The 112,977-nt window shown below is 60.7% G+C and carries 111 protein-coding genes, 4 tRNA genes and 2 pseudogenes (1 of these 117 only partly in view); 82 read left to right on the top strand and 35 right to left on the bottom strand.

Annotated elements, in window-relative coordinates; genetic code table 11:
• The 15 genes from nuoG to RCCGE510_RS00495 form a co-directional block, all read left to right on the top strand.
• Positions 1-270: the 3' portion of an NADH-quinone oxidoreductase subunit NuoG gene (nuoG, locus tag RCCGE510_RS00565; RefSeq protein WP_007626186.1), read on the top strand. Its footprint begins 1,812 nt before the window's first position; the window shows 270 of its 2,082 coding nt (coding positions 1,813-2,082); the start codon falls outside the window, past its left edge; its stop codon occupies positions 268-270.
• 12 nt (positions 271-282) lie between these two features.
• On the top strand, positions 283-1,326 hold the full coding sequence (gene nuoH, locus RCCGE510_RS00560; RefSeq protein WP_007626184.1) for an NADH-quinone oxidoreductase subunit NuoH: 1,044 nt from the start codon (positions 283-285) through the stop codon (positions 1,324-1,326).
• A 40-nt stretch (positions 1,327-1,366) separates the two neighbouring features.
• Positions 1,367-1,858, top strand: coding sequence for an NADH-quinone oxidoreductase subunit NuoI (nuoI, locus tag RCCGE510_RS00555; protein WP_007626183.1), 492 nt, complete (start codon positions 1,367-1,369; stop codon positions 1,856-1,858).
• Positions 1,859-2,000: 142 nt separating this feature from the next.
• Complete coding sequence (locus RCCGE510_RS00550) at positions 2,001-2,615, top strand: NADH-quinone oxidoreductase subunit J (RefSeq protein ID WP_007626182.1); 615 nt, start codon at positions 2,001-2,003, stop codon at positions 2,613-2,615.
• A gap of 22 nt (positions 2,616-2,637) precedes the next feature.
• A complete protein-coding gene (gene nuoK, locus RCCGE510_RS00545) occupies positions 2,638-2,946 on the top strand; it encodes an NADH-quinone oxidoreductase subunit NuoK (protein WP_003547388.1) in 309 nt (102 codons plus the stop codon).
• Between the two features lie 7 nt (positions 2,947-2,953).
• Positions 2,954-4,954, top strand: a complete 2,001-nt coding sequence (gene nuoL / locus RCCGE510_RS00540; RefSeq protein WP_007626181.1) for an NADH-quinone oxidoreductase subunit L — start codon at positions 2,954-2,956, stop codon at positions 4,952-4,954.
• On the top strand, positions 4,954-6,465 hold the full coding sequence (locus tag RCCGE510_RS00535) for an NADH-quinone oxidoreductase subunit M (RefSeq protein ID WP_007626180.1): 1,512 nt from the start codon (positions 4,954-4,956) through the stop codon (positions 6,463-6,465). The genes nuoL and RCCGE510_RS00535 overlap by 1 nt, the downstream gene beginning before the upstream one ends.
• Before the next feature lie 18 nt (positions 6,466-6,483).
• Positions 6,484-7,929 (top strand): NADH-quinone oxidoreductase subunit NuoN, encoded by a 1,446-nt coding sequence (nuoN, locus tag RCCGE510_RS00530; RefSeq protein WP_007626178.1) that lies wholly within the window; start codon positions 6,484-6,486, stop codon positions 7,927-7,929.
• Positions 7,929-8,693: a biotin--[acetyl-CoA-carboxylase] ligase gene (locus tag RCCGE510_RS00525; protein WP_007626177.1), complete on the top strand. Its 765-nt coding sequence runs from the start codon at positions 7,929-7,931 to the stop codon at positions 8,691-8,693. Before nuoN ends, RCCGE510_RS00525 begins: the two co-directional genes overlap by 1 nt.
• 17 nt (positions 8,694-8,710) lie before the next feature.
• Positions 8,711-10,381, top strand: coding sequence for a ribonuclease J (locus tag RCCGE510_RS00520; RefSeq protein ID WP_007626176.1), 1,671 nt, complete (start codon positions 8,711-8,713; stop codon positions 10,379-10,381).
• A gap of 2 nt (positions 10,382-10,383) precedes the next feature.
• Entirely contained in the window at positions 10,384-10,788 is a 405-nt protein-coding gene (gene mce / locus RCCGE510_RS00515) for a methylmalonyl-CoA epimerase (RefSeq protein WP_007626175.1), read from the top strand.
• 244 nt (positions 10,789-11,032) lie between these two features.
• A complete protein-coding gene (locus RCCGE510_RS00510) occupies positions 11,033-11,308 on the top strand; it encodes a DUF1467 family protein (RefSeq protein ID WP_007626174.1) in 276 nt (91 codons plus the stop codon).
• Positions 11,309-11,899: 591 nt separating this feature from the next.
• Positions 11,900-13,222 carry a proline--tRNA ligase gene (gene proS / locus RCCGE510_RS00505; protein ID WP_007626173.1) on the top strand — a complete coding sequence of 441 codons (1,323 nt, stop codon included), beginning with the start codon at positions 11,900-11,902 and terminating at the stop codon, positions 13,220-13,222.
• Positions 13,223-13,237: 15 nt separating this feature from the next.
• Complete coding sequence (locus RCCGE510_RS00500) at positions 13,238-14,542, top strand: lipoprotein-releasing ABC transporter permease subunit (protein WP_007626172.1); 1,305 nt, start codon at positions 13,238-13,240, stop codon at positions 14,540-14,542.
• Between the two features lie 14 nt (positions 14,543-14,556).
• Complete coding sequence (locus RCCGE510_RS00495; protein ID WP_007626171.1) at positions 14,557-15,240, top strand: ABC transporter ATP-binding protein; 684 nt, start codon at positions 14,557-14,559, stop codon at positions 15,238-15,240.
• 68 nt (positions 15,241-15,308) lie between these two features.
• Here RCCGE510_RS00495 and RCCGE510_RS00490 read toward each other — a convergent pair whose 3' ends face one another.
• The gene (locus RCCGE510_RS00490; protein ID WP_007626170.1) at positions 15,309-15,773 is read right to left on the bottom strand and encodes a DUF5680 domain-containing protein; all 465 of its coding nucleotides are present in this window, start codon (positions 15,771-15,773) and stop codon (positions 15,309-15,311) included.
• A 435-nt stretch (positions 15,774-16,208) separates the two neighbouring features.
• Between RCCGE510_RS00490 and dnaE the strand changes: the two genes are divergently transcribed.
• Positions 16,209-19,706: a DNA polymerase III subunit alpha gene (gene dnaE, locus RCCGE510_RS00485; RefSeq protein WP_007626169.1), complete on the top strand. Its 3,498-nt coding sequence runs from the start codon at positions 16,209-16,211 to the stop codon at positions 19,704-19,706.
• Between the two features lie 43 nt (positions 19,707-19,749).
• On the opposite strand, the gene RCCGE510_RS00480 is transcribed toward dnaE, so the two are convergent.
• A complete protein-coding gene (locus RCCGE510_RS00480; RefSeq protein WP_007626168.1) occupies positions 19,750-21,006 on the bottom strand; it encodes a L,D-transpeptidase family protein in 1,257 nt (418 codons plus the stop codon).
• Between the two features lie 90 nt (positions 21,007-21,096).
• Positions 21,097-22,389: a DNA polymerase IV gene (locus RCCGE510_RS00475; protein ID WP_037077468.1), complete on the bottom strand. Its 1,293-nt coding sequence runs from the start codon at positions 22,387-22,389 to the stop codon at positions 21,097-21,099.
• Positions 22,390-22,464: 75 nt separating this feature from the next.
• Between RCCGE510_RS00475 and RCCGE510_RS00470 the strand changes: the two genes are divergently transcribed.
• Positions 22,465-23,052, top strand: a complete 588-nt coding sequence (locus RCCGE510_RS00470) for a GNAT family N-acetyltransferase (protein ID WP_007626165.1) — start codon at positions 22,465-22,467, stop codon at positions 23,050-23,052.
• Here the strand turns inward: RCCGE510_RS00470 and RCCGE510_RS00465 are convergent.
• Positions 23,027-23,704, bottom strand: a complete 678-nt coding sequence (locus RCCGE510_RS00465) for a hypothetical protein (RefSeq protein ID WP_007626164.1) — start codon at positions 23,702-23,704, stop codon at positions 23,027-23,029. The genes RCCGE510_RS00470 and RCCGE510_RS00465 overlap by 26 nt on opposite strands.
• Positions 23,705-23,706: 2 nt before the next feature.
• On the bottom strand, positions 23,707-24,015 hold the full coding sequence (locus tag RCCGE510_RS00460) for a DUF3572 domain-containing protein (protein ID WP_007626163.1): 309 nt from the start codon (positions 24,013-24,015) through the stop codon (positions 23,707-23,709).
• 132 nt (positions 24,016-24,147) lie between these two features.
• On the opposite strand from RCCGE510_RS00460, the gene RCCGE510_RS00455 reads away from it, so the two are divergent.
• Positions 24,148-24,519, top strand: a complete 372-nt coding sequence (locus RCCGE510_RS00455; RefSeq protein WP_003547430.1) for a response regulator — start codon at positions 24,148-24,150, stop codon at positions 24,517-24,519.
• Between the two features lie 18 nt (positions 24,520-24,537).
• A complete protein-coding gene (locus RCCGE510_RS00450) occupies positions 24,538-25,911 on the top strand; it encodes a PleD family two-component system response regulator (RefSeq protein WP_007626162.1) in 1,374 nt (457 codons plus the stop codon).
• A gap of 744 nt (positions 25,912-26,655) precedes the next feature.
• Here RCCGE510_RS00450 and rpmG read toward each other — a convergent pair.
• The 9 genes from rpmG to RCCGE510_RS00405 form a co-directional block, all read right to left on the bottom strand.
• Entirely contained in the window at positions 26,656-26,823 is a 168-nt protein-coding gene (rpmG, locus tag RCCGE510_RS00445) for a 50S ribosomal protein L33 (protein WP_007626161.1), read from the bottom strand.
• A 93-nt stretch (positions 26,824-26,916) separates the two neighbouring features.
• Positions 26,917-28,101 (bottom strand): MFS transporter, encoded by a 1,185-nt coding sequence (locus RCCGE510_RS00440; RefSeq protein WP_007626160.1) that lies wholly within the window; start codon positions 28,099-28,101, stop codon positions 26,917-26,919.
• Between the two features lie 255 nt (positions 28,102-28,356).
• Entirely contained in the window at positions 28,357-28,809 is a 453-nt protein-coding gene (locus tag RCCGE510_RS00435) for a DUF983 domain-containing protein (protein ID WP_007626159.1), read from the bottom strand.
• Between the two features lie 41 nt (positions 28,810-28,850).
• Positions 28,851-31,223 (bottom strand): ribonuclease R, encoded by a 2,373-nt coding sequence (rnr, locus tag RCCGE510_RS00430; RefSeq protein ID WP_007626158.1) that lies wholly within the window; start codon positions 31,221-31,223, stop codon positions 28,851-28,853.
• A 1-nt stretch (position 31,224) separates the two neighbouring features.
• Positions 31,225-33,879 carry a type I DNA topoisomerase gene (gene topA, locus RCCGE510_RS00425; RefSeq protein WP_007626156.1) on the bottom strand — a complete coding sequence of 885 codons (2,655 nt, stop codon included), beginning with the start codon at positions 33,877-33,879 and terminating at the stop codon, positions 31,225-31,227.
• 247 nt (positions 33,880-34,126) lie between these two features.
• A complete protein-coding gene (gene dprA / locus RCCGE510_RS00420; RefSeq protein ID WP_007626154.1) occupies positions 34,127-35,269 on the bottom strand; it encodes a DNA-processing protein DprA in 1,143 nt (380 codons plus the stop codon).
• Entirely contained in the window at positions 35,269-35,889 is a 621-nt protein-coding gene (gene plsY / locus RCCGE510_RS00415; RefSeq protein WP_007626152.1) for a glycerol-3-phosphate 1-O-acyltransferase PlsY, read from the bottom strand. Before plsY ends, dprA begins: the two co-directional genes overlap by 1 nt.
• 43 nt (positions 35,890-35,932) lie before the next feature.
• Complete coding sequence (locus tag RCCGE510_RS00410) at positions 35,933-37,222, bottom strand: dihydroorotase (RefSeq protein ID WP_007626150.1); 1,290 nt, start codon at positions 37,220-37,222, stop codon at positions 35,933-35,935.
• Complete coding sequence (locus RCCGE510_RS00405; protein ID WP_007626148.1) at positions 37,219-38,175, bottom strand: aspartate carbamoyltransferase catalytic subunit; 957 nt, start codon at positions 38,173-38,175, stop codon at positions 37,219-37,221. Before RCCGE510_RS00405 ends, RCCGE510_RS00410 begins: the two co-directional genes overlap by 4 nt.
• Positions 38,176-38,354: 179 nt before the next feature.
• Here RCCGE510_RS00405 and RCCGE510_RS00400 point away from each other — a divergent pair, with 179 nt between their 5' ends.
• The gene (locus RCCGE510_RS00400) at positions 38,355-40,013 is read left to right on the top strand and encodes an acyl-CoA dehydrogenase family protein (protein WP_007626146.1); all 1,659 of its coding nucleotides are present in this window, start codon (positions 38,355-38,357) and stop codon (positions 40,011-40,013) included.
• A 289-nt stretch (positions 40,014-40,302) separates the two neighbouring features.
• On the opposite strand, the gene RCCGE510_RS00395 is transcribed toward RCCGE510_RS00400, so the two are convergent.
• Positions 40,303-40,512: a type II toxin-antitoxin system VapB family antitoxin gene (locus tag RCCGE510_RS00395; RefSeq protein ID WP_007626145.1), complete on the bottom strand. Its 210-nt coding sequence runs from the start codon at positions 40,510-40,512 to the stop codon at positions 40,303-40,305.
• Between the two features lie 138 nt (positions 40,513-40,650).
• Complete coding sequence (locus tag RCCGE510_RS00390) at positions 40,651-43,560, bottom strand: ribonuclease E/G (RefSeq protein WP_007626127.1); 2,910 nt, start codon at positions 43,558-43,560, stop codon at positions 40,651-40,653.
• A 624-nt stretch (positions 43,561-44,184) separates the two neighbouring features.
• Here RCCGE510_RS00390 and RCCGE510_RS00385 point away from each other — a divergent pair.
• The 3 genes from RCCGE510_RS00385 to prfB all read left to right on the top strand — a co-directional run bounded on the left by RCCGE510_RS00385 (position 44,185) and on the right by prfB (position 49,509).
• Complete coding sequence (locus RCCGE510_RS00385) at positions 44,185-45,456, top strand: N-acetylmuramoyl-L-alanine amidase (RefSeq protein WP_037077412.1); 1,272 nt, start codon at positions 44,185-44,187, stop codon at positions 45,454-45,456.
• A 362-nt stretch (positions 45,457-45,818) separates the two neighbouring features.
• Positions 45,819-48,278 carry a penicillin-binding protein 1A gene (locus tag RCCGE510_RS00380; protein ID WP_007626123.1) on the top strand — a complete coding sequence of 820 codons (2,460 nt, stop codon included), beginning with the start codon at positions 45,819-45,821 and terminating at the stop codon, positions 48,276-48,278.
• A 99-nt stretch (positions 48,279-48,377) separates the two neighbouring features.
• A protein-coding gene (prfB, locus tag RCCGE510_RS00375) for a peptide chain release factor 2 (protein ID WP_157179857.1) occupies positions 48,378-49,509 on the top strand; the annotation gives its coding sequence in 2 pieces (ribosomal slippage) (positions 48,378-48,446 and positions 48,448-49,509; 1,131 coding nt in all).
• Between the two features lie 53 nt (positions 49,510-49,562).
• Here the strand turns inward: prfB and RCCGE510_RS00370 are convergent.
• Genes RCCGE510_RS00370 through RCCGE510_RS00360 form a run of 3 tightly spaced genes read right to left on the bottom strand, consistent with a single transcriptional unit; the run spans position 49,563 to position 51,904 of the window.
• On the bottom strand, positions 49,563-50,582 hold the full coding sequence (locus RCCGE510_RS00370; RefSeq protein WP_007626119.1) for a hypothetical protein: 1,020 nt from the start codon (positions 50,580-50,582) through the stop codon (positions 49,563-49,565).
• Between the two features lie 34 nt (positions 50,583-50,616).
• Positions 50,617-51,126: a hypothetical protein gene (locus RCCGE510_RS00365; RefSeq protein WP_007626118.1), complete on the bottom strand. Its 510-nt coding sequence runs from the start codon at positions 51,124-51,126 to the stop codon at positions 50,617-50,619.
• Between the two features lie 4 nt (positions 51,127-51,130).
• Positions 51,131-51,904 (bottom strand): NAD kinase, encoded by a 774-nt coding sequence (locus tag RCCGE510_RS00360; protein WP_007626117.1) that lies wholly within the window; start codon positions 51,902-51,904, stop codon positions 51,131-51,133.
• A 156-nt stretch (positions 51,905-52,060) separates the two neighbouring features.
• Here RCCGE510_RS00360 and RCCGE510_RS00355 point away from each other — a divergent pair.
• Positions 52,061-52,136, top strand: a tRNA-Thr gene (locus RCCGE510_RS00355).
• Between the two features lie 84 nt (positions 52,137-52,220).
• Positions 52,221-52,646 (top strand): hypothetical protein, encoded by a 426-nt coding sequence (locus tag RCCGE510_RS00350; protein ID WP_192815265.1) that lies wholly within the window; start codon positions 52,221-52,223, stop codon positions 52,644-52,646.
• Between the two features lie 31 nt (positions 52,647-52,677).
• Here the strand turns inward: RCCGE510_RS00350 and RCCGE510_RS35050 are convergent, their stop codons facing one another.
• Positions 52,678-52,815, bottom strand: coding sequence for a hypothetical protein (locus tag RCCGE510_RS35050; protein WP_007626111.1), 138 nt, complete (start codon positions 52,813-52,815; stop codon positions 52,678-52,680).
• Between the two features lie 172 nt (positions 52,816-52,987).
• Positions 52,988-53,137 (bottom strand): hypothetical protein, encoded by a 150-nt coding sequence (locus tag RCCGE510_RS35045; RefSeq protein ID WP_007626110.1) that lies wholly within the window; start codon positions 53,135-53,137, stop codon positions 52,988-52,990.
• A gap of 207 nt (positions 53,138-53,344) precedes the next feature.
• On the opposite strand from RCCGE510_RS35045, the gene RCCGE510_RS00340 reads away from it, so the two are divergent.
• Positions 53,345-54,085, top strand: a complete 741-nt coding sequence (locus RCCGE510_RS00340) for a hypothetical protein (protein ID WP_007626109.1) — start codon at positions 53,345-53,347, stop codon at positions 54,083-54,085.
• A gap of 73 nt (positions 54,086-54,158) precedes the next feature.
• Here the strand turns inward: RCCGE510_RS00340 and RCCGE510_RS35425 are convergent.
• From RCCGE510_RS35425 to RCCGE510_RS34610, 3 genes and pseudogenes are all read right to left on the bottom strand, one after another.
• A pseudogene (locus RCCGE510_RS35425) lies at positions 54,159-54,321 on the bottom strand (metalloprotease); the annotation flags it as partial.
• 38 nt (positions 54,322-54,359) lie between these two features.
• Positions 54,360-55,250: a 23S rRNA (guanosine(2251)-2'-O)-methyltransferase RlmB gene (gene rlmB, locus RCCGE510_RS00335; protein WP_007626108.1), complete on the bottom strand. Its 891-nt coding sequence runs from the start codon at positions 55,248-55,250 to the stop codon at positions 54,360-54,362.
• Positions 55,247-55,423, bottom strand: coding sequence for a hypothetical protein (locus RCCGE510_RS34610; RefSeq protein ID WP_157179856.1), 177 nt, complete (start codon positions 55,421-55,423; stop codon positions 55,247-55,249). Before RCCGE510_RS34610 ends, rlmB begins: the two co-directional genes overlap by 4 nt.
• A gap of 30 nt (positions 55,424-55,453) precedes the next feature.
• Here RCCGE510_RS34610 and RCCGE510_RS00330 point away from each other — a divergent pair.
• The 14 genes from RCCGE510_RS00330 (at position 55,454) to rpoC (ending at position 71,175) form a co-directional block, all read left to right on the top strand.
• Positions 55,454-55,538: transfer RNA gene (locus RCCGE510_RS00330), tRNA-Tyr, on the top strand.
• Between the two features lie 24 nt (positions 55,539-55,562).
• Positions 55,563-55,636: transfer RNA gene (locus RCCGE510_RS00325), tRNA-Gly, on the top strand.
• Between the two features lie 347 nt (positions 55,637-55,983).
• Complete coding sequence (gene tuf, locus RCCGE510_RS00320) at positions 55,984-57,159, top strand: elongation factor Tu (RefSeq protein ID WP_007626086.1); 1,176 nt, start codon at positions 55,984-55,986, stop codon at positions 57,157-57,159.
• 201 nt (positions 57,160-57,360) lie between these two features.
• Complete coding sequence (locus RCCGE510_RS35925; protein WP_007626107.1) at positions 57,361-57,495, top strand: hypothetical protein; 135 nt, start codon at positions 57,361-57,363, stop codon at positions 57,493-57,495.
• A 202-nt stretch (positions 57,496-57,697) separates the two neighbouring features.
• Positions 57,698-58,591 carry an NAD(P)-dependent oxidoreductase gene (locus tag RCCGE510_RS00315; RefSeq protein ID WP_007626105.1) on the top strand — a complete coding sequence of 298 codons (894 nt, stop codon included), beginning with the start codon at positions 57,698-57,700 and terminating at the stop codon, positions 58,589-58,591.
• 168 nt (positions 58,592-58,759) lie between these two features.
• Positions 58,760-58,835 (top strand) — tRNA-Trp (locus RCCGE510_RS00310).
• Between the two features lie 194 nt (positions 58,836-59,029).
• Complete coding sequence (secE, locus tag RCCGE510_RS00305) at positions 59,030-59,230, top strand: preprotein translocase subunit SecE (protein WP_003573826.1); 201 nt, start codon at positions 59,030-59,032, stop codon at positions 59,228-59,230.
• Positions 59,231-59,247: 17 nt separating this feature from the next.
• The gene (gene nusG / locus RCCGE510_RS00300; RefSeq protein ID WP_003547516.1) at positions 59,248-59,778 is read left to right on the top strand and encodes a transcription termination/antitermination protein NusG; all 531 of its coding nucleotides are present in this window, start codon (positions 59,248-59,250) and stop codon (positions 59,776-59,778) included.
• A gap of 177 nt (positions 59,779-59,955) precedes the next feature.
• Complete coding sequence (rplK, locus tag RCCGE510_RS00295) at positions 59,956-60,387, top strand: 50S ribosomal protein L11 (protein ID WP_003547518.1); 432 nt, start codon at positions 59,956-59,958, stop codon at positions 60,385-60,387.
• A 4-nt stretch (positions 60,388-60,391) separates the two neighbouring features.
• Positions 60,392-61,093 (top strand): 50S ribosomal protein L1, encoded by a 702-nt coding sequence (rplA, locus tag RCCGE510_RS00290; protein ID WP_007626103.1) that lies wholly within the window; start codon positions 60,392-60,394, stop codon positions 61,091-61,093.
• Positions 61,094-61,421: 328 nt separating this feature from the next.
• A complete protein-coding gene (rplJ, locus tag RCCGE510_RS00285; RefSeq protein WP_007626101.1) occupies positions 61,422-61,940 on the top strand; it encodes a 50S ribosomal protein L10 in 519 nt (172 codons plus the stop codon).
• Between the two features lie 58 nt (positions 61,941-61,998).
• Positions 61,999-62,376, top strand: a complete 378-nt coding sequence (rplL, locus tag RCCGE510_RS00280) for a 50S ribosomal protein L7/L12 (RefSeq protein ID WP_007626100.1) — start codon at positions 61,999-62,001, stop codon at positions 62,374-62,376.
• A 261-nt stretch (positions 62,377-62,637) separates the two neighbouring features.
• Entirely contained in the window at positions 62,638-66,777 is a 4,140-nt protein-coding gene (gene rpoB, locus RCCGE510_RS00275; RefSeq protein WP_007626099.1) for a DNA-directed RNA polymerase subunit beta, read from the top strand.
• A 189-nt stretch (positions 66,778-66,966) separates the two neighbouring features.
• Positions 66,967-71,175: a DNA-directed RNA polymerase subunit beta' gene (rpoC, locus tag RCCGE510_RS00270; protein WP_007626098.1), complete on the top strand. Its 4,209-nt coding sequence runs from the start codon at positions 66,967-66,969 to the stop codon at positions 71,173-71,175.
• A 163-nt stretch (positions 71,176-71,338) separates the two neighbouring features.
• On the opposite strand, the gene RCCGE510_RS00265 is transcribed toward rpoC, so the two are convergent.
• Positions 71,339-71,632, bottom strand: a complete 294-nt coding sequence (locus RCCGE510_RS00265; protein WP_007626097.1) for a hypothetical protein — start codon at positions 71,630-71,632, stop codon at positions 71,339-71,341.
• A gap of 498 nt (positions 71,633-72,130) precedes the next feature.
• Between RCCGE510_RS00265 and rpsL the strand changes: the two genes are divergently transcribed.
• The 31 genes from rpsL to rplQ all read left to right on the top strand — a co-directional run bounded on the left by rpsL (position 72,131) and on the right by rplQ (position 91,326).
• Positions 72,131-72,502: a 30S ribosomal protein S12 gene (gene rpsL / locus RCCGE510_RS00260; protein WP_003547537.1), complete on the top strand. Its 372-nt coding sequence runs from the start codon at positions 72,131-72,133 to the stop codon at positions 72,500-72,502.
• 76 nt (positions 72,503-72,578) lie between these two features.
• Positions 72,579-73,049, top strand: a complete 471-nt coding sequence (gene rpsG / locus RCCGE510_RS00255; protein WP_003578662.1) for a 30S ribosomal protein S7 — start codon at positions 72,579-72,581, stop codon at positions 73,047-73,049.
• 29 nt (positions 73,050-73,078) lie between these two features.
• Entirely contained in the window at positions 73,079-75,178 is a 2,100-nt protein-coding gene (gene fusA / locus RCCGE510_RS00250) for an elongation factor G (protein ID WP_007626088.1), read from the top strand.
• 68 nt (positions 75,179-75,246) lie between these two features.
• Positions 75,247-76,422: an elongation factor Tu gene (gene tuf, locus RCCGE510_RS00245; RefSeq protein ID WP_007626086.1), complete on the top strand. Its 1,176-nt coding sequence runs from the start codon at positions 75,247-75,249 to the stop codon at positions 76,420-76,422.
• A gap of 154 nt (positions 76,423-76,576) precedes the next feature.
• Positions 76,577-76,885, top strand: coding sequence for a 30S ribosomal protein S10 (gene rpsJ, locus RCCGE510_RS00240; RefSeq protein ID WP_003547547.1), 309 nt, complete (start codon positions 76,577-76,579; stop codon positions 76,883-76,885).
• Between the two features lie 39 nt (positions 76,886-76,924).
• Entirely contained in the window at positions 76,925-77,566 is a 642-nt protein-coding gene (gene rplC / locus RCCGE510_RS00235) for a 50S ribosomal protein L3 (protein WP_007626085.1), read from the top strand.
• Between the two features lie 12 nt (positions 77,567-77,578).
• Positions 77,579-78,199, top strand: coding sequence for a 50S ribosomal protein L4 (gene rplD / locus RCCGE510_RS00230; RefSeq protein ID WP_007626084.1), 621 nt, complete (start codon positions 77,579-77,581; stop codon positions 78,197-78,199).
• On the top strand, positions 78,196-78,489 hold the full coding sequence (locus tag RCCGE510_RS00225) for a 50S ribosomal protein L23 (protein WP_003547550.1): 294 nt from the start codon (positions 78,196-78,198) through the stop codon (positions 78,487-78,489). Before rplD ends, RCCGE510_RS00225 begins: the two co-directional genes overlap by 4 nt.
• 11 nt (positions 78,490-78,500) lie before the next feature.
• Positions 78,501-79,337 carry a 50S ribosomal protein L2 gene (rplB, locus tag RCCGE510_RS00220; protein ID WP_007626082.1) on the top strand — a complete coding sequence of 279 codons (837 nt, stop codon included), beginning with the start codon at positions 78,501-78,503 and terminating at the stop codon, positions 79,335-79,337.
• Between the two features lie 15 nt (positions 79,338-79,352).
• Entirely contained in the window at positions 79,353-79,631 is a 279-nt protein-coding gene (gene rpsS, locus RCCGE510_RS00215) for a 30S ribosomal protein S19 (RefSeq protein ID WP_003573797.1), read from the top strand.
• A 2-nt stretch (positions 79,632-79,633) separates the two neighbouring features.
• Complete coding sequence (gene rplV / locus RCCGE510_RS00210; RefSeq protein ID WP_007626081.1) at positions 79,634-80,023, top strand: 50S ribosomal protein L22; 390 nt, start codon at positions 79,634-79,636, stop codon at positions 80,021-80,023.
• On the top strand, positions 80,023-80,754 hold the full coding sequence (gene rpsC / locus RCCGE510_RS00205; RefSeq protein ID WP_003547554.1) for a 30S ribosomal protein S3: 732 nt from the start codon (positions 80,023-80,025) through the stop codon (positions 80,752-80,754). Before rplV ends, rpsC begins: the two co-directional genes overlap by 1 nt.
• 36 nt (positions 80,755-80,790) lie before the next feature.
• Positions 80,791-81,204: a 50S ribosomal protein L16 gene (rplP, locus tag RCCGE510_RS00200; protein ID WP_003547555.1), complete on the top strand. Its 414-nt coding sequence runs from the start codon at positions 80,791-80,793 to the stop codon at positions 81,202-81,204.
• Between the two features lie 12 nt (positions 81,205-81,216).
• Positions 81,217-81,417 (top strand): 50S ribosomal protein L29, encoded by a 201-nt coding sequence (gene rpmC / locus RCCGE510_RS00195; RefSeq protein ID WP_003547556.1) that lies wholly within the window; start codon positions 81,217-81,219, stop codon positions 81,415-81,417.
• Positions 81,418-81,429: 12 nt separating this feature from the next.
• Complete coding sequence (gene rpsQ, locus RCCGE510_RS00190; RefSeq protein WP_003573791.1) at positions 81,430-81,669, top strand: 30S ribosomal protein S17; 240 nt, start codon at positions 81,430-81,432, stop codon at positions 81,667-81,669.
• A gap of 257 nt (positions 81,670-81,926) precedes the next feature.
• Positions 81,927-82,295: a 50S ribosomal protein L14 gene (gene rplN, locus RCCGE510_RS00185; RefSeq protein ID WP_003573790.1), complete on the top strand. Its 369-nt coding sequence runs from the start codon at positions 81,927-81,929 to the stop codon at positions 82,293-82,295.
• An 11-nt stretch (positions 82,296-82,306) separates the two neighbouring features.
• Positions 82,307-82,615: a 50S ribosomal protein L24 gene (gene rplX, locus RCCGE510_RS00180; protein ID WP_007626079.1), complete on the top strand. Its 309-nt coding sequence runs from the start codon at positions 82,307-82,309 to the stop codon at positions 82,613-82,615.
• A complete protein-coding gene (rplE, locus tag RCCGE510_RS00175) occupies positions 82,608-83,165 on the top strand; it encodes a 50S ribosomal protein L5 (RefSeq protein WP_003547560.1) in 558 nt (185 codons plus the stop codon). Before rplX ends, rplE begins: the two co-directional genes overlap by 8 nt.
• A gap of 32 nt (positions 83,166-83,197) precedes the next feature.
• Positions 83,198-83,503 (top strand): 30S ribosomal protein S14, encoded by a 306-nt coding sequence (rpsN, locus tag RCCGE510_RS00170; RefSeq protein WP_007626078.1) that lies wholly within the window; start codon positions 83,198-83,200, stop codon positions 83,501-83,503.
• A gap of 12 nt (positions 83,504-83,515) precedes the next feature.
• On the top strand, positions 83,516-83,914 hold the full coding sequence (gene rpsH / locus RCCGE510_RS00165; protein WP_007626077.1) for a 30S ribosomal protein S8: 399 nt from the start codon (positions 83,516-83,518) through the stop codon (positions 83,912-83,914).
• A gap of 42 nt (positions 83,915-83,956) precedes the next feature.
• Positions 83,957-84,490, top strand: a complete 534-nt coding sequence (gene rplF, locus RCCGE510_RS00160; protein ID WP_007626076.1) for a 50S ribosomal protein L6 — start codon at positions 83,957-83,959, stop codon at positions 84,488-84,490.
• A 12-nt stretch (positions 84,491-84,502) separates the two neighbouring features.
• A complete protein-coding gene (gene rplR, locus RCCGE510_RS00155) occupies positions 84,503-84,865 on the top strand; it encodes a 50S ribosomal protein L18 (RefSeq protein WP_007626075.1) in 363 nt (120 codons plus the stop codon).
• A gap of 131 nt (positions 84,866-84,996) precedes the next feature.
• The gene (gene rpsE, locus RCCGE510_RS00150) at positions 84,997-85,566 is read left to right on the top strand and encodes a 30S ribosomal protein S5 (protein ID WP_007626073.1); all 570 of its coding nucleotides are present in this window, start codon (positions 84,997-84,999) and stop codon (positions 85,564-85,566) included.
• A 14-nt stretch (positions 85,567-85,580) separates the two neighbouring features.
• Positions 85,581-85,790, top strand: coding sequence for a 50S ribosomal protein L30 (gene rpmD, locus RCCGE510_RS00145; RefSeq protein WP_003547566.1), 210 nt, complete (start codon positions 85,581-85,583; stop codon positions 85,788-85,790).
• A gap of 16 nt (positions 85,791-85,806) precedes the next feature.
• On the top strand, positions 85,807-86,283 hold the full coding sequence (gene rplO / locus RCCGE510_RS00140; RefSeq protein ID WP_007626070.1) for a 50S ribosomal protein L15: 477 nt from the start codon (positions 85,807-85,809) through the stop codon (positions 86,281-86,283).
• Positions 86,284-86,516: 233 nt separating this feature from the next.
• Positions 86,517-87,857, top strand: a complete 1,341-nt coding sequence (gene secY, locus RCCGE510_RS00135) for a preprotein translocase subunit SecY (RefSeq protein WP_007626068.1) — start codon at positions 86,517-86,519, stop codon at positions 87,855-87,857.
• Positions 87,854-88,504, top strand: coding sequence for an adenylate kinase (locus tag RCCGE510_RS00130; protein WP_007626067.1), 651 nt, complete (start codon positions 87,854-87,856; stop codon positions 88,502-88,504). Before secY ends, RCCGE510_RS00130 begins: the two co-directional genes overlap by 4 nt.
• 221 nt (positions 88,505-88,725) lie before the next feature.
• Entirely contained in the window at positions 88,726-89,094 is a 369-nt protein-coding gene (gene rpsM / locus RCCGE510_RS00125; protein WP_007626066.1) for a 30S ribosomal protein S13, read from the top strand.
• Between the two features lie 133 nt (positions 89,095-89,227).
• On the top strand, positions 89,228-89,617 hold the full coding sequence (gene rpsK, locus RCCGE510_RS00120) for a 30S ribosomal protein S11 (protein ID WP_007626065.1): 390 nt from the start codon (positions 89,228-89,230) through the stop codon (positions 89,615-89,617).
• A 97-nt stretch (positions 89,618-89,714) separates the two neighbouring features.
• The gene (locus RCCGE510_RS00115; protein WP_003547579.1) at positions 89,715-90,725 is read left to right on the top strand and encodes a DNA-directed RNA polymerase subunit alpha; all 1,011 of its coding nucleotides are present in this window, start codon (positions 89,715-89,717) and stop codon (positions 90,723-90,725) included.
• Between the two features lie 178 nt (positions 90,726-90,903).
• Positions 90,904-91,326: a 50S ribosomal protein L17 gene (gene rplQ, locus RCCGE510_RS00110; protein WP_007626063.1), complete on the top strand. Its 423-nt coding sequence runs from the start codon at positions 90,904-90,906 to the stop codon at positions 91,324-91,326.
• 134 nt (positions 91,327-91,460) lie between these two features.
• On the opposite strand, the gene RCCGE510_RS00105 is transcribed toward rplQ, so the two are convergent.
• Positions 91,461-92,330: a DUF817 domain-containing protein gene (locus RCCGE510_RS00105; RefSeq protein WP_007626062.1), complete on the bottom strand. Its 870-nt coding sequence runs from the start codon at positions 92,328-92,330 to the stop codon at positions 91,461-91,463.
• 141 nt (positions 92,331-92,471) lie between these two features.
• On the opposite strand from RCCGE510_RS00105, the gene RCCGE510_RS00100 reads away from it, so the two are divergent.
• Positions 92,472-92,894, top strand: a complete 423-nt coding sequence (locus tag RCCGE510_RS00100) for a DUF2809 domain-containing protein (RefSeq protein WP_007626061.1) — start codon at positions 92,472-92,474, stop codon at positions 92,892-92,894.
• Positions 92,895-92,904: 10 nt separating this feature from the next.
• Here RCCGE510_RS00100 and msrQ read toward each other — a convergent pair whose 3' ends face one another.
• Complete coding sequence (gene msrQ / locus RCCGE510_RS00095) at positions 92,905-93,561, bottom strand: protein-methionine-sulfoxide reductase heme-binding subunit MsrQ (protein ID WP_007626060.1); 657 nt, start codon at positions 93,559-93,561, stop codon at positions 92,905-92,907.
• On the bottom strand, positions 93,561-94,508 hold the full coding sequence (gene msrP, locus RCCGE510_RS00090) for a protein-methionine-sulfoxide reductase catalytic subunit MsrP (RefSeq protein WP_007626059.1): 948 nt from the start codon (positions 94,506-94,508) through the stop codon (positions 93,561-93,563). Before msrP ends, msrQ begins: the two co-directional genes overlap by 1 nt.
• A gap of 336 nt (positions 94,509-94,844) precedes the next feature.
• Here msrP and ilvD point away from each other — a divergent pair, with 336 nt between their 5' ends.
• Complete coding sequence (ilvD, locus tag RCCGE510_RS00085; RefSeq protein ID WP_007626058.1) at positions 94,845-96,683, top strand: dihydroxy-acid dehydratase; 1,839 nt, start codon at positions 94,845-94,847, stop codon at positions 96,681-96,683.
• Between the two features lie 54 nt (positions 96,684-96,737).
• Here the strand turns inward: ilvD and RCCGE510_RS00080 are convergent, their stop codons facing one another.
• On the bottom strand, positions 96,738-97,091 hold the full coding sequence (locus RCCGE510_RS00080; RefSeq protein ID WP_007626057.1) for a hypothetical protein: 354 nt from the start codon (positions 97,089-97,091) through the stop codon (positions 96,738-96,740).
• Positions 97,092-97,113: 22 nt separating this feature from the next.
• Positions 97,114-97,494: a YkvA family protein gene (locus tag RCCGE510_RS00075; RefSeq protein WP_007626056.1), complete on the bottom strand. Its 381-nt coding sequence runs from the start codon at positions 97,492-97,494 to the stop codon at positions 97,114-97,116.
• Between the two features lie 145 nt (positions 97,495-97,639).
• On the opposite strand from RCCGE510_RS00075, the gene RCCGE510_RS00070 reads away from it, so the two are divergent.
• Positions 97,640-99,043, top strand: a complete 1,404-nt coding sequence (locus tag RCCGE510_RS00070) for a DegQ family serine endoprotease (protein ID WP_007626055.1) — start codon at positions 97,640-97,642, stop codon at positions 99,041-99,043.
• A complete protein-coding gene (locus RCCGE510_RS00065; RefSeq protein ID WP_007626053.1) occupies positions 99,040-100,356 on the top strand; it encodes a replication-associated recombination protein A in 1,317 nt (438 codons plus the stop codon). Before RCCGE510_RS00070 ends, RCCGE510_RS00065 begins: the two co-directional genes overlap by 4 nt.
• Positions 100,357-100,358: 2 nt before the next feature.
• On the opposite strand, the gene RCCGE510_RS00060 is transcribed toward RCCGE510_RS00065, so the two are convergent.
• Entirely contained in the window at positions 100,359-100,670 is a 312-nt protein-coding gene (locus tag RCCGE510_RS00060) for a DUF1883 domain-containing protein (RefSeq protein WP_007626052.1), read from the bottom strand.
• 192 nt (positions 100,671-100,862) lie between these two features.
• Here RCCGE510_RS00060 and RCCGE510_RS34605 point away from each other — a divergent pair.
• A pseudogene (locus tag RCCGE510_RS34605) lies at positions 100,863-101,006 on the top strand (alpha/beta hydrolase); the annotation flags it as partial.
• 43 nt (positions 101,007-101,049) lie between these two features.
• Here the strand turns inward: RCCGE510_RS34605 and RCCGE510_RS00050 are convergent.
• Complete coding sequence (locus tag RCCGE510_RS00050) at positions 101,050-102,054, bottom strand: 2-dehydropantoate 2-reductase (RefSeq protein WP_007626050.1); 1,005 nt, start codon at positions 102,052-102,054, stop codon at positions 101,050-101,052.
• A 155-nt stretch (positions 102,055-102,209) separates the two neighbouring features.
• Positions 102,210-103,061: an oxidoreductase gene (locus RCCGE510_RS00045; protein WP_007626049.1), complete on the bottom strand. Its 852-nt coding sequence runs from the start codon at positions 103,059-103,061 to the stop codon at positions 102,210-102,212.
• A gap of 131 nt (positions 103,062-103,192) precedes the next feature.
• On the opposite strand from RCCGE510_RS00045, the gene RCCGE510_RS00040 reads away from it, so the two are divergent.
• Entirely contained in the window at positions 103,193-104,080 is an 888-nt protein-coding gene (locus tag RCCGE510_RS00040) for a LysR family transcriptional regulator (RefSeq protein ID WP_007626048.1), read from the top strand.
• Positions 104,081-104,250: 170 nt separating this feature from the next.
• Complete coding sequence (locus RCCGE510_RS00035; RefSeq protein WP_007626047.1) at positions 104,251-105,225, top strand: alpha/beta hydrolase; 975 nt, start codon at positions 104,251-104,253, stop codon at positions 105,223-105,225.
• 12 nt (positions 105,226-105,237) lie between these two features.
• Here the strand turns inward: RCCGE510_RS00035 and RCCGE510_RS00030 are convergent, their stop codons facing one another.
• Positions 105,238-105,861, bottom strand: coding sequence for a carboxymuconolactone decarboxylase family protein (locus RCCGE510_RS00030; protein WP_007626046.1), 624 nt, complete (start codon positions 105,859-105,861; stop codon positions 105,238-105,240).
• A gap of 61 nt (positions 105,862-105,922) precedes the next feature.
• Positions 105,923-107,458 carry a PAS-domain containing protein gene (locus tag RCCGE510_RS00025; RefSeq protein ID WP_007626045.1) on the bottom strand — a complete coding sequence of 512 codons (1,536 nt, stop codon included), beginning with the start codon at positions 107,456-107,458 and terminating at the stop codon, positions 105,923-105,925.
• A gap of 376 nt (positions 107,459-107,834) precedes the next feature.
• Between RCCGE510_RS00025 and RCCGE510_RS00020 the strand changes: the two genes are divergently transcribed.
• From RCCGE510_RS00020 to RCCGE510_RS00005, 4 genes are read left to right on the top strand one after another with little or no spacing between them, the layout of a single operon-like run.
• The gene (locus RCCGE510_RS00020; protein WP_007626044.1) at positions 107,835-108,905 is read left to right on the top strand and encodes a LacI family DNA-binding transcriptional regulator; all 1,071 of its coding nucleotides are present in this window, start codon (positions 107,835-107,837) and stop codon (positions 108,903-108,905) included.
• Between the two features lie 9 nt (positions 108,906-108,914).
• The gene (locus RCCGE510_RS00015; protein ID WP_007626043.1) at positions 108,915-110,528 is read left to right on the top strand and encodes an acyl CoA:acetate/3-ketoacid CoA transferase; all 1,614 of its coding nucleotides are present in this window, start codon (positions 108,915-108,917) and stop codon (positions 110,526-110,528) included.
• Positions 110,521-111,300 (top strand): enoyl-CoA hydratase/isomerase family protein, encoded by a 780-nt coding sequence (locus RCCGE510_RS00010; RefSeq protein WP_007626042.1) that lies wholly within the window; start codon positions 110,521-110,523, stop codon positions 111,298-111,300. The genes RCCGE510_RS00015 and RCCGE510_RS00010 overlap by 8 nt, the downstream gene beginning before the upstream one ends.
• Positions 111,300-112,820, top strand: coding sequence for an aldehyde dehydrogenase family protein (locus RCCGE510_RS00005; protein WP_037077397.1), 1,521 nt, complete (start codon positions 111,300-111,302; stop codon positions 112,818-112,820). Before RCCGE510_RS00010 ends, RCCGE510_RS00005 begins: the two co-directional genes overlap by 1 nt.
• Positions 112,821-112,977 lie beyond the last annotated feature (157 nt).

The following is a 112,977-nucleotide window of genomic DNA, read 5'->3' as shown; positions in this document are numbered from 1 at the left end:
CTCGGCAAGAAGCTTCCCTTCGATTCGCTCAGCGAATTGCGCGTCCGGCTCTATGCCGCTTTCCCGCATTTCGCCGCCATCGACGAGATCGCCGAAACCGATAGCGCCCAAATTGCCGCAGTTGCGAAAAAAGCCGGCAAGATGAACAAATCCGGGTTTGCGTCGCCGGTGAAAGACTTCTATTTGACGAACCCGATAGCGCGTGCCTCGGCTGTCATGGCGGAGTGCTCGGCATTGGCCCGCAACAACTTCAAAGTCGCGGCAGAGTAAGGGCAGGGGACTATGGATTCTTTCTTTTCGACCTATGTCTGGCCGGCGATCATCATGATCGGTCAGTCGCTGCTGCTTCTCGTCTGCCTGCTCGTCTTCATCGCCTATGTGCTGCTCGCCGACCGTAAGATCTGGGCGGCCGTGCAGCTGCGCCGCGGCCCGAACGTCGTCGGCCCCTTCGGTCTGTTCCAGTCCTTCGCTGACCTTCTGAAATTCGTCTTCAAGGAGCCGGTCATTCCGGCCGGCGCCAACAAGGTAGTGTTCCTGCTTGCCCCGTTGGTAACGGTGCTGCTGGCGCTTGCCACCTGGGCCGTGGTGCCGCTCGCCGATGGCTGGGTGATTGCCAATATCAATGTCGGCATCCTCTATATCTTCGCGATCTCCTCGCTCGAGGTCTACGGCATCATCATGGGTGGCTGGGCTTCGAACTCGAAGTATCCATTCCTCGGCGCCCTGCGCTCGGCAGCACAGATGGTCTCCTACGAAGTCTCGATCGGCTTCGTGATCGTCACCGTGCTGCTCTGCGTCGGCTCGCTGAACCTGACCGATATCGTCAATGCGCAGCATACCGGCCTCGGCACCATGCTCGGCCTGCCATCGTCGTTCCTCGACTGGCACTGGCTGTCGCTCTTCCCGATGTTCATCATCTTTTTCATTTCGGCACTTGCCGAGACGAACCGCCCGCCCTTCGATCTTCCGGAAGCCGAATCGGAACTCGTTGCCGGCTTCATGGTCGAATACGGCTCGTCGCCATACATGATGTTCATGCTCGGCGAATATGCGGCCGTCTGCCTGATGTGCTCGCTGACGACGATCCTCTTCCTCGGTGGCTGGCTGCCTCCGGTCGACATCTGGATCCTCAATTGGGTTCCGGGCATCATCTGGTTCATGCTGAAGGCCTGCTTCGTGTTCTTCATGTTCGCGATGGTCAAGGCGTTCGTCCCGCGCTACCGCTACGACCAGCTCATGCGCCTCGGCTGGAAGGTCTTCCTGCCGCTGTCACTCGCCATGGTCGTCATCGTTGCATTCGTGCTGAAACTGATGGGTTGGGCATGATGATGTCAGCTCTCGTTTCCGGCAAAATTGGAGGTTGAAGATGGCAAGCTTGTCCGGTTCCATCAGCTCGCTGTTTCTCAAGGAATTCGTCGGCGCGTTCTTTCTGTCGATGCGCTATTTCTTCCGCCAAAAGGCGACGATCAACTATCCCTTCGAGAAGGGTCCGGTCTCCCCGCGTTTCCGCGGCGAGCATGCGCTGCGCCGTTATCCGAACGGCGAAGAGCGCTGCATCGCGTGCAAGCTCTGCGAGGCGATCTGTCCTGCCCAGGCGATCACCATCGAGGCCGGTCCCCGTCGCAATGACGGCACCCGCCGCACGGTGCGTTACGACATCGACATGGTGAAGTGCATCTATTGCGGCTTCTGCCAGGAAGCCTGCCCGGTCGACGCCATCGTCGAAGGCCCGAACTTCGAATTCGCGACGGAAACCCGCGAAGAGCTCTATTTCGACAAGGGACGGCTTCTGGATAACGGCGACCGGTGGGAGCGCGAAATCGCCCGCAACATCGCGATCGACTCGCCGTACCGCTGATCGAGTTTTTGAAATGCCGTAAGGGAGCTTAGCTGCTTCGGTCGCGGTCAATATGCACAGGAGCTTTGCCGGTCAGCCGCGCAAAGCTCTATCGGGCAGAAAAACTCCCGGCTGCCCGGGGGAAGATGAAAAAGGCACCAACATGGGTCTGCAGGCTCTATTTTTCTACCTTTTCGCCTTTGTCGCGGTGGCGTCGGCGTTCATGGTCATCTGGGCGAAGAACCCGGTTCACTCGGTTCTGTTCCTGATCCTGGTGTTCTTCAATGCGGCCGGCCTCTTTCTGCTGCTCGGTGCCGAATTCCTGGCGATGATCCTGCTCGTCGTCTATGTCGGTGCCGTCGCCGTGCTCTTCCTCTTCGTGGTGATGATGCTCGATATCGACTTCACCGAACTGAGGGCCGGCGTTCTGGACTATGCGCCGATCGGCGGGCTGATCGGGGTGATCCTCGCGGCCGAACTGATCGTCGTCATCGGCGGCAGCGTCATCTCGCCCGAGATCGCCAAGACGGTCGCCATGCCGATCCCGGCGCTGACGGAACGCACCAATACCGCCGCCCTCGGCGACGTGCTCTACACCAACTACGTCTATTTCTTCGAGATCGCCGGTCTGGTGCTGCTCGTCGCCATGATCGGCGCGATCGTGCTGACGCTGAGGCACCGCACCAACATCAAGCGGCAGAATATTCCCAGGCAGGTTGCCCGCACGCCCGCCACCGCCGTCGAGGTGGTGTCGGTCAAGCCCGGGCAGGGCGTCTAAGGCAGGTCAAGGAACAAAGAACATGGTCATCGGACTTTCCCACTACCTGACGGTCAGCGCCATCCTCTTCACGCTCGGCGTCTTCGGCATCTTCCTGAATCGGAAGAACGTCATCGTCATCCTGATGTCGATCGAGCTGATCCTGCTTGCCGTCAACATCAACATGGTCGCCTTCTCCTCCTTCCTGAACGACATCGTCGGTCAGGTCTTCGCGCTGTTCATCCTGACGGTCGCGGCTGCCGAAGCGGCGATCGGTCTTGCAATTCTCGTTGTCTTCTACCGCAACCGCGGCTCGATCGCGGTCGAAGACGTCAATATGATGAAGGGCTGAGTGGCTCATGTTCCTCTATAAGGCTATCGTCTTTCTTCCCTTGATCGGCGCGATCGTCGCCGGCCTTTTCGGCCGCGCCATCGGCGCCAAGGCTTCGGAATATGTCACCAGCGGCCTGATGATCATCGCCGCCATCCTATCCTGGGTGGTGTTCTTCACCGTCGGCATGGGGCATGCCGAAGGCGGCCCGATCAAGGTCGAGGTGTTGCGCTGGATCCAGTCCGGCGGCATCGACGTCTCCTGGTCGCTGCGCGTGGATACGCTGACCTCCGTCATGCTGATCGTCGTCAACACGGTCTCGACGCTGGTGCACGTCTATTCGATCGGTTACATGCACACCGATCCGCATCGTCCGCGCTTCTTTGCCTATCTCTCGCTCTTCACCTTCGCCATGCTGATGCTGGTGACCGCCGATAACCTTGCCCAGATGTTCTTCGGCTGGGAAGGCGTCGGTCTTGCCTCCTATCTGCTGATCGGCTTCTGGTTCAAGAAGCCGTCGGCAACGGCTGCGGCGATGAAGGCCTTCATCGTCAACCGCGTCGGCGACTTCGGTTTCGTGCTTGGCATCGCCGGCGTCTTCGTGCTGTTCGGCTCGATCAACCTCGACACGATCTTCGCCAATGCCTCGAACTTCGCCCCGCATGAAGGCGGCGGCGAGGCGAGCGAAGTGATCCTCAACCTCTTCGGCATGCAGCTCGACAAGGCGCATGCGCTGACCGGCATCTGCCTGCTGCTGTTCATGGGCGCCATGGGCAAGTCGGCGCAGTTCCTGCTGCACACCTGGCTGCCCGATGCCATGGAAGGCCCGACCCCGGTGTCGGCCCTCATCCATGCGGCCACCATGGTCACCGCCGGCGTCTTTCTCGTCGCCCGTATGTCGCCGCTCTTCGAACTGTCGCCGGATGCGTTGGTCGTCGTCACCGTCATCGGCGCGATCACCGCCTTCTTCGCGGCGACCGTCGGCCTGGTGCAGAACGACATCAAGCGCGTCATCGCCTATTCCACCTGTTCGCAGCTCGGCTACATGTTCGTGGCGCTCGGGGTAGGGGCTTACGGCGCGGCAATCTTCCATCTGTTCACGCACGCCTTCTTCAAGGCGCTGCTCTTCCTTTGCGCCGGCTCGGTCATCCACGCCGTCGATGGCGAGCAGGACATGCGCTACATGGGTGGCCTGCGGCCGCACATCAAGTGGACGTTCCGGATGATGATCATCGGTACGCTCGCGATCACCGGCGTCGGCATTCCCTTCACGCCGTTCGGCCTTGCCGGCTTCTTCTCCAAGGACGTGATCATCGAGGCAACCTATGCATCGCATTCGCCGGTCGCAGGCTTTGCCTTCTCGCTGCTGGTCATCGCTGCTCTGTTCACCAGCTTCTATTCCTGGCGCCTGATCTTCATGACCTTCTACGGCAAGCCGCGCGCTTCGCACGAGGTCATGCATCACGTGCACGAGTCGCCGCAGGTCATGCTGGTGCCGCTTTATCTCCTTGCAGTGGGAGCCATTTTCGCAGGCTACTTCTTCGAAGGCCGGTTCTACGGTGAGGAATATACCGAGTTCTGGAAGGGCGCGCTGTTTACCGGCGCCGAGAACGAGCTCGTCGAAGAGTTCCACCATGTGCCGGCGCTGGTGGGCTTGAGCCCCTTCATCGCCATGCTGCTCGGCTTCGTCACTGCGTGGTACATGTATATCCGCTCGCCGCAGACTCCGCGCACCCTCGCCAGGCAGCACCGCATTCTTTACCAGTTCCTGTTGAACAAGTGGTACTTCGACGAACTCTACGACTTCCTCTTCGTCCGCACGGCCAAGGCGCTCGGCCGCTTCCTGTGGAAGAAGGGTGACGTCGGCGTCATCGACACGTACGGCCCGAACGGCGTTGCCGCCCGCGTCGTCGCCGTTACCGACCGCGTCGTCCGCCTGCAGACCGGTTACCTCTATCACTATGCCTTCGCCATGCTGATCGGCATTGCGGGGCTTGTTACCTGGATGATGCTCGGGAGTTCCTTCTGATGACCGATTGGCCTATTCTTTCAACGGTCACCTTCCTGCCGCTCGTCGGCGTGGTGCTCCTGCTATTGATGAACGGCGAGAGCGAAACCGGCCGGAAGAACGTGCTGTGGATCTCGCTGATCACCACCGTCTTCACCTTCGTCGTCTCGCTCTTCATCTGGACCGGCTTCGACAATGCCAATCCGGGCTTCCAAATGCTCGAAAAGCATGACTGGCTCGGCACCGGCATCGGCTACCACCTGGGCGTCGACGGCATCTCGATGCTGTTCGTCATCCTGTCGACCTTCCTCATGCCCTTCTGCGTGCTGGCGAGCTGGCTCTCGATCGAGAAGCGCCTGAAGGAATATATGATTGCCTTCCTCATCCTCGAAACGATGATGGTCGGTGTCTTCGTCTCGCTCGATATCGTGCTCTTCTACGTCTTCTTCGAGGCGGGCCTCATCCCGATGTTCCTGATCATCGGCGTCTGGGGCGGCAAGGACCGCGTCTACGCGAGTTACAAGTTCTTCCTCTATACGCTGCTCGGCTCGGTGCTGATGCTGCTCGCCATCATGGCGATGTACTGGCAGGCCGGCACGACCGACATCACCGCGCTGCTGGCTTATAAATTCCCGCCGGCGCTGCAGACCTGGTTATGGCTTGCCTTCTTCGCCTCCTTCGCGGTGAAAATGCCGATGTGGCCGGTTCATACCTGGCTTCCTGATGCTCACGTTCAGGCGCCGACGGCGGGCTCGGTGATCCTGGCCGGCGTGCTGTTGAAGCTCGGCGGCTACGGTCTGATTCGCTTCTCGCTCGGCATGTTCCCGGTCGCATCAGACTATTTCGCGCCGTTCGTCTTCGCCCTGTCGGTCATTGCGATCATCTACACCTCCTTGGTGGCGATGATGCAGGACGATATCAAGAAGCTGATCGCCTATTCCTCGGTGGCGCACATGGGCTACGTCACCATGGGCATCTTTGCCGCTAACATGCAGGGTGTTCAGGGTTCGATCTTCCAGATGCTGTCGCACGGCATCGTCTCCGGCGCGCTCTTCCTCTGCGTCGGCGTCATTTACGACCGCACCCACACCCGCGAGATCAACGCCTATGGCGGTCTCGTCAACAACATGCCGAAATATGCCGTCGCGATGATGGTGTTCACCATGGCCAATGTCGGGCTTCCCGGCACGTCGGGCTTTATCGGCGAATTCCTGACGCTGATCGGTGTCTTCCGGGTCAATACCTGGGTCGCGCTGTTTGCCGCCACCGGCGTCATCCTCTCGGCCGCCTATGCACTCTGGCTTTATCGCCGGGTGATCTTCGGCGCGCTGGAGAAGGAAAAGCTGAAGGCGCTGCTTGATCTTTCCAGGCGCGAGCAGCTGATTCTCTACCCGCTGGTCGCACTGACCATCTTCTTCGGCGTTTACCCGGCTCCGGTCTTCGATGCGACGGCCGCCTCGGTGGATCTGCTGGTCAACAACTACACGGCCGCCGTGCACGCAGCGCAGAATGTTGCGCTGTCTATGAATTGATGACGGGACTTATCGGACATGACCGCTGAAACAATTCTCCTCAGTCTGCATCTTTCCGCGCCGGAGCTCATCCTCGCGGTCGGCGCCCTTGTCCTGTTGATGGTCGGCGTCTTCTCAGGCGAGCGGTCGGGCCTCGTCGTCACCGGCCTCGCCATCGTGCTGCTGCTGGCCGCCGGCCTGTGGCTGCTCTTCGTGCCCGCTGAAGGCCTCGCCTATGGCGGCGTCTACATGGCCGACGGCTTCTCGCGCTTCATGAAGCTGGTGGCGCTCATCGGTTCGCTGGTCGCCCTGTTCATGACGACCGGCCACGCACGCGAAAACCAACTCGACAAGTTCGAGTTCCCGGTTCTGCTGGTGCTTGCGACCCTCGGCATCCTCTTGATGATCTCGGCCAACGACCTGATTTCGCTCTATCTCGCGCTGGAACTTCAGTCGCTGGCGCTCTATGTCGTCGCCGCGATCAACCGCGACAGCCTGAAGTCGACCGAAGCCGGCCTGAAATATTTCGTTCTCGGCGCGCTTTCCTCCGGCATGCTGCTCTATGGCATGTCGCTGGTCTATGGCTTCACCGGCCACACCCACTTCTCCGAGATCGCTCAGGCGCTTTCCGTCGAGGGTGCGCGTTCGCTCGGTCTGATCTTCGGCCTGGTCTTCATCCTTGCCGGCATCGCCTTCAAGATCTCCGCCGTTCCCTTCCATATGTGGACGCCCGACGTCTATGAAGGCGCGCCGACGCCGGTCACCGCCTTCCTGGCTGCAGCCCCCAAGGTTGCCGCCATGGCGATGATGACGCGCATCGTCATCACCGCCTTCCAGCCGGTTCTGGCGGATTGGCAGCAGGTCGTCGTCTTCATTTCGATCGCTTCGATGCTGCTCGGCGCGTTTGCCGCGATCGGCCAGAAAAACATCAAGCGGCTGATGGCCTATTCGTCGATCGGCCACATGGGCTACGCGCTGGTCGGCCTTGCCGCCGGCAACCAGACCGGCGTTTCCGGCGTCATGCTGTATATGGTCATCTACATGGTCATGACCCTCGGCACCTTTGCGATCATCATGTCGATGCGCCGCAAGGACGGCACCGTCGTCGAAAATGTCGACGATCTCGCCGGCCTTTCCACCACCAACCCGTTCATGGCCGTTGTGCTGACGGCGCTGATGTTCTCGCTCGCCGGCATCCCGCCGCTTGCCGGCTTCTTCGCCAAGTACTTCGTCTTCGTCGCCGCCATCGAAGCCAAGCTTTATGCGCTCGCCATCATCGGCGTTCTCGCCTCGGTGGTCGGCGCCTATTATTATCTGCGTGTCATCAAGCTGATGTGGTTCGATGAGGCGACCGGCGAATTCGCCCGCGTCTCCGGTTCGTTGCGTCTGGTTTTCGGTCTCTCCGGTCTGTTCGTCACCGCCTATGTCTTGATCGGCGGCCCGATCGGCGGTGCGGCCGAGCTTGCCGCCGCGACGCTCTTTTGATGGCTTCCGACGGGCGGCGCCGGATATCGCTCGGCGATTTCAGGCACGAGGCTCTGTCGGAAACATCGTCCACCAACAGCGAATGCCTCGCCCGGGCTCGGGCGGGCGATGGCGGCAATCTCTGGGTGACGGCCGAACGGCAGACCGGCGGCCGCGGCCGTCGGGGCAGGCTCTGGGTTTCCGAACGCGGCAATCTCTACGCCTCTCTTCTGCTGATCGACCCGGCGCCGATGGAGCGCTTGAGCTCTTTGCCGCTTGCCGTTGCCGTTGCCGTGCACCAGGCGATCCGCCAGGTGCTGCCGCCAGGCGCCGAGCCGCTCGAGATCAAATGGCCGAACGATATCCTCATAGGACGAAAGAAGACCTGCGGCATTCTCGTCGAAGGCGAAGGCCTGCCGGATGGCCGCTACGCACTGATCGTCGGCATAGGCATCAATGTTTCGGTGATGCCCGACAATCCGCTCTACCCCGTCACCTGCCTGCGTCAGCATGCAAGTGCGGCCTCTCCGGAGGAACTTTTCGCCCACCTCTTCGCCGCGATGGCTGGCGTGCTCGATCTCTGGGACCAGGGCCGCGGCATTGGCGAAATCACCGCGCGCTGGCGCGAGATAGCCTGTGGTATTGGCGAAAGGATTACGGTGAATTTGCCGGACCGATCGATTTCCGGACAATTCGCCGGAATTGATGATAATGGCTTGTTGATGCTCGATACCGGCACTGGCAGGATGATGCCCATTGCTGCCGGCGATGTGTTTTTTAGATAGCGGAAAAAACGAAAATTATGGCGAAACAGGACGAGTTGGTATTCCTGCCTCTGGGCGGCGTTGGCGAGATCGGCATGAATCTCGCTCTCTATGGCTACGGCCCGCCGGAGCATCGCCAATGGATCATGGTCGATTGCGGCGTCACCTTTCCCGGCCCCGACCTGCCGGGCGTCGACCTGGTGCTGCCCGATATCCGGTTCCTTGCCAGTGAGCGCAAGAACCTCAAGGCGATCATTATTACTCATGCGCATGAAGATCATTATGGCGCGCTCGCCGATCTCTGGCCCGGGCTCAACGTGCCGGTCTATGCCTCGGGCTTTACCGCTGGTCTGCTCGAAGCCAAGCGCAATTTCGAAAAGGCCAGGATCGGTGAAGTGCCGGTGACGCCGTTCAAGGCAGGCGACACCATCAATGTCGGCCCCTTCAGCATCGAGGGTGTGGCCGTCAACCATTCGATCCCCGAGCCGATGTCGCTGATGATCCGCACGCCGGTCGGCAACGTCATCCACACCGGCGACTGGAAGATCGACCACGAGCCTTCGCTCGGACCCCTGACCGATGAGACGCGTTTCCGCCAGCTCGGCGACGAAGGCGTTCTGGCGCTGATGTGCGATTCCACCAACGCGCTGCGCGACGGCGTTTCGCCCTCCGAAAAGGATGTGTCGGAAAGCCTGCGCAAGATCATCGAAAATGCCGAAGGCCGGGTGGCGATCACCACCTTCTCGTCGAATGTCGGGCGCATACGTACCGTTGCCGAGGCTGCCGAGGCGGCTGGCCGCGAAGTGCTGCTGCTCGGCAGTTCGCTGAAGCGCGTCGTTAACGTTGCCCAGGATATCGGCCTGATGGAAGGCGTGAAGCCCTTCATCTCCGAGGACGAATACGGCTATATCCCGCGCGACAAGGTCGTCGTCATCCTGACCGGCAGCCAGGGTGAGGCACGGGCAGCGCTTGCCAAGCTTTCTCGCGACGAGATGCGCAACGTGGCGTTTGCGGCAGGCGATATCGTCGTCTTTTCCTCGCGCTCCATTCCCGGCAACGAGAAGGCGATCCAGGACATCAAGAACGGTCTTGTCGAGCAAGGTGTGCACATCATCACCGATACCGAAGCGCTGGTCCACGTCTCCGGCCATCCGCGTCGCAACGAGTTGCAGCGGATGTATGAATGGACGCGGCCGAAGATCGTCGTGCCGGTGCATGGCGAGGCGACGCATCTGACCGCGCACAAGGAACTTGCCGAACAATCCGGCATCGCCCTGGTGCCGCGCGTGCGCAACGGCGACATCCTGCGGCTGGCGCCCGGTCCCGCTGAGGTGATCGGCCAGGCGCCGCATGGCCGCATCTACAAGGACGGTTCGCTGATCGGCGATTTCGACGAGATGGGGATCGGCGAACGCAAGAAGCTTTCCTATGTCGGCCACGTCGCGGTCAGCGTCGTGCTCGACGCCCGCTATGATATCGTCGGCGATCCCGATCTCGTTGCGATCGGCTTGCCGGTCTATGACGTCGAGGGCGAGGAGATGGAAGATACGCTCTTCGAAGCGGCGATCAGCGCCATCGAGAGCATTCCGCGCGCCCGTCGCAAGGATGTCGACATGGTGCAGGAGGCCGTGCGCCGGGCCATCCGCTCGGCCGCGAACCAGGCCTGGGGCAAGAAGCCGCTCGTCACCGCCTTCGTTACCAAGGTCTAAACATGCTTGGCCGGGTGAACCATGTCGCCATTGCCGTTGCCGATCTGGCCGCGGCAACGGCCGCCTATCGGGACACGCTGGGCGCAGCCGTATCGCAGCCGCAGGCTCTGCCGGAACACGGCGTCACTGTCGTCTTCGTCGAATTGCCGAACACCAAGGTCGAATTGTTGCAACCTCTCGGCGATACCTCGCCGATCGCAGCCTTTCTCGAAAAGAACCCGTCCGGCGGCATGCACCACATCTGCTACGAGGTGGACGATATCATTCTCGCCCGTGACCGGCTGGTCGCATCCGGGGCGAGGGTGCTCGGCGACGGCCAGCCGAAAACCGGCGCGCATGGCAAGCCGGTGCTGTTTCTGCATCCGAAGGATTTCTTCGGCACGCTGATCGAACTCGAACAGGCGTGACCCCTGCGGCAGAATGCCTCCAAGCCGGCTATGGGCTTCATCCGCTTTGAATTGATCGCCATTCCGCCGTATAAGGGCGCCTAACGCAAAGTGACAGAATGTCTGTCGCCGTCCTCTAAAGCATGTCGCGCAAAAGTGTGCAGCGGTTTTGCGGCAACGACATGCGTAAAACAATGAGTTAAAGCGCAAGGAGCGAATCTGAAAGATCGCGACGCGCTTTAGCGCGACACTACCGGGAACCACAATGCTCCAGACATTTCTTCAGGGATTTGCCGTCTACTTCATCGTCTGGTGGATGACGCTGTTTGCCGTTCTGCCGATCGGGCTGCGCACCCAGGCGGAGGACAATGATGTGGTGTTCGGCACCGTTCCGAGCGCGCCCAGCCGGTTTCGCGCCGCCTTCGTCTTTTCGTTGACGACGCTGATTTCCGCTCTGATCTACGGCCTCTGGTATCTCTGCGACACCTATTTCGGCTGGGGCTTCGATGCCCTTCCGCAACTCGGGCCGAGCTTCTATTGACGTCCAGCTTTTGCCCAAACTTTGGGCAGATGTATATCATTGAAAAGCGAACTTCGTCATACCGGCGTCATGCGATTGCGGCAAAGAGCTGCCGTAACGGAATGAGGATCATTCCCTTACGCAAGTCGCCCGGATCTTTAGGGTCGGATGAAGTCGAAAAGCCAAAAAAAACAAGGCTAAAAGCCTTGTTTTAAGTATCGCGTGATCCGTAACCGTTGCCGGGGCAGCGACGAGCGCGCCTAAGATCTGATCCTCCCAAGACTTGACCGCGAATTTGGCAAGAATTTATCTCTCTTGCCTGTTTTGTGAGCTAAAGCTAGCTCAAACATTGGGCTTTGTCATTAGCTTTTTTTGCATTTTTGCTACACTCTAGTAAAATTTTTCTGTTGACAAGATTTTCGTTCAAGTCCTTATAAACACGCGCTTTTTGACGCCCTTCCATTTTGCGGGTGCGAACATGCGCTTCGGGGAGGTTGCCAACGTCCGTTGCGGGTTTCCTTCCTGCCGCGAAGCGGCTATGAACGCTCCCGACATTCACCATTGTCTTTCGATTCCGCCTGCTGCGGGATCTCAACTGCTTCGGAATCCGCCATGCGTCTGTCCCGCTATTTCATGCCCATCCTCAAGGAAAACCCCAAGGAGGCGGAAATCGTTTCCCACCGGCTGATGCTGCGCGCCGGCATGATCCGCCAGCAGTCGCAGGGCATCTATTCCTGGCTGCCGCTCGGCAAACGCGTGCTCGACAAGGTCAACGCCATTATCCGTGACGAGCAGAACCGGGCCGGCGCTATCGAGCTTTCGATGCCGACCTTGCAATCGGCCGAACTCTGGCAGGAGAGCGGCCGTTATGACGCCTACGGCAAGGAGATGCTGCGCATCAAGGACCGCCAGGATCGGCCGATGCTCTATGGCCCTACCAACGAAGAGATGGTGACGGATATTTTCCGCTCCTCCGTCAAGTCCTACAAGGACCTGCCGCTCAATCTCTATCACATCCAGCTGAAGTTCCGCGACGAGATCCGGCCGCGCTTCGGCACCATGCGCTCACGCGAATTCATGATGAAGGATGCCTATTCCTTCGATCTGACGCGCGAAGGGGCGGAGCATTCCTACAACAAGATGTTCGCCGCCTACCTCAGGACCTTCGATCGGCTCGGCCTGCGCGCCATCCCGATGCGCGCCGATACCGGCCCGATCGGCGGCAATCTCAGCCATGAATTCATCATCCTCGCCGACACCGGCGAATCCGAGGTGTTCTGCCACAAGGATTTCGTCGACTTCGATATTCCCGACGACCGCACCGATTTCGACAGCGTCGAGGGTTTGCAGACGATCTTCGACAAATGGACCTCGCTCTATGCGGCGACCTCGGAAATGCATGACGAGGCGGCTTTCAGCGCCGTTCCCGAAGGCGACCGCCTTTCGGCGCGCGGCATCGAGGTCGGCCATATTTTCTATTTCGGCACGAAATATTCCGAGGCGATGGGCGCGAAAGTGCAGGGACCCGACGGCAAGGACCACTTCGTTCATATGGGTTCCTACGGTATCGGCCCGACACGCCTTGTTCCCGCCATCATCGAAGCATCGCATGACGACAACGGAATCATCTGGCCGGCATCCGTCGCGCCCTTCGATGTCGTGGTGATCAACATGAAGGCAGGCGATCAGGCCTGCGACGATACCTGCGAGCTGATCTATGCCGCGCTGACCAAGGCCGGCAAGGATGTGCTCTATGACGATACCGACGACCGGGCCGGCACGAAATTCGCGACCGCCGACCTGATCGGTGTGCCCGTCCAGATCATCGCCGGCCCGCGCGCGGTCGCCAACGGCGAAGTTGAGGTGAAGGACCGCAAGACCGGCGCCCGCGAAACGATGACCATCGAAGCGGCGATCAACAGGTTCGTGGCTTAAGGAGACGGAGGCGAAATGGCAGAGGCAGCAGTGGACCGGAGTTCAAAATCCGGCTTGGGTCCGGCTGGCAAGCCATTTTCCACCTTCGAACGCCTCGTGGCGTGGCGCTACCTGCGCGCCCGCCGCAAGGAAGCCTTCATCTCGGTCATTGCGGGCTTCTCCTTCGTCGGCATCACGCTTGGCGTTGCGACGCTGATCATCGTCATGGCGGTGATGAACGGCTTCCGCACCGAGCTCGTCTCGCGCATCCTCGGCATCAACGGCCACATGATCGTCCAGCCGTCCGATGGTCCCTTCACCGATTATCCCGACCTCTCCAGCAGGCTGGCCGCCGTGCCGGGCGTCAAGATGGCGCTGCCGCTGGTGGAAGGTCAAGTGCTTGCCTCCGCCCAGGCGGGCGGCAGCACCGGTGCGCTGGTGCGCGGCGCCCGCGCTGAGGACCTGACCAAGCTCAAGACGATCTCAGACAATATCAAATCAGGCGACATGGTCGGTTATGCCTCCGGCCAAGGCGTGCTGATCGGCACCGGCATGGCCAACCAGCTCGGCCTGAACGTCGGCGACCTCATCACGCTGACGTCGCCGGATGGTGACATCACGCCGATGGGCGTCAGCCCGCGCGTCAAGTCCTACAAGATCTCCGGCCTCTTCGAGATCGGCATGTCGGAATATGATTCCTCGATTATCTTTATGCCGCTCGAGGAATCGCAGCTCTTTTTCAATGCCGAGGGACTGGTGCAGTCGATCGAACTCTTCGTCGATCACCCCGACGATATCGACACTCTGAGACCCAAGGTGGAGGAAGCGGCAGGCCGCCAGATCAACCTCACCGACTGGCGCCAGCGCAACCAGACCTTCTTCTCGGCGCTGCAGGTCGAGCGCAACGTCATGTTCATGATCCTGACGCTGATCGTGCTTGTCGCGGCGTTGAACATCATCTCCGGCCTGATCATGCTGGTGAAGGACAAAGGCAGCGATATCGCCATTCTGCGCACCATGGGCGCCAGCGCCGGCGCAATCATGCGTATCTTCTTCATGACCGGGGCGGCGATCGGCATCGTCGGCACCATGGCCGGCGTGCTGCTCGGCGTCCTCGTCTGCGTCAACATCGAATCCATCCGCCAGTTCTTCTCCTGGGTTTCGGGCACCGTGATCTTCAATCCGCAGGTCTATTTCCTCAGCCAGCTGCCGGCCGAGATGGATCTCAGCGAAACCATCTCGATCGTCGTCATGGCGTTGACGCTCTCCTTCATCGCGACGATCTTCCCGGCCTGGCGTGCCTCCAGGCTCGATCCGGTGCAGGCCCTGCGCTACGAATAAGGAATGCCGCCTTCATGAAACGCAACGTCGTTCTCAAGCTTACGGGGGTCGAGCGCCATTACGGGCAACGCGATACGCTGCTCCCGATCCTGAAGGGTGCGGATTTCTCGCTGTCGAAAGGCGAGATCGTCGCTCTCGTCGCTCCCTCCGGCACCGGCAAGTCGACGCTGCTGCATCTGGCTGGCCTCTTGGAACATCCCGATGGCGGTGAAGTCATCATCAACGGCCATGCTTGCGACGGCCTTTCAGACGAAAAACGCACCGCGATCCGCCGCAGCGAGATCGGCTTCGTCTACCAATTCCACCACTTGCTGCCGGAATTTTCCGCACTCGAGAACATCATGATGCCGCAGCTGATCGCCGGGCTGTCCTGGAAGGAAGCCGGCGAGCGGGCCGGCCAGCTTCTCGACTATATGCGCATCGGCCATCGTGGCGCCCATCGCCCTGGCGAGCTTTCCGGCGGCGAGCAGCAGCGCGTCGCGATCGCCCGCGCCGTCGCCAATGCGCCGAGCTTGCTTCTTGCCGACGAGCCGACCGGCAATCTCGACCCGGAAACGGCAAGTTACGTCTTCGACGCGCTGGAGGCGCTGGTGCGCCAGTCCGGCCTTGCCGCCCTCATCGCCACCCACAATCACGAACTCGCTCGCCGCATGGATCGGCGCGTGACCATTTCCGATGGCAAAATCGTCGATTTCTAGAGCATGTCGCCCCGACGTGTGCAGCGGTTCCGGGATAATGCCGTAGAAACAAAAATCTAAGGCAGCGATTACGGGATGATTAGCCCGCCACGATAATCGAGCATATAGGCCTCCCGGCTGTCGACCATGATGCGTTCATGGCCGCTGAACCGCTCGCAACCGCCTTCGCTGCGGTCGAGATAGCGGCCGAGTGGATGATCGAATTCCATCCCGCCGAGAAAACGCCCCTGCCGATACATGGCTGACAGTGCCGCCTTGATCACCGCTCCGGCGGCAGCGCCGTCGATGAGATCTGGTGCGACGATCCAACCGAAATAGTTCATCACCCAGACGGGCTCGCCGGCAAACCAGACCACCTCCTGTCCGGCGAAATCGGTGCCGCCGAAATAGCTGTCGAGATAGCGCCAGTCGCCGCGCTCATAGCCGATATCGTGGGCACCCGGCCGGCAGGGCGGGCGCGGCACGCCGCCGCCGACATAGGTCGCAGCCTTCGCCTCTACGACGAATTCGTTCAGCATTGCAATGTCGAACATGTCGTTCTCCTCTCGGCCGGATGCTGGCAAATATGCCGCGGCATGTAAAGAACAAAAAGGGAACACAAGTCGGAAATATGCGGCTCGCCTTGAGAGAGGTCGCCCGTCTGCCTCTACCGAATCGCAATGCGCGTTCGGCATTTTCTAACGCAAGAAAGAAGGAAAAGATTCCTGTTGACAACAGAACAAACATCGAACAAATTAAAAACATAACGAGTAACGGAGAGCCAAATGACTGACATGATCCGTGATATCGCAGCATTCACCTCCATCGCAATGTTCGTTGCCAGCTTCTCGCTCATCGTCATGGCGATCTAAAGTTTTCAGGGGACCGCATGGCAATCATGCGGTCCGGACGCGGGACTTCTTCTGGACATCGTCGCTCTCTATGCCGACAATGCGTCCGATTCATTCGGGTGATTGGGAAGGCATGACATGGCGGATACGGCAAAGGGTTCAACGGCTGAGGTGACCGGCGGCACGCCGGGCTTCATCCACCTGAGGGTCCACTCCGCCTATTCGCTTCTCGAAGGCGCCTTGCCGCTGAAGAAGATCCTTTACAAGGCGACCGGCGACAGCCAGCCGGCGATCGCCGTTACCGACACCAACAATCTGTTCATCGCGCTGGAATTCTCGCAGAAGGCGATGGAGGAGGGCCTGCAGCCGATCATCGGCTGCCAGGTCTCGATCGACATGGAAGACGGGCTGGAAACGGAAAAGCGCGGCGGCCAGCAGGCTCTGGTCAAGCTGCCGTCGATCGTTCTTCTCGCCGCTACCGATGCCGGTTACGAACGGCTCGTCGATCTCGTCAGCCGCGCCTATCTCGGCGGCGAAAGCAACCAGGCCGTTCATGTCAAAGCCTCCTGGCTGGAGGAGGCCGGTACGGAAGGGCTGATCGCCTTGACCGGCGCCCTGACCGGGCCCGTCGACGTGGCGATCAAGGATGGCCATCCCGCCCAGGCGGAAGTCCGGCTGCTCGCGCTGAAGCGTCTCTTCGGCGATCGGCTCTATGTCGAGCTGCAGCGGCACGGAACCTACAACAAGCGGCACGAGCAGAAGATCGTCGAGCTCGCCTATATCAACGACCTGCCGCTGGTTGCGACCAACGAGGCCTTCTTTCCGACACGCGACGATTACGATGCCCATGATGCGCTGATGGCGGTCGCCCACAATGCGATCGTCTCCGACGACAGCCGCTTTCGCCTGACCCCGGACCATTATCTGAAGAGCCGGGCCGAGATGACCAAGCTCTTCGCCGATCTGCCCGAAGCGCTGGAAAACACCATCGAGATCGCCAAGCGTTGCTCCTTCGTGCTGAAGACGCGAAAGCCGATCCTGCCGCGCTTCACCGGGGCGACCGACGATGCCGAGGAGGCCGAACGCGCCGAGGCGAGCGAACTGCGCCGCCAGGCAGTCGAAGGGCTGGACATGCGGCTTTCGACGCTCGGCATGTCGCCGGGTTACGAGGAAAAAGAATATCGCGAGCGACTGGACTTCGAACTCGGCGTCATCGAACGCATGGGTTTTCCCGGTTACTTCCTGATCGTTGCCGACTTCATCAAATGGGCCAAGCAGCAAGACATTCCGGTCGGTCCCGGCCGCGGTTCGGGCGCCGGTTCGCTGGTCGCCTACGCCTTGACGATCACCGACGTCGATCCGCTGCGGTTTTCGCTGCTCTTCGAACGCTTCCTCAATCCGGAACGCGTTTCGATGCCGGACTTCGACATCGACTTCTGCCAGGACCGCCGCGAAGAGGTGATCCGCTACGTCCAGGCCAAGTATGGCCGCGAACAGGTGGCGCAGATCATCACCTTCGGTTCGCTGCAGGCGCGCGCCGCCCTGCGCGACGTCGGCCGCGTGCTGGAAATGCCCTACGGTCAGGTCGACAGGATCTGCAAACTCGTGCCGAACAATCCGGCCAATCCGACGCCGCTGTCCAAAGCGATCGAGGAGGAGCCGAAGCTGCAGGAAGAGGCGGCCAAGGAGCCGGTCGTCGCCCGCCTGCTCGACATTGCCCAGAAGATCGAGGGGCTTTACCGCCATGCCTCGACGCATGCCGCCGGCATCGTCATCGGCGACCGCCCGCTTTCCAAACTGGTGCCGATGTATCGCGATCCGCGCTCGGACATGCCGGTCACCCAGTTCAACATGAAGTGGGTGGAGCAGGCCGGCCTGGTCAAATTCGACTTTCTCGGCCTGAAGACGCTGACGGTGCTGAAGGTCGCGGTCGATTTCGTCGCCAAGCTCGGCGTTAAGGTCGATCTCGCGGCCATTCCTCTCGACGACAAGAAGACCTACGAGATGCTGTCGCGCGGCGAGACGGTCGGCGTGTTCCAGGTGGAAAGTGCCGGCATGCGCAAGGCGCTGATCGGCATGAAGCCGGACTGCATCGAGGACATTATCGCCCTGGTGGCGCTCTACCGTCCGGGCCCGATGGAAAACATCCCGACCTACAATGCCCGCAAGCACGGCGAAGAAGAGCTGGAATCGATCCATCCGATGATCGACCACCTGCTCAAGGAAACCCAAGGGGTCATCGTCTACCAGGAACAGGTGATGCAGATCGCTCAGGTCCTGTCCGGCTACTCGCTCGGAGAAGCCGACCTTCTGCGCCGCGCCATGGGCAAGAAGATCAAGGCCGAGATGGACCAGCAGCGCGAACGCTTCGTCGTCGGCGCGGTCAAGAACGGCGTATCGAAGCCGCAGGCCGACAATATCTTCGAACTGCTGGCGAAGTTCGCCAATTACGGCTTCAACAAATCGCATGCCGCCGCCTACGCCATCGTCTCCTACCAGACGGCCTATATGAAAGCGCATCATCCGGTCGAATTCCTCGCCGCCTCGATGACGCTCGATATGTCCAACACCGAAAAGGTCAACGATTTCCGCCAGGATGCCAAGCGCCTCGGTATCGAGGTGATCGCACCCTCGGTGCAGACCTCCTTCCGCCATTTCCAGACCGGCGACAACCGCATCTATTATGCGCTCGCCGCTCTCAAGGGTGTTGGCGAATCCGCCGTCGACCATATCGTCGAGGTGCGTGGCGACAGGCCTTTTGCCGGCATCGAAGATTTCTGCCTGCGCATCGACCCGCGCCAGGTCAATCGCCGTGTGCTCGAAAGCCTGATCTTTGCCGGCGCCTTCGATTGTTTCGGCGCCGACCGCGCTCAGCTTTCGGCCGGCCTCGACCGTATCCTCGGTTATGCCCAGCGTGCCCAGGAAAACAAGCTGAGCGGCCAGTCGGATATTTTCGGTAGCACCCTGACCTCGGGGCCTGAAAAGATCTCCCTGCCGCCGTTTTCGCCCTGGCTTGCCTCCGAGCGGCTGCTCAAGGAATTCCAGGTGCTGGGATTCTACCTCACAGCCCACCCGCTCGATTCCTACAACAACCTCCTGCAGAAGATGCGGGTGCAGACCTTTACCGAGTTTTCCCAAGCGATCAAACAGGGCGCCTTCAATGCGCGGCTCGCCGGCACCGTCATTTCGAAGCAGGAGCGCAAGACCCGCACCGGCAACAAGATGGGCATCATCGTCTTTTCCGATTCTTCCGGCCAGTTCGAGGCGGTGCTGTTTTCGGAAATGCTCAACCAGTATCGCGACGTGCTGGAGTCGGGGAAATCCTTCGTGTTGACCGCGACCGGTGAGGAGCGGCCGGAGGGCATCGGCCTGCGCATCCAGACGATCCAGTCGCTGGAGGAAAAGTCGCTGCAGATGCAGAAGGCACTGCGCGTCTATATCAGAGATTCCGGGCCACTGAAGATGGTCGCCGGCCATCTGAACGCCAAGGGCGACGGTCTGGTTTCCTTCATCGTCATCAAGGAGGAGGGCAAACGCGAGGTGGAAGTGGCGCTGGCGGAGAAATACCGCATCACTCCGGAGATCGCCGCCGCTCTTCGCGCCGCTCCCGGTGTCGTCGATGTCGAGCTTGTTTGATCAACCCGGGTGATCGTGATCACCCACCGCGGGGTGATCGGGATCAACCACGGGTGATGGTGATGAAATCCGTGCCTTCGCCGGTCTCCCGGCCAAGACCGGTATCGGAGATCGTCAGGGTCGAGCCGGGCGCGATCAGCGCGTCGATCCTGCGGCGGGTCTCCTCCGGGATCGTGATGCGGGTGAGCGACCGGGCAATCGGCCTGCCGGTGACGATCGAGCTTTCCTGATTGGTGATGCCGAGCCGCTTCATCGTCTCGCGGGCGAGATTGTTCTCAAGCGTGATGCCGAGCCAGTCCGCCGTGCCGGCCGTTTCATCGACCGCATGCAGCGTGAAGAAATGCGTGCCGAGCGCCAAGCCCGGATCGGCGATGGTCACCGGCGCTTCGAAGATCGGCTTGAACGCCCGGCGCACCATGATGACGCTGTTCGGCGGTTCACCCTTGCCCGCCGCGGCATAGACTTCCCTCAGCAGCGCGTCGGAGACGAGGCTCCTGTCACCGGCAAATTCGGCCGGCCGCAGCGTCTTGAAAGTCTTGATCGCCTGCACGGTCGACGGCCCGAGCAAGCCGTCCGGATCGCCGGCGGAAAAGCCGAGCCGGTTGAGCAGGGTCTGGATGTCGATGATCGTCTCGCGCAGCGTGCGGCGGGTGATCAGCATGCTGATCGGCTCGGACGGCGGCTGGGGTTCCCGCGCGGCAAGCGGCGGCGCTGCCGGCATCGGCATTGCCGCCGTGTCGTTCATCGCCACCTGCACCGGTGTCCCCGGACTGTCGGGCATCGAAGGCCGCAGTTCGACATCCGAAAGCAGCAGCATCGGCGCCGGCGCTTCCGGATGGAAAAGCGTCGGATGGTCGATCGGTTGCGGCGCCACTTCGCCATCGCTGATGATGACGGGAATGCCGGGCTCGGTCATCCCGTAGAGCATCTTTGCAAAGGCGCCCGGCATGCGCACGCAGCCATGCGAGGCCGGATAACGCGGCACGGAATTGGATTCGTGCAGCGCAATGCCGGACCAGGTCAGCCTTTGCATAAACGGCATCGGCGCCGCCGAATAGAGATTGGATTCGTGGTATTTCTGCTTTTCGAGCACCGAGAATATGCCGCTCGGCGTCGTGTGCCCGTCCTTGCCGGTCGAGACCTTCGAGGTCGCGACGACCTCGGTGCCGTCATAGACCGCAAGCGACTGCCTGTCCTTCGAGACGATGATCTGCAGCGTGCGCGCATCTGCGGCAAGGGCAGGGTGCACGAGTGCGGTGGCCGACAGCAAGCCGAGGCCGAAGACGAGACGCGAGAACATGATACCCAACCATACGCAATACTTGCACGGCACATTATGAGACGAAGTTTAAGGAAGATTTTATAGGCGGGACCGCGGAGCCTTCACACCTCAGTAATCACGCTTGCTGCTGCCGAAGGTGTAGCCGGTCTCGACCGTATTCTTGCCGAACTTGTCGCGCAGCTTGTCCATCGCCGCTTCGGCGGCCGCTCGCCGGCCGGAGTGCCGGTCGATGAGATCGGGCGGATCGGCACGCGCAGCATCGCCGAGATCGCTGACGCCGATGCCGATCAGTCGGAACTTCGTGCCGTCAGTTTCTTTTTCGAGAAGATCGAGCCCGGTGCGGAAGATCTTGTCGGCAAGCTGGGTCGGGTCTTCGAGCTTGCGGTTGCGGGTGCGCGATTTGAAATCGGCGCTCTTCATCTTCAAGACCACGGTCTGGCCGGCAATGCCGTTTTTCTTCAGCCGCCAGGCGACCTTTTCCGAAAGATTGCGCAGGATCGGCACCAGATCGTCATAACGCCAGATGTCGTCGAAGAAGGTCGTCTCGGACGAAACGCTTTTGGCCGCATCGTTGAGATGCACTTCACGGTCGTCGATGCCGCGCGACAGCCGGGCGAGCCGCTGGCCGATGCTGCCGTAGCGGCGCATCAGGTCGTTTTCCTCCATCTGCTGCAACTGGCTGATGGTGCGGATGCCGTCTGCCTCAAGCGTCGCCGCAAAGGCCTTGCCGACGCCCCAGATCGTGGTGACGGCGCGCGGCGCCAGAAACTCGACCGCTTCCTCACGGCCGATGACGGAAAATCCGCGCGGCTTGTGCAGGTCGGAGGCAACCTTGGCAAGGAATTTGCAATAGGAAAGCCCGACCGAAACGCTGATGCCGATTTCCTTTTCGACCCGGCGGGCGAATTTGGCGAGGGTTCGCGCCGGCGGATCGTGATGCAGCCTCTCGGTGCCGTCAAGCTCGAGGAAGGCCTCGTCGATCGACAGCGGCTGCACCAGCGGCGTCAGATCCTGCATCATGGCGCGCACCTGGCGCCCGACCCGGACATATTTCTCCATGTCGGGCCGAATGACGATCGCCTCGGGACATGCTTCCAGCGCCTTGAACATCGGCATCGCCGAACGCACGCCGTGGATGCGGGCGATATAGCAGGCGGTGGAGACGACGCCGCGTTTGCCGCCGCCGATGATCACCGGCTTATCGGCAAGCTCCGGATTGTCGCGTTTTTCGACGGCCGCGTAGAAGGCGTCGCAATCGATATGCGCAAGCGTCAATGCGTAGAGCTCGCGATGGCGCACCAGACGGGGGCTGCCGCAGGACACGCAACGGCGCGCCTCGCCCTTCTGCTCGGCAAGGCAGTCGCGACAGAAGCCGGGTGTCTTGTCGGGCGCGGGCATCATCATGAGAACAAAGGTTGAACGCCGTGACATTACGCCCTAAGCTTCCGAGTCTCAAGAGAGGCGGGAGCTTTGCCTTTGGATAACGATCTTCGTTTCGAACCGGTAACGCCAGACCGCTGGGGCGACTTCGAAATCCTGTTCGGGCCGCAGGGTGCCTTCTATAATTGCTGGTGCGTCGCGCTGCGCCTGCCGCATGCGATCAGAACGAAGATGGCGACCGAGGCGCGCAAGGCGCATATGCAGGACCGGATCAAGGCGGGGCCGCCGCCGGGCATCCTCTGTTATGCTGACGGCGCGCCGGTTGCCTGGGTGCAGGTCGGGCCGCGCCACGATGTGCCGCAGTTCAATTCGCCGCGCACCGTCTCGCGGCCGCTGGAGGAGGGCGATGCGCATGATCCGTCCATCTGGGCCGTCAGTTGCTTCTTCCTCCTGCCCGGTTTGCGCGGAAAGGGAATGAGCCATCGCCTGCTTTCCGGCGCCATCGACCATGCGCGGCGCCAGGGGGCGCGGCTGCTCGAAGCCTGTCCGATCGATCACGTGAAGCAGTCGAAATCAGTCTCTCTCTGCATCGGCTCGTCGGCGATCTTCGATGCGGCCGGTTTCGAGACGGTGGCACGGCGCAAGGACGGACGTCCGCTCATGCGGCTGGAACTGCGCGCATGAGCGCGCCGGAAAGAAAATACGCCTCGATCAATTCGGCCGCATGCATCCAGTCGGTAGCGCGGGTGATGTCGGCGGCCGCCGCCGGTGCGAAACGATGGACGGGCGAATTCGGCATCAGATGAATCAGCAGGCAATCGGCGACGTGATCCCTGACGGAATGCAGATTGCGCGCCATATCATCGATGAAGACGACGGGAAGGGAGCGGCTGGCATGCAAGGCGTGAACGATCGGCCCCTTCGGCTGCTCGGTGGCAAGCAGCGGAAAAAGCAGACCCAGCCTATCGAGCAGACGGCGGCGCTGCTCCTGGAACCGCGGCTGCATAGCCGTCAGGAACAGCACGTCGGCCTCTTGCGAAAGCCGGTCGAGCGTTTCGACGACGCGGTCGAGCGGCGTCTGCCACAGCTCCTGTGCCTCGAAGAATTCCTCGATCAGTCGGCTAACCTGCGGATCCTCGATCTCCGCGCCATCCGCCTGCGATACGATGTTGCCGTGAAGCTTAAACGATCGCGGCAGAAACGCGTGCCCCCGGCTTTGAAGGAAAAGCTGGAAAGGGCCGATGAACTGCAGCACGACGTCGTCGACGTCGCAGACAATCAACGGCCGTTCGCCGAGGCGGATATGCGAGACATCGAGGTCCGGAGTGCAGGCCATGGTCAGCATTCTCCGGAACCGAGACTCGGCGAAGAGAAATGCCGCCAGGCGGCGGTGACGGTTTCCGGGCTGATGCCGCTCGCCGTGCAGAAAGCCATCGCCGTCGGTTCGTGGTTCATCAGGAAATCCATCATGCCGGCAAGGAAACCCGGGTCGTCGACGGCGCTGCGCACCTGGCCGGGCGCAACACCCGTCAGGGCGAGGAATCGGCCGAACATGTCGGGATCGTCGGCAAGCCAGCCGAGCACGGCGATCGCGGTTGCGTGCGGGTCGGCGGCCTGTTGTTTCGAAGTCTTGAAGTTGCTTTGCATTTCGAGAGTTACGTTACCTTTTCTTCAACCAAATACCGCTAGCGTGCGCTATCGGTTTCACGGAGCTATTGTCCGCATGTGCCTTTCTCATGGGACAAACCGCTGCGCGAACGGACGTAGGGACAGCTTGTCATGCCCAAACAGGTGATGATTGTAGAAGATAACGAGCTCAACATGAAGCTCTTTCGCGACCTCATCGAGGCGTCCGGATACACCACGATCCAGACCAGAAATGGCATGGAGGCGCTCGATCTGGCGCGCAAGCATCGCCCCGACCTCATCCTGATGGATATTCAGCTTCCCGAGGTCTCCGGCCTCGAAGTCACGAAATGGCTGAAGGAAGATGACGAGCTGCACGTCATTCCCGTCATTGCCGTCACGGCTTTTGCGATGAAGGGCGACGAGGAGCGGATTCGCCAGGGCGGCTGTGAGGCCTATGTTTCCAAGCCGATCTCGGTTCCGAAATTCATCGAGACGATCAAGACCTATCTGGGCGATGCCTGACGCATCGGAAAGACACCTATGACTGCGCGAATACTGGTGGTGGACGATATTCCGGCCAACGTGAAGCTGCTCGAAGCGCGGCTGCTGGCGGAGTATTTCGACGTCATGACCGCGGCCGACGGCTACACGGCGCTGGCGATCTGCGAGCGCAACCAGGTCGATCTCATCCTGCTCGATATCATGATGCCCGGCATCGATGGTTTCGAAGTCTGCGAGCGGCTGAAAGCCAGCCAGAAAACCGCGCATATTCCCGTCGTCATGGTCACCGCGCTTGACCAGCCGGCCGATCGCGTTCGCGGCCTGAAAGCTGGTGCCGACGATTTCCTCACCAAGCCGGTCAACGATCTGCAGCTGATCTCGCGGGTGAAGAGCCTGCTGCGGTTGAAGACGTTGAGCGATGAGCTGCGCATTCGCGCTGACACCGCCCATACGATAGGCATCGACGACCTCACCCGCGCGGTCGAGAGCCGCGCCGACGAGACCGCTCAGGTCCTGCTCGTCGACGGCCGCGCCAATTCGCAGGAGCGCCTTATCAGGGCGCTGAAGCCCGTTGCCGACGTGCTTGCCCTCTCCGATCCGCAGGCCGCTCTCTTCGAGGCGGCCGAAAGCGCGTTCGATCTTGTCATCGTCAACGCCAACTTCGACGATTACGATCCGCTACGCCTCTGCTCGCAGCTGCGCTCGCTGGAGCGCACGCGATTCCTGCCGATCCTGATCATCACCGAGCAGGGTGCCGACGAGATGGTCGTGCGCGCGCTCGATCTCGGCGTCAACGACTACATCATCCGCCCGGTCGATCCCAATGAGTTGGTTGCCCGCAGCCTGACGCAGATCCGCCGCAAGCGCTACAACGACCGTCTGCGCGCCAGCGTCAAGCAGACGATCGAGCTTGCGGTAACCGATCCGCTGACCGGCCTTTATAACCGGCGCTATCTCGACAATCATTTGAACGTGCTCTTCAACCGGTCAATGGCGCGCGGCCGACCGCTTTCGGTACTGATCACCGATATCGATCGCTTCAAGCAGGTAAACGACACCTACGGCCATGACGGTGGCGACGAAGTGCTGCGGGAATTTGCAAACCGTGTCCGTTCGACCATTCGCGGCGCCGATCTCGCCTGCCGCTACGGCGGGGAGGAATTTGTCGTTGTCATGCCCGACACCTCGCCTGAGATAGCCGCCGCTGTCGCCGAGCGCCTGCGCACGGCGATCGAAAGCGCCCCCTTCATGCTGAAACACGCCGGCGAGGCGCTGAACGTCACCGCGTCCTTCGGCATCGCCTCGCGTATTGCAGCGGTGCTGACCCCGGACCAGCTGATGAAGCAGGCCGATCTGGCTCTTTACGAGGCCAAGAATACCGGCCGCAACCGCGTGGTCGCCGCAGCCGCCTGACGAATCATCTGTCGCCTTATATGTCGTCTAAAGGTTTTCCACAGTGGTAAGCGAATTGTTACCGATTTTTAATACCCGCCGGCAGGGCGCGGGGTGAAAATTTGCAGCCAAATAGCCGAAAAATGGATTTCCTGCTTTGCTGGGGATGCGCCGCTGCCCGATAGTCTTGAAAGTATCTGGCCATAGCTGAAAATGAAATAGCGACTATAAAAAACGTCTCATGCCAATGAGGCGAAATAGTGTGCTGCGGCGGCGCCTCACGTAGGGAGAGGGGGTGTTCAAGTTATTGCGTTATAGTGTCGAATTTCTTCCAGGTGGCAACGAGTAGGCTTCGGCACCAAGCAGATCCGGTAAATCATTGTATGCACCAAAACTGGACTTTTAACCATAGAATCAAGTCCGCAAAAATCATCATTAAGAATTTGTTGATTTTCTTTCAGTTTTGCGCAAATTATCGGCACATAAGAGAAGCGCTCCCGTTGAGGAGTTGTCGATACCCCATGATGCTCAGGTCCGCCGCATCTCCTGGGTCGTGGGGTCGGTCGGCTAGTAGGCAAGTTATAGCGGTTCCTCGTGCCGTTTTGCATGCTGGCCGACCCCCTTTCAAGAAAACGCCGCCACTTCCCGAAGATGGAAGGGCGGCGTTTTTCTGTTTGCGCTATCATCTCTAGAGGCGATCATCCGGACAACAAAAAACGCGCAACCCGAGGGCGCGCGCTTTTTTGAAATCCTGAGATCAAGTGATTACTTGATCTTGGTTTCCTTGAACTCGACGTGCTTCCGTGCAACCGGGTCGTACTTCGTCTTCGTCATCTTGTCCGTCATCGTACGGCTGTTCTTCGTCGTGACGTAGAAGAAACCGGTGTCGGCTGTCGACAGCAGCTTGATCTTGATTGTTGTAGCCTTGGCCATGGTCGTCCTGCCTTTAAGGAAAATGAAAGCCGTGGAAACCGGATGGGCTCCACGGCAAATTCTGGCGCGAAACTACGAATCTCGCCCGAAAAGTCAAGTCCGTTTTCGAATGAACATCAGTCTGATGCCGGAAAGTAGGGCGTAAAGCCCGAAGAACGCGGCAATCGCCCAGGCAAAACCGTTATTTCCAGCGACGTCGATCGCTGCGCCGATCGCCTGCGGTCCGGCCACGGTTCCTATCGCATAACAGAAGATGAAGGCGGCATTGGCCGCCGCAAGGTCGGAGCCCGTCAGCCGCGAGCCGAGATGGCTGAGCCCGACCGTATAGAGGCCGGAGACGCAGCCGCCCCAGAAAAGCAGCAGCCCGGCCATCAACAGCCAGTTGTCGAGCAGCAGCGGCAACATCATCGCGCCGATGAACCCCATCAGTGCCATGCCGGCTAGAAGCGGCCGCTTGTCGGCGATGCGGTCGGAGAGCAGGCCGAGCGGGATCTGAAAGATGACGTTGCCGACGCCCATCATGGTGAGCAGAAGTGCTGCCTGCGATTCGGTAAAATGGGCGCGCACGGCAAAAATCGGGAAAAGCGATAGGCCGCCCGCTTCGACCGCGCCGAAGATGAAGACCGCCGCCGTCGCCGTCGGCACCAGGAAAACGTAGCGCATGAAATGCAACTCCGGCTTTTCCTCGAGCACCGGGCTTTCGTCGCGGGCGATGAAGATCGGAATGGCGGCCAGCAGGATGGCGCAGGCGCCGATCAGGAAGGGGAAGATGCCGTCGCTGCCTAGGATCGAAAACAGCAGCGGCCCGGCCGCAAAGCCGAGGGAAAGCACGGTCGCATAGATGCCGAGCACGAAGCCGCGTTTGGAAGGCGGCGAAGCGGCATTGATCCAGAATTCGGAGAGGATGAACAGCGTCGTCGTCGCGCCATGGAAAGCGAAACGCAGTGGAAACCACATCCAGAAATCCTGGGCATAATAAAAACCGAGCGCGCTCAGCGCCGAAATCAGCACGGCCCAGAGCATTGTCGGCGCGACGCCGTATTTATGGGCGAGCCTGGTGGTGATCGGCGCGGCAGCCATCGCCGCGACCCCGGCCATTGCCGTGTTGAGCCCGATCAGGGTGGACGAGATGCCACGTTTTTCGAGGATGATACTGAGGAGGGGCAGTCCGAGGCCGATTGCTATGCCGACGGCTGATATGGACGAGATGGCTGCCACCAGAGAAGGCCAATGGATTTCCTCGACATCGCCCGGTGTGCCGTTTCTCGGCTGAGACATTTATCCATCCTTAGAAAGCTACGCGAGCGAATCGGCCGGTCACCTCACACAGAAAGACACGGGCGTGCCAAATCCGGGTGACGGGGAGCGTTTCGCAATATGTCCGATGTGAGTGACCACCTGCGGAATGTAAAGCCTGTTCAGACAAGAAAAGCTTACCATGTCAAGTCGTTGAGGATCGTCCGCCACCGCCTTCGGGTGGTGATCGGTGGAGCGCTGGCACTACACGCCAAATATGTCTGGAAGGTGAAGGCGCTAATCCGGCCGGCCGGGGATGTCATAATCGTCGGAACCGTTACTCTCTCCACCGAAACCATGCATGCGCAACGCCCATTGCAGGCCGATGACACCGCCCTTGATCGGCTGGATCGAGGCAAGCGCGGTGATAACGGTGATCGGCGCCCAGATGGCAAGATGCGCCCAGACCGGCAGCACGAAGGTCATGTCGGTCAGCATATAGCCACCGACCACGACGTGGCCGACAACGAAGATGACGATATAGGGCGGAAGGTCGTCCGCGCGTTGGTGATGCATCGCCTCGCCGCAGGCAGCGCAATGATCGACCGGCTTCAGAAAGGCGCGAAAGAGCTTGCCGTTGCCACAGGCCGGGCAACAGTTCGACAGCCCCCGCATGATCGAGCGTCCAACCGGACGCTCGGCCTCGGGCGTATCCCCGTAGCGCACGGCCGGATCGGTCGGTGTGCTCATCGCAAGTTCCTCTTTCAGGCCGAAACATCGGCGCATGGGCTCTAGTGACGTCCCCGCGGCGGTCTCGTTCCGGGCTTCTTGCGGACCTGGCCCCTGTCGCGGCGGCCCGCTTTGTGGAAGGAGCGCACTGCCGTCGGCATTTCGCGCCCTTCGCTGACCATTTCGAAACGCAGCGCGCCGGCGAGCGGAATCGCTTCGGCAAGCTTCACCGTGACGCTGTCGCCAAGGCGATAGCCAAGCCCTGTCCGTTCACCCGAGAGCGCCTGATGCGCCTCGTCATAGATGAAATAATCGGTGCCAAGCGTCGATATGGGGACGAAACCGTCGGCGCCATAGTCCGGCAGGGAAACAAAAAGCCCCGATTTCGTCACACCCGAGACCCGTCCGGCAAATTCTTCACCGACGCGGCCGCTGAGATGATGGGCTATCAGCCGGTCGACCGTCTCACGCTCGGCCGCCATGGCCCGGCGTTCGAAGGTTGAGATTTCGGCGGCGATATCGTCGAGAACAGCCTCTTCCTCGGGCGTGATGCCGCCTTCACCAAAGCCGAGCGAGCCGACGAGGGCGCGGTGCACGATAAGATCGGCGTAACGGCGGATCGGTGAGGTGAAATGCGCGTATTTCATCAGGTTGAGGCCGAAGTGGCCGATATTCTCCGGACCGTAGATCGCCTGGCTCTGCGAACGCAACACCATCTCGCTGACCATGGTCTGGTGCGGCGTGCCGTCCGCCTTCGCCAGGATGCCGTTGAAGTTGTTGGCGCGCATGTTGCCGCCCTTGGCAAGCGAAATGCCGAGCGTCGCCAGGAACTCGCGCAGGATCTCCTGCTTGGCAAGCGTCGGGCCGTCATGGATGCGGTAGATCAGCGGCTGGCGTGCCTTTTCCAGCGTCTCGGCGGCGCAGACGTTCGCCTGGATCATCATCTCCTCGATCAGCTTGTGCGCATCGAGCCGCGGCGGCACGACGACCCCGTCGACGGTGCCGTCGGGCTTCAGCTGGATCTTGCGCTCCGGCATGTCGAGTTCCAGCGGCTGGCGCCGGTCGCGTCCGCGCTTCATCACCTCATAGGCGTGCCACAGCGGCTTCAGGATCGGCTCGAGCATTGGTCCGGTCTGATCGTCCGGCTTGCCGTCGATCGCTGCCTGCGCCTGCTGATAGGACAGCTTGGCCGCGCTCTTCATCATGATGCGATGGAAGGTATGGCCGATCTTGCGGCCTTCTCCGGAAAAGCTCATGCGCACGGCAAGCGCCGGGCGGTCGACGCCTTCCTTCAGCGAACAAAGATCGTTGGAAATCCGCTCCGGCAGCATCGGCACGACACGATCCGGGAAATAAACAGAGTTGCCGCGTTTCAGCGCCTCGCGGTCGAGCGCCGACTTGGAGCGGACATACCAGGAGACATCGGCAATAGCCACGCTGACGACGACGCCGCCGGGATTGTCGGGCGAGGGGTCCAGTTCGGCATAAACGGCGTCGTCATGATCCTTGGCGTCGGCCGGGTCGATGGTGATCAGCGGCACGTCGCGCCAATCCTCGCGATGCGACATCGTGGCGGGTTTTGCGGCGTCCGCCTCGTCAACGACGGCCGGCGGGAACACATGCGGGATACCATGCGCATGAATGGCGATCATCGAGATCGCTTTTTCCGAGCCGACGGAGCCGACCACGGAAAGCACCTTGGCGCGCGGCAGGCCGAGACGGCCGAGGCGGGCGATTTCGACTTCGACCAGGTCGCCGTCCGTGGCGCCGCCGGTGAAGTCGGGATCGATCACCATCTCCTCGCCACGCCGCTCGATCGGCAGCAGCCGGCCGCCACCGCCAGGCGCCGTGCGGAAAACGCCCATCGAGGCGCCGCGGCGCTTGTCGATCACTTTGATGATCCGCGCCGTATAGGCCGGCCCGCCGCGATCGACGGCCGGGAAGATCTTCGCCAGGATGCGGTCGCCGAGGCCGGCGACGGGCGCCTTGCCCTTGCCCTGGCGGCCCGCGGGCGATTGTTGGCGGATGGCGACGGCAGGCGCGACGCCCTGATCCTCAGGCCATTCCGCCGGCCGGCCGATCAGATCGCCATCCTTGTCACGCGTGGTAATATCGAGAACGGTGACCGGCGGCAGCGCGCCGGGGCGGATCAGCGACTTACGGTTCTTCTGCAGCATGCCTTCCTGCTCGAGTTCCTGCAGCAGATGCTTGAGCTCGACGCGGTTGTCGCCCTTCAGGCCGAAAGCCTTGGCGAGTTCGCGTTTGGAGGCTTTTTGCGGATGATCCGCGATGAAGCGCAGGATCACCTCGCGCGAGGGCAGCGCGCCGTGGACGATGTTCAGCGGCTCGACGGCGGGAGCATCCTTGCCGGCACGGCCGATCTTGCCCGGGCGCTTGCCCGCAGGGTTCGTTCTGTCGCGCGGTATCCTGCTCACGTCAGCTCTTTTTCGATTTCGCGGGCGCTTTCGCCTTCGTTGTCTTCGGCTTGGCCGCCGTCTTGGTGGTCTTGGCTTCGGCTGCCGCCGCCTTCGGCTTGGCTTTCGCCTTGGTGGTTTTGCCGGCAGGCGCCTTGCCGGCCTTCTCGGCGATCAGCGCGAGCGCCTCCTCGACGGTGATCGCCTGCGGATCCTTGCCCTTCGGCAGGGTGGCATTGACCTTGCCCCAGTTGACGTAGGGACCGTATTTGCCGTCGCGAACGGTGATCGCGCCGCCGTCGGGATGATCGCCGAGTGTCTTCAACGCCGCCGGCGTACCGCGCGAACCCCGGCCCGGCGGCTGGTTCGCCTTTTCGGCAATGACAGTCACGGCGCGATTGAGGCCGACCGAGAATACGTCTTCGATGGTTTCCAGATTGGCATAGGAACCGTCATGCAGCAGGAACGGCCCATAGCGGCCGATGCCTGACGAGATCATCTTGCCGGATTCCGGATGTTTGCCGATGTCGCGCGGCAGCGAAATCAAAGCCATCGCCTTTTCATAGTCGATCTCTTCGGGCTTCCAACCCTTCGGCAGCGAAGCGCGCTTGGCTTCCTTGCCGTCGCCGCGCTGAATATAGGGGCCGAAGCGGCCGGAACGCAGCGTCAGCTCCTCGCCGGTCGTCGGATCGGTGCCGAGGTTCTTCGGCTCGTTCAATCCGGCGCCATCCGCTTCCCCGCCGTTTTCGGAGGAGAGCTGGCGGGTGTAATTGCATTCCGGATAGTTCGAGCAGCCGACGAAGGCGCCGTATTTGCCGAGCTTCAGCGACAGGTTGCCGGTGCCGCAGACCTGACAGATCCTCGGATCGCTGCCGTCCTCCCGCTTCGGGAAGACCAGGGGTGCGAGCGCCTCGTTCAGCGAATCGAGCACATTGGTGACGCGCAGTTCCTTGGTGTCTTCGATCTGCGCGAAGAAATCTTTCCAGAAATCGCGCAGCACCTGCTTCCAGTTCAGCTCGCCGGCGGAAATCCGGTCGAGCTTTTCCTCGAGATCGGCGGTGAAGTCGTATTCGACATATTTGGTGAAGAAGCTTTCGAGGAAAGCCGTCACCAGCCGGCCCTTGGCCTGGGGGATCAGCTTGCGCTTGTCGATCGTCACATAGTCGCGGTCGCGCAGCGTTGCCAGCGTCGCCGCATAAGTGGAGGGGCGGCCGATGCCGAGCTCTTCCATCTTCTTGATCAGCGAGGCTTCCGAATAGCGAGGCGGCGGCTCGGTGAAATGCTGGGTCGAATTGATCTTCTGCTTGGCGAGCGTCTCGCGCGCGTTGATCTCCGGCAGACGGCCATCCTCGTCGCCATCGTCGCTCTGCTCGCCGTCTTCCTTCTGGTCGGTATAGGCGGCGATGAAGCCATCGAAGCGGATGACCGAACCGACGGCGCGCAGGCCGGCCTTCTCGCCCTTATTATCGGCGGTAATTTCAGCCGTCGTGCGCTCGATCTCGGCCGAGGCCATCTGGCTGGCGATGCCGCGCTTCCAGATCAGGTCGTAGAGCCGAATCTGGTCGGCATCGAGGAATTTGCGCACGCGGTCGGGCGAGCGGTAGAAATCGGTCGGACGGATCGCCTCGTGCGCCTCTTGTGCGTTCTTGGCCTTGGCGGAATAGAAGCGCGGCTTCTCGGGCATGTAGCGCTCGCCGAATTGGTCGACGATGGCGCTGCGCGCCGCATCGATCGCCTCCGGCGCCATCTGCACGCCGTCGGTTCGCATATAGGTGATCAGACCAACGGTCTCGCCGCCGATATCGACGCCCTCATAAAGCTTCTGAGCGATCTGCATGGTGCGCGAGGCAGAGAAACCGAGATTGGAGGAAGCTGCCTGCTGCAGCGTCGAGGTCGTAAACGGCGGTCCTGGGTTGCGCTTGACCGGTTTGGCCTCGATCGTGTCGACGACATAGCTCGCACCGTCGAGCAACGCCTTCAGCCGGCCGGCATCCTCGCCGTTGCCGATCGCGCGCGGCTGCAGCCGTTTGCCGTTCGCCGAAACCAGCCTTGCTTCGAAATCGTCGCCACGCGGCGTCTTCAGAAGCGCCGAGATGTTCCAGTATTCTTCCGATATGAAGCGCTCGATCTCGGATTCGCGGTCGCAAACCAGGCGAAGCGACACAGACTGGACACGGCCGGCCGAACGCGCGCCGGGCAGCTTGCGCCACAGGACCGGCGAAAGATTGAAGCCGACGAGATAGTCGAGTGCGCGGCGCGCGAGATAGGCGTCGACGAGCGGCACGTCGATGTCGCGCGGATCGGCCATCGCGTCGAGGACCGCCTTCTTGGTGATCGCGTTGAAGACGACGCGCTTGACCGGCTTGCCGTTCAGCACGCGCTTCTTGTTCAGCATGTCGAGAACGTGCCAGGAAATCGCTTCGCCTTCGCGATCCGGGTCGGTCGCGAGAAATAGGCCGTCGGAGGATTTCACCGCGTCGGCGATGTCCTTCATCCGCTTGGCCGAGGCGCTATCGACCTCCCAAAGCATTTCGAAATCCTGATCGGGGAGGACCGAGCCATCCTTGGCAGGCAGATCGCGCACATGGCCGAAGGAGGCGAGCACTTTGTATCCCGGACCCAGATACTTGTTGATCGTCTTGGCCTTGGCAGGCGATTCCACCACTACAACATTCATGATGATTCTCTAAAAAGGAAACGACGCCAGCATTTAAGCCAGCGCAACACACACCGCAACATGGATGCCCGGCCCTCCGACATGGACAGGGAAATCGCCGCGGTCAAGGGGTTTGGTACAATTTTACCTCTTGCGTCTGCTGCAGCCGAAAGAGGATTGTCGGAAAAATACATCTTGAGATAGGTTGCCAATCACTTTCGGCATGGTTTCGCCATTCTTAACGCCGCGCCCGAATATCGTGCGAAATTCAATCGGTAAGCGAGACGAGGCCGCCCTGATGCCGATGCAGTCTGCCTGAGATGTCGAGTTCCAGAAGGATGAGATAGACGGCGGATGCCGACAGGCCGGTATGGCGGATGACGTCGTCGATCTCGACCGGGGTTGGCCCGAGCGCATCGATGATGCGGGCCCGGTCTGAATCGCCGGGCGGAATTGTCATCGCCTTGCCGTCGGCTGCCGGTTGCTCGGCCATCGATAACGGGAACAGCTCGAATTGCGTAAGCGGCGCCAAAGCCTCGATGACATCGGCGGGTGTGGTGACGATCGAAGCGCCGTCCTTCAGCAGGCCGTTGGTGCCGTGGCAGCGCGGATCGAGCGGTGAGCCGGGCACGGCAAACACCAGGCGGCCGAACTCGCCGGCAAGCCGTGCGGTGATCAGCGAGCCTGAGCGCGTTGCCGCTTCGACGACCACCAGACCGAGACCGATACCGGCGATCAGCCGGTTTCGGCGCGGGAAATCGCGGGCGCGCGGTTCCCAGCCGAACGGCATTTCGCTCACCGCCAGGCCGTTGCCACCGGTTATCTCCTCGAGCAGCCCGATATTCTCCGGCGGGTAGGGTTGGTCGAGACCGCCGGCAAGCGCTGCGATCGTGCTCGTGTCGAGGCTTGCCCGATGCGCTGCCGTGTCGATGCCACGGGCCAGGCCGGACACCACGGTATAACCAGCCCGGCCGCAATCGCGCGCCACCATGGCCGCGAATTTCGCGCCGGCGATCGAAGCGTTGCGGGAGCCGACGATGCCGACCGCCGGTCGTTTGGCGGCGGCAAGAGCGCCTTTGACGGCAAGCAGCGGAGGCGCGCCGTCGATCTTCTTCAGGGCCTGCGGATAGTCCGGCTCACCGATGCCGACGAAGCGGGCGCCGAAGCGATGCGCCGCTTCCAGTTCCCGGTGCGCCTCGGCCTCGCTGGCGATGCGGATTGCCCGCGTGGCGCCGCCGCGCGCCGAAAGCTCCGGCAGCGCCGCGAGTGCTGCCTCGGCCGAACCGAAATGATTGATCAGGTCGCGAAAGGTCGCCGGGCCGATATTGTCGGAACGGATGAGGCGCAGCCAGGCGATGCGTTGCCGTTCGCTCAGCGCGACGCCTTTTGATCCCGCGCCCGGCGCATCCATTATCCCTTTGCCCCGATCTTGCTTTCCGTGCCGTCCATTAGGCGGGAAATATTGGCCTTGTGCTTCCAGTAGGAGATCAGCGTCATGATCGCCATGACGGCCGCAACCTTTTCGTTACCCAGTATCCACAGCGCAACCGGAATGACAAGCATGGCGACCAGCGCCGACAGCGACGAGTAGCGGCTGGTGAAGGCGACCGCCAGCCAGACGGCGGCGAAGAGCACCACCATGATCGGCGCGACGCCGAGCAGGGTGCCGATATAGGTGGCGACACCCTTGCCGCCTTTGAAGCCGATCCACACCGGGAAGAGATGGCCGATGAAGGCGAAGAAGCCGGCGATGATCGCCGCCTCCTGACCGAGGAAATAACCGACGACCCAGGCTGCTGCCGATGCTTTCAGCGCGTCGAGCAGCAGCGTCGCAGCAGCGAGCTTGCGGTTTCCCGTTCTCAGCACATTGGTCGCGCCGATATTGCCGGAGCCGATGCTGCGCACGTCGCCGAGGCCGGCGGCGCGCGTGAGGATCAGGCCGAAAGGAATGGAGCCGAAGAGATAACCGATGACGGCGGCGGCAAGCGCGATCGGCAGCGTGATCTGCCATGACATGAGATTGGATAACATATGCCGCCTCAGCCCCTCCGTGGCGTATCAGTCCAGGCTTTTTCTAAAGTGCGTGGACAAGCTTTCCCGAGACATAAGTCGCGACGGCCCGCCCGCTGAACCGCGCATCTTCGAACGGCGTATTCTTCGAGCGGGAGAGAAGCATGTCTTTGGCGACAAGCCAAGGCTCATCAAGATCGATCAACGCGATATCGGCCGCAGCACCCGGCTTCAGCGTGCCGGCGGCGAGGCCGAAGATTTGCGCGGGGCGGGTGGACATGGCATCGATCAGGCGCATCAGGCTCACCTGGCCGCCATGGTGAAGCCTGAGCGCCGCCGCCAGCATGGTTTCAAGACCGACCGCGCCATCGGCCGCTTCGCCGAAGGGCAGGCGCTTCGTATCGACGTCCTGCGGATCGTGCGAGGAGACGATGATGTCGATCGCGCCGCTCGCAAGCGCCTCGACCATGGCGATCCGATCGTCTTCCGGGCGCAGCGGCGGATAGAGCTTGAAGAAGCTGCGGTATTCGCCGATGTCGTTTTCGTTGAGCGCCAGATTGTTGATCGAGATGCCTGAAGTGACCTTGGCGCCGCGGCTGCGGGCGCGTTCGATCGCTTCGACCGAGGCCGGCACCGAGATCATCGCGGCGTGATAGTGGCCGCGCGTCAGTTCTGCGATTCTGAGATCGCGTTCGAGCGGGATGAGTTCGGCTTCCCTTGGAATGCCGGAGAGCCCGAGCCAGCTGGCGAAAAGCCCTTCATGCATGACGCCGTTGGCGCCAAGATATTTGTCGCGGGTTTCGCAGGAGATGACGGCGCCGAATTCGCGCGCATAGGTCATGATCCGGCGCAGCACCTGCGTGTCGTGGACGCTGGAATGGGCATCGGTGAAGGCGACGGCGCCCGCCTGCATCAGCAGGCCGATCTCCGTCATCTCCGCACCGGCAAGGCCCTTGGTGATGGCGGCTGCCGGATAGACGTTGACGGCGGCCGTATCGCGCGCCGTCTTCTTGACGAATTCGACGAGCGCGATGTCGTCGATGACGGGATCGGTGTCCGGCATCATGATGATCGAGGTGACGCCGCCGGCTGCTGCCGCCCGGCTGGCCGAGGCGATCGTCTCGCGATGTTCGCCGCCGGGTTCGCCGATATGGACGCGCGCATCGACGAGGCCGGGCGTCGCGACAAGGCCCGCGCAGTCGCGGATGACGGCGCCTTCCGGCGCGCCCTGGTTCTGCGCCGAGGAGCCGGCGGCAATGATCACCCCGTTTTCGGCGATGACCGTGCCGACTTCGTCGAGATTGCGCGACGGGTCGATGATGCGGACGTTTTTGAGGACGATCGGATTGCTCATGCCATCATTCCATCGCTTCGGGGACCCTGGTTCTGCGAGACGAGCAGCGTCTCCATCACCGCCATGCGCACCGCGACCCCCATTTCCACCTGTTCGGCGATCACGCTCTGCGGCCCGTCCGCCACCTCTGAGGCGATCTCGACGCCGCGGTTCATCGGGCCGGGATGCATGACCAGCGCATCCTCCTTCGCCGCCTTCAGCGTTTCGGCGTCGAGCCCGTAGAAATGGTAGTATTCGCGCACCGAAGGCACGAAGGCGCCGGACATGCGCTCGCGCTGCAGCCGCAGCATCATCACCACGTCGGCGTCCTTCAGCCCTTCTTTCATCGAATGGAAGACCTCAACACCCATCTCGGCGATGCCGGCGGGTAGCAGGGTGGCGGGCGCGACGACACGCACGCGGGCGCCCATCGCATTGAGCAGCAGGATATTGGAGCGCGCCACCCGCGAATGCAGCACGTCGCCGCAGATCGCCACGATGATGCGCGAGAGCTTGCCCTTGGCGCGGCGGATCGTCAGTGCGTCGAGCAGCGCCTGGGTCGGATGTTCGTGCTGGCCGTCGCCGGCATTGACGACCGAGCAGGAAACCTTCTGGGCGAGAAGGGCGGCAGCACCGGCGCTCGAATGGCGGATGACAAGCACGTCGGGACGCATCGCATTCAGCGTCATCGCCGTGTCGATCAGCGTTTCGCCCTTCTTCACTGAGGAATTGCCGACCGACATGTTCATGACGTCGGCGCCGAGCCGCTTGCCGGCCAGCTCGAAGGAGGCCTGCGTGCGAGTCGATGCCTCGAAGAACAGGTTGATCTGCGTCAGCCCGCGCAGCGTCGACGTTTTCTTCTCTCGCTGGCGGCTGATCTTGACGGCCTCGTCGGCCTTGTCGAGCAGATAGGTGATATCCTGCTCGGTGAGGCCCTTGATGCCGATGAGGTGGCGGTGGGGAAAAAAGACCATGACCCTGCCTCTTGCTGTCTCTGGCGGGTCTATAAAGAGTGCTGCCCGCCGGGGCAAGCATGCGCTGTGGGCAAAGGCTTATGTCCCCATGCATTTTCGCCAAAATTCCGATAGAGCAGAATGAACCGAATCATAACTTCCGGTTTCCCTTTGCCGGGCTCTTACACTAGAAGCGAATTATGACCTCCGCCAACCGGACTGAAGAAAAACTCGCAGAACTCAATCAGCCGAGCCTGTGGTCCGGCATCAACGCCTATCGGTCCGATCCGCTGATCGTCGATCTGACGGCAGCCCTGCCGCGCGGCATCCGCGAGGACCTGGAAAACATAGGCCGCTACGTCACCTCGCCGGAGGCACAGGAGCTGGCGCGCATGGCGAACCAGGGCGCGCCGCAGCTGCGTACCCACGGTCCGCGCGGCGAGCGCCTTGATGTCGTTGAGTTCCATCCCGCCTGGCACGCGCTGATGCGGCGCTCCATGTCGGTCGGCCTGCATTCCTCCGTCTGGGACCCGCAGGCCGATACCGACGCCAAGGATGAGGCCCACAAGGTTCGCGCCGCTCGCTTCTATCTATCGTCACAGCTGGAATCCGGCCATCTCTGCCCGCTGACGATGACCAGCGCCTCGGTCGCCGCGCTCTCGGCCTCGCCCGCGATACAGAAGGATTGGGCCCCCAAAATCCTCTCGCGCAAATATGATTCGTCGAACAAGCCCGCCATGCAGAAGTCTGCTGTGACCATCGGCATGGGCATGACGGAAAAGCAGGGCGGCACGGATGTGCGCGCCAACCGCAGCGCTGCCGAAAAGGTCAGCGAGGGCATCTACCGGCTGTCCGGCCATAAATGGTTCATGTCCGCTCCGATGAGCGACGCTTTCATCATGCTGGCGCAGACGAAGGAGGGCATGGGCTGCTTCCTGGTGCCGCGCCTGCTGGAGGACGGCTCCGCCAACGGCCTCCAGTTCCAGCGGCTGAAAGACAAGGTCGGCAACCGCTCCAACGCCTCTGCCGAAGTGGAATTCTCAGACACGTTCGGTTTCTTGCTCGGCGGCCCGGATGCCGGCATCCGCACCATCCTCGACATGGTGACGCTGACGCGGCTCGACTGCGCGCTGGCCTCATCAGGCATGATGCGCGCCTCGCTCGCCGAAGCCGTACACCACACCCGCGGCCGCAGCATCTTCGGAAAGATGCTCGTCAACCAGCCGATCATGACGCGCGTGCTGGCCGACATGGCGCTCGACGTCGCAGCCGCGACGGCGCTGTCCTTCCGTCTTGCCGACGCCTTCGACAAGGCGCGCGGCAATGCCGAGCAGGCGGCCTATGCCCGCGTCATGACGCCGGTCGCCAAATACTGGTGCTGTAAGATCGCGCCGGCGCTGATCTACGAGGCGATGGAATGCATCGGCGGCAACGGCTACATCGAAGAACGCCCGATTGCCCGCCACTACCGTGAGGCTCCGGTCAACGCCATCTGGGAAGGCTCCGGCAACGTCATGGCGCTCGACGTGCTGCGCGTGCTCAACCGTGGCAAGGATCTGTTCGAAACGGTCTTCGCCGGCCTTGCCCGCGATCTCGGCCCGGCCGGCAAGAAGACGATCGATGTGCTGCGCGCCGCTGTCGCGCTCTGCGAACAGGATGAGGGCGCCGCGCGCCTGCTCGTCGAGCAGTTGGCGCTTGCGGCCGGTGCCGCCGAACTCTATCGGCTCGGGGCAGGGCGCATTGCCGATGCCTTCATCGAGACGCGTCTTGCCGGCGGCTGGCGCTCCACCTACGGCATGCTCGATTCCCGCTTCGACGCCAGCTACATCGTCGACCTGCTCTATCCGCCGGCGGCCTGATCGCAGGCGGGGGATGATAGTCGCTCGTTGCCGGACATCTCGCCGAGCGATATCGAACCACTTTGCGCCGATGGCTGCCCCTCACCCTAACCCTCTGCCCGTAAAAAACTGGGAGAGGGGACGTGCCCTGCGAGAGCGAGTTGGGAGCAGAGAGGGCGCGGCATGTCGCCCCGCAAGCGGGGAGAAGGTGGCGGCAGCCGGATGAGCTGCTGGTCTCGGCGATGTCGGACCGGGCTGGCCGCGCTTATCCCGCGCAGATGCGCAATCCAGACCGAACTGTCGAGGAAGATTATCCTGCATCATCTGACCGGTCACGACGGATATCGTCGAGATCGCCTGCCCAGCCTATGCCTGAGAGATTTGCGATCGCATTGGTGCGGCGGTGCCTCTCGATAAGGATTCGCAAGGCCTTTTCGACGGCGGCCTCTTTTGTCGCCAATCCCGTGGCGGCCATCGCCTCGGCAAGCAAGGCATCATCGATATCGATATTCGTCCGCATGGTCGTCTCACGTGTGATCGCCATCGATGATGCGCACCAACGGCACGAGGATACAAGACCGCTGATGCCGTTGCCACAAACAAAAATCCGGCCGCGTCGCCGCAGCCGGATTGATCAGTTACGTCCGAAAATCAGCGTTCAGAAGAAGCCACGGCGCTGCCACCAGCCGGCTTTCTTCGGCTTGCCGTCGTCAGCTTCGGCATTCTCGACGCGGGTGGATTTTACCGTCGGCTCCGAGGAGGAGATGTTGGATTCGCGGTTGGCGCGAACCGGCTTTGCCTCTTCCTGGACCTCTTCCTGAACGGGCGTTCCGAGATCGGCAGAGGCTTCCACCAACTCCGGTTCGGCCTCGGCCGCAGGCGCCGTCTCAGCCACCGGTTCCTCGACCGGCGCTGCGGCCGGTTTGCGGCGGCCGCGGCTGCGGGCGGGCTTTACTTCCTCGGTTATCACAGGTGCGCTTTCGACGGCTGCCATCGCAGCCTGGCCTTCGCCGGCTTCGGCAGCTGTTTCGACAGTTTCGGCGACGGCTTCGCTTGGAGCACCATCGTTCGAAACGTCGTCGCCTTCGTCCTCGTCGCCGCCCTCATCACCGCCATTGTCTTCACCGGCTTCGCCGGCCGTCAGTTCGGAGCCATCCTCGGCGCGATTGCGGCGACCGCCGCGCTTGCCGCGACGGCGCCGCTTGCGGCGCTGCGATTCCTCGCTTTCCGCCAGTGTCTCGGGCGTGGATTCGGCGTTTTCATCGCCTTCGCCGCCTTCAACGCCCTCGTCGTCACCATCCTCATCTTCGTCGCCAGCTTCGCCAGCGGCTGATGTCGGATGCTCGGCATTGCCGTTGCGACCGCGCCGACGCCGGCGTCGTTTGCGCTTGCGGTTGCCGTCAGCGTCGGCTTCCGAGCGTGCTGCGACAGGTCGCTCGGCAGCGGCCGGCTTTTCTTCGAGTTCCTCGTCTTCGTCCTCATCCGCTTCGATGACGATATCGTCGTCGTCATCTTCAGGAATGGCTGCAAAGTTGAAGAGCGTTTCGATCTTGACCGGATTTTCCACCGGATCGCCGCGATCGATCGCGAAATGCTGGGCGCCGACCGAACCGTCCGCATCGATGATGATGGCGACGCCGAAACGGTTTTCGTAATCGATGATCGTCTGGCGCTTATGGTTGAGCAGATAGAGCGCAATGTCAGGCGTGGTGCGCACGCTTATGTTGTGCGTGGTATTCTTCAGCAGATATTCCTCGATACCGCGCAAGACATGCAGGGCGACGGAGGACTGCGAACGCACATGGCCGCTGCCGCCGCAATGCGAGCAGACCTGCGTGGTCGATTCGAGAACCGACGCGCGGATGCGCTGGCGCGACATTTCGAGCAGGCCGAAATGCGAGATCCGTCCGACCTGGATGCGGGCGCGGTCGTTCTTCAGGCATTCCTTCAGCTTCTTCTCGACAGCGCGGTTGTTGCGCTTCTCTTCCATGTCGATGAAGTCGATGACGATCAGGCCGGCAAGGTCGCGCAGGCGCAGCTGGCGAGCGACTTCGTCGGCAGCCTCGAGATTCGTCTGCAGCGCGGTGTCTTCGATCGAGTGTTCGCGGGTCGAGCGGCCCGAGTTGACGTCGATGGAAACCAGCGCTTCGGTCTGGTTCATGATCAGGTAGCCGCCGGACTTCAGCGTCACCTGCGGCTGCAGCATGCGGTCGAGCTGCGCCTCGATACCGGAACGCGAAAAGATCGGATGGATGTCGCGGTAGGGCTGAACCACCTTGGCATGGCTCGGCATCAGCATCTTCATGAAGTCTTTCGCTTCACGATAGCCTTCTTCGCCGGAGACGATTACTTCGCTGATATCCTTGTTGTAAAGGTCGCGGATCGACCGCTTGATCAGCGAGCCTTCCTCGTAGACCAGGCAGGGAGCCGTGGATGCCAGCGTCAGTGTGCGGACATTTTCCCAGAGGCGCATCAGATATTCGAAGTCGCGCTTGACCTCGACCTTGGTGCGGTTGGCGCCGGCGGTGCGAAGGATGACGCCCATGCCCTGCGGCACTTCGAGCATGCGCGCGATTTCTTTCAGGCGCTTGCGGTCGGCAGGGTTGGTGATCTTGCGGGAAATGCCGCCGCCGCGCGCCGTGTTCGGCATCAGCACGGAATAGCGGCCGGCGAGCGAGAGATAGGTGGTAAGGGCGGCACCCTTGTTGCCGCGCTCTTCCTTGGCGACCTGCACGAGCAGGATCTGGCGGCGCTTGATGACTTCCTGGATGCGGTACTGCTTGCGCGGCTTGCGCTGCACGCGGTCCGGCACTTCTTCCATCGCGTCTTCGGCGCCGACGGATTCGATGATTTCCTCTTCGCCATGATCGTCATCGTCGTCATCATCATCGTGGCGACGCTTGTTGGTATCGACGTCCTCGGAGATCGAGTCGGTTTCCACCATGGCGGCCATCGGGCCGCCGGTCGAACCGTCATCCTCGTTGTCGACGCTCGAAGCGCCTTCGGCTTCGACATCTGTGGGAACGGCGTCCTCGGTCGCGGTCGTCTCAGCAGCCGGTTCGGTCACCTTTTTGCGGCTGCGGCGCGGCCTGGCCTTTTTGGCCGGAGCTTCCTCGGTGGCCTCGGGCGATGCAGCGGTTGCTATCGCTGCCGGCTCCTCCGTTACACCTGCCGTTTCCGGCGCCTCTGCCGGCACGATGCCGACATCCGGCTGGTCCTGGGTCGAAAGATCGACCATCGGCGCGGTTTCGACATGCTCGACATCTTCGTCGCGGCGATGCTCCTCGGCTTCGGCCCGAAGCAACGCCTGACGGTCGGCAAGCGGTATCTGATAATAGTCGGGATGGATTTCGGCGAAGGCCAGGAAGCCGTGCCGGTTGCCGCCGTAATCGACGAATGCGGCTTGGAGCGAGGGCTCGACCCTCGTTACCTTTGCAAGATAGATGTTGCCGCGGATCTGCTTCTTGTGCTGAGACTCGAAGTCAAATTCTTCTATGCGGTTCCCGCGAACGACAACGACGCGCGTCTCTTCCTCGTGAGACGCATCGATAAGCATTTTGTCTGCCATGTAAGCTGTGCTCCTCGGCGTGGCCGCGAGAGCGCATTCCCGACTGCTGTTGAAACAGAAAGAATGCGGTCCGCAATGGCCGCGCCGGATAATGAAAGTCGCGCCTGATACGAGGGGGAGGGCAGCAGCCAGACCGCAGCCGGAACCATTTCGGTCCGGGGCCTGTACACTTCAGATAAAACCTGCTGCGAAACCATCAACAACCAAGCGTGATCGACAAATACGAAGACCCGTTCGGGTCCGATGAGTTTGCTCCCTGAGAGCGTGGTGGCTGATCCACCAATGAATTCCGACAATGAGCCGGAAAATCAGGATCCAGTTCTAAGGATGAAGCGCATGAGACGGCGGACGATGACCGGTGTGGCGCCAGGTCCTGATCTGGCTGGCAGCCTTTGCGGCGACTCTATCCCGTCAACACTTTACCCTAAAATTCGTTGTATGTTTTCCGTGTCACAATAGCAAGGGAAAAGCCAAATGCGCCATAATATTGATGGATTTCGTAACGCATAGAAGTTGGGGATAAAGTGATCGCGATTCGGCGGGCCGCAACGGGTGTTTCGTCTAGCGACGTTCGACGCGGCCGCGTCGGCTCCATCGGAGTAACAGATAGGGTGTGGCGGTTTATTGTTTAAGAGGGCTCGGATCGCGGCGAAATCCCCAGCGCGGCGATCGACATTCGCAAGGTTGGTTCTGACGGCGCTTCTGGCGGTTGGTTTCCTGCCGGCCGTTATTGGTTCCGTCGAGGCGAGGGATCCGCTGCTGGCCTATGGCGCACGCATCGTCGGCGACGATGCAAGAACCCGGATCGTCATCGATTTCGATCGCGAACCGCACTTTTCCGTCCACTACATCGCCAATCCGGAGCGCATCGTCATCGACCTGCCGGCGACCGCCTTCGGCTTTCCGGCCAAGGATCTCGCCGCCCGCGGCCTGTTCAAGGATATCCGTTACGGCAAGATGGACGAGGACAGCGCCCGCATCGTGCTGACGACGGCAGGGCCGGTCAAGCTGGCGCTCGCCAAAGTCCAGGCCGACGAGGCCGGCCAGGGTCATCGGCTCGTGCTCGATGCCGAGATGATCGACAAGCAAGCCTTCGCCGAGCTGGTGAAGACCCAATCCTGGAGCGATCGCGCCTCGAGCGAAGGGACTGAGGCGGCGGAGACGACGAGCGCCATCCCGGCACCTGAGAAAGCTGCCCTCGGCGATTTCGTCATCGCCGTCGACGCCGGCCATGGCGGCATCGATACCGGCGCGATCGGCGTCGACACCAAGACCGAAGAAAAGCAGGTGACGCTTGCCTTCGCCAAGGCCTTGACCGATCGGCTGAACAAGGAGCCGGGCATCAAGGCTTTCCTGACGCGCGAGGACGACGAGTTCCTGTCGCTGTCGCAGCGTGTGCTGATCGCCCGCCAGAACCATGCCGGGCTGTTCATTTCGATGCATGCCGACACGCTGAAGCAGAAGGACATCCGTGGCGCCACCGTCTACACGATCTCCGACAAGGCATCCGACAAACTCGCCGCCGACCTTGCCGAACGCGAAAACCTCTCCGACCAGATCGCCGGCAAGGAAACGGTCGCCGAGCCGCCCGAGGTCGCCGATATCCTGCTCGATTTGACACGGCGCGAAACCCAGGCCTTCTCGATTTCGCTGGCCGAAAGCGTGCTGAATTCTTTCAAGGATCAGGTCGGCACCATCAACAATCCGCACCGTCATGCCGGTTTCCGCGTGCTGCAGGCCCCTGATGTGCCGTCGATCCTTCTCGAACTCGGCTTCCTATCCAATGCCGAGGACGAGAAACTGCTGCTCGACGAGAGCTGGCGCGGCAAGATCGTCAGTCTCTTGACCGAGGCGGTGAAGCGATACCGCGCCGGCGTCATGGCGAATGGCGGCTAACGGTTTTTGCCCAGAATTCAGTCGCAGTTGCGGGACGGCCGCATTCATGAAAACAAACACTTAAACTGCGTTCCATGAATCGAATTCTGAGCAGGATGGTTCAGCTTGACGGCGGGAACGGGCGTTGCTTGGATGTGACAGTCCTAATGAAACGCGCCCGCAGCGGTGAATGCGGCGGCGAGAGCCCTATTTTCCTCACATTCGCGCCGTTACTCCGGCTTATGTTTCGTAAGCCTTGAGCGCGGAATCGGCTTGTGGCGGTAACGCTCATGGAGTAAGCCGCGCAACGTGCAAATTGCCTTGATCCATACAATCGCTGCGTCTGCGCCGATTGACGATCGAAGAGACCGGTAGCTGAAAATATGGTTAGACTTTTTGGATATTTCTTCGGAATGGCCTGCGTCCTGTTTCTGGTCGCGGCGGCGGGTGTTGCCATCTATCTCGCCAACGTCGCGAAGGATCTCCCGGACTATGCCGTTCTGAACAGCTATGCGCCGCCGGTGACCACCCGCGTCCACGCCGGCAACGGCGCTCTGATGGCCGAATACGCCAAGGAAAAGCGTCTCTTCCTGCCGATTCAGGCCATCCCCGACCGCGTGAAGGCCGCTTTCCTGTCGGCCGAAGACAAGAATTTCTACAATCACCCGGGCGTCGATCTCACCGGCCTCGGCCGCGCCATCCTCGTCAACCTGCAGAATTTCGGTTCCGGCCGCCGCCCGGTCGGTGCTTCCACAATCACTCAGCAGGTGGCCAAGAATTTCCTTTTGAGTTCTGACCAGACGATCGACCGCAAGATCAAGGAAGCGATCCTGTCCTTCCGTATCGAGCAGGCCTACAGCAAGGACAAGATCCTCGAACTCTACCTGAACGAGATCTTCTTCGGTCTGAATTCCTACGGCATCGCCGGCGCCGCACTCACCTATTTCAACAAATCCGTCACCGAACTGACCGTTGCCGAAGCCGCCTATCTGGCATCGTTGCCGAAAGGTCCGGCCAATTATCATCCTTTCCGCCATCCGGAAGCTGCGCTCGAACGCCGCAACTGGGTGATCGACCGCATGGTCGAAAACGGCTATGTCAGCCAGAGCGACGGCGAGGAAGCCAAGAAGCAGCCGCTCGGCGTCACCGCCCGCACAACCGGCCCCTCGCTCTTTGCTTCGGACTATTTCGCCGAAGCCGTGCGCCGCCAGCTGATCGACCAATATGGCGAGAAGGTTCTCTATGAGGGCGGCCTTTCGGTGCGCACGTCGCTCGATCCGCAGCTGCAGCTCGCAGCCCGCAAGGCGCTGCAGGATGGTCTGGTGACCTATGACGAGCGTCGCGGTTTCCACGGCCCGATCAAGCAGATCGATGCAAGCGGCGATTGGGGCAAGGCGCTTGCCGATATTCCCTCCCTCTCCGACGTGCCTGAATGGCGGCTCGCCGTTGTGCTTGCCGTCTCCGACAGCAACGTCGATATCGGCCTGCAGCCGGCCAAGGATGGAAGCGGCAAGGTTTCAGCCGACCGTCAGCGCGGCACTATCGAAGCCAAGAACATGCAGTGGGCCTTCCGTTCGGCCGACGGCGCCCGCAAGACCGCGAAATCGCCGGTCGGCGCCGTAGCCCCTGGCGACGTCGTCTATGTCGCAAAGCTTGGCGATGACGCGTCGACCTCCTATCGCCTGCAACAGCCGCCGAAGGTGCAGGGTGGCCTGGTCGCCATGGATCCAAAGACCGGCCGTGTGCTCGCCATGGTCGGCGGCTTCTCCTATTCGCAGTCCGAATTCAACCGCGCCACCCAGGCGATGCGCCAGCCGGGCTCCTCGTTCAAGCCTTTCGTCTACGCGGCGGCAATGGATAACGGCTATACCCCGGCTTCCGTCATCATGGATGCGCCGATCGAAATCGTCTCCGGCGGCCAGGTTTGGAAGCCGGAAAACTACGGTGGCGAAGTCGGCGGCCCGTCGACGCTGCGCTCCGGCATCGAGCATTCGCGCAACCTGATGACGGTGCGCCTCGCCAACGATCTCGGCATGAACATTGTTGCCGAATATGCCGAGCGCTTCGGCATCTACGATCACATGCTGCCGGTTCTCTCCATGTCGCTCGGCGCCGGCGACACGACGGTGCTGCGCATGGTCTCGGCCTATTCGGTCATCGCCAATGGCGGCAAGCAGATCAAGCCGACCTTGATCGACCGCATCCAGGACCGCTACGGCAAGACGATCTTCAAGCATGAGGAGCGTCTGTGCGAAGGCTGCAATGCCGGCGACTGGCAGAACCAGGAAGAGCCCAATGTCGTCGACAACCGCGAAACCGTTCTCGACCCGATGACCGCCTACCAGATCACCTCGATGATGCAGGGCGTCATCCAGCGCGGCACGGCCGCCGGCAAGGTCGATCTCGGCGGTCGCGACGTCGCCGGCAAGACCGGCACTACCAATGACGAGAAGGATGCCTGGTTCGTCGGCTTCACGCCGGATCTGGTCGCCGGTCTTTATATGGGCTTCGATACGCCGGCCCCGCTCGGCCGCGGCGGCACCGGCGGCGTTCTCTCCGCCCCGATCTTCAACGAATTCATGCAGGCTGCCGTCAAGGATGCGCCGGAATCGAAATTCGTCATCCCGCCGGGAATGAATCTGATTTCGATCGACCGCAAGACCGGCATGGCCGCCGTCGACGGCGATCCGAACACCATCATCGAGGCCTTCAAGCCCGGCACCGGCCCGGCCGACAGCTTCTCCGTCATCGGCATGGACAGCACCATGGCGCCGGAAGAGATCCTGAAGACTTCGCCGCAAGCAAACCAGGCGGTCCAGACCGGCACGCCCGGCCTGTTCTGACCGCCGCCCGATTTTTGAACGCCCGCGCGGCCTTTACATCCGCGGCGGGCGTCTCTATGTCCACCAGCACCGGAAGAACCCAGACAGAGAAGCAGGAAAATGCGAGCCGAAATCGAAAATGTGGTCGATGAAACCAAGCAGGCTATCACCCTGCTGAGGAGGCATCTTTGACTGGGACCAGGCGATAAGACGGTTGGACTGGTTGAACAACAAGGCAGAGGATCCGAACCTCTGGAACGACGCTTCCGAAGCGCAGAAGCTGATGCGCGAGCGCCAGCAGCTGGATGACGGCATCAATGGCGTCAAGGAGCTGGAACAGCAGCTGAACGACAATATCGAGCTGATCGAGCTTGGCGAGGAAGAGGGCGACCAGAGTGTCGTCAAGGAAGCCGAGGACACGCTGAAGGCCCTGAAGGCTGAGGCCGCCCGCCGTCAGGTGGAAGCCATGCTTTCCGGCGAAGCCGATAGCAACGACACCTATCTCGAAGTCCATTCCGGCGCCGGCGGCACCGAAAGCCAGGACTGGGCGAACATGCTCCTGCGCATGTACACCCGTTGGGCCGAACGCCAGCGTTTCAAGGTCGAGCTTCTCGAAGTCCACGACGGCGAAGAGGCGGGCATCAAATCCGCGACGCTGCTCGTCAAGGGCCACAATGCCTATGGCTGGCTGAAGACGGAATCGGGTGTGCACCGGCTGGTGCGCATCTCGCCCTACGACAGCAATGCGCGTCGCCACACCTCCTTCTCGTCGATCTGGGTCTATCCAGTTGTCGATGACTCGATCCAGATCGATATCAACGAAGGCGACTGCCGCATCGATACCTATCGTTCGTCGGGCGCCGGCGGCCAGCACGTCAACACCACCGACTCGGCCGTGCGCATCACGCATATCCCGACCGGTATCGTCGTGCAGTGCCAGCAGGAGCGTTCGCAGCACAAGAACCGCGCCAAGGCCTGGGACATGCTACGGGCCCGCATGTACGAAGCGGAACTGAAAAAGCGCGAGGACGCTGCCAGCGCCGAAGCGGCCTCCAAGACGGATATCGGCTGGGGCCACCAGATCCGCTCCTACGTGCTGCAACCTTACCAGCTGGTCAAGGATATGCGCACCGGGGTTGCCAGCACCGCGCCGGACGACGTGCTCGACGGCGATCTGAACGAGTTCATGGAAGCGGCCCTTGCCCACCGCATCAGCGGCGCCGCCGACGCGGTCGTCGAGGATGTGGACTGATACCAGCAGCAGGATCGAGACGAGAAAGCCCCGGAAACGGGGCTTTTCTTAGCTCAGGCCTTCGCGTTGAACATACTGTCCTGGAATAGCGCTGCCGACAGACCAGCAATCTCGTCATGAATAGCCACACGCTCGATGCCCGGCGGATCGGTAAAGAGCTCTGCGGCAAAGGCGAGGCCGAGTGCGGTGCCCTCCGGCACGAAGACGTAATGCCCAAGGCCGCCACCGAAGATCTTCAGAGCGCTGCGCGAGAGCCGCGCATGCAGCCATGTCGAACATTCCTCGGCCGGCGCCGCCCTATCGGCATCGCCGACCAGGATAAGGGCGGGCGCATCGACAGCTTTCAGGCTTTCCGCGCTGAAACCGAGAACGGACCGGCCCGGCGCGCATAGGAGTGCGGCCTTGATTCTGTCATCCCGGTAGGACTTCGACATGCGGGACCATGAATCGCGAAACACCTTGCTGGTGGAAAGCAATGTCGGGATATGATCGGCAAGGTCGGGAAACTCCCTCGGTCCGCGCGCGCCACCCGGCTTCATCCTCGACGGTTCGAACTGCGAAAACTGGGCGACGGCGCCAAGCAGCAGCATGACGCCATAGGCGCCGGCCGAAAAGCCGGCTGCGAAAACATGGCTCGTATCGATATGGCCGGAAAGATCGCTGAGCCAGTCATCGCGGTGATCGAGCATGTAGCTGAGGTCAGGCGCCCGCTCCCAAAGGCAAGCAAAGCCTACGGCGCGATAGGGTTCGTTGCCGGTATTGCCGTGATGGTTGACGCCGAGCGCTGCAAATCCGCAATCGACCAGCCGTCGCGCCAGCCACTCCAGTCCGGCCGCAGATCCGCCGGTGCCATGCGACAACAGCACGAGGGGATAGGGCTGGACATCCGGCCGGACGGCTGCGTCGCGGGCGACTTTCGCCCTCTGGAACCAACCTCTTTCCATTGCGTCGCTTTCGCGCGCCTCATCGGCAGCGGGATACCACAGAGACCAACTGATGGGTCTGGGGCCGTCTGCGTCCCAGTTCGACCTGTTCTCGTCGTAAACCACGCCATCGCGAAAGCCGAGTTTCATCTCGCAGGCGCCCCTCTGAACAGATCCCAGCCGTTCAATTCGTCGCCTTCTCGACGGTGATGTCGCCGAATTCATCGATTAGCACGGTCCAGCCATCCGGCTCCGCAGAGGGATCGGTCTTCAGGTAGATCGTCGCGAACAACCCCGGCTCCTTGATGATGCCGTTCGAATTCTCGGGACGTATATCGGTAATATAAGGCTTGAGGTCGCTGATCTCCTGCAGCTCGACGGTTGAAGTGATCGCCGGGCCGGTCTCGGTCTGGGCAACCTGCTGCAAATAGACCTTCGAGGTCCTGTCCGCCTGGCGAACGGCAAAGAGCTTGTAGTAGCCGTGGCGCTGCGTGGCCTGTCCCCCGTGGTTGGCAACGCTCTCGGCGCCTGTCGGCGCCCGCTCGACATCCGGCGCGTTGCCATCATCCGCCCAGTAGCCGGTGCTGGTCGCGAAAATCACCGATGCCGGCAGGATGGCATCCTGCGCCGGCAAGGCTGTGGCCGACCATCCGATGAAGAACATGGTGGTCATCAATACGCGTCGCAGTGCCATCGTCTCAATCCTTGAACTGCTCGGCGAGAATACGGTCGGACCAGGAGCGGTCGGGATCGGAGAGGATGCGCGCGGTCATATGCTCCGACTGGGCAATGCGGACATGCAGCACCGATTTGACCTCGGTATTGTCGGCCACGGCGTTCACCGGCCGCTTGACCGGCTCAAGCACGTCGATATCGACGGTCACCCTGTTCGGAAGCAGCGCGCCCCTCCAACGCCGTGGCCTGAAAGCGCTGACCGGCGTCATGGCGAGCAGTGGGGCCTCGAGCGGCAGGATCGGGCCATGGGCCGAAAGATTATAGGCTGTCGACCCGGCAGGCGTCGCCACCATCAGCCCGTCGCAGATCAGCTCCTCCAGGCGGACGCGCCCATCCACCGCGACGCGTAGATTGGCGGCCTGATAGGATTGGCGGAAAAGATAGACCTCGTTGATGGCGAGTGCCGTCGAATTGGTGCCGTCGGCATTGGCCGTCGTCATCTGCAATGGTCGAAAGACGTTTTCGACGGCGACGCAGATGCGCTCCTGAAGTTGTTCGCTGCGATATTCGTTCATCAGGAAACCGACCGAGCCACGATTCATGCCGTAGACCAGCTTGCCGGAGTTCATGGTGTTGTGCAGCGTCTGCAGCATGAAACCGTCGCCACCGAGCGCGACGATAACGTCGGCATCGTCGGCCGGCACGTCACCATAGATGCGAATCAACTCCTCGCGCGCTGCAAGCGCCTCCGTTGTCGGTGAGGCGAGAAAGGAAAGAGTCTGAAATGAACGGCCCATGCAATGCCCTTTGTGATGCTGTCCTAGCTAAAGGATAAAGGGCTGGCGCGACAAGGACGTTTTCCATCGCGAAGCGTTTTGAGCGGCAGTCGAACCGTCCGCACAGACACGAATTTTCCTTTACACAATCATAGAATCTGTTAGTTGGCAGCTATTGCCCTTGTAGCTCAGTTGGTAGAGCACCTGATTTGTAATCAGGGGGTCCCGGGTTCGAACCCTGGCGGGGGCACCATTTTTCCATTCGATACCGCTTGTTCTTTGCTTGATCGTATCGACAGATTTTTCCAGCTATCCTGTATCGTTTGATGAACCTTGCCTGAAGGGCTGCTTCAGCGCCAATTCAGCCGCGCCAGCTTATCTTCGCCTCATCATCAATGAGGAAGAAGCAGCCATGAAGCTCGCACATCTCTTTTTCGCCGCAACCATGTCCGTCGGTGCGGTTTTGGCGTCCGTCGCCCCGGCCGCCGCCATGCCCGTCGACCGGCCGGCCGTATCGGTCCAGGGCGATATCGTTCAAATTCGTGACGGCTGGCGACGTGATCGCGACCGTGACAACAGTGACGACCGCAGCTGGCGTAGTGAGCGTGACGACCGTGGCTGGCGCGATCAGCGCGATTGGCGCCGGTCCGACTGGCGCGATGATGACAGGCGCTGGCGCCGGTGGCGTGCCGAGCGCTGGCAGGAACGCCGTGAGTGGCGCCATCGCGATCGCGGAATGCCTTTCTGGCTCTACCGCAGCTAACAATAATGGCCCGGATCATCCGGGCCATTTTTCAATGAGTGACCGGTTCGTTGACGCTCGCCTCGATCCTGTTGCCATTGCCGGTCTGGCCAGCGCCAGACGGCGACAGTATCGCGATGCTGAGCACGGAGACTACCATGAAGGCGACGACGGCGATCATTATGCGCATGAGCGTTCAATCCTTGTTCAATTACCGGATTAACGCCTGATCGCCGTCCGCGTTCCTGCGGGGCTACAGCGCGCCGCATCGACCTTGGTTCATACGCGCGCTCCGTTTGCTTTTATGCATGTCGTCACCCCGGGAACCGCTGCACATGTCCTGATGACATAAATTATTGAACCTACCCGGGTGTCGCGGGGCCGGGCGCCGTTGGCGATAGCGGATCGGGCTGGTGGATCGGGTGCGACGTGTCCACCCACATGATGCTGAGGATAATCACGACAAAGACCGCGATGAAGAGAATACCGAAAATCAGCGGTCGAATGGCCATGATGGGGATCGTTCCTTCTTGCTTCTGACCGGTCGTCACGATCGGTCATCGGCCGATCATAGTGCTCCAGGAGGTCTTTCCAAGGCAAAATTGAATTTCTCCGGTATCGGTTGAGTCTTTCGCGGGTATCGCCGGCATCCGCTTTTCCATCTGTCGCACTGGATTAAACTGTGTCAGGGATGCCTGAAACAGTTGGGGACGAACGTCATGAAAAGGATGGTTACAGCATCGGTCATTGCCGCGGCGTTCGTCTCATGGGCCGCAGCGTCCGAAAATGCAGGTCCTTTCGACAAGCCGATAAAGCTGGATGTCGTCGCGCTGCCGAAGGATGAGCTCAATCCCGATGCGAAACCGAAGATCACCTGCAGCCGCTATCCCGCCTTCATGGTCAAGGAGGTCGATCTTGGAGAGGTCGGAGCCGAAAAGCTGGCGCTGCTTGCCGCCGATGCCCCCTGTGAGCGCGCCGGTGCGCGCGAGCGGGTCATCGAGGATGATACCGCCGGCTACCTCATGGGCGTTCGCGGCGGTTTTGTGTTTTTCCGTGCGGCGGACGGGTGGAACGGCGGGCTACCCTTCGTCGTCTACGATGCGGCGACGGGCGAGCGGCTGCTCGACGATTCCCTCGATGGCGACAATTTTGCGGCGATCAGCAGCGGGAAGGGGGAACTGACCCTCGAGTTCCCCCGCGTCTACACGGCGTCCTGTTCGCTCTATCTGGAGGGCACTGCCTGCGCCAGGACGATCACCGCCGACACGGGTCTGTCGCCGCAGCGCCTGCCGGATTGCACTGCTGCCTACAAGGCGGAAATCAAACGCAGCCCCGATCATGCAAGCGAAATCGAGAAACTGTCGAGTGTGATCGTCTATCCGGTCGAACTCGCTTACGCGGCGGGCGAAGCGGCCCGCAACCCTATGGACGGACCCACCGCCTGCCGGACACCGAGCTAACCCAGACGAGCGGGTTGACGGGATACTGTTCACTTTCGAATCAGCGGAGCACCCATAAAAGCGGCTTGCCGCCTTCGAGAGTCATCCGGCATCCGGCTCGACCGTCTTTCGGGGCGAGGAGGTAAGTTCCGGCGCTGTCCTTTGAGAATATCGTGATCGATATCCTGCCTGTGTGCGAGACTGCAGACAAAAAGCGAAGCTGCAGCTCCCGTAAGCCGGGGGAGGATACGGGTCACGGTAATTCCACTTCGCCGCGGCCCGCCTGCGGACCAGCCTATGCCTTCAGGTAAAGCCGCGCCGCATAAAGCGCTATCGCCGCGGCATTCGAGACGTTCAGCGATTTAATCGCACCGGGCATGTCGAGGCGGGCAAGCGCGTTGACGGTTTCCCGGGTCTTCTGCCGCAGTCCCTTGCCCTCGGAGCCGAGCACCAGCGCTACCTTCCCGCCCGAGAAAGTGCCTTCGAGTGGCGCTGGCCCTTCCGAATCGAGACCGATGGTGGAAAAACCAAGCTTGTTCAACTCACCAAGTGCATCGGCGAGATTGGTAACCTGTATATAAGGTATCAGTTCCAGCGCGCCGGAGGCGGACTTGGCGAGCACGCCGGATTCGGTCGGGCTATGTCTCTGCGTGGTGATGACGGCGCCGGCATTGAAGGCGACGGCGGAGCGCATGATCGCGCCGACATTGTGCGGATCGGTGACTTGGTCGAGGACAAGCAGGAGAGGGCTGTCCTTCAGGGCTTCGAGACGGCGGACCGGCAGCGGCCGTGTTTCCAGCATGACGCCCTGATGAATCGCCTCTGGGCCGAGCACCTTGTCGATCTCCTGCGGCGAGACCATCTCGAAGGGAATGCCGAGCGTTTCGACGTCGACTTCGAGCCGCGCCAGCGCGTTCTGGGTCACGAAAAGCTTGATCTTCTTGCGCTCGGAATTGTCGAGGGCGGCGCGCACCGTATGCAGGCCGTAGAGATGCACCTGATCGGGCGCGAGCGTCGGCGGTTTCCAGTCCTCAGGCCCGCGCTTGCGCTTCTGCGGTTGAGGCGTGGGAATCTCCCCGCGTTCGCGCTTGGCGTCACGGTGCGCGCGCCGCAGCGTGGCGTAATGCGTATCCTTGGCTGATGGGTCTGTCGCGGCCGTGCCGCCCGATTTTTTATCTTTGCTCATGCGGCTTTATAGCCATGGCGCTGGCTGCCGCATAGGCTTTCTTTCATATGCCGGCTTTCGGCAAGGAATGAAATTTTTCGTGTTTTTTCCGTTGTCATCGTGTTGACAGACGGAAATGCTCCGGTCATATACGCGGCGCAGACGACGGGCCGCAACGCTTCGAAGTCTGACAAACTTGGTCTTCTAGATCCGGACGAATAACTGGAGAGATGCCCGAGTGGTTAAAGGGGACGGACTGTAAATCCGTTGGCTCAGCCTACGTTGGTTCAAATCCAACTCTCTCCACCATTCGTCATCGGATCGGACCACCCCGCGGGTATAGCTCAATGGTAGAGCAGCAGCCTTCCAAGCTGAATACGCGGGTTCGATTCCCGCTACCCGCTCCAGTTTTTCCAGGCCCAATTCATGTGACCGACGCCGCCCGCGATAATTCGCTAGGCTGATGTGTCAGAAGACGCCGCCGATAGCGACCATCGACCGGCAGACGAGGGTGCTCGATGCCGGGCACGGTGGCTCATCTCCGGCAGTCCACCCGATTTTCTTCAAGGATTTCAGCGATTTTAGGCGGTGCTCCGGCGAATCGCCTTGCAGGCGGTGAATTGTCCCCCATATGCGCTGTCACACCAAGAATGGCGTCTGCAATTAAGTCTTGCGCAATTTCGCCGAAAGCCTTAAACGGCGGCACTAAACCGGTTCGCCGGGGCCTATCATCTCGTTCACAGGAAGCATTCAAATGGGAAAGAGTAAGTTTGAGCGCAACAAGCCGCACGTCAACATTGGCACGATTGGCCACGTTGACCACGGCAAGACGTCTCTGACGGCAGCGATCACGAAGTACTTCGGTGAGTACAAGGCGTACGACCAGATCGACGCTGCTCCGGAAGAAAAGGCCCGCGGCATCACCATTTCGACGGCACACGTCGAGTATGAGACGCCGGCCCGCCACTATGCGCACGTCGACTGCCCCGGCCACGCCGACTACGTCAAGAACATGATCACCGGTGCTGCCCAGATGGACGGCGCGATCCTGGTGTGCTCGGCCGCTGACGGCCCGATGCCGCAGACGCGCGAACACATCCTGCTGGCCCGCCAGGTCGGCGTTCCGGCCATCGTGGTGTTCCTGAACAAGGTCGACCAGGTTGATGACGCCGAGCTTCTCGAACTGGTCGAGCTCGAAGTTCGCGAACTGCTGTCGTCCTACGACTTCCCAGGCGATGACATTCCGATCGTCAAGGGTTCGGCGCTTGCTGCTCTCGAAGATAGCGACAAGAAGATCGGCGAAGACGCGATCCGCGAGCTGATGGCCGCTGTCGACGCCTACATCCCGACGCCTGAGCGTCCGATCAACTTGCCGTTCCTGCTGCCGATCGAAGACGTGTTCTCGATCTCGGGCCGCGGTACGGTTGTGACTGGCCGCGTCGAGCGTGGCATTGTCAAGGTTGGCGAAGAAGTCGAGATCGTCGGCATCCGCCCGACGACGAAGACGACGGTGACCGGCGTTGAAATGTTCCGCAAGCTGCTCGACCAGGGCCAGGCCGGCGACAACATCGGCGCGCTGATCCGCGGCGTCACCCGTGACGGCGTTGAGCGTGGCCAGATCCTGTGCAAGCCGGGTTCGGTCAAGCCGCACAAGAAGTTCATGGCTGAAGCCTACATCCTGACGAAGGAAGAGGGTGGCCGTCATACGCCGTTCTTCACCAACTACCGTCCGCAGTTCTACTTCCGCACGACCGACGTGACGGGCATCGTATCGCTGCCGGAAGGCACGGAGATGGTCATGCCGGGCGACAACGTCACGGTATCGGTCGAGCTGATCGTTCCGATCGCGATGGAAGAAAAGCTGCGCTTCGCGATCCGCGAAGGCGGCCGCACCGTCGGCGCCGGTATCGTTGCTTCGATCGTCGAGTAACTTTCGGGTTATCCGCAATTATGAAGACCCCGCTGGAAACAGCGGGGTTTTTTGTTTTCATGGCTTCCGGTAGGTTTAACAGGTGTTGTAAAAATATCGTTAAATTGGCCTGTCACAGTATTTTGTTCATCTCACATTCAGAAACCGGTTGTGAATGGCCCATTTTAGTCCAGACTCCTTCTTGCAAAGAGGAGAGCCCGGATGATTCCAAAGGCCACATTCGCTGCGACGATATTCGCGATGTATGTTTTCACGATGTTTTTCATCGCTGCAATACCGCAAGAGGTTGTTCAGGCAGCCGGAGTGCAGCTCGGCGAGGTAAGTGTCGTCAAGTGACGACGCTGGATGCAAGTTTCGTCACGTGACGACCCTTGCAGAGCATCGCAGGCTTCTGCGGTGATCGGAAATGATCGGCCAGGCGCTCCCGCATAGGATGCTCCTGGCGATGCGGGGGTGATGAGCCCTAGCAGACGCTCGCTTGCTCTTCGCGCCGAAGCGTCTAACTATGCCTCCGATTTCATGATGCGGAGGATATTCCATGAAGAAGCGGATTCTGTTCACGGGCGGTTCGGGTAAGGCAGGTCGCCATACCGTACCGTGGCTCGTCAATGCCGGTTACGAGGTTCACAACCTCGATCTCGTGCCGCTGGACAGTCCTGGCGTCACTAACCTCATTGCCGACATCACCGATAGCGGTCAGGTCTTCAACGCGCTGTCGATGCACCGCGATTTTCCTGATCTCGATGCGGGCAGGGGCGTGCAGCCCTTCGATGCCGTCGTGCACTTCGCCGCCATCCCGCGCATCCTGATCAAGCCCGACAATGAGACTTTCCGCATCAATACGATGGGCACTTATAATGTCATCGAGGCGGCAGTGAAGCTCGGTATCAGGAAAATCATCGTTGCATCGAGCGAGACGACCTACGGCGTCTGCTTCGCCGAAGGCCATCGTGATTTCCACCAGTTCCCGCTGGAGGAAGATTACGACGTCAATCCAATGGATTCCTACGGGCTCTCCAAGGTGGTCAACGAAAAGACGGCGCGCGCCTTTGCCGAACGTTCAGGCTTCGACATCTATGCGCTGCGTATCGGCAACGTCATCGAGCCGCACGAATATGAGCGGTTCCCCACCTATTTCGCCAATCCCGAAATGCGCAAACGCATTGCCTGGAGCTATATCGACGCCCGCGATCTTGGGCAAATCTGCCATCTCTGCATCGAAAAGGACGGTCTCGGCTATCAGGTCTTCAACGCGGCCAACGACACCGTCTCGGCCAACACGCCGTCGAAGGAGCTTGCGAAGCGATTCTACCCGAACGTGCCCTTCACCCGCGAGATCGGCGAATATGAGGGCCTGCTCTCCAACCGCAAGATCCGCGAGGTGCTGGGCTTTAACGAAGAGCACGACTGGCGGAAATATGTGACGGTTTGAACGGATATTGGGGGCACGGTGGAAGCGCCGATCGCTTGCATATGCGCAGAATGGCTGTGAAAATCGAAAATCGTGCTTGCCAATCCGCTGTCGTCGTCTTAAAGGGAGCGCCATGCTTTTCAGCAGCGATTTGCGGACTTTGGTCCAAGCGCTGAATGATCGGTATGAAGGGGTATAGCTCAGTTGGTAGAGCGGCGGTCTCCAAAACCGCAGGTCGTAAGTTCGAGCCTTACTGCCCCTGCCATTTTCCTCGAAACGGGACAGCGCGGACATGCTCGCGGCATTCCGGTCGGGGATTGATTGGCGGTAACTAATTTCGTTAAACTTCGGTTTCCCTCTTGTGTATTCGGAGATCGGTGTTTATTTAGGGTTCAACAGACACGCGGTGCGTGGGGCTGATGGTTTCAGCTTTACGCGCCGTAATTGCGTGGGCAGTCGATGGCATCCAAATCCAATCCGTTTGCGTTTCTGCAGCAGGTTCGCTCCGAGACGTCCAAAGTTACATGGCCGTCGCGCCGCGAGACGATGATCTCGACGGTTATGGTGCTTGTGATGGTGGTTTTCGCCGCGCTTTTTTTCTTTGCCGCTGACCAGCTGATCGGCTGGGTTCTGAGCTTCGTGCTGAATACCGGCAACTGATACGGGTGGAGATGAAAATGGCGGCACGTTGGTACATCGTCCACGCATATTCCAATTTTGAAAAGAAGGTCGCTGAAGACATCGAGAACAAGGCTCGCCAGAAGGGGCTTGAGCACTTGTTCGAGAAGATCCTCGTGCCGACCGAAAAGGTGGTGGAAGTGCGTCGCGGCCGCAAGGTCGATTCCGAGCGCAAGTTCTTCCCCGGCTATGTCATGGTTCGTGCCAATCTGACCGACGAAGCCTATCACCTGATCAAGAATACGCCGAAGGTCACCGGTTTCCTCGGCTCCGACAATAAGCCCGTTCCGATTCCGGATTATGAAGCCGAGCGCATTCTCGGCCAGGTCCAGGAAGGTGTCGAGCGGCCGAAGGCCTCCATTACCTTCGAGATCGGCGAGCAGGTTCGCGTTTCCGACGGCCCGTTCGCTTCGTTCAACGGCACGGTTCAGGATGTCGATGAAGAACGTTCGCGCCTGAAGGTTGAGGTGTCGATCTTCGGCCGCGCAACACCGGTCGAACTGGAATACGCTCAGGTCGAGAAGGTCTGATTGCAAGAGATTGGAAGCTGGCCTTGCGGCCTGTTTCCTGCGGACTGTGTCCGCATCCGCGTGGAAGGTGAGGGGGTCTTAGCCGGACCCAAATGATCCGCACCACGCAACCGCAGCCGCCGGAGAGATCCGGCATCACGGGCCGGGCGACCGGCCGTTCATGAAAGGCAGAGAGATATGGCTAAGAAAGTTGCAGGCCAGCTCAAGCTTCAGGTCAAGGCAGGATCGGCAAACCCGTCCCCGCCGATTGGTCCGGCGCTTGGTCAGCGTGGCATTAACATCATGGAATTCTGCAAGGCGTTCAATGCCGCCACGCAGGAAATGGAAAAGGGCATGCCGATTCCGGTCGTCATCACCTATTACCAGGACAAGTCCTTCACCTTCGCGATGAAGCAGCCTCCGGTCAGCTACTGGCTGAAGAAGGAGGCAAAGATCACCTCCGGTTCCAAGACGCCCGGCAAGGGCGCCAAGGCCGGTTCCCTCACCAAGGCTCAGATCAAGTCGATCGCAGAAGCCAAGATGAAGGATCTGAACGCAGCGGATATTGAAGGCGCAATGGCGATGATCGAGGGCTCTGCCCGCGCCATGGGCCTGGAAGTGGTGGGTTAAGATCATGGCTGGTAAGCGCACGCAGAAGATCAACGAAGGTGTTGATCCCACCAAGCTCTACGCTCTGACCCTGGCCATCGGCATGGTCAAGGAACGGGCTGTCGCCAAGTTCGACGAAACCATCGAAGTCTCGATGAACCTCGGCGTTGACCCGCGCCATGCGGACCAGATGGTTCGCGGCGTCGTCAATCTGCCGAACGGCACCGGCCGTACGGTTCGCGTTGCCGTTTTCGCTCGTGGCGTCAAGGCTGATGAAGCCAAGGCTGCCGGTGCCGATATCGTCGGCGCAGAAGATCTCGTCGAAATCGTCCAGGGCGGCAAGATCGAATTCGATCGCTGCATTGCCACCCCGGACATGATGCCGCTGGTCGGTCGTCTCGGTAAGGTTCTCGGCCCGCGCGGCATGATGCCGAACCCGAAGGTCGGCACAGTCACCATGGATGTCGCCGGAGCTGTCAAGGCTTCTAAGGGCGGCGCTGTCGAGTTCCGCGTCGAGAAGGCTGGCATCGTCCATGCCGGCATCGGCAAGGCCTCGTTCGACGCCAAGGCTCTGGAAGAAAACATCCGCGCTTTTGCCGACGCCGTCATCAAGGCGAAGCCGGCTGGCGCCAAGGGCAACTACGTCAAGCGCGTGGCGATTTCTTCGACCATGGGCCCGGGCGTCAAGATCGAAGTCGGCTCGGTCACAGCAAGCCCGACTGCGTAAATTATTGCCGGGCTTTACGTCCGGCGACTGAATTTCCGGCCTCGCAAGGGGCCGGAATATTCCGGAGAAATCCGGAATCCTGTCCGAGATTGCAGGTGGTTATCCCTTAATCACTTTGCCTGCATGAGACGGGTAAGACCCGAATTGCATGAAGTTCGCTTCTAGGAAATCGGTTCGAGCCTTGGATGCCTTGTGCCTCTTTAGCCTTGATTGGCGCGAGAGCGCGGGGGGACAGGATCCTCAAGCGTCGCTTGGGATCTCGCATGATCCCAGGAGGCAAAGGCAACCCGGCGGGCCCATTCTTGGTCCCGCCAACTGGAGATAGGCAGTGGAAAGAGCGGAAAAACGCGAATTCGTCACGGAACTGAGTGAAGTCTTCAAGGCTTCGGGCTCAGTTGTCGTGGCCCACTATGCTGGTGCCACAGTCGCGCAGATGAACGATTTTCGTTCGAAAATGCGTGCAGCTGGCGGTACCGTCAAAGTCGCGAAGAACCGCCTGGCCAAAATTGCCCTTCAGGGTACGGAAGCGGAAGGGATCACCGATCTCTTCAAGGGTCAGACGCTGATTGCATACAGCACCGATCCGATCACCGCTCCGAAGGTCGTCATGGATTTCGCCAAGACCAATGACAAGATCATTGTTCTGGGCGGTTCCATGGGAACAACCACGCTCAACGCCGATGCAGTCAAGTCGCTTGCGACCCTGCCTTCGCTCGATGAGTTGCGTGCGAAGCTGCTGGGCATGATCCAGACACCGGCTACCCGCATCGCTGGGGTTGTTGCAGCACCGGCAAGCCAGCTTGCCCGCGTGTTTGCGGCCTACGCCAAGAAGGACGAAGCCGCGTAAGGCGGTTTTTCGCTGTTTATAATCAACCGGTTCGAACCGAACAAAAGGAACTAGTAAAATGACTGATCTCGCAAAGATCGTTGACGACCTCTCCGCGCTGACCGTTCTGGAAGCCGCAGAACTGTCGAAGCTTCTTGAAGAAAAGTGGGGCGTTTCCGCTGCTGCTCCGGTAGCTGTTGCTGCCGCTGCTGGTGGTGCTGGCCCGGCTGTCGTTGAAGAAGAAAAGACCGAGTTCGACGTCATCCTCACGGATGTCGGCGCCAACAAGATCAACGTCATCAAGGAAGTCCGCGCCATCACCGGTCTCGGCCTCAAGGAAGCCAAGGACCTCGTCGAAGGCGCTCCGAAGGCTGTCAAGGAAGGCGTCAACAAGGCTGAAGCCGCTGACATCAAGAAGAAGCTTGAAGATGCCGGCGCCAAGGCCGACGTCAAGTAATCTTGAATTGCTTTTGGGAGGCAGTCTCTGCTGCCTCCCATTTGCCGTTTTTCTGAACGAATTACCCAAAAGCCGCGTCAAACCGGCTTTTGGGTAATGGGTTCTTCAAAAGGATAGTCTCGCACCGAGGGCAGCACAGCAATCCGAGCTGAGCGTTTTCGGGTGTCGGACGAGATTGGATTACCCATTGATTGACGGGATCGACTGGCCATCGGTTCCCGTCCGTTGCAGGCCCGGGTGCAAGATTTTGAAGGAGCGACGATGGCTCAGACCCTTTCGTTCAACGGTCGTAGGCGCGTACGCAAGTTTTTTGGTAAGATCCCCGAAGTCGCAGAAATGCCGAACCTCATCGAGGTTCAGAAGGCGTCCTACGACCAGTTTTTGATGGTTGAGGAGCCGAAAGGCGGCCGGCCCGATGAGGGTCTTCAGGCCGTTTTCAAGTCGGTTTTCCCGATCACCGATTTTTCCGGCGCTTCCATGCTGGAATTCGTGTCCTACGAGTTCGAACCGCCGAAGTTCGACGTTGACGAATGCCGTCAGCGCGACCTGACCTATGCTGCGCCGCTGAAGGTGACGCTGCGCCTCATCGTGTTCGATATTGACGAGGATACGGGCGCAAAGTCGATCAAGGACATCAAGGAACAGTCCGTATACATGGGCGACATGCCGCTCATGACCAATAACGGTACGTTCATCGTCAACGGCACCGAGCGCGTGATCGTTTCCCAGATGCACCGTTCGCCGGGCGTCTTCTTCGATCACGACAAGGGCAAGAGCCATTCGTCCGGCAAACTGCTCTTTGCTGCGCGCGTCATCCCTTATCGCGGTTCCTGGCTCGATATCGAATTCGACGCCAAGGATATCGTTTACGCCCGTATCGACCGTCGCCGTAAGATCCCGGTCACGTCGCTGCTGATGGCGCTCGGCATGGACGGCGAGGAAATCCTCGACACCTTCTACACGAAGTCGCTCTACAAGCGTGATGGCAAAGGCTGGCGCATTCCCTTCAAGCCGGAAACGCTGAAGGGTGCCAAGGCGATCACCGAGATGGTCGACGCCGATACCGGCGAAGTCGTCGTGGAAGCCGGCAAGAAGCTGACCCCGCGCCTGCTGCGCCAGCTTTCCGACAAGGGCCTGAAGGCGCTGAAGGCCGGCGACGACGATCTTTACGGCAACTACCTTGCCGGCGACATCGTCAACTACTCCACCGGTGAAATCTACCTCGAAGCCGGCGACGAAATCGACGAGAAGACGCTTGGTATCATCCTGGCGAACGGTTTCGACGAGATTCCGGTTCTCGGCATCGACCACATCAATGTCGGCGCCTATATCCGCAACACGCTGACCGCCGACAAGAACGAGAACCGTCAGGACGCTCTGTTCGACATCTACCGCGTCATGCGTCCGGGTGAGCCGCCGACCATGGAATCGGCCGAAGCCATGTTCAACTCGCTGTTCTTCGATGCGGAGCGTTACGACCTCTCCGCCGTCGGCCGCGTCAAGATGAACATGCGCCTCGACCTGACCGTCGAAGACACCGTCCGCGTCCTGCGCAAGGACGACATCCTGGCCGTGGTCAGGATGCTGGTCGAACTGCGCGACGGCAGGGGCGAGATCGACGACATCGACAACCTCGGCAACCGCCGCGTCCGCTCGGTCGGCGAGCTGATGGAAAACCAGTACCGTCTCGGCCTCTTGCGCATGGAACGCGCGATCAAGGAGCGTATGTCCTCGATCGAGATCGATACGGTCATGCCGCAGGATCTGATCAACGCCAAGCCGGCGGCTGCCGCCGTCCGCGAATTCTTTGGTTCCTCGCAGCTCTCGCAGTTCATGGACCAGGTCAACCCGCTCTCGGAAATCACCCACAAGCGCCGTCTTTCGGCTCTTGGCCCGGGTGGTCTGACCCGTGAGCGCGCCGGCTTCGAAGTCCGCGACGTGCATCCGACCCACTACGGCCGCATTTGCCCGATCGAAACGCCGGAAGGCCCGAACATCGGTCTGATCAACTCGCTTGCGACCTTTGCCCGCGTCAACAAGTATGGTTTCATCGAAAGCCCGTACCGCCGCATCGTCGAAGGTAGGGTGACGAGCGACGTGCTCTACCTCTCCGCCATGGAAGAGGCGAAGTACTACGTCGCCCAGGCCAACGCCGAGATGAACCCTGACGGTTCCTTCGTCGACGAATTCGTCGTCTGCCGTCATGCCGGCGAAGTCATGCTCGCGCCCCGCGACAGCATGAACCTGATGGACGTTTCGCCGAAGCAGGTGGTGTCGGTCGCAGCCGCGCTGATCCCGTTCCTAGAAAACGACGACGCCAACCGCGCGCTCATGGGCTCGAACATGCAGCGTCAGGCCGTGCCGCTGCTGCGTGCCGAAGCCCCGTTCGTCGGTACCGGCATGGAGCCGGTCGTCGCCCGTGACTCAGGCGCTGCCATCGGCGCCCGCCGCGGCGGCGTGGTCGACCAGGTCGACGCAACGCGTATCGTTATCCGCGCCACGGAAGACCTCGAAGCCGGCAAGTCCGGCGTCGATATCTACCGCCTGCAGAAGTTCCAGCGTTCGAACCAGAACACCTGCGTCAACCAGCGTCCGCTGGTCACCGTCGGTGACGAGGTCAACCGCGGCGACATTCTCGCCGACGGCCCGTCGACAGATCTCGGCGACCTGGCGCTCGGCCGCAACGCGCTCGTCGCGTTCATGCCCTGGAACGGTTACAACTACGAAGACTCGATCCTGCTCTCCGAGCGCATCGTTGCCGACGACGTGTTCACCTCCATTCACATCGAGGAATTCGAAGTGATGGCGCGCGACACCAAGCTTGGTCCTGAGGAAATCACCCGCGATATTCCGAACGTTTCGGAAGAAGCGCTGAAGAACCTCGACGAAGCCGGCATCGTCTATATCGGCGCCGAAGTTCAGCCGGGCGATATCCTGGTCGGCAAGATCACGCCGAAGGGCGAAAGCCCGATGACGCCGGAAGAAAAGCTTCTGCGCGCCATCTTCGGCGAAAAGGCCTCCGACGTGCGCGATACCTCCATGCGCATGCCGCCCGGCACCTACGGAACGATCGTAGAAGTTCGCGTCTTCAACCGCCATGGCGTCGAGAAGGACGAGCGAGCGATGGCAATCGAGCGCGAAGAGATCGAGCGTCTTGCAAAGGACCGCGACGACGAGCAGGCGATCCTCGACCGTAACGTCTACGGCCGTCTGATCGAAATGCTGCGCGGCCAGGCCTCCATCGCCGGCCCGAAGGGCTTCAAGAAGGGCGCCGAGCTTTCGAACGCTGTCGTTTCCGAATATCCCCGCTCGCAGTGGTGGATGTTCGCGGTCGAGGACGAAAAGGTCCAGAGCGAGCTCGAAGCACTCCGCGGCCAGTACGACGAATCCAAGTCGCGCCTTGAACAGCGCTTCATGGACAAGGTCGAGAAGGTCCAGCGCGGCGATGAAATGCCTCCTGGCGTCATGAAGATGGTCAAGGTCTTCGTCGCCGTGAAGCGCAAGATCCAGCCGGGCGACAAGATGGCCGGCCGTCACGGCAACAAGGGCGTCGTCTCGCGCATCGTGCCTGTCGAGGACATGCCGTTCCTCGAAGACGGCACGCATGTCGACGTCGTTCTGAACCCGCTCGGCGTGCCCTCGCGCATGAACGTCGGCCAGATCCTCGAAACCCACCTGGGTTGGGCTTGTGCCGGCATGGGTCGCCAGATCGGCGAACTGATCGACGCATACAAGGCCAATGGCAATATCGCCCCGCTGCGCAAGACCATCGGCGATGTCGTCGGTGACGGTCCGAAGGCCGAACAGGTCCAGGATTTCGACGACGACTCGGTTCTGCGCCTCGCCGACCAGTGGAAGCGGGGTGTGTCGATTGCGACGCCTGTTTTCGACGGTGCCAACGAAGCCGACGTCAACGACATGCTGCGCTTGGCAGGTCTCAAGGACAGTGGCCAGTCGACGCTCTATGACGGCCGTACCGGCGAGCAGTTCGACCGTCAGGTGACCGTGGGCTACATCTACATGCTGAAGCTCAACCACTTGGTCGACGACAAGATCCATGCTCGTTCGATCGGTCCTTACTCGCTCGTTACCCAGCAGCCGCTGGGCGGCAAGGCGCAGTTCGGCGGTCAGCGCTTCGGCGAAATGGAAGTCTGGGCGCTCGAAGCATACGGTGCGGCCTACACGCTGCAGGAAATGCTGACGGTGAAGTCGGACGACGTCGCCGGCCGCACCAAGGTCTACGAAGCCATTGTCCGCGGAGACGACACGTTCGAAGCCGGTATTCCGGAAAGCTTCAACGTTCTCGTCAAGGAAATGCGTTCGCTGGGCCTCAGTGTCGAGCTCGAAAACACCAAGCTTGACGAGGCGCAGGCAGCCCAGCTGCCCGACGCGGCCGAGTAAGCACTTGATAAGGCGTGCGCTGCCAACGCGGCGCACGCCGGTCCCACCGGGCGCCGTATCCGTGTCGGCCCGGAAGGGAAGTTTCGCCGCATCTTGCGGTTATTCTCGTTTAAGCGAGGGAGGCGGCTCCCGGGAAATTGCCGCCGACCATCGCATTTTGAGGGCGCTCAGCCCATGAAGGAGACAGGCATGAACCAAGAGGTCATGAATCTTTTCAATCCGCAGGTGCCTGCGCAGAATTTCGATTCCATTCGGATTTCTATCGCATCTCCGGAGAAGATCCTCTCCTGGTCTTACGGTGAGATCAAGAAGCCGGAAACCATCAACTACCGTACGTTCAAGCCGGAACGCGACGGTCTGTTCTGCGCGCGCATCTTCGGGCCGATCAAGGACTACGAATGCCTGTGCGGCAAGTACAAGCGCATGAAGTACAAGGGCATCATCTGCGAAAAGTGCGGCGTCGAAGTTACGCTGTCACGTGTTCGCCGTGAGCGTATGGGCCATATCGAGCTCGCCGCTCCGGTTGCCCATATCTGGTTCCTGAAGTCGCTGCCATCACGCATTTCGACGCTGCTCGACATGACGCTGAAGGATGTCGAGCGCGTTCTCTACTTCGAAAACTACATCGTCACCGAGCCGGGCCTGACCGCCCTGAAGGAGCACCAGCTCCTCTCGGAAGAAGAGTACATGCTTGCCGTCGACGAATACGGCGAAGACCAGTTCACCGCGATGATCGGCGCTGAGGCGATCTACGAGATGCTGGCCTCGATGAACCTCGAAAAGATCGCTGGCGATCTGCGCGCTGAGCTTGCCGAAACCACCTCGGATCTCAAGCAGAAGAAGCTGATGAAGCGCCTGAAGATCGTCGAGAACTTCATGGAATCCGGCAACCGTCCTGAATGGATGATCATGAAGGTGGTTCCGGTCATTCCGCCGGATCTGCGTCCGCTGGTTCCGCTCGACGGTGGCCGTTTCGCCACCTCGGATCTGAACGATCTCTACCGCCGCGTCATCAACCGCAACAACCGTCTGAAGCGCCTGATCGAGCTTCGTGCGCCTGGCATCATCATCCGCAACGAAAAGCGCATGCTGCAGGAATCGGTTGACGCGCTGTTCGACAACGGCCGTCGCGGCCGCGTCATCACCGGCGCCAACAAGCGTCCGCTGAAGTCGCTCTCCGACATGCTGAAGGGCAAGCAGGGCCGCTTCCGCCAGAACCTGCTCGGCAAGCGCGTCGACTATTCCGGCCGTTCGGTCATCGTCACCGGCCCGGAACTGAAGCTGCACCAGTGCGGCCTGCCGAAGAAGATGGCGCTCGAACTCTTCAAGCCGTTCATCTATGCCCGCCTCGACGCCAAGGGTTACTCCTCGACCGTCAAGCAGGCCAAGAAGCTGGTCGAAAAGGAAAAGCCGGAAGTCTGGGATATCCTCGACGAGGTCATCCGCGAGCACCCGGTTCTCCTGAACCGCGCACCGACGCTGCACCGCCTGGGCATCCAGGCCTTCGAACCCACCCTGGTCGAAGGCAAGGCGATCCAGCTGCATCCGCTCGTCTGCACGGCCTTCAACGCCGACTTCGACGGTGACCAGATGGCTGTTCACGTGCCGCTGTCGCTCGAAGCCCAGCTCGAAGCCCGCGTGCTGATGATGTCGACCAACAACATCCTGCATCCGGCCAACGGCGCGCCGATCATCGTTCCCTCGCAGGACATGGTTCTCGGCCTCTATTACCTGTCGATCCTCAACCAGAACGAGCCGGGCGAAGGCATGGCCTTCTCCGATCTCGGCGAACTGCATCACGCTCTTGAAACCAAGGTCGTGACGCTGCACACCAAGATCCGCGGCCGCTTCAAGTCGATCGACGAGGATGGCAAGCCCTACTCGAAGATCTATGAGACGACGCCTGGCCGCCTGCTCATCGGCGAACTTCTGCCGAAGAACGGCAAGGTGCTGTTCGACATCTGCAACCAGGAAATGACCAAGAAGAACATCTCCAAGATGATCGACACGGTCTACCGCCACTGCGGCCAGAAGGACACGGTCATCTTCTGCGACCGCATCATGCAGCTCGGCTTTTCCCATGCCTGCCGCGCCGGCATTTCGTTCGGCAAGGACGACATGGTCATTCCGGATGCCAAGGCCAAGATCGTTGCCGACACCGAAAGCCTGGTGAAGGAATACGAGCAGCAGTACAATGACGGCCTGATCACGCAGGGCGAAAAGTACAACAAGGTTGTCGACGCCTGGGGCAAGGCCACCGAAAAGGTCGCCGAAGAGATGATGGCCCGCATTAAGGCGGTCGAATTCGATGAGAGCACCGGTCGCCAGAAGCCGATGAATTCGATCTACATGATGAGCCATTCCGGTGCTCGCGGTTCTCCGAACCAGATGCGCCAGCTGGGCGGCATGCGCGGCCTCATGGCCAAGCCGTCGGGTGAAATCATCGAGACGCCGATCATCTCGAACTTCAAGGAAGGCCTGACCGTCAACGAGTACTTCAACTCGACCCACGGCGCCCGCAAGGGTCTTGCAGACACCGCCCTGAAGACCGCCAACTCCGGCTACCTGACCCGTCGTCTCGTCGACGTCGCGCAGGATTGCATCGTCACGCACGTCGATTGCGGAACGCAGACGGGCCTCACCATGACCGCCATCGTTGATGCCGGCCAGGTGGTTGCTTCGATCGGCGTCCGCATCCTCGGCCGCACGGCGCTCGATGACATCGATCATCCGATCACGGGTGAGCGCATCGTCGATGCCGGCAGAATGATCCTCGAGCCCGATGTCGTCGAAATCGAGAAGGCCGGTATCCAGTCGATCCGCATCCGTTCGGCGCTGACCTGCGAAATCCAGACCGGCGTCTGCGCAGTCTGCTACGGCCGCGACCTCGCGCGTGGTACGCCTGTCAACATGGGCGAAGCCGTCGGCGTCATCGCTGCTCAGTCGATCGGTGAACCGGGCACCCAGCTCACCATGCGTACCTTCCACCTTGGCGGTACGGCAACCGTGGTCGACCAGTCGTTCCTCGAGGCCTCGTACGAAGGTACGGTGCAGATCAAGAACCGCAACATCCTGCGCAACTCCGATGGCAACCTCGTTGCCATGGGCCGCAACATGACCGTCCAGATCCTGGACGAGCGTGGCGTCGAGCGGTCTTCGCAGCGTGTGGCCTACGGTTCGAAGCTGCATGTCGACGAAGGCGACAAGGTCAAGCGCGGCCAGCGTCTAGCTGAGTGGGACCCCTACACCCGTCCGATGATGACCGAAGTGGCTGGTACCGTTCAGTTCGAAGACCTGGTCGACGGTCTCTCCGTTCTGGAAGCCACCGACGAGTCGACCGGCATCACCAAGCGTCAGGTCATCGACTGGCGTTCGACGCCGCGCGGTTCGGACCTCAAGCCGGCGATCGTCATCAAGGATGCCAGCGGCAACATCATGAAGCTGTCTCGCGGTGGTGACGCCCGCTTCTTCCTCTCGGTCGACGCCATCTTGTCGGTCGATTCGGGCACCAAGGTCTCTCAGGGTGACGTCCTTGCGCGTTCGCCGCTTGAAAGCGCCAAGACCAAGGACATCACCGGCGGTCTGCCGCGTGTTGCCGAGCTCTTCGAAGCCCGCCGTCCGAAGGACCACGCCATCATCGCAGAGATCGATGGTACGATCCGCCTCGGCCGCGACTACAAGAACAAGCGTCGCGTCATCATCGAACCGGCTGAAGACGGTGTCGAGCCTGTCGAATACCTGATCCCGAAGGGCAAGCCTTTCCACCTTCAGGAAGGCGACTATATCGAAAAGGGTGACTACATCCTCGACGGTAACCCGGCTCCGCACGACATCCTGGCGATCAAGGGCGTGGAGGCTCTGGCCTCCTACCTCGTCAACGAGATCCAGGAAGTCTACCGCCTGCAGGGCGTTGTCATCAACGACAAGCACATCGAGGTGATTGTCCGTCAGATGCTGCAGAAGGTGGAGATCACCGATGCAGGCGACTCGACCTATATCGTCGGCGACAATGTCGACCGGATCGAGCTCGAAGACGTCAATGATCATCTGATCGAGCAGGGCAAGAAGCCTGCCTACGGCGATCCGGTTCTTCTCGGCATCACCAAGGCGTCGCTGCAGACCCCGTCCTTCATCTCGGCCGCGTCCTTCCAGGAAACGACCAAGGTGCTGACGGAAGCTGCGATCGCCGGCAAGACCGACGGCCTGCAGGGTCTGAAGGAAAACGTCATCGTCGGCCGCCTTATCCCGGCCGGCACCGGCGGCACCATGACCCAGATCCGTCGCATCGCCACGTCGCGCGACGAGATGATCCTCGAAGAGCGCCGCAAGGGCAGCGGCGCAGCCGTTGCCACGCCGATGCTGCAGGACATGGCCGAAAAGGTTCCGGCTGCGGAATAATCCGCAGCGGAAGCCGCCACTTGGTGGCACACGAATTGAAAAACCGCCCGGAGCGATCCGGGCGGTTTTCGTTTGTTGTCTGCTTTGGTTGGTCGGGGGGGAGGGAAGCGCTGCTTCCGCTTATGCTGCCTTTGGCGACCCGCAGCGCAAGCGGCGGCTCCCTTCAGTTGAAGCGGATGATCGCGACCTCGCCATCGACGGCACCCTGATAGGCGGAGGCGTGCGGCTCTTCGGCCGGCACCTCGGTCAGCATGCCGATCTGGTCGAGATCGGCCTCGATGAAGCCTTCCTCGGCAAGGGCGTTCAAGGCCTCGCGTACGGCAGTGTCGTCGTCGGGCGCCTTCAACATGATGTGCAGGTCGATGCCTTCGCTGCCGTCGGACTCGTAGCCTTTGCCGATGATGATGAAGATCATCGGCCCGTCGAAATTATTGTCGTTATCAGGTGTCGTAATCATCGCCTGTCCTTCGGCTCTTTGACGATTCGGTCGCTCGAATCCTGCTGTGAGGGCCGCACGCCGCAATTGCTGATTCCTTAACTGCTTTTGCTGCAATGCCCAAGTTTTTATCTTGGTGCTCGGCCCTGATTTCGTCTAGAAGCCTGAATTCAGGGCCTTAGGCCCGCAGATCAAGGCGATGCGGCGAGTTTATTTCTTAACCGGCCTTGACGAGATCGGTGGAAACCAGTAGTACCCCGGCCATCAGATCCCATGTGAGGCTTGGCTGTTCGGGGCGACGCGCCCTGAAGTTCACCTCAAACAAGGTTCTAAACGCACGTTGAAGTCATGATGCTGCACGCACGACGCATATTATATGCGTCCTCTGCTCCTTGTGGTCCATCTGCGGAAGCGGATCGGGCCATATTTTGCGCATTGACGGAAAGCATGCGTCACTGCCGGAGACGGCGCGAGTTCAAGCCCGCAAGGGTACTGAGATAAAACGTAAGGGATGGTTGAATGCCTACCGTAAACCAGCTGATCCGCAAGCCTCGCCAGGCGAACGTAAAGCGTAACAAGGTTCCCGCACTCCAGGAGAACCCGCAGAAGCGCGGCGTTTGCACGCGCGTCTATACGACGACGCCGAAGAAGCCGAACTCGGCTCTGCGTAAGGTCGCAAAGATCCGCCTGACCAACGGCTTCGAAGTCATTGGTTACATCCCCGGCGAAGGTCACAACCTTCAGGAACACTCCGTCGTCATGATCCGTGGCGGCCGCGTCAAGGACCTTCCGGGTGTCCGTTATCACATCATCCGCGGCGTTCTCGATACCCAGGGTGTCAAGAACCGCAAGCAGCGCCGCTCCAAGTACGGCGCGAAGCGTCCGAAGTAATTCGGTTTTGAATAATTCGGCGCTGCGCGAGGTCCTCCGCGTGATGAAGCGCCTTAACGGTTGAAGAGACGAAAATATGTCCAGACGTCATAAAGCAGAAAAGCGCGAGATCAATCCGGACCCGAAGTTCGGCGATCTCGTCGTCACCAAGTTCATGAATGCCATCATGCTCGACGGCAAGAAGTCCGTTGCTGAAAACATTGTCTATGGCGCGTTCGACGTCGTCCAGGGCAAGTCCAAGCAGGAGCCGCTCACGGTTTTCCATTCTGCACTCGACAACATTGCTCCGCACGTTGAAGTCCGCTCGCGCCGCGTCGGCGGTGCGACCTATCAGGTCCCGGTCGATGTTCGTCCGGAGCGCCGCCAGGCTCTCGCCATTCGCTGGCTGATCGCTGCTGCCCGCAAGCGCAATGAAACGACTATGGTTGACCGCCTTTCCGGCGAACTGCTCGATGCGTCCAACAACCGCGGCTCCGCCGTCAAGAAGCGCGAAGACACGCACAAGATGGCTGATGCCAACCGCGCGTTCTCGCACTATCGCTGGTAATTCCGAACGGTATCGAAAGGCAGTCCACAATGGCTCGCGAATATAAAATCGAAGACTACCGCAATTTCGGTATCATGGCGCATATCGACGCCGGCAAGACCACGACCACCGAGCGTATTCTTTATTACACCGGCAAGTCGCACAAGATCGGCGAAGTTCACGACGGCGCAGCCACCATGGACTGGATGGAGCAGGAGCAGGAGCGTGGCATCACGATCACCTCTGCTGCCACCACGACCTACTGGAAGGGCCGTGACGGCAAGACCCGCCGCTTCAACATCATCGACACTCCCGGCCACGTCGACTTCACCATCGAAGTCGAGCGTTCGCTGCGCGTTCTCGACGGCGCCATCGCGCTGCTCGACGCCAACGCCGGCGTTGAGCCGCAGACGGAAACCGTCTGGCGTCAGGCCGAGAAGTACAATGTCCCGCGGATGATCTTCTGCAACAAGATGGACAAGACCGGCGCGGACTTCTACCGCTCCGTCGAGATGATCAAGACCCGTCTCGGCGCAACGGCTGTCGTCATGCAGCTGCCGATCGGTGCGGAAACCGAGTTCAAGGGCGTCATCGATCTGATCGAGATGAACGCCCTCATCTGGCGCGACGAGTCGCTCGGCGCCCAGTGGGATGTCGTCGAGATCCCCGAGGACATGAAGGCTAAGGCTGAAGAGTATCGCGAAAAGCTGATCGAGACGGTCGTCGACATCGACGAAGCCGCGACGGAAGCCTATCTCGAAGGCATTCTGCCCGACAACGACAAGATCCGCGAACTCGTTCGCCGCGGCACGATCGACGTCAAGTTCCACCCGATGTTCTGCGGCACCGCCTTCAAGAACAAGGGCGTGCAGCCGCTGCTCGACGCTGTTGTCGACTACCTGCCGTCGCCGATGGACATCCCGGCGATCAAGGGCATCGACTTCAAGACGGAAGCTGAAATCGAACGTCACGCCGATGACAACGAGCCGCTTTCCATGCTCGCCTTCAAGATCATGAACGACCCCTTCGTCGGTTCGCTGACCTTTGCTCGCATCTACTCCGGCAAGCTCGAAAAGGGCACGTCGGTCATCAACACGGTCAAGGACAAGCGCGAGCGCGTCGGCCGTATGCTGCAGATGCACTCCAACTCGCGTGAAGACATCGAAGAAGCTTTCGCAGGTGACATCGTTGCTCTCGCCGGCCTCAAGGAAACCACGACGGGCGACACGCTCTGTGATCCGCTGAAGCCGGTTATCCTCGAGCGCATGGAATTCCCCGAGCCGGTCATCCAGATCGCCATCGAGCCGAAGACCAAGGGCGACCAGGAAAAGATGGGCCTGGCGCTCAACCGCCTGGCTGCTGAAGATCCGTCCTTCCGCGTCAAGACCGACCAGGAATCCGGCCAGACCATCATCGCCGGCATGGGCGAACTGCATCTCGACATCATTGTCGACCGCATGCGTCGTGAATTCAAGGTCGAAGCAACCGTCGGTGCGCCGCAGGTCGCTTACCGCGAAACCATCACCAGGACGCACGAAGAAGACTACACGCACAAGAAGCAGTCCGGTGGTACCGGCCAGTTCGCTCGCGTCAAAATCGTCTTCGAACCGAACCCGGACGGCGAAGAATTCAAGTTTGAATCGAAGATCGTCGGCGGCTCCGTTCCGAAGGAATACATCCCGGGCGTCCAGAAGGGCATCGAAAGTGTTCTGTCTTCGGGTCCGCTCGCTGGCTTCCCGATGCTCGGCGTCAAGGCGACCCTCATCGATGGTGCCTTCCACGACGTCGACTCCTCGGTTCTCGCCTTCGAAATCGCATCGCGTGCCTGCTTCCGTGAAGCAGCCAAGAAGGCCGGCGCTCAGCTGCTCGAGCCGATGATGAAGGTCGAAGTCGTGACCCCGGAAGATTATGTCGGCGACGTCATCGGCGACCTGAACTCCCGTCGCGGTCAGATCCAGGGCCAGGAAAGCCGTGGTATCGCCGTCGTCATCAACGCGAACGTCCCGCTCGCGAACATGTTCAAGTACGTCGACAACCTGCGCTCCATGTCCCAGGGCCGCGCTCAGTACACGATGACCTTCGATCACTACTCGCCGGTCCCGTCGAACGTCGCAACAGAAATCCAGGCAAAGTATTCCGGTCAGAAGTGACCGGAATACCAATTGACCGATAACAAGAATTAGATCCCTTCGGGGACTAGCAAAATGGAGACCCGAAAATGGGAAAGAGTAAGTTTGAGCGCAACAAGCCGCACGTCAACATTGGCACGATTGGCCACGTTGACCACGGCAAGACGTCTCTGACGGCAGCGATCACGAAGTACTTCGGTGAGTACAAGGCGTACGACCAGATCGACGCTGCTCCGGAAGAAAAGGCCCGCGGCATCACCATTTCGACGGCACACGTCGAGTATGAGACGCCGGCCCGCCACTATGCGCACGTCGACTGCCCCGGCCACGCCGACTACGTCAAGAACATGATCACCGGTGCTGCCCAGATGGACGGCGCGATCCTGGTGTGCTCGGCCGCTGACGGCCCGATGCCGCAGACGCGCGAACACATCCTGCTGGCCCGCCAGGTCGGCGTTCCGGCCATCGTGGTGTTCCTGAACAAGGTCGACCAGGTTGACGACGCCGAGCTTCTCGAACTGGTCGAGCTCGAAGTTCGCGAACTGCTGTCGTCCTACGACTTCCCAGGCGATGACATTCCGATCGTCAAGGGTTCGGCGCTTGCTGCTCTCGAAGATAGCGACAAGAAGATCGGCGAAGACGCGATCCGCGAGCTGATGGCCGCTGTCGACGCCTACATCCCGACGCCTGAGCGTCCGATCAACTTGCCGTTCCTGCTGCCGATCGAAGACGTGTTCTCGATCTCGGGCCGCGGTACGGTTGTGACTGGCCGCGTCGAGCGTGGCATTGTCAAGGTTGGCGAAGAAGTCGAGATCGTCGGCATCCGCCCGACGACGAAGACGACGGTGACCGGCGTTGAAATGTTCCGCAAGCTGCTCGACCAGGGCCAGGCCGGCGACAACATCGGCGCGCTGATCCGCGGCGTCACCCGTGACGGCGTTGAGCGTGGCCAGATCCTGTGCAAGCCGGGTTCGGTCAAGCCGCACAAGAAGTTCATGGCTGAAGCCTACATCCTGACGAAGGAAGAGGGTGGCCGTCATACGCCGTTCTTCACCAACTACCGTCCGCAGTTCTACTTCCGCACGACCGACGTGACGGGCATCGTATCGCTGCCGGAAGGCACGGAGATGGTCATGCCGGGCGACAACGTCACGGTATCGGTCGAGCTGATCGTTCCGATCGCGATGGAAGAAAAGCTGCGCTTCGCGATCCGCGAAGGCGGCCGCACCGTCGGCGCCGGTATCGTTGCTTCGATCGTCGAGTAACTAGCGGCTGGGCCACCAGGCCCAAGGAAAGGATAGGGACGCCGACCTCGGTGTCCCTCTCGATCTTTGAAACCGGTGGCCCGCCAACGTAACTGAAGGTAAGTCGTGTCCCTCGATGGTGACACGCGGATAACAGACACAAGGATAAAGTCGAATGAACGGCCAGAATATCCGCATCCGCCTGAAGGCGTTCGATCACCGGATTCTCGATGCCTCCACGCGCGAGATCGTATCGACGGCTAAGCGCACCGGTGCAAGCGTCCGGGGCCCCGTTCCGCTTCCGACCCGCATCGAGAAGTTCACGGTCAACCGGTCTCCGCACATCGACAAGAAGAGCCGCGAACAGTTCGAGATGCGCACGCACAAGCGCCTTCTCGATATCGTTGATCCGACCCCGCAGACGGTAGACGCGCTGATGAAGCTCGATCTCGCCGCCGGTGTCGATGTTGAGATCAAGCTCTGAGACCTCGGGTCTTCGGGCTGAGTGAGAAGGATTGAACCGATGCGTTCAGGTGTGATTGCACAGAAGGTGGGAATGACCCGCGTCTATAACGACGCCGGCGAGCATGTCCCGGTAACGGTACTGCGCATGGAGGCCGTCCAGGTCGTCGCTACGCGCACTGTCGAAAAGAATGGCTATACCGCAGTTCAGCTCGGTGCCGGCCAGGCGAAGGTGAAGAACACGTCGAAGGCGATGCGCGGCAACTTTGCCATTGCCAATGTCGAGCCGAAGGCCAAGGTCACGGAATTCCGCGTGTCGGAAGACCAGCTGCTTGAGATCGGCACTGAGATCAAGGCCGGTCACTTTGCAGCCGGTCAGCTCGTCGACGTGACGGGCACGACGATCGGTAAGGGTTTTGCCGGCGCCATGAAGCGCCACGGTTTCGGTGGTCTCCGCGCCACGCACGGTGTGTCGGTTTCGCACCGTTCGCACGGTTCGACCGGCTCGCGCCAGGATCCGGGCAAGGTTTTCAAGAACAAGAAGATGGCTGGTCACATGGGCCAGACGCGCGTCACGACGCAGAACCTGGAAGTGGTTTCGACCGACGAAGATCGTGGTCTGATCCTGATCAAGGGTGCTGTTCCTGGTTCCAAGGGTGCTTGGATCATCGTGCGCGACGCCGTCAAGTCGGCCGCGAAGTAAGGAGCCAGATCAATGGAATTCAACGTCAAAACCCTCGAGGGAAAAGACGCCGGGAAGGTTTCCCTTTCGGACGCGATTTTCGGCCTCGAGCCCCGCGAAGACATTATCGCCCGCGTCGTCCGCTGGCAGCTTGCCAAGAAGCAGCAGGGCACGCACAAGGCAAAGGGCCGCGCTGAAGTTTCGCGCACCGGTGCCAAGATGTACAAGCAGAAGGGTACGGGCCGCGCCCGCCACCATTCGGCTCGCGCTCCGCAGTTCCGCGGCGGCGGCAAGGCTCACGGCCCAGTCGTCCGCAGCCACGAGCATGACCTTCCGAAGAAGGTTCGTGCACTCGGCTTGCGCCTCGCTCTTTCGGCCAAGATCAAGGCCGATGACGTCATCGTCATCGACAACCTGGTTGCCACCGAAGCCAAGACCAAGGCTCTGGCGTCCGTATTCGAGACGCTCGGCCTGACCAACGCCCTCTTCATCGGTGGCGCAGAACTTGATGGCAACTTCAAGCTCGCAGCTCAGAACATCCCGAACATCGATGTTCTTCCGATCCAGGGCATCAACGTTTATGACATCCTGCGCCGCGGCAAGCTCGTGCTTTCCAAGGCTGCGGTTGAAGCGCTAGAGGAGCGATTCAAGTGACCGATCTTCGCCACTACGATGTGATCGTCTCTCCGGCAATCACCGAAAAGTCCACACTGGTATCCGAAAACAACCAGGTTGTTTTCAATGTCGCCAAGCAGGCGACGAAGCCGGAAATCAAGGCTGCTGTCGAGGCGCTGTTTGGCGTCAAGGTCACGGCCGTCAACACTCTGCTGCGCAAGGGCAAGACCAAGCGGTTCCGCGGTTTCGTCGGCAAGCAGAAGGACGTGAAGAAGGCTGTTGTGACCCTGGCTGAAGGCCAGACGATCGACGTCTCCACCGGTCTCTGAGGTATAAGAAAATGGCATTGAAAACATTCAATCCGATCACCCCGAGCCAGCGCCAGCTGGTCATCGTCGACCGTTCGGCCCTCTACAAGGGCAAGCCGGTCAAGGCGCTGACGGAAGGCCTGACCAAGAGCGGCGGTCGTAACAACCTCGGTCGCATCACCGCCCGCTTCATCGGCGGCGGTCACAAGCGTACCTATCGTCTGATCGACTTCAAGCGTCGCAAGTTCGAGGTCGAAGGCACGGTCGAGCGTATCGAATACGATCCGAACCGTACGGCTTTCATCGCGCTGGTGAACTATGCTGATGGCGAGAAGGCTTATATCCTCGCTCCTCAGCGCCTCGCTCCGGGCGACAAGGTCATCGCTTCCGAGAAGGCTGTCGACGTCAAGCCAGGCAACACCATGCCGCTGCAGTTCATCCCGGTCGGCTCCATCATCCACAATGTGGAAATGAAGCCGGGCAAGGGTGGTCAGATCGCTCGCTCCGCCGGTGGCTACGCGCAGCTCGTCGGCCGTGACCAGGGAATGGCGATCCTTCGCCTGAACTCCGGTGAACAGCGTCTCGTTCATGGCTCCTGCCTTGCTTCGATCGGCGCCGTCTCCAACCCTGACCACGCCAACATCAACGACGGCAAGGCCGGTCGTACAGTTTGGCGCGGCAAGCGTCCGCACAACCGCGGTGTTGTCATGAACCCGGTCGACCATCCGCACGGCGGTGGTGAAGGTCGCACCTCTGGTGGCCGTCACCCGGTTACCCCGTGGGGCAAGCCGACCAAGGGCAAGCGCACCCGGTCGAACAAGTCGACCGACAAGATGATCATGCGCTCGCGTCATCAGCGTAAGAAGTAAGAGAGGAAGTCTCCAATGGCTCGTTCAGTATGGAAAGGTCCGTTCGTTGACGGCTATCTTCTCAAGAAGGCTGAGAAGGTTCGTGAAGGCGGTCGTGCAGAAGTGATCAAGATCTGGAGCCGTCGCTCCACGATCCTGCCGCAGTTCGTCGGTCTTACCTTCGGCGTCTACAACGGCAGCAAGCATATCCCGGTCAGCGTCAATGAAGACATGGTCGGCCACAAGTTCGGTGAATTCTCTCCGACCCGCACCTATTACGGTCACGGCGCGGACAAGAAGGCGAAGAGGAAGTAACAATGGGCAAGGCAAAAGCCGAACGCCGGCTGAAGGACAACGAGGCGCAAGCAGTCGCCCGCACGCTCCGCGTCAGCCCCCAGAAGCTCAACCTGGTTGCTGCGGCTATCCGCGGCAAGAAGGTCGAGCGCGCACTCGCTGAGCTGGAGTTCTCCCGCAAGCGCATCGCAGGTGCCGTCAAGAAGACGCTCGAATCTGCGATCGCCAATGCCGAGAACAACCACGATCTCGACGTCGACTCGCTTGTCGTCGCCGAGGCCTATGTCGGCAAGTCGATCGTCATGAAGCGTTTCCACGCTCGTGGCCGCGGTCGCGCGTCGCGCATCGAAAAGCCCTTCGCGCACCTGACGATCGTCGTTCGTGAAGTGCAGGCAGTAGAGGAGGCCGCATAATGGGTCAGAAAATCAATCCAATCGGTTTCCGTCTTGGCATCAACCGTACCTGGGATAGCCGCTGGTTTGCGGACAATGCCGAGTACGGCCAGCTGCTGCACGAAGACCTGAAGATGCGCAAGTTCGTCATGAGCGAACTGAAGCAGGCCGGGATCTCCAAGGTGGTCATCGAGCGTCCGCACAAGAAGTGCCGCGTCACGATCCACTCGGCGCGTCCGGGCCTGATCATCGGCCGCAAGGGTGCGGACATCGACAAGCTCCGCAAGAAGCTGTCGGAGATGACCAATTCGGAAACGCACCTCAACATCGTCGAAGTGCGCAAGCCCGAAGTCGATGCGACGCTGGTCGCTCAGTCGATCGCCCAGCAGCTCGAGCGCCGCGTGGCTTTCCGCCGCGCCATGAAGCGCGCCGTTCAGTCCGCGATGCGTCTTGGCGCCGAAGGCATCAAGATCACCTGCGCCGGTCGTCTCGGCGGCGCTGAAATCGCTCGTACGGAATGGTACCGCGAAGGTCGTGTGCCGCTGCACACGCTGCGCGCCGACATCGACTACGGCACGGCTGAAGCAGAAACCGCATTCGGCATCTGCGGCATCAAGGTCTGGATCTTCAAGGGCGAAATCCTTGAGCACGATCCGATGGCTTCCGAGCGCCGTGCGATGGAAGGTGACGCCCAGGGTCCGGCAAGCCGTGATCGTGACCGCGACAGAGACCGTCGCCGCGACAACGCTTGATAGCGCGCGTGGCAGAGAAGTTCGGAGAATAAGAAAATGTTGCAGCCAAAGCGTACCAAGTACCGCAAGCAGTTCAAGGGCCGCATCAAGGGCGTCGCCAAGGGCGGTTCTGACCTGGCATTCGGCGAATTCGGCCTGAAGGCTCAGGAACCTAACCGCGTCAACGCGCGCGAGATCGAGGCGGCCCGCCGCGCGATCACGCGTTATATGAAGCGCGCCGGCCGTGTATGGATCCGTGTGTTCCCGGACGTTCCGGTAACCAAAAAGCCGACCGAAGTCCGCATGGGTAAGGGTAAGGGCTCCGTTGAATACTGGGCATGCAAGGTCAAGCCCGGCCGTATGATGTTCGAGATCGACGGTGTCAGCGAAGAAATCGCCCGTGAGGCTCTTCGCCTCGGCTCTGCCAAGCTCTCGGTCAAGACGCGCTTCGTTCAGCGCATTGCAGAGTAAGGGATTGAGCTCATGAAAGCCTCAGATGTTCGCGGGTTCACCGCCGACCAACTCAAGGACGAGCTTGCCAAGCTGAAGAAGGAGCAGTTCAACCTGCGCTTCCAGAAGGCGACCGGCCAGCTCGAAAAGTCCTCGCGCATCAACGAGGTCCGCAAGGACATCGCCCGCGTGAAAACCATTGCCCGCCAGAAGGCGGCAGAAGTTAAGGCCTAAAGGAAGAAAAATATGCCGAAGCGCATCCTGCAGGGCGTCGTCGTTGGCGACAAGAACGAGAAGACGGTAGTAGTTCGCGTCGAGCGTCGTTTCGCTCACCCGCTGCTCCAGAAGACCGTTCGTCGTTCCAAGAAGTACAAGGCCCACGACGAGAACAACCAGTACAAGATTGGCGATACCGTATCCATCGAGGAATGCGCGCCGATCTCCAAGGACAAGCGTTGGACGGTGATTTCCGCCCAGGGCCAGTAACAGAATTTTGTGCGAGGCCTTGCGTCTCGCCGGAATATCTGTATGAAGCAGCGTCAGAACGCTCGAAAGCCGGGCGTTCTTTTGCTTTGAGCGCACGGAAGGTCCTTCGGGAAACCACCCTGGCACGATCGATCCCGCGCTATTCAGCTATTGCCGCGTCTGTGCTGCCGTCAAGGCAGCTCGGCCGGCGAAAATTTTCATAAGCCGGAGTAGGGGGCTAGCCCAACCATTCCGGTAAACCAAGAAGGCGACCTGATATGATTCAGATGCAAACAAACCTCGACGTCGCGGATAATTCAGGCGCACGTCGTGTCATGTGCATCAAGGTGCTGGGCGGCTCGAAGCGCAAGTATGCCTCGATCGGCGACGTCATCGTCGTTTCGATCAAGGAAGCGATCCCGCGCGGCCGTGTGAAGAAGGGTGACGTGATGAAGGCGGTTGTCGTTCGTACCGCCAAGGACATCCGTCGTCCGGATGGCTCTGTCATCCGCTTCGACACCAACGCAGCAGTCCTCATCGACAACAAAAAAGAGCCGATCGGCACCCGTATCTTCGGACCGGTTCCGCGCGAACTTCGCGCCAAGAACCACATGAAGATCATCTCGCTGGCTCCCGAAGTACTGTAAGGAGCGAAGCGATGCAGAAGATTCGTAAGGGCGACAAGGTCGTCATGCTCGCTGGCAAGGACAAGGGCCGTACCGGCGAAGTTGTCCAGGTCATGCCGAAGGAAGATCGTGCCGTTGTTCGTGGCGTCAACATCGTCAAGCGCCATCAGCGCCAGACGCAGACCCAGGAAGCCGGCATCATCAACAAGGAAGCCCCGGTCCACCTGTCTAACGTTGCAATCATCGACAAGGACGGCAAGCCGACCCGCGTCGGTTTCAAGGTTGTTGACGGCAAGAAGGTCCGTGTGGCCAAGCGTTCTGGAGAAGTGATCGATGGCTGAGGCAAAATACGAGCCACGGCTCAAGAAGGAATATGTCGAGCGCATCCGCAAGGCGTTGCAGGAGCAGTTCTCCTACGCCAACGAGATGATGATCCCGAAGCTCGACAAGATCGTGATCAACATGGGTGTTGGCGAAGCGACCGCCGACTCGAAGAAGCCGACGGTAGCTGCCGCCGACCTCGCAGCGATCGCCGGCCAGAAGCCGGTCATCACCCGCGCACGTAACTCTATCGCAGGCTTCAAGGTCCGCGAACAGATGCCGATCGGCGCGAAGGTCACCCTGCGCGGCGCCCGCATGTACGAGTTCATGGACCGCCTCGTGAACATCGCGCTCCCGCGCGTTCGCGACTTCCGCGGCCTGAACCCGAAAAGCTTTGACGGCCGTGGCAACTTCGCCATGGGCATCAAGGAGCACATTGTGTTCCCTGAGATCAACTACGACAAGGTTGATCAGATGTGGGGCATGGACATCATCGTTTGCACGACGGCGACGACCGACGACGAAGCACGGGCTCTTCTGAAAGAGTTCAGCTTCCCGTTCCGTCAATAACCGTAACGACGAGCGTAGAAAAGGAACCTGACATGGCGAAGACAAGCGCAGTTGAAAAGAACAAGCGCCGCCGTACTACGGTCGCCAACCAGTCCGCTAAGCGGGCTGCGTTGAAGGCGATCATCATGAACCAGGCTCTTCCGATCGAAGAGCGGTTCAAGGCCTCGATCAAGCTGGCATCCCTGCCGCGTGATGGATCGAAGACCCGTGTTCGCAACCGTTGCGAAGTTTCGGGGCGTCCGCGCGCATATTACCGCAAACTGCGCATGTCGCGTATTGCGCTGCGTGAACTGGGCAATTTCGGCAAAGTGCCGGGTATCGTCAAGTCGAGCTGGTAAGGAGCAGGTTACATGACAATGACTGATCCGTTGGGCGATATGCTCACCCGTATCCGTAACGGCGCTTCCCGCCGCAAGTCGTCGGTTTCGACGCCTGCGTCCAGGCTCCGTGCACGTGTTCTCGATGTCTTGCAGTCCGAAGGCTACATCCGTGGCTATTCCGTTGTCGATTTCGGCAATGGCAAGTCGGAACTCAGCATCGAGCTGAAATATTATGAAGGCGCGTCGGTGATCCGTGAGATCGGCCGTGTGTCCAAGCCGGGCCGCCGGGTTTATGTCTCGGTCAAGTCCATTCCGCAGGTCGCGAACGGCCTCGGCATCACCATCCTTTCGACTCCGAAGGGTGTGATGGCCGATCACCAGGCTCGCGAACAGAACGTTGGCGGCGAGGTTCTTTGCTCGGTCTTCTAAGATCGGGCAGGGATCTCCATAGCGAACAGACAGGATTGAAACATGTCTCGTATCGGTAAGAAGCCCGTTCAGGTACCTGCTGGGATCACGGCTACGGTCGATGGCCAGAAGGTCACTGCAAAGGGCCCAAAGGGCGAGCTGTTTTTCGTTGCTAATGACGAAATCAGCCTCAAGCTCGAAAACAACGCGGTCGTCGTGACGCCGGTGAACCAGAGCAAGGATGCACGTTCAAAGTGGGGTATGTCCCGCACGATGATCGAAGGTATCTTCAAGGGTGTCACGGATGGCTTCGAGCGCAAGCTCGAAATCAACGGCGTCGGTTACCGCGCCTCCCTGCAGGGCAAGAACCTGCAGCTGGCTCTCGGTTTCAGCCATGACGTGATCTATGAGCCGCCGGTCGGCATCACGATCGTCGTTCCCAAGCCGACTGAAATTGTTGTCTCTGGCATCAATAAGCAGCAGGTCGGTCAGGTCGCCGCTGAAATCCGCGAATATCGCGGTCCTGAGCCCTACAAGGGCAAGGGCGTCAAGTACGCTGACGAGCGGATCGTCCGCAAAGAAGGCAAGAAGAAGTAAGGATCACGCGAAATGGCTAGCAGGAAAGAAGCACTTGCACGTCGTGCCAACCGCGTGCGCCGTCATATCAAGTCGGTGGCCAATGGCCGTCCGCGCCTGTCGGTTCATCGCTCCTCGAAGAACATCTACGCCCAGGTCATCGATGATGTGGCCGGCAAGACGCTTGCGTCTGCCTCCACCCTCGAGAAGGATCTGCGCGGTTCTCTGAAGACCGGTGCCGATACCGCTGCCGCTGCCGTTGTCGGCAAGCTCGTTGCCGAGCGCGCCTCCAAGGCCGGTGTTACGGAAGTTGTGTTCGACCGTGGCGCCTTCATCTTTCACGGCCGCATCAAGGCTCTCGCCGATGCAGCCCGCGAAGGCGGTCTCACCTTCTGATCAGTTTCCGGCCGGACGCTTTTAGCGCCGGCCGGATTTTCGCCGGACCGCAAGCACTCTCCGATAGGGGAGGCTGACGCGGTCCACATTTATTTGCCGATTGCACCCGGAAAAGAAAAAGGAAGAGGACAATGGCACAGGAAAGAAGGCCGCAGCGGGAAGACCGCCAGAGCCGTGACGAGCGTGACAGCGAATTCGTCGACAAGCTGGTCGCGATCAACCGCGTCGCCAAGGTCGTCAAGGGCGGCCGTCGTTTTGGTTTCGCAGCACTCGTCGTCGTCGGCGACCAGAAGGGCCGCGTCGGCTTCGGCCATGGCAAGGCACGTGAAGTGCCGGAAGCCATCCGCAAGGCAACCGAAGCCGCCAAGCGCGAACTGATCTTCGTACCGCTGCGTGACGGCCGTACGCTGCATCACGACGTTCATGGCCGCCACGGCGCCGGTAAGGTTCTGCTGCGCTCGGCCAAGGTCGGTACCGGCATCATCGCCGGCGGTCCGATGCGCGCCGTATTCGAAACGCTCGGCATGCATGACGTCGTCGCCAAGTCGACCGGTTCGTCGAACCCCTACAACATGGTTCGCGCCACTTTCGACGCTCTGAAGCACCAGGTTCACCCGAAGGACATCGCAGCTCAGCGCGGCATCAAGTATGCAACGCTGCAGGCTCGTCGTAGCGCCTCCGGCAACGCCTCTGAAGAATAAGAGGAGTTTGACAGATGGCCAAGGCTACCAAGAAGGCTGAAGCGAAGACTGTCACGATCGAACAGATCGGCAGCCCGATTCGCCGTCCGGATGTCCAGCAGCGCACGCTGATCGGTCTCGGACTGAACAAGATGCACCGTCGCCGCACGCTGGAGGATACTCCTTCCGTTCGTGGCATGATCCGTGCTGTCCAGCATCTCGTTCGCGTCGTCGACGAGAAGTGAGACGGAGGAAACGCTCATGAAACTCAATGAAATTAAAGACAACGAAGGCTCGACCCACAGCCGCAAGCGCCTCGGCCGCGGTATCGGCTCGGGATCCGGCAAGACGGCTGGTCGCGGCGTGAAGGGTCAGAAGTCCCGTTCGGGCGTCGCCATCAACGGCTTCGAAGGCGGCCAGATGCCGATCTATCGTCGCCTGCCGAAGCGCGGCTTCAACAACATTTTCGCTTCCGATTTTGTTGTTGTGTCGCTCGGCCGGATCCAGGCGGCGATCGACGCTGGCAAGCTCGATGCCAAGGCGACCGTTGACGCAGCTGCCCTCAAGGCGGCCGGCGTCATCCGTCGCCCGAAGGACGGCGTTCGCGTTCTCGCCGACGGCGAGCTGAAGGCCAAGATCACCATCGTCGTTGCAGGCGCTTCCAAGCCCGCCGTCGAGAAAATCGAAAAGGCCGGCGGCACCGTGACGCAGCTTTCGGCTCCGGCTGCAGCCGAATAATAATCTGCTGATATCTCGCCCGGGGTGCTTCACACCGGGCGATTTTGCTCCCATATGTGGGCCTCACAAAAACTTGGCTGGCGCGCCCGCGTCATGCCGGTAAGACTAAAGCAAGGGTGAGGCATAGGGTTGCGCTGCAATCCGTCCTGAACCCGGTTTTGAATAATTTTCATACTGATTCCGGGGCCGGCCTATCCCCCAGAGACGCCGGAATTGGTAGCGCGGAGAAACGCATGGCTTCTGCAGCGGAACAATTGGCATCCAACCTCAATTTTTCGACCTTTGCCAAAGCCGAGGATTTGAAGAAGCGCTTGTGGTTCACACTGGCAGCTCTCCTCGTCTACAGGCTCGGCACCCATATTCCGCTTCCGGGTCTCAATCCCGAAGCCTATGCCCAGGCTTTCCGCGGCCAGTCAGGCGGCATCCTCGGCCTCTTCAACATGTTTTCGGGCGGCGCTGTTCAGCGCATGGCGATCTTCGCGCTCGGCATCATGCCCTATATCTCTGCTTCGATCATCGTGCAGCTCATGACATCGGTCGTGCCGGCGCTCGAAAACCTCAAGAAGGAGGGCGAGCAGGGCCGTAAGATCATCAACCAGTATACCCGCTATGGCACAGTCATCCTCGGTGCGCTCCAGGCCTACGGTATTGCCGCCGGCCTTGAGAGCGGCCAGGGCCTCGTTGTCGATCCGGGCTGGTTCTTCCGTGTTTCCACCGTTCTGACGCTGCTCGGCGGCACGATGTTCCTGATGTGGCTCGGCGAGCAGATCACCTCGCGTGGCATTGGCAACGGCATCTCGCTGATCATCTTCGCCGGCATCGCCGCCGGTCTTCCGACGGCCCTTGCCAGCACGCTCGAACTCGGCCGCACCGGCGCATTGTCGACCTTCCTGATCCTGCTGGTCATCATCGTCGCGATCGGCGTCATCGGCGTCATCGTCTTCGTCGAGCGTGCCCAGCGCCGGCTCTTGATTCAGTATCCGAAGCGCCAGGTCGGCAACCGGATGTTCCAGGGCGATACCTCGCACCTGCCGCTGAAGCTCAACACCTCGGGCGTCATCCCGGCGATCTTCGCCTCGTCGCTGCTGCTGCTGCCGGCAACGGTTGCGGGCTTTGCCAGCACGTCGGGGATGCCTGCCTGGGCGACATCGATCGTCGCCGCCCTCGGCCATGGCCGACCGCTCTACATGGTGCTCTATGCGGCGCTGATCGCCTTCTTCGCCTTCTTCTATACGGCCATCGTCTTCAATCCGAAGGACACGGCCGACAATCTGAAGAAGCATGGCGGCTTTATTCCTGGCATCCGCCCGGGCGAGCGCACCGCCGAATATATCGACTACGTGCTGACCCGAATCACGGTGATCGGCGCGCTCTATCTCGTCTTCGTCTGCATTCTGCCGGAGATCTTGGTGTCGCAAACCGGTATCCCGTTAGCCCTTGGTGGGACTTCGCTTTTGATCGTGGTTAGCGTAACTCTTGATACGGTTGCACAGATCCAGGGTCACCTGATCGCGCAGCAATACGAAGGCCTGATCAAGAAATCGAAGTTGCGTGGAGGAAAGAGGGGGCGATGAGACTTATCCTATTGGGGCCGCCGGGCGCGGGTAAGGGAACCCAGGCCCAGCGGATCGTGGAAAAGCACGGCATTCCGCAGCTTTCCACGGGGGACATGCTGCGTGCTGCGGTCAACGCCGGTACGGATGTCGGCAAGCGCGCCAAGGCGGTCATGGACGCCGGCAAGCTTGTGTCGGATGAGATTGTTATCGCCATCGTCTCCGAGCGCATCGATCAACCCGATTGCGCCAACGGCTTCATTCTCGACGGTTTCCCCAGGACGCTCGTGCAGGCGGACGCCACCGAGGCGATGCTAAAGGCAAAGGGTCTCAGCCTGTCCGTCGTCATCGAATTCCGTGTCGACGATGACGAACTGGTCCGTCGTGTTGCCGGTCGCTACTCCTGCGCCCAGTGCGGCAGCGTCTATCACGATACCGATAAGGTTCCGGCTGCCGAAGGCGTATGCGACAAGTGCGGTTCCACCCATTTCAAGCGCCGTCCTGATGACAACCCGGAGACCATGACGGCCAGGCTGCAGGTCTACTACAAGGAAACCTCGCCGCTGATCGGTTATTACCATGCCAAGGGCAAACTCAAGTCCGTGGATGGCATCGCAGAGATCGATCAGGTGACGGCCGAGGTCGAAAACATTCTTTCCAAGCTTTAAGGCTTTGAAAATAAACTTGGCGGAACGGTTGCTTTTCAGCAGTGATTCCGCTAAACACCGCGCCAACTCGCGACATTCCATGCGATCGGCGCGGATTTCCCAGGGAAGTCCGGGTGCGGTCGTTTTGACATGTTGCGGACGTAAATCTGAACGAGCGGTTCCAAAGACCGCATAACGAAGCCCACTTGCCGGATGGCAACTGGAATGCAAGGAGAACAGGCGTGGCACGTATCGCTGGCGTCAACATCCCGACTGCGAAGCGCGTTGTTATCGCGCTGACCTACATTCACGGGATCGGTACGAAATTCGCACAGGAAATCGTCGAGAAGGTCGGTATCCCGGCTGAACGCCGTGTGCATCAGCTGACGGACGCCGAAGTCCTTCAGATCCGCGAAGCTATCGACCGCGACTATCAGGTCGAAGGTGATCTTCGTCGCGAAACCTCGATGAACATCAAGCGTTTGATGGACCTGGGCTGCTACCGCGGCCTGCGTCATCGTCGCGGCCTTCCGGTCCGCGGTCAGCGCACGCACACCAATGCCCGTACCCGCAAGGGCCCGGCAAAGGCAATCGCTGGTAAGAAGAAGTAATTTCCGGGAAACCGGGGTAGGGAGGCTGGCGGTCTGCGCCGGCCTCTTTTGAGTTTGGAGCGGGACCATATAGGCGCCGCTCCGGTGTAGCCGCTGGCATTACGGCGGCGAAGAGATCAACGAAAGGAATACCATGGCTAAGGAAGCCGTCCGCGTTCGCCGTCGTGAACGCAAGAACATCTCGTCGGGTGTCGCTCATGTCAACTCGACCTTCAACAACACGATGATCACCATCACCGATGCCCAGGGCAACGCGATTGCTTGGTCTTCGGCTGGCGCCAAGGGCTTCAAGGGCTCGCGCAAGTCGACCCCGTTCGCTGCCCAGATGGCTGCCGAAGACTGCGCCAAGAAGGCTCAGGAGCACGGCATGAAGTCGCTGGAAGTCGAAGTTTGTGGTCCGGGTTCGGGTCGCGAATCGGCTCTGCGCGCGCTCCAGGCTGCTGGTTTCATGATCACGTCCATCCGCGACGTGACCCCGATCCCGCACAATGGCTGCCGTCCGCGCAAGAAGCGCCGCGTCTGATCATCGCTCTCGTCACTGGTGAGCGCCTTGGCGCTCACGGTGGTTTTCAAGCTCGGTTGCCACGATTGGATGGTGGCAACGAACGGAAGGCAAACTCATGATTCAGAAGAACTGGCAGGAACTGATCAAGCCGAACAAGGTGGAGTTCTCCTCGAGCTCGCGCACCAGGGCGACGCTTGTTGCCGAACCGCTGGAGCGCGGCTTCGGCCTCACTCTCGGCAATGCGCTTCGCCGCGTTCTGCTCTCCTCGCTGCGCGGCGCTGCCGTCACGGCGGTGCAGATCGATGGCGTACTGCATGAATTCTCTTCGATTCCGGGCGTCCGCGAAGACGTGACGGACATCGTGCTCAACATCAAGGAAATCGCCATCAAGATGGATGGCGACGACGCAAAGCGCATGGTCGTGCGCAAGCAGGGTCCGGGTGTTGTCACGGCTGGCGATATTCAGACGGTCGGCGATATCGAAATCCTCAACCCCGAGCATGTCATCTGCACGCTCGACGAGGGTGCCGAAATCCGCATGGAGTTCACCGTCAACAACGGCAAGGGCTACGTTCCGGCCGAACGCAATCGTGCGGAAGATGCTCCGATCGGTCTCATCCCGGTCGACAGCCTCTATTCGCCGGTCAAGAAGGTGTCCTACAAGGTTGAAAATACCCGCGAAGGACAGGTTCTCGACTACGACAAGCTGAACATGACCATCGAAACCGATGGCTCGATCACCGGCGAAGACGCCGTCGCTTTTGCGGCGCGCATCCTCCAGGACCAGCTTGGCGTCTTCGTCAACTTCGACGAGCCGCAGAAGGAAACCGAAGAGGAAGCAGTCACCGAACTGGCTTTCAACCCGGCTCTCCTGAAGAAGGTGGACGAACTCGAATTGTCGGTCCGTTCGGCAAACTGCCTGAAGAACGACAACATCGTCTATATCGGCGACCTCATTCAGAAGACCGAAGCAGAAATGCTCCGCACGCCGAATTTTGGTCGCAAGTCGCTGAACGAAATCAAGGAAGTTCTCGCTTCCATGGGCCTGCACCTCGGCATGGAAGTGCCTGCATGGCCGCCCGAGAACATCGAAGATCTCGCCAAGCGTTACGAAGACCAATACTGAGCGGCGTGAGGAAAAGTGTGAGGCGGTTTTCCGCCCGCACGCCGATCGCAAGAACATAACAGAAGGCAGGCTCTTTCGGCTGCCTTTCCCCGTCAAACAGCAGGCCGATCGCCTGCATGTGCCAGGAAACGGCAGGCCCACTTAGTGTCAAGGGCACCTGCATTAAAGGAGAATAGCAATGCGCCATGGTAAAGCCGGCCGCAAGCTGAATAGAACTGCAAGCCACCGCAAGGCGATGTTCGCCAACATGGCCGCTTCGCTGATTACCCACGAGCAGATCGTCACGACCCTGCCGAAGGCCAAGGAAATCCGTCCAATCGTCGAGAAGCTCGTCACGCTCGGCAAGCGCGGCGACCTGCATGCTCGCCGTCAGGCGATCTCGCAGATCCGCGATGCCGCTGTCGTTTCGAAGCTGTTCGACACGATCGCAACGCGTTACGCCACCCGCAACGGCGGCTACCTGCGCATCATGAAGGCCGGCTTCCGCCAGGGCGACAATGCCGCCATGGCCGTGATCGAATTCGTTGATCGCGACACCTTCGCCAAGGGCGCAGCCGACAAGGCCCGCGTCGCTGCCGAAGAGCAGGCCGTCGCGGCTTAAATCTTCCGCTCCTGCGGAAACAAAACAGCCGGGCTCGCAAAGCCCGGCTGTTTTTGTTTGTGCATTGGTCGCGGACTGGTCGACGTATGGCGGGCAGCGGAAGGAAGCTGCCGTCGTCGTCGATATTTCGCCCGTCAATCGGGTACGTGTATGTGCTGCTTGATATGTTTGAGGTTCGCGACGATCGTAAAGGTCATGATGACTAGGAGGCACCACGAGCTCCATTTTCCGATCTCGACGGCAGACCATGCCCCGACCTGGTTCGGATATCGCCAGATACCGAAGAAGGTGCTGATGTTTTCCGCAAGCCAGATGAAGAATCCGATCAGAATGAACGCGAGGAGCAAGGGCATCTTTCGATCGCGATCGTAGGGACGGAAAATGATTGTGGTCCGGGCGTAGAGGCCGAGCGTGCAGGCGGCGATATACCACCGATAATCGCCGAGATAGTGATGCGCAAAAAAATTGGCGTAGATCGCCAGCGCCATGAGCCAGGCCATCCCGTAGGATGGATGGTGCCTCACACGCAGGTCCAGCAACCGCCATGCTTGAATGATGTAGCTGCCAACGGCGGCATACATGAAACCGGAAAAAAGTGGGACGCCGAATAATTTAGTATAGCCGAAATCCGGATAACTCCATGATTGGATGCTGCCTGAGGTCTTGAAGACCTCCAAAGCAAAGCCGACCAGATGAAAGAGCGAGATCGCTTTCAGCTCATCGAAAGTTTCGAGCTTTGCCCAGATCATCGATACTTGGATCGCAAGCGCGATAATGAGCAGCAGGTCGTAGCGGGGAATATGAACGAGGCCTGCCCGCGGGACCAGAAATACCGCCAGGAAAAAAAGACCGGCAAAGAGGCAAGCCCGAGCCTCTTTCACGCCGAAGTAAACGAACTCGACGGCGAAGCGCTGAATACCGCTTCGTTGCAGATCGGACGGCCGATCGGTCAAATGCTTGTCGAGCGAAGGAAGTAATCTTTGAAGCGCGGCAGCCTTCGACATGTGCTCTTTGGGATATCCGAACCTGTATTGAACGAATCATAGGCTATCAGCGCCTTACAGCGGCAAACAGTGGCTGGCTTGATAATTTTGTGCCCGCGCGGTAGGCGGTTAAATCGGCTGAGATTGACGGGATATGTTCAATTGCGCGAAAACATTCAAATACGTTCTGGAGATCAGGTCTTTCGTCTCGCAGCCGTGCTTGTGGTTATCGCGCTCGGGCTGGTGCTCAGACGGTTTGGCTACGCGGCCGATCTGCCTTTCATCATCGTCAACTATGGCGGATCGGCGCTGTGGGGGGCGATGGTCTATCTGCTTGTGACGCTCTCTATCGCAAGGTCACGGCCGGCCATCCTTGCTGTCATCGCGCTGGCGATAGCGATCTCAGTGGAGTTGTTTCGGCTTTATCACACGCCCTGGCTGGACGCGTTTCGGCTGACGACCGCAGGGGCGCTGCTGCTCGGTCGGATATTTTCGCTGTGGAACATGCTGGCCTATGCAATCGGGATCGCCGCGGCTTGCGCCTTCGATCCCGCCCATCGGGCGGCGATGAGGCCCCGGCCTTAAGTTTTCTGCCTCACGAAGCCGACGCCATCGCGCGATTGCGCGTTCGCCCCTGGCCTTTCTTCCGGCTGCGCGCGATCGGGCGATAGGAGCGGTAGAGGATGAGGGCGATGATCAGGCCGACATAGATATATTGCTCGAGATCGAGGATCTTGGTCGACAGCGCGAAATGCAGCGCCCCGCAGGCGGCGATGATGGTGACGAGGCGGTGCAGCCAGATCCAGTTTTTGCCGAGGCGGCGGATCGAGAAATTATTTGATGTCACCGCCAGCGGAATGAGCATCGCAAGCCCGGCCATACCGAACATGATGAAGGGGCGCTTCAGCACGTCGTTGATGACGGCGTGGACATCCATCGCCTGGTCGAGCACCATGTAGACGGTAAAATGCATCAGCGCGTAGTAAAAGGTCAGCAGGCCGAGCGCGCGGCGATAACGCAGATAGTTCCAGCCGAAGAGCTCGCGGGCAGGGGAGACGGCAAGTGTTGCGATCAGAAAACGGATCGTCCAGATGCCGAGAAAAAGCTCGAAGGTCTTGACCGGATCGGCGCCGAGCTGATCGGTCGCTCCGAGATAGAAGGTCCAGGCCGCCGGCACGAGCCCGACGACATAGAGCAGCCAGACGGAGGCGGGCTGCCAGCGCTTGGGAATGGCAAGCGACAGTTCCGCCATCAGAAATTCGCTTTCAGATCCATGCCGGCATAAAGGCTTGCCACCTCGTCGGCATAACCGTTGAAGGGTAGGGTGGGGTGGCGGCTTGCGCCGAAGAAGCCGCTTTCGCCGATGCGCCGCTCGCTCGCCTGGCTCCAGCGCGGATGGTCGACCGCAGGGTTGACGTTGGCGTAGAAGCCGTATTCCTGCGAATTGGTCACCTGCCAGGTGTTCTTCGGCTGCTGGTCGGTTAGCGTGATCCTGACGATCGACTTGATGCCCTTGAAGCCGTATTTCCAAGGCACGACGAGACGGACCGGCGCACCGTTCTGGTTCGGCAGCGTTTCGCCATAGAGGCCTACGGCGAGCAGTGTCAGCGGATGGCGCGCCTCGTCGAGGCGCAGACCCTCGACATAGGGCCAGTCGAGCGACTGGAAGAAACCCTTCTGCCCCGGCATCTCGTCCGGCCGCACCACGGTTTCGAAGGCGACGTATTTGGCGCTGCCGAGCGGCTCTACCTTGTCGAGCAGCGATGCCAGCGGAAAGCCGTCCCAGGGGATGACCATCGACCAGGCCTCGACGCAGCGCATGCGATAGGTGCGCTCCTCGATCGGAAATTCCTTGATCAGCGCCTCGAGGTCGAAAGTGCCTGGTTTGTTGACCATGCCGTCGACCTTGATGGTCCAAGGCAGCGGCTTGAAATCGCCGGAATTCGCGGCGGGATCGGCCTTGTCGAGGCCGAACTCGTAGAAATTATTGTAGGTCGTGACGTCCTTGATCGGCGTCGGCTTCTCGTCGACCTTGTATTTGCTTTCGACGGCGGAGAGGGCGGCAGCACTCGCCTTGCCGGCGCCGTAGAGCCCCATGGCGCCTAGTGCTGCCGCGCCCAGGAATTCACGACGGCGCAGGTAGATCTGGCGTGGCGTGATCTCGGACGAAGCAACCTTCGGCGGGCGATAGCTTGGCATGTCGAAAACCTCCAGGGCGTTTTCTTGAATATAGTTCTTAAACGAACCGCCCGCATGTTCGGATTAGTGTCTATGCCTTGAATATCACCGACGGGAAGCCAATTTTTTGTGTTCGCCTGTGATGGAATAGGCTGTAACCAAACCTCACGCCGAACCGTATGTCACCAATGGCGCTGAGGGCACTTCTCCTCGCAGCGTACCGGATTTGGCCTTGCCGGTAGTGACAGCCCCGGTCGATTGGATTAGGACAATTCCAAAAAGCAGCGTTGCCCGGCCCGCAAGCTTCATTGCCGCCCCGTTTCGCCTGATAATTTCCGACACGTGAGGAAGACACCGATGCCAGTCTACCGTTCCAGAACCACGACCCACGGCCGTAATATGGCAGGCGCACGCGGCCTTTGGCGCGCCACGGGAATGAAGGATTCGGACTTCGGCAAGCCGATCATCGCGGTGGTGAATTCCTTCACCCAGTTCGTGCCCGGCCACGTGCACCTCAAGGACCTCGGCCAGCTCGTTGCCCGCGAAATCGAGGCGGCCGGCGGTGTCGCCAAGGAATTCAACACGATCGCCGTCGACGACGGCATCGCCATGGGCCATGACGGCATGCTCTATTCGTTGCCCTCGCGCGAACTCATCGCCGACAGCGTCGAATACATGGTCAATGCTCATTGCGCAGACGCCATGGTCTGCATCTCCAACTGCGACAAGATCACCCCCGGCATGCTGATGGCGTCCCTGCGCCTCAACATCCCGACGGTCTTCGTCTCAGGCGGTCCGATGGAAGCGGGCAAGGTCGTGCTGCACGGCAAGACGCATGCACTCGACCTCGTCGATGCCATGGTCGCCGCCGCCGATGACAAGATCAGCGACGAGGACGTCCAGACCATCGAGCGCTCGGCCTGTCCGACCTGCGGCTCCTGCTCTGGCATGTTCACTGCCAATTCGATGAACTGCCTGACGGAAGCGCTCGGCTTGTCGCTGCCCGGCAATGGCTCGACGCTCGCGACCCATGCCGACCGCAAGCGGCTCTTCGTCGAGGCCGGCCATCTGATCGTCGATCTCGCCCGCCGCTATTATGAGCAGGACGACGTCAAGGCGCTGCCGCGCACCATCGCCTCCAAGCAGGCCTTTGAGAATGCCATGACGCTCGATATCGCCATGGGCGGCTCGACCAATACCGTCCTGCATATTCTTGCCGCCGCCCATGAAGGCGAGATCGATTTCACCATGGCCGATATCGACGCGCTGTCGCGCCGGGTGCCGTGCCTGTCGAAGGTCGCACCCGCCAAGAGCGATGTTCATATGGAAGACGTGCATCGCGCCGGCGGCATCATGTCGATCCTCGGCGAACTCGACAAGGGCGGTCTGCTGAACCGTGATTGCCCGACCGTGCATGCCGAGACGCTGGGCGATGCGATCAACCGGTGGGATATCACCCGCACCAATAGCGAAACCGTCCGTAATTTCTATCGCGCCGCTCCCGGCGGCATCCCGACCCAGGTCGCCTTCAGCCAGGAGGCCCGCTGGGACGAACTCGACACCGATCGCGAGAACGGCGTCATCCGCTCGGTCGAACACCCTTTCTCCAAGGATGGCGGTCTGGCCGTGCTCAAGGGCAACCTTGCGATTGACGGCTGCATCGTCAAGACGGCCGGCGTCGATGAATCGATCCTGAAATTCTCCGGCCCGGCCCGCGTCTTCGAAAGCCAGGACGCTTCCGTTAAGGCAATCCTCGCCAACGAGGTCAAGGCGGGTGACGTCGTCGTTATCCGCTACGAAGGCCCGAAGGGCGGCCCCGGCATGCAGGAAATGCTCTATCCGACGAGCTATCTGAAATCGAAGGGCCTCGGCAAGGCCTGTGCGCTCATCACCGATGGCCGCTTCTCCGGCGGCACCTCCGGCTTGTCGATCGGCCACGCCTCGCCGGAAGCGGCAAATGGCGGCACGATCGGCTTGGTGCGCGAGGGCGACATGATCGACATCGACATCCCGAACCGCACGATCAGCCTGCGGGTCAGCGAGACCGAACTTGCCGTCCGCCGTGCCGATCAGGACGCCAAGGGCTGGCATCCGGTCGAAGTGCGCAAGCGTAATGTCACCACGGCGCTGAAGGCCTATGCCGCCTTCGCGACAAGTGCCGATCGCGGCGCCGTGCGGGATCTGAACGCTCGCTAACTGGTCGAACTGATCACCCGCTGATTGAAAGTCAGCTGCTCAAGCCGGTCGCTTTCAAAGCGGCCGGTTGATGTTTTTATAGGTCTCGCCGAGCTGCTTCAGCCGCTCATCATAGGCAGCCTTGATACAGGCAGCGTCCGCCGCGCATTCCTGCCGTTTTTTCAGCCAGGCTGTCTGCTCGTCCTGCAATGTTCCGCGTGAGCCCATCGCCAGCAGACCGGAGAGCAGCTCGAAGGTCGTCACCATCTTTACGTCGGCATCGTTAAGCGCACGGTTGTCGCAGATCGCCTTTTCATCCGGTTTCAATTCCTTCGCATCGCAGTCGAAGCTCGCCGCCTGCGCCATATCTGATGCGAAAGCCAGAACTGCAAAACCAAGAACCGTCGCCATCGCTCTCGTCGTCATCATTCAAAAGTCTCCTTGCCGTCGATCAGGCCAGCTTGTGCAACGCCAGAGCCAGGAAGATGATGCAGGCAAGCCAGACGGCAAGGATGAAGATCAGTCCGCCCCGGCTGAAAGGACGCTCGATGCGTCTTGCCGCTTCATCGCGCAGCGCGCTCATTACCTCAGCCGGGATAAGCCGCGTCGCCAGCAGAATGCCGAGCGGCACGATCAGCAGATCGTCGAGATAACCGAGCACGGGAATGAAATCGGGGATGAGATCGATGGGCGACAGGGCGTATGCAGCAACGGCGCCGGCCACGGCTTTGGCATACCATGGCACGCGGGGATCTCGGGCGGCAAGCCATAGAGCGACGATGTCACGCTTCAGTGACTTTGCCCAGTTTTTGGCTTTTGATATCAGTTGCATGGCCGAAATTCCTGAATCAAGTTCGCAATGACTTCAATCGGTTTCCAAGACGTCTCTTTGCCTTATTCTTCCATGCTTCCGCCCTCTTTCCTTTCTAGCGTCGGGCGCTACAACGGTTCCACACAAGGATTCAAAAAGGATACCCATGCAAGGCCTGTTCAAGCGCGCCTCCGTCTCGCTGTTCGCTCTCATGCTCGTTCTGCCGGCTGCGGCCAATGCGCAGACCGCAAAGACCGTGCCCGAGAGCCAGATGCAGATGCAGCTCTCCTTCGCGCCGCTCGTCAAGCAGACGTCGGGCGCCGTCGTCAATGTCTATGCGGAAAAGACCGTCCGGCGGCAGTCACCCTTTGCCGGCGACCCCTTCTTCGAGCAGTTTTTCGGTCAGCAGATGCCGAACCGTTCGGAGAAGCAGTCATCGCTCGGCTCCGGCGTCATCGTCGAGGCGAACGGCACCGTCGTGACCAACAATCACGTCGTCGAAGGCGCCGACGACATCAAGGTGGCGCTGCCTGATGGACGCGAATTCCCCTGCAAGGTGGTGCTGCGCGACGACCGTGTCGATCTTGCCGTGCTGAAGATCGACACCAAGGAAAGTTTTCCGACTTTGCCGATCGGCAATTCCGATGCCGTTGAGGTCGGCGATCTCGTGCTGGCAATCGGCAACCCCTTCGGCGTCGGCCAGACGGTGACCAGCGGCATCGTCTCCGCACTTGCCCGCAACCAGGTCGTCAAGAACGAATTCGGCTTCTTCATCCAGACCGATGCCTCAATCAATCCCGGCAATTCCGGCGGCGCCTTGATGAATATGAAAGGCGAACTGATCGGCATCAACACGGCGATCTTCTCGCGCGGCGGCGGCTCGAACGGCATCGGCTTTGCCATTCCCGCCAATCTCGTCAAGGTCTTCCTCGCTTCGGCAGATGCCGGCGTCAAATCCTTCGAGCGGCCCTATGTCGGCGCGAGTTTCGATGCGGTGACCTCGGAAGTCGCCGAGGCGCTGGGGCTAAACAAGGCCCGCGGCGCGCTCGTCGTCAAGGTTTCGGAAGGCGGCCCGGCCGCCAAGGCGGGGCTGAAGGCCGGCCAAATCGTCACCGCTGTCGACGGTATTTCCGTCGAACATCCTGATGCGCTGCTTTATCGGCTGACGACGGCCGGTCTCGGCAAGTCGGTCAAGCTCACCATCGTCGAGAACGGCCGCGAGCAGCAGCTGCCGCTGACGCTCGATCGCGCCCCGGAAACCTCGCCGCGTGACCAGCGCACTATCGGCGGGCGCACCCCCTTTAGCGGAGCTGTCGTCGAAAACCTGTCGCCGCGGGTCGCCGACGAGCTGCGCATGCCGCCGGAATCGGCAGGCGTCGTCGTCTCCGAGGTCAAGGAGGATTCGCCTGCCGCCCGTCTCGGTTTTGAACCGAAGGATATCATCGTCTCGATCAACGGCACGGATGTGAAGTCGACCAGCGAACTGTCCGAAATCGCCGATAGCGACCCGGGCCTCTGGCGGGTGGAGATCGAGCGCGACGGTCAGCGCATCCGGCAGTTCTTCCGATGAGCAATGATCTCTTCGCGCCGCGTGTTCCGGAGGAGGTGGCCGCCAGGCGGCCGCTTGCCGACCGGCTGCGGCCGAAGACGCTTGCCGATGTCACCGGTCAGGAACATCTGACCGGTGAGGACGGCGTGCTGAAGAGAATGATCGAAAGCGGGTCGCTCGGCTCGATGATCTTCTGGGGGCCGCCCGGTACCGGCAAGACGACGGTGGCGCGGCTGCTGTCGGGTGAGGCGGGGCTGGCCTTCGAGCAGATATCGGCGATCTTTTCCGGTGTCGCCGATCTGAAGAAGATGTTCGAGACAGCGCGTCTGCGCCGTATGGATGGCCGGCAGACGCTGCTCTTCGTCGACGAGATCCATCGTTTCAACCGCGCCCAGCAGGACAGTTTCCTGCCGGTCATGGAGGACGGCACCGTCATCCTCGTCGGTGCCACAACCGAAAACCCGTCCTTCGAACTCAACGCCGCCTTATTGTCGCGCGCGCGCGTGCTGACCTTCAAGTCGCATGACGAGCAGAGCCTGGAGGAGCTGCTGAAGCGCGCCGAGGTGATCGAGCAGAAGCCGCTGCCGCTGACGGAGGAAGCACGCGTCAGCCTGATCCGCATGGCCGATGGCGATGGCCGGGCGGTGCTGACGCTTGCCGAAGAGGTCTGGCGCGCCGCGCGCGAGGGTGAAAGCTTCGATACCGAAGGCCTGACGCGTATCGTCCAGCGCCGCGCGCCGGTCTATGACAAGGCGCAGGACGGCCATTACAATCTGATCTCGGCGCTTCACAAGTCGGTGCGCGGTTCGGATCCGGATGCCGCGCTCTACTATCTCGCCCGGATGTTCGATGCCGGCGAGGATCCGCTCTATCTCGGCCGGCGGCTGGTGCGCATGGCGGTTGAGGATATCGGTCTTGCCGATCCGCAGGCGCTGGTAATCTGCAATGCCGCCAAGGATGCCTATGAGTATCTCGGTTCCCCGGAGGGCGAACTGGCGCTGGCGCAGGCCTGCGTCTATCTCGCCACCGCCCCGAAATCGAATGCCGTCTACACCGCCTTCAAGGCGGCAAGCCAAGCCGCCAAACAGAACGGCTCGCTGCTGCCGCCGAAGCACATTCTCAATGCGCCGACCAAGCTGATGAAGGGCGAAGGTTACGGTGACGGCTATCGCTACGATCACGATGAGCCGGACGCCTTTTCCGGCCAGGATTATTTCCCGGAGAAGATGGGCCGCCAGACCTTCTACGATCCGCCGGAGCGCGGCTTCGAGCGCGACATCCGCAAGCGGCTGGAATGGTGGGACAAACTTCGCAAGGAGCGCAAGCCGCGCTAAGCTCAGGAGGCGCGCGGCGTCTTCTGATTGACGGGCGCGGCAATCACCTTGACGGACGAGTCCGCCAGCCCGTGATGGCCTTCCATATCGACGACGATATGCCAGTGGCCGCTTTCCGGAACGGCGATCTTGATCGGCGATTTACGCGCCACGCCACCGATATATTTGAAATCGAGAACCTCGGTGAAGCGCTGGAAATTCGGCGCCGTCATCAAGCGGACATTGTTCACCGCATTCAACGACACCTCGACGACCGTTCCGGCGCGTTGTTCCTTTAGATCGTAATGGGTGAAGCGGAAATTCGGTTTCGGCATCGGTCTCGTGGCATCTGAAGTCTCTGCGAAGATTTTACCAGCATGCCGGTTAAGGAAAAGTTGGAAATCAGTTTTGAAGCCTTAATCGGCAAATCTCTAAGCTCGGTGTCGGAAAAGCCTGATCCTGTCGTCCTTGCGGTGTCGACGCAGATATGGAGCAAGGCCATAACGAAGATGAAGCTGATTTCGATGAACATGTCGAAGAACCGGTTGGCAATCCTGCCGGATCTCACCCATTGCCAGACCTTCGGTTCGCCGCTCATGGCGAATGTGGCAACGACCTTCCTCGACGGCGGCGGCACGGCGCCGGACTGTGCCAAGCAGGTCGGAAGGTAAAAGAAGGGCGCCCGGATTTTTGCCGGCCGCATTTTTTTCGCCATCAACTACCGCGTCGGTTTTCCCGATCCAGCTGCGTCACCAGCGCCAGGATCGTCTCCGATAACGGCGTCGGTACTGCAGTCAGACGTCCAAGCGCCACCAGCATGCCGACCAGCGGCGTGATTTCGAGCGCCTTGCCGCCAATCAGGTCCTGCAGCATCGATGTACGAACGCCGCCAATATGGCGCGATTGTTCCAGCCGCTGCTCGACTGTCATGCTGAAATGTGTGCCGAGCGCATCGCCGACAGCAAGCACTTCCTTCATAACTTTGCTCACCATGTCCATGAGCGACGGATCCGCCAAGATGTCTGTCATCAGCGCCCGTGTCAAAGCGCTGATCGGGTTGAAGGCAGCGTTGCCCATCAACTTGCTCCAGATTTCGCTTCGGATATCGGGAGTGGTCGCAATAAGCAGATCGGCGCCCGTCAGCACCGCCGCTATGGCCTCCAGATCGACAGACATTTCGCCGGATGGCTCGCCGAGCACGAAGCGTCCTTTGTGAGAAAGCTGGATCTCACCCGGATTGGCCACTTCGGCGCCTTGATAGGCGACGCAGCCAATCACACGCTCCGGCCCGATCAGCCGCCAAAGCCTGCCGCCGGGATCGAGTTCGTCGAATTGCAGCTCCGCATGCCCGCTCCTGGTATCCCGATGAAAATACCACCATGGAATGCCGTTGAGGATCATCACGACGCGGGTGCCCTGTTTCAGCAGGCCTGCGATGCCCGCCGCGGCGGGCGCCAATTGATGGCCCTTGAGGCCGGTGATGACCAGATCCTGCTGTGGCAATGTCTTGGGATCGTCGGTTGCGGTCAGCCGCACGTTGAGCGGCGTTTCCGCATCGGCTTCGCGTAGGCTGAGGCCGTTGCTGCGGATGGCGTCGAGATGTGCCCCGCGCGCGACGACGGAAACAGTGACGCCGTCATCGGCCCGGCTTGCGAGCTTGGCGGCGATGGCACCGCCGAGGGCACCGGCGCCATAAATGCAGATGGTCTTGATGGACATGGATTTGCCTCTTCACGGTGGTGATCTGCCTTAGATCTAGGCCATCCGCGGCGTGAGGCGAATGCCAATATGCCGCAAGGCGCTCTTTCCCGCCGTAACGACAGTTCCGCCGCACCCTTACATCCGGGATGCGGCGGCGGTACCGGCCCTGGCTCTTAGGCAGAGGCCGTTGCATCGCTCGAAAAATCTGTGGAGAGGGCAAGTTCACGCCAGGCGGCAAGCTCCTTCTCGACGCTGGCATGCTGCTCCTCGATCACAGCCACCGTGTCGCTGCCGAACGGCATGCGCAGCGGCGGGTTGGCTGAATTGACCATCGTCATGATGCCGGCGGCGAGCCTGGCGGGATTGCCGGGCTGGGCATGATTGGCGTCGGCGGTGAAGTTGCGCATGTTGCCGGCCGGCGTGCCTTCGTAATCGGCGATGGAGGCCGGGCTCACCGCCAGCGACGTATCGGCGAGGAAGTCCGTGCGGAAGAAGCCGGGCTCGACGATCGTCACCGTGATGCCAAACGGTTCGAGTTCGGCGGCCATCGATTCGGACAGGCCTTCGACGGCGAATTTCGTCGAGCCGTAGACGCCCCAACCGGGATAGCCGAGGTATCCGCCGATCGAAGAGAAGTTCAGAATATGGCCGGAACGCTGGCGGCGCATATAGGGCAACACCGCGCGCGTCACCTTCAGAAGGCCGAAGACATTCGTGGCATAGAGCCTTTCGATCTCTTCGGCCGTGGCTTCCTCGACGGCGCCGAGCAGGCCGTAGCCGGCATTGTTGGCGAGAACATCAATGCGGCCGAAGCGGGCGATGCCGGCAGCCGCAGCCTCTTTCGCCTGCGCCTCGTTGGTAACGTCGAGGGCGACGGCAAGCAGGTTCGGATGATCCCCGAACTGCTCGGTCACGGTCTTCGGGTTGCGGGCGGTGGCGATAACCGCATCGCCTGATGCAAGGGCTTCCTTGGTCATCAGCGCGCCGAAGCCGCGGGATGCACCAGTGATGAACCAGACTTTCATGACGAATTCCTTTCGAGGACTATGTGGTTGTCTCGGCGTCGCATCTCTGTGCTGACGGGTTGAATTTGACCGAAAATCGGTTGCTGTATAAGATTCGTTATTATTGAAACTATGATGAGCAGTATTCAGTAATGCGCGCTACCGAACTTTCCGAACTCGCGGCATTTGCGGCCGTTGCCCGGCATAAGAGTTTTCGCAAGGCCGGCGAGGAGAGGGGTGTCACCGCTTCCGCGGTCAGCCATGCCGTACTCAACCTCGAAGACCGGATCGGCATTCGCCTGCTCAACCGCACGACGCGAAGCGTCTCGCTGACCGAAGCCGGCGAACTGCTGATCTCGCATCTCGCCCCGGCCTTCGGCGAGATGGCAGCAGCGCTCGATGCGTTGAACCGATACCGCGACACGCCCTTCGGCAAGGTCAAGATCAACGTGCCGAATTCGATCGGCCCCTTCGTCATCGGCCGCGTCATTGCACCGTTGCTCCAACGCAATCCCAATTTGCAGCTGGAGATCAACGCGACTGACAGGCTGGTCGATATTGTCGAGGAGGGTTTTGATGCCGGTATCCGCTTCGGCGAGCGCGTCACCGAGGGCATGATCGCGCTGCGCATCAAGCCGCGCATCCGCTTGGTCGTCGTCGGTTCGCCCGCCTATTTCGAGACGAGGCCGAAGCCGGCGACGCCGCACGAACTCAAGCGCCATCTCTGTATCCAGAACATGTTTCCGTCAGGCGCACGCTACGCTTGGGAGTTCGAGAGGGATGGCCAGGCGGTGAGCTTTCAGCCGACCGGACCGCTGTCGCTCGACGATCACGAACTGATGCTGCAGGCAGCGCTCGGCGGTGTCGGTCTTGCCTATATCTGGGAACCGCGGGTGGAAAAGGCGATCGCCAACGGCGAGCTGGTCCAGGTGCTCGACGACTGGTGCTGGCCGGAGGAACCGCTCTATCTCTACTATCCGAGCCGACGCCACATGTCGGCGGGCTTCAGAGCGGTCATCGACGCGATGAGAGCCGAGTAAAAAAGGTGAGGATTCACATCCTTCAGCCTTTTGACTCCTGCGCGTGAACTGGCCAATGATGCTGCCATGGCCGCGATGGCCAGCATCATCGGGAGAGGTTGATGAACGGTCGGATTTTGCCAACTGGTAATCGAAGAGCATCAAAGCGGCTCGGCGCTCTGTTCCCCGCATTGGCAGCGCTGATGCTGCTGGCCTCGGCGGCGGTCGGCAGGGAAATCGGACCGCAAAGCCAGGTCTCCCTCAAACAGGTCGAAAAACTCGTCGGCCTCTGGAAAGATCATTTTGCCGGCGCAGACGGCTTGCAGCAGCGGCGGACAGCCTTCCGGGCGCTGATGGAAACGACGCCGGGCCCGACCCGCATCCAGGTCCGGCATGTCGATGCCGACGGCGTCGATGCCGAGCTGATGTGGCCGGCCCGTTTACATCACCCGATCGGCCAAAGGGTGATCCTTTATATTCATGGCGGCGGCTTTTCCGGCGGCTCCATCCGCACACACAGCCTGCTTGCCGGCTCGCTCGCCAAGGCCACATCCAGCGACGTGCTGTTGATCGAGTATCGGCTGATGCCCGAATATACCTATCCCGCGCAGATCAACGACGCGCTGACGGCCTATCGCTGGCTTCTCGACAACGGCTACCGCAGCGACAACGTTATCGTCGCCGGCGATGACGCCGGCGGCAATATCGCGATCGAGACGGTGCTGCGGCAGATGCAGGCGGCAAAACCATTGCCGGCGGCTGTGATTGCGCTCAGCCCCATCACCGATCTTGCCGCGACCGGCGGATCGATGACAGCCAATGCCAATAGCGATCCGCTGGTCGGAAGCACCTCGATCGAGGCTTTGCGCAAGGCCTATCTCGGCAGCCGGTCGCCGACCGATCCCCAGGCATCGCCGCTTTATGCCGATATGGCCGGCTTTCCGCCGTTGCTGCTGCAGGTCGGTTCCGGCGAAGTCCTGCTGGACGATACGCTGCGGCTCGCCGACAAGGCCCGCCAGGCGGGCGTGGACGTCACCACCGAGATCTGGCCAGGCATGCCGCATCAGTGGCAGTTGTTTCCCTCGCTGCTCGACGATGCCGACCGGTCGAGTCAGAATATCGCCGAGTTTGCGATCCGGCATTTTGAGGACAAGCCGGAAGAATAAGGGCCCACTCTCTCATTGCGATGTGCCCCGCGACGGTGACGGCGCCAGCGGCCGTTCGACTTCCCGGCCGACGCTGAGCGCCTTTCGCACATTCGGCTCCAGCCGCTCGAAATAGGCGTGGTCGGGTGCAGCGCCGAGCGCATCCAACATTTTCGAGAAGAAACAGCGGGCTGCCGCCGCGGCCGTGACGTCGAAGACTTCGGCATCGCTCAGCCCGTGTTTCTTCAGCCCGTCTATATCTTGTTGGGTAACCGACGTCGCGTCGCGCGCGACCTTGGCGGCAAAGGCCATGATCGCCCGTTCGCCCGCATCGATCGGCGCTTTCTCCGTCTCGTTGACAACAGCCGTCAGCCCGTCGCCGGTAAAGCCCTCGCGCAGCAGCACCGAGCCGTGCGCCAGCATGCAATAGGAGGATTTCAGCTCCTTGGCCGCCGCCAGCGTCACCAACTCATAGCGCCTGAGGCTCATATGGCCGCGAATGCTCGAAAGCAGCGCTGCCCAGTTCTCCATCACCTCCGGCCGGTGACCGAAGGCCCGGTACATGTTCGGCAGATAACCATAATTCGCCTCGGCCGACGCATACATCGACGTCGTCCTCTCGCTGGCGGATGCATTGGGGGTGTGAATGAAAGCCATGGCATGATCCTCCTCTGTTGAGAAGGATAGGGTAGATATGCAAGACAGCAATCCTGAAATATCAGGCAGCGTCACTGTTCGCAGACGCGTTACCGGTTCGCTCGATGGGAAGGGTTACGGTAAAGGTCGACCCGCACCCTCTTGCACTTCGAACCTCGATCGAGCCGTGGTGCAGTTCGACGATCTGCTTCACCAGATTGAGGCCGATGCCGGTACCGGCAATTCCGGTCGATGTTCCCGCACGAAAATAGCGCTGGAACAGCCGGGGCACGTCTTCGGGATCGATCCCCACCCCGTCATCGCTGATCGAGACTTTGACGTTTCCCGTCTCCTCCCATGCCGCGACGCGAATTTCCGAGGTTCCGGGCGCGTATTTGACGGCATTGGACAACAGGTTGGTAAAGACCTGCGCCAAACTACGCGGATCGGCATCGATGAACTCAGGCACGCTGTCAATGTCTAACACAAAGCTGTGCGTCTTGGTGATCGTCGACTGCCGCTCGCAACAGGTTTTTATCAATGATCGTAAGGCGCAGGCGTCGTAGCTGATATCGATCTTGCCGGTGTCAAGGCGGCCGGCCGACAGGATGCTCTCCATGAGATCGACGATCCGGTTCACCGAGGCGCGGATCTGATCGACTTTGTCGCTGAGAAATTCAGGCTCGATTGCTCCTCTCTTACGCAACAACCGCTGGGCAGCAGCGTCGATGATGGCGAGCGGGGTTCGGAATTCATGGGACGCCATTGCCACGAACTGCCGCTGCAATTCATTGATGGTCCGCTCCTGCGCCAGCATTCGCTCGAGTTCTTGCGCCTGGCGCTCGACCTCAGCCGTGCGGCTCTGCACCGTCGTTTCGAGCTGATCGTGATGCCGGCGCAGCTCTTCGGTCAGCCGCACTGTCTTGGTGACGTCCTCGTGGGTGGCCACGTAGCCACCGTTTTGCATCGGATTGTGGGTGATTTTGATAACGCGACCATCGGCGAGCACGATATTCTGGCTGGCCACCGCACCGCGTGCCGCCGCTTCGACCACCACATCGAAATAGCGAGCGGTGTCGGCCGGGCCATTTCCCTCGCGGCTGCGATAGGCCAGGATATCGACAAGCGGCGTCCCCGGTTGGGTCAGCAATTCTGGCAGGTTGTACATCCGTGCGTAGGATGGGTTGCATAGGATCAGCTTCTTTGTCGAATCGAACATGCACAGCCCATGCGGCATGTTGCTGAGGGCCGCGTCGAACCGGTGATGTTGTTCGGTGAGACTGTCTTCAACGCGGATCAAAGTAGAGATGTCTTCATAGCTCAGGATCCAGCCTCCCTCTTTCGAGGGCGCGCAGGTCAGTGAGACCATTCGCCCATCGGAAAGCGCAAACTGAGAGGTGTGTGGTCTGCCGAACGTCGGCTGCCGGCATGCGGCTGCGCGGCAATCGGCGGTGCCCGGCAATCCGTCGATGTTCATTCCTTTGCCGATGGCGCCATCCGGCAGGCCGAGAATTTCCAGTGTGCGGGAGTTGAAAGCCGTCACCCTATTGGCAGGATCAAGCAGAACAATGCCCTGCGGCAGGTTTTCCAGAATAGATTCAAACGAATGTGGCATCATCCGGCCCTGCTGCAGATCTGGCACGTTGCACGTATGCGTAGCATTGGTCAGAAACGATAAAGTTTCGCTAATGCCGACAGGAGTTCCTCGACGGCAACTCACCCGAAGCTGGCCAGCTGCTCGTCCAGAAGGCCAGGACGTCCTCTCCCGCCTCGTTGACATCACTCGGCATGAGTTCACGGATCTCCTGGGAAACAAGCCAGTCGGGTGCCTGAAATTTAGATCGTTCCAATTTTTCAATTGAGATTTCGATCGAGAAAGCACTGAATTCTCCATAGAAATGAGCAAACCTATAATTACTTTGCAAATCCCGCTTGACAAAATTGGAACGTTCCAAATATTTATCCATCAGTCGACGTCGTGGTCGGAGAGGGAAATGACAAAGACGCGGGTGACCGTCATCGACATCGCAAAGGCCGCCGGCGTCTCCAAGTCGACGGTTTCGCTGGTGCTTCAGGGCTCCTCCCTGGTCCATGAGGGGACGCGCTCCAAGGTCAGCGCCGTGATGCGCGAGCTCGGCTACGTCTATAACCGCGGCGCAGCCAATCTTCGGCAGGCCGGTGCCAAGTCGAAGATCGTCGGGGTTGTCGTCAACGACCTGACGAACAGCTTCTTTGCCGAGCTGGCGGTCGGCGTCGACATGGTCGTTCAGTCGGCCGGATTCGTGCAGTTCCTGTCGAACACCGGTGAAAGCATCGACCGGCAGCGTGAGGTCGTCGCGTCGATGCGTGAACATGGCATTTCGGGGCTGATCGTCTCGCCGGCGCGCGCCACCGATGCGGCAGATTTCAAGCCGCTTGTGGCGGCCGGCATACCGGTGGTGGTGGTCGTTCGAAACCTGCCCGGCGCCAAGGTCTCGTCGATCGTTTCCGACAATCAAGCCGGCATGATGTCGGCGGTCAAGCACCTGGCAGGGCTCGGTCACAAGCGCATCGCTTTTCTCGGCGGCTTTCCCGACACCGCCGTCTTCGACGACCGCCTTGCCGGTTACCGAAGCGGCGTAGAGGCAGCCGGGCTCGATTATCACGAGGATCTGGTCGTCTCATCCGCGCCTTCCCGAGCCGGCGGGGTAGAGGCGATCGGAAAGGCGATTGCACTTAGCCGTCGGCCGACCGCAGCCGTCTGCTTCAACGATGCCGTGGCCTTCGGTGTTTGCGACGGATTGCACGCGCGCCGTCTGGAGCCTGGCGCCGACTTCGCCGTGGTGGGTTTCGACGATGTCATCGAGGCTCAGGCAGCGGTTCCGGCGTTGACGACGGTCTCGGTCGATCCGCAAGGCATCGGGCGCCGCGGCGCACAGATGCTCCTGAAGCAGATCAATGCCGGCAAGGCCGAGGCGGAGACGGTGGTAACAGCCGTTCGACTGGTTGTCCGCGAGAGCTGCGGCGCCGGCAAGACCGCGCCGGCAAAGACCGGCAAGAGCGTAAAAATCGAAACAGGACGCTGAGCAACGCCCATGAAGAAGCATCTCACCCCAGCCGAAGCGGCGGCGTTGATCCCGGATGGCGCCGTTGTCACGGTATCGTCCTCGAGCGGTCTCGGTTGCCCGGATCTGATGCTGAAGGCGATTGGCGAGCGTTTTGATGCGACCGGTCATCCCCGTGACCTGACGACCCTTCATCCGATCGCCGCCGGCGACATGAGCGGCATCAAGGGCGTCGACCACATCGCCAGGAAGGGACTGCTCAAGCGTATCATCGGCGGCTCCTATCCGTCGGGACCATCGTCATCAGAGCCGCCGCTGATTTGGCAGATGATCACCAATAACGAGATCCCGGCCTACAACATTCCCTCCGGCATCCTCTTCGACATCCATCGCGAAGCCGCCGCCAAACGGCCGGGCGTGCTGACCAAGATCGGCATCGACACGTTCGTCGATCCCGAGCGGCAGGGTTGCGCAATGAACGGCTTGGCTTCCGAACATCCGGTGGTCAAGCGTGTCAGCTTCGAGGGTGACGACTGGCTGTTCTTTCCCGCGATCGTGCCTCAGGTCGCCATCATCCGCGCCACCACCGCCGACGAGCGCGGCAACCTCACCTACGAACATGAAGGCGCCTATCTCGGCGGCCTCGATCAGGCGCTTGCGGTCCGCAACAATGGCGGCATCGTCATCGCGCAGGTCAAGCGGATCACCAAGGAAGGCTCGCTGAAGCCCCATGACGTCCGGGTGCCTGGGATGCTCGTCGACTATATCGTCGTCGATCCCGATCAGAAGCAGACGACGCAGACGGGGTATGATCCGGCTATTTCGGGAGAGATCTTCCGCCCGCTCGATAGCTTCCACGTTCCGGATTTCAATGTTCAAAAGGTCATCGCGCGCCGTGTCGCGCAGGAGCTTCAATCGGGAAGCTGCGTCAATCTCGGTTTTGGCATCTCGGCCAACGTGCCGCGGATTCTGTTGGAGGAGGGGCTCCACGGCGCAGTCACCTGGGTGATCGAGCAAGGCGCGGTCGGTGGCGTGCCACTGCTCGACTTCGCCTTTGGCTGCGCCTCCAATGCGGACGCCTATATGCCGTCTCCCTATCAGTTCACTTACTTTCAGGGCGCGGGCTTCGATGCGTCGCTGCTCTCCTTCCTCGAGATCGGCAAGGATGGTTCGGTCAACGTTTCCAAGCTTTCCTTCCGGCCGCATGTAACCGCCGGTGCCGGCGGCTTCGTCGATATCACGGCGCGGGCAAAGAAGATCGTCTTCTCTGGCATGTTCAACGCCGGAGCGAAGCTTTCGATCGCCGATGGGGCTCTTCTCATCGAGAAGGAAGGCAAGCTGAAGAAGCTCGTCAACGAGGTCGAACACGTCACTTTCAGCGGCAGGCGGGCGATCGAGCAGGGGCAGGACATCACCTATGTCACCGAGCGGTGCGTCATGAAGCTGACGCCTGATGGCATCTTCCTCACCGAGATTGCACCGGGTGTCGAACTCCAGTCCCAGATCCTCGATCAGGCGGAGTTTCCGCTGATCGTCGCCCCCGACCTGAAGGTCATGGACGCTAGGCTCTTCGGCGAGGCAGCCATCGGCCTGTCGCTTCCAGCTAAAAGGGAACGGACGCTGGAGGGCGGATTCCATGGCTAGCGGAACAGTCAGAGTTGACATCGACGGGCACGTTGCGACGCTGACGATATGCCGTCCGGAGAAGCTGAACGCGCTCGATCTCGACATGCTGAAGGCCTTGGCGGACGCGGCCGACGCGGTGGAGGCGAACCCGGATGTGCGCGCCGCCGTTCTGACGGGTGAAGGAAAGGGCTTTTCCGCCGGCGGCGATATCAAGGCCTGGGGCGGAATGCTGCCTCAGGAATTCGGTCATCTCTGGGTTCGGCACGGTCATCGTATCTTCGAAAGACTGGCGACGCTGCGGGTGCCACTGGTCGCCGCGCTGAACGGCCATGCCCTCGGTGGCGGGCTGGAGCTAGCAGGCGTTGCCGATATTCGCCTCGCAGAGCAACACATCAAGATCGGCCTGCCGGAGACCGGCCTCGGAATGGTGCCGGGCTGGTCCGGAACCCAGCGTCTCGTGCGCCGGTTCGGCGCGCAGGTCGTCCGCCGTATGGCGCTCGGCGGCGAGATCTTCACCGCCGAGGAAGCCCGCCTGCTCGGCATCGTCGACGCGGTCGTTCCAACCGGAAATTCGCTCGCCGCGGCCATGGACTATGCCGAGCGGATTGCTGCAAGAGGGCCGGCCGCCGTCGAGATCGCCAAGTTGATGATCGCATCGGCGAATGGTGAAGACAATGGAACCGCGGTCGAAGCCCTGGGCTCGATTCTCGCCGCCAAGACCGGCGATCTGAAGGAGGGCGTCGCATCATTCAGCGAGAAGCGCCCGGCAACGTTCAAGGGAGAATGGTAATGACGGTTCTCGTCAACCCCATCGCGCTCAGCGACCACAAAGCGCGTGATTTCAAGATGCTGATCGATGGCAAATGGGTGACCGGCGCTGCCGATCCGATCGAGCGTATCGCGCCAAGCCATGGTGTCGTGGTCAGTCGGTTCCCGACCGGCAGCAGGACGGATGCCGAGCGCGCCATTGCTGCGGCACGCAAGGCCTTCGACCTCGGGCCGTGGCCGCGGATGACCGCCTCTGAACGGTCCGCCATCCTGCTCAAGGCTGCCGATCTGATCGCCGCACGTGCGGAGGAACTGGCGTTTCTCGATGCCATCGAGGCAGGCAAACCGATCACCCAGGTACGGGGCGAAATTGCCGGCTCGGTCGATATCTGGCGCTACGCCGCGGCGCTTGCACGCGATCTCCATGGCGAAAGCTACAATACGCTCGGCGACGGCACGCTCGGCGTCGTCCTGCGCGAAGCGATCGGCGTGGTGTCGATCATCACCCCCTGGAACTTTCCGTTCCTGATCGTCGGCCAGAAGCTGCCCTTCGCGCTCGCCGCAGGCTGCACCGCCGTCGTCAAACCGTCGGAGCTGACCTCAGGATCGACACTCGTTTTGGGAGAGATTTTGCAGCAGGCAGGCGTTCCGGATGGCGTCGTCAACATTGTCACCGGTACGGGACCTGAAGTCGGCGCGGTCATGACGTCGCATCCGGATGTCGACATGGTGTCCTTCACCGGCTCGACCGGTGTCGGAAAGCTGACGATGACGAATGCGGCGCAGACGCTGAAGAAAGTGTCGCTGGAACTGGGGGGCAAGAACCCGCAGATCGTCTTCCCGGATGCGGATCTCGATGCGTTCATCGACGCTGCGGTCTTCGGCGCCTATTTCAATGCCGGCGAGTGCTGCAACGCCGGCTCGCGGCTGATCCTGCACAAATCAATCGCCTCCGATGTCGTCACGCGGATTGCTGAACTGTCGAAGGCAGTGAAGGTCGGCGACCCGCTCGATCCATCGACCCAGGTCGGCGCGATCATCACGCCGCAGCATCTGGAGAAGATCTCGGGATATGTCGCCGGTGCCAGGAGCAGCGGCGCCCGGATCGCCCATGGGGGCGAGACGCTCGACCTCGGCATGGGACAGTTCATGTCGCCGACCATTCTCGAAGCGGTCACCCCCGATATGGCGGTGGCCCGTGAGGAAGTCTTTGGTCCGGTCCTGTCGGTTCTAACATTCGAGACGGCTGCCGAAGCGGTCAGGATTGCCAATTCCATCGACTACGGTCTGTCGGCCGGGGTCTGGAGCCGCGATTTCGACACGTGCCTGACGATCGGCCGGTCGGTGCGGGCGGGCACGGTCTGGATGAACACCTTCATGGACGGTGCCGCGGAACTTCCCTTCGGCGGTTACAAGCAGAGCGGCCTCGGCCGCGAGCTCGGCCGCCATGCGGTCGAGGACTACACCGAGACCAAGACGCTGAACATGCATATCGGCAAACGCACCAGCTGGTGGATGCCGCAGACGGAAAAGCTGGCTTAGCCGGCGGACGAACTACGCTCGAGGAGGGCGGGTGATTGGTGCGGGAATGGGTCCTGCATCTTCCAAACTTGAACTGGGAGGTTCTTCGATGAATAGGTTTTTGACCACGACTGCCATGACCGCATTGGCTCTGGCCGGCGCTAACGTGTCTGCTCGC

This window comes from Rhizobium sp. CCGE 510, assembly GCF_000292525.1.
GTDB lineage: Bacteria > Pseudomonadota > Alphaproteobacteria > Rhizobiales > Rhizobiaceae > Rhizobium.
Note: the sequence above shows the minus strand (reverse complement) of the source record. Positions and strands in the feature narration are given on the sequence as shown.

Bases quoted from the DNA above. Each gene is read 5' to 3' on its own strand.
- nuoH (WP_007626184.1), top strand. From the start codon at position 283: ATGGATTCTTTCTTTTCGACCTATGTCTGGCCGGCGATCATCATGATC.
- nuoI (WP_007626183.1), top strand. From the start codon at position 1,367: ATGGCAAGCTTGTCCGGTTCCATCAGCTCGCTGTTTCTCAAGGAATTC.
- RCCGE510_RS00550 (WP_007626182.1), top strand. From the start codon at position 2,001: ATGGGTCTGCAGGCTCTATTTTTCTACCTTTTCGCCTTTGTCGCGGTG.
- nuoK (WP_003547388.1), top strand. From the start codon at position 2,638: ATGGTCATCGGACTTTCCCACTACCTGACGGTCAGCGCCATCCTCTTC.
- nuoL (WP_007626181.1), top strand. From the start codon at position 2,954: ATGTTCCTCTATAAGGCTATCGTCTTTCTTCCCTTGATCGGCGCGATC.
- RCCGE510_RS00535 (WP_007626180.1), top strand. From the start codon at position 4,954: ATGACCGATTGGCCTATTCTTTCAACGGTCACCTTCCTGCCGCTCGTC.
- nuoN (WP_007626178.1), top strand. From the start codon at position 6,484: ATGACCGCTGAAACAATTCTCCTCAGTCTGCATCTTTCCGCGCCGGAG.
- RCCGE510_RS00525 (WP_007626177.1), top strand. From the start codon at position 7,929: ATGGCTTCCGACGGGCGGCGCCGGATATCGCTCGGCGATTTCAGGCAC.
- RCCGE510_RS00520 (WP_007626176.1), top strand. From the start codon at position 8,711: ATGGCGAAACAGGACGAGTTGGTATTCCTGCCTCTGGGCGGCGTTGGC.
- mce (WP_007626175.1), top strand. From the start codon at position 10,384: ATGCTTGGCCGGGTGAACCATGTCGCCATTGCCGTTGCCGATCTGGCC.
- RCCGE510_RS00510 (WP_007626174.1), top strand. From the start codon at position 11,033: ATGCTCCAGACATTTCTTCAGGGATTTGCCGTCTACTTCATCGTCTGG.
- proS (WP_007626173.1), top strand. From the start codon at position 11,900: ATGCGTCTGTCCCGCTATTTCATGCCCATCCTCAAGGAAAACCCCAAG.
- RCCGE510_RS00500 (WP_007626172.1), top strand. From the start codon at position 13,238: ATGGCAGAGGCAGCAGTGGACCGGAGTTCAAAATCCGGCTTGGGTCCG.
- RCCGE510_RS00495 (WP_007626171.1), top strand. From the start codon at position 14,557: ATGAAACGCAACGTCGTTCTCAAGCTTACGGGGGTCGAGCGCCATTAC.
- RCCGE510_RS00490 (WP_007626170.1), bottom strand. From the start codon at position 15,773: ATGTTCGACATTGCAATGCTGAACGAATTCGTCGTAGAGGCGAAGGCT.
- dnaE (WP_007626169.1), top strand. From the start codon at position 16,209: ATGGCGGATACGGCAAAGGGTTCAACGGCTGAGGTGACCGGCGGCACG.
- RCCGE510_RS00480 (WP_007626168.1), bottom strand. From the start codon at position 21,006: ATGTTCTCGCGTCTCGTCTTCGGCCTCGGCTTGCTGTCGGCCACCGCA.
- RCCGE510_RS00475 (WP_037077468.1), bottom strand. From the start codon at position 22,389: ATGATGCCCGCGCCCGACAAGACACCCGGCTTCTGTCGCGACTGCCTT.
- RCCGE510_RS00465 (WP_007626164.1), bottom strand. From the start codon at position 23,704: ATGGCCTGCACTCCGGACCTCGATGTCTCGCATATCCGCCTCGGCGAA.
- RCCGE510_RS00460 (WP_007626163.1), bottom strand. From the start codon at position 24,015: ATGCAAAGCAACTTCAAGACTTCGAAACAACAGGCCGCCGACCCGCAC.
- RCCGE510_RS00455 (WP_003547430.1), top strand. From the start codon at position 24,148: ATGCCCAAACAGGTGATGATTGTAGAAGATAACGAGCTCAACATGAAG.
- RCCGE510_RS00450 (WP_007626162.1), top strand. From the start codon at position 24,538: ATGACTGCGCGAATACTGGTGGTGGACGATATTCCGGCCAACGTGAAG.
- rpmG (WP_007626161.1), bottom strand. From the start codon at position 26,823: ATGGCCAAGGCTACAACAATCAAGATCAAGCTGCTGTCGACAGCCGAC.
- RCCGE510_RS00440 (WP_007626160.1), bottom strand. From the start codon at position 28,101: ATGTCTCAGCCGAGAAACGGCACACCGGGCGATGTCGAGGAAATCCAT.
- RCCGE510_RS00435 (WP_007626159.1), bottom strand. From the start codon at position 28,809: ATGAGCACACCGACCGATCCGGCCGTGCGCTACGGGGATACGCCCGAG.
- topA (WP_007626156.1), bottom strand. From the start codon at position 33,879: ATGAATGTTGTAGTGGTGGAATCGCCTGCCAAGGCCAAGACGATCAAC.
- dprA (WP_007626154.1), bottom strand. From the start codon at position 35,269: ATGGATGCGCCGGGCGCGGGATCAAAAGGCGTCGCGCTGAGCGAACGG.
- plsY (WP_007626152.1), bottom strand. From the start codon at position 35,889: ATGTTATCCAATCTCATGTCATGGCAGATCACGCTGCCGATCGCGCTT.
- RCCGE510_RS00410 (WP_007626150.1), bottom strand. From the start codon at position 37,222: ATGAGCAATCCGATCGTCCTCAAAAACGTCCGCATCATCGACCCGTCG.
- RCCGE510_RS00405 (WP_007626148.1), bottom strand. From the start codon at position 38,175: ATGGTCTTTTTTCCCCACCGCCACCTCATCGGCATCAAGGGCCTCACC.
- RCCGE510_RS00400 (WP_007626146.1), top strand. From the start codon at position 38,355: ATGACCTCCGCCAACCGGACTGAAGAAAAACTCGCAGAACTCAATCAG.
- RCCGE510_RS00395 (WP_007626145.1), bottom strand. From the start codon at position 40,512: ATGCGGACGAATATCGATATCGATGATGCCTTGCTTGCCGAGGCGATG.
- RCCGE510_RS00390 (WP_007626127.1), bottom strand. From the start codon at position 43,560: ATGGCAGACAAAATGCTTATCGATGCGTCTCACGAGGAAGAGACGCGC.
- RCCGE510_RS00380 (WP_007626123.1), top strand. From the start codon at position 45,819: ATGGTTAGACTTTTTGGATATTTCTTCGGAATGGCCTGCGTCCTGTTT.
- RCCGE510_RS00370 (WP_007626119.1), bottom strand. From the start codon at position 50,582: ATGAAACTCGGCTTTCGCGATGGCGTGGTTTACGACGAGAACAGGTCG.
- RCCGE510_RS00365 (WP_007626118.1), bottom strand. From the start codon at position 51,126: ATGGCACTGCGACGCGTATTGATGACCACCATGTTCTTCATCGGATGG.
- RCCGE510_RS00360 (WP_007626117.1), bottom strand. From the start codon at position 51,904: ATGGGCCGTTCATTTCAGACTCTTTCCTTTCTCGCCTCACCGACAACG.
- RCCGE510_RS35050 (WP_007626111.1), bottom strand. From the start codon at position 52,815: ATGCGCATAATGATCGCCGTCGTCGCCTTCATGGTAGTCTCCGTGCTC.
- RCCGE510_RS35045 (WP_007626110.1), bottom strand. From the start codon at position 53,137: ATGGCCATTCGACCGCTGATTTTCGGTATTCTCTTCATCGCGGTCTTT.
- RCCGE510_RS00340 (WP_007626109.1), top strand. From the start codon at position 53,345: ATGAAAAGGATGGTTACAGCATCGGTCATTGCCGCGGCGTTCGTCTCA.
- rlmB (WP_007626108.1), bottom strand. From the start codon at position 55,250: ATGAGCAAAGATAAAAAATCGGGCGGCACGGCCGCGACAGACCCATCA.
- tuf (WP_007626086.1), top strand. From the start codon at position 55,984: ATGGGAAAGAGTAAGTTTGAGCGCAACAAGCCGCACGTCAACATTGGC.
- RCCGE510_RS35925 (WP_007626107.1), top strand. From the start codon at position 57,361: ATGATTCCAAAGGCCACATTCGCTGCGACGATATTCGCGATGTATGTT.
- RCCGE510_RS00315 (WP_007626105.1), top strand. From the start codon at position 57,698: ATGAAGAAGCGGATTCTGTTCACGGGCGGTTCGGGTAAGGCAGGTCGC.
- secE (WP_003573826.1), top strand. From the start codon at position 59,030: ATGGCATCCAAATCCAATCCGTTTGCGTTTCTGCAGCAGGTTCGCTCC.
- nusG (WP_003547516.1), top strand. From the start codon at position 59,248: ATGGCGGCACGTTGGTACATCGTCCACGCATATTCCAATTTTGAAAAG.
- rplK (WP_003547518.1), top strand. From the start codon at position 59,956: ATGGCTAAGAAAGTTGCAGGCCAGCTCAAGCTTCAGGTCAAGGCAGGA.
- rplA (WP_007626103.1), top strand. From the start codon at position 60,392: ATGGCTGGTAAGCGCACGCAGAAGATCAACGAAGGTGTTGATCCCACC.
- rplL (WP_007626100.1), top strand. From the start codon at position 61,999: ATGACTGATCTCGCAAAGATCGTTGACGACCTCTCCGCGCTGACCGTT.
- rpoB (WP_007626099.1), top strand. From the start codon at position 62,638: ATGGCTCAGACCCTTTCGTTCAACGGTCGTAGGCGCGTACGCAAGTTT.
- rpoC (WP_007626098.1), top strand. From the start codon at position 66,967: ATGAACCAAGAGGTCATGAATCTTTTCAATCCGCAGGTGCCTGCGCAG.
- RCCGE510_RS00265 (WP_007626097.1), bottom strand. From the start codon at position 71,632: ATGATTACGACACCTGATAACGACAATAATTTCGACGGGCCGATGATC.
- rpsL (WP_003547537.1), top strand. From the start codon at position 72,131: ATGCCTACCGTAAACCAGCTGATCCGCAAGCCTCGCCAGGCGAACGTA.
- rpsG (WP_003578662.1), top strand. From the start codon at position 72,579: ATGTCCAGACGTCATAAAGCAGAAAAGCGCGAGATCAATCCGGACCCG.
- fusA (WP_007626088.1), top strand. From the start codon at position 73,079: ATGGCTCGCGAATATAAAATCGAAGACTACCGCAATTTCGGTATCATG.
- tuf (WP_007626086.1), top strand. From the start codon at position 75,247: ATGGGAAAGAGTAAGTTTGAGCGCAACAAGCCGCACGTCAACATTGGC.
- rpsJ (WP_003547547.1), top strand. From the start codon at position 76,577: ATGAACGGCCAGAATATCCGCATCCGCCTGAAGGCGTTCGATCACCGG.
- rplC (WP_007626085.1), top strand. From the start codon at position 76,925: ATGCGTTCAGGTGTGATTGCACAGAAGGTGGGAATGACCCGCGTCTAT.
- rplD (WP_007626084.1), top strand. From the start codon at position 77,579: ATGGAATTCAACGTCAAAACCCTCGAGGGAAAAGACGCCGGGAAGGTT.
- rplB (WP_007626082.1), top strand. From the start codon at position 78,501: ATGGCATTGAAAACATTCAATCCGATCACCCCGAGCCAGCGCCAGCTG.
- rpsS (WP_003573797.1), top strand. From the start codon at position 79,353: ATGGCTCGTTCAGTATGGAAAGGTCCGTTCGTTGACGGCTATCTTCTC.
- rplV (WP_007626081.1), top strand. From the start codon at position 79,634: ATGGGCAAGGCAAAAGCCGAACGCCGGCTGAAGGACAACGAGGCGCAA.
- rpsC (WP_003547554.1), top strand. From the start codon at position 80,023: ATGGGTCAGAAAATCAATCCAATCGGTTTCCGTCTTGGCATCAACCGT.
- rplP (WP_003547555.1), top strand. From the start codon at position 80,791: ATGTTGCAGCCAAAGCGTACCAAGTACCGCAAGCAGTTCAAGGGCCGC.
- rpmC (WP_003547556.1), top strand. From the start codon at position 81,217: ATGAAAGCCTCAGATGTTCGCGGGTTCACCGCCGACCAACTCAAGGAC.
- rpsQ (WP_003573791.1), top strand. From the start codon at position 81,430: ATGCCGAAGCGCATCCTGCAGGGCGTCGTCGTTGGCGACAAGAACGAG.
- rplN (WP_003573790.1), top strand. From the start codon at position 81,927: ATGATTCAGATGCAAACAAACCTCGACGTCGCGGATAATTCAGGCGCA.
- rplX (WP_007626079.1), top strand. From the start codon at position 82,307: ATGCAGAAGATTCGTAAGGGCGACAAGGTCGTCATGCTCGCTGGCAAG.
- rplE (WP_003547560.1), top strand. From the start codon at position 82,608: ATGGCTGAGGCAAAATACGAGCCACGGCTCAAGAAGGAATATGTCGAG.
- rpsN (WP_007626078.1), top strand. From the start codon at position 83,198: ATGGCGAAGACAAGCGCAGTTGAAAAGAACAAGCGCCGCCGTACTACG.
- rpsH (WP_007626077.1), top strand. From the start codon at position 83,516: ATGACAATGACTGATCCGTTGGGCGATATGCTCACCCGTATCCGTAAC.
- rplF (WP_007626076.1), top strand. From the start codon at position 83,957: ATGTCTCGTATCGGTAAGAAGCCCGTTCAGGTACCTGCTGGGATCACG.
- rplR (WP_007626075.1), top strand. From the start codon at position 84,503: ATGGCTAGCAGGAAAGAAGCACTTGCACGTCGTGCCAACCGCGTGCGC.
- rpsE (WP_007626073.1), top strand. From the start codon at position 84,997: ATGGCACAGGAAAGAAGGCCGCAGCGGGAAGACCGCCAGAGCCGTGAC.
- rpmD (WP_003547566.1), top strand. From the start codon at position 85,581: ATGGCCAAGGCTACCAAGAAGGCTGAAGCGAAGACTGTCACGATCGAA.
- rplO (WP_007626070.1), top strand. From the start codon at position 85,807: ATGAAACTCAATGAAATTAAAGACAACGAAGGCTCGACCCACAGCCGC.
- secY (WP_007626068.1), top strand. From the start codon at position 86,517: ATGGCTTCTGCAGCGGAACAATTGGCATCCAACCTCAATTTTTCGACC.
- RCCGE510_RS00130 (WP_007626067.1), top strand. From the start codon at position 87,854: ATGAGACTTATCCTATTGGGGCCGCCGGGCGCGGGTAAGGGAACCCAG.
- rpsK (WP_007626065.1), top strand. From the start codon at position 89,228: ATGGCTAAGGAAGCCGTCCGCGTTCGCCGTCGTGAACGCAAGAACATC.
- RCCGE510_RS00115 (WP_003547579.1), top strand. From the start codon at position 89,715: ATGATTCAGAAGAACTGGCAGGAACTGATCAAGCCGAACAAGGTGGAG.
- rplQ (WP_007626063.1), top strand. From the start codon at position 90,904: ATGCGCCATGGTAAAGCCGGCCGCAAGCTGAATAGAACTGCAAGCCAC.
- RCCGE510_RS00105 (WP_007626062.1), bottom strand. From the start codon at position 92,330: ATGTCGAAGGCTGCCGCGCTTCAAAGATTACTTCCTTCGCTCGACAAG.
- msrQ (WP_007626060.1), bottom strand. From the start codon at position 93,561: ATGGCGGAACTGTCGCTTGCCATTCCCAAGCGCTGGCAGCCCGCCTCC.
- msrP (WP_007626059.1), bottom strand. From the start codon at position 94,508: ATGCCAAGCTATCGCCCGCCGAAGGTTGCTTCGTCCGAGATCACGCCA.
- ilvD (WP_007626058.1), top strand. From the start codon at position 94,845: ATGCCAGTCTACCGTTCCAGAACCACGACCCACGGCCGTAATATGGCA.
- RCCGE510_RS00080 (WP_007626057.1), bottom strand. From the start codon at position 97,091: ATGATGACGACGAGAGCGATGGCGACGGTTCTTGGTTTTGCAGTTCTG.
- RCCGE510_RS00075 (WP_007626056.1), bottom strand. From the start codon at position 97,494: ATGCAACTGATATCAAAAGCCAAAAACTGGGCAAAGTCACTGAAGCGT.
- RCCGE510_RS00070 (WP_007626055.1), top strand. From the start codon at position 97,640: ATGCAAGGCCTGTTCAAGCGCGCCTCCGTCTCGCTGTTCGCTCTCATG.
- RCCGE510_RS00065 (WP_007626053.1), top strand. From the start codon at position 99,040: ATGAGCAATGATCTCTTCGCGCCGCGTGTTCCGGAGGAGGTGGCCGCC.
- RCCGE510_RS00060 (WP_007626052.1), bottom strand. From the start codon at position 100,670: ATGCCGAAACCGAATTTCCGCTTCACCCATTACGATCTAAAGGAACAA.
- RCCGE510_RS00050 (WP_007626050.1), bottom strand. From the start codon at position 102,054: ATGTCCATCAAGACCATCTGCATTTATGGCGCCGGTGCCCTCGGCGGT.
- RCCGE510_RS00045 (WP_007626049.1), bottom strand. From the start codon at position 103,061: ATGAAAGTCTGGTTCATCACTGGTGCATCCCGCGGCTTCGGCGCGCTG.
- RCCGE510_RS00040 (WP_007626048.1), top strand. From the start codon at position 103,193: ATGCGCGCTACCGAACTTTCCGAACTCGCGGCATTTGCGGCCGTTGCC.
- RCCGE510_RS00030 (WP_007626046.1), bottom strand. From the start codon at position 105,861: ATGGCTTTCATTCACACCCCCAATGCATCCGCCAGCGAGAGGACGACG.
- RCCGE510_RS00025 (WP_007626045.1), bottom strand. From the start codon at position 107,458: ATGATGCCACATTCGTTTGAATCTATTCTGGAAAACCTGCCGCAGGGC.
- RCCGE510_RS00020 (WP_007626044.1), top strand. From the start codon at position 107,835: ATGACAAAGACGCGGGTGACCGTCATCGACATCGCAAAGGCCGCCGGC.
- RCCGE510_RS00015 (WP_007626043.1), top strand. From the start codon at position 108,915: ATGAAGAAGCATCTCACCCCAGCCGAAGCGGCGGCGTTGATCCCGGAT.
- RCCGE510_RS00010 (WP_007626042.1), top strand. From the start codon at position 110,521: ATGGCTAGCGGAACAGTCAGAGTTGACATCGACGGGCACGTTGCGACG.
- RCCGE510_RS00005 (WP_037077397.1), top strand. From the start codon at position 111,300: ATGACGGTTCTCGTCAACCCCATCGCGCTCAGCGACCACAAAGCGCGT.